Source organism: Anaerofilum hominis, assembly GCF_014287275.1.
GTDB classification, from domain to species: domain Bacteria; phylum Bacillota; class Clostridia; order Oscillospirales; family Ruminococcaceae; genus Pygmaiobacter; species Pygmaiobacter hominis.
Genome location: NZ_JACONZ010000002.1, coordinates 284174 through 399516, shown reverse-complemented (window position 1 = coordinate 399516; position 115343 = coordinate 284174). Strand labels below are relative to the sequence as shown.

Sequence of the window (115343 nt, the reverse complement as noted above, 5' to 3'; positions counted from 1 at the left end):
GCTTTTGGCAAACCGGTCGGCAAGCACCAGCGTAATGGCAAAGGCCACGGCCGCCGCCACCAGCAAAGCGGGCAGAAAACCGACAAAGCCAGCCAGCGCCGAGGGATAGGTGTCCGCCAGCCGCAGAAATCCGCCGTCGGACAGGCGGGTGGCGACATAGAGCATGTTGCGCCCCGTGGTGACCGAGCTGCGCACCGATACGCCGTATTTCGCCGTGCGTGCCGTTTCGATCTCCTCGCGGCCCGCGTGGTTCTCCATCGTCCCCGCGTCGACGGCCGAGTCCCCCGTCACCAGCCCCCCGGCGTCCACAAAGGTGACCCGCAGGCCGCCCGCCGCGTCTGAGATGCGCCGGGCAGTCGCCTCGTCCCGCCCGCCCAGCAGCTCCGCCTCCATGGCCGCCGAGGCGACCAGCCGCTGCATATCCTGTTTGGCGCGCTGGGTGAACTGCGCCTCAAACACAAGGGAGGCGATCAGGGTGCAGAGCAGCAGGCCAAGGCTGAGCACCGCAGCCATGCTTTTAATGATCTTTTTCTTCATATCGTCTTCTCCCCATCCGGCAGAGGCGGGCCGCTATTTGCCGTCCCTGCGGCCGATAAAGCGGTAGCCGACCCCCCGGACCGTTTTGATGTATTTGGGGTTCACCGGGTCGTCGCCCAGCTTCTGGCGCAGGGTGCCGACGTGCATGTCCAGCGTGCGGGACTCGCCCATAAAATCATAGCCCCACACCTTTTGCAGCAGCTCTTCCCGTCCCAGGGCCCGGTCGGCGGCGCCGATCAGCATCTTCAGCAGCTCGAATTCTTTATAGGTCAGCTCCACCGGCCTGCCGCCCACCGATACCTCCCGCGCTTTCACATCCACCGTCATGCCCTCAAAGGCATAGTGGTCCTGCAGGATGGGCCCCTCCTCCCCGACGCGGCGCAGCAGGGCCCGCACCCGGGCGCAAAGCTCCAGCACGCTGAACGGTTTGGTCATATAATCGTCCGCCCCCGCGTCCAGGCCGGTCACCTTGTCTCCCTCGGTGTCCTTGGCGGTCAGCATCAGGGCCTTGGTGCGCATCAGCTCCGGCTTCTGGCGCATCAGCTTGAGGGCGGTGATGCCGTCCATCCCCTCCAGCATGATGTCAAAAATGACCAGCGCGGGCCGGTGTGCGCCCATCTCTTTCAGCGCCGGGGCCGCATCCGCAAACCCCCGCACTTCATATCCCTCGCTCGTCAGGGCCGCGTCCAGCAGCACCCGGATGCTCTCGTCGTCTTCGATCACATAGATCAGCTGTGCCAAAGCAAATCCTTCCTTCCTCAAAAGGTCTCCGCCGGGCGTTTGCCTGCGGCGGCGCTCAGCGGCCGGTCTGGTGCACGCCGGTCTTGTAAAACTCGGTCCACTCGCAGATGTTCACCGCGTGGTCGCCCAGGCGCTCAAGATATTTTGCGATCATCAGATAGTCGATGGCCACATCCACCAGCGAGCTGTCGCGGCGCAGCACCTCCACCATCTTGCCCTTGACGCTGTTGAACGCGCCGTCCACGATATCGTCCCGCAGGATGACCTTTTCCGCCTTTTCCATATCGCTGGCGACAAACGCGTCCACGGCGTCGCTCACCATGCTGCGCGCCTCGGCGGCCATGCTGTCGATCAGCACCAGCAGCTCGGGGATCTCGCCGCTGATGTGCCGGGTGATCTCGGCGATATCGGCCGCCGCGTCGCCGATGCGCTCGATATCGGTGATCATTTTCAGTGCGGTGGAGATGATGCGCAGGTCGCGGGCGACCGGCTGCTGGCGCAGCAGCAGGGTCAGGCAGTGGCGCTCGATCTCCCGCTCCATATCGTCCACGCGGCGGTCGCCCTGGATCACCGCGCCGGCGAGCTGAAGATCGTGGCTGTCAAAAGCGCGGATCGCGTTGTCGATCGCGCCGGCGGCCTCTGATCCCATCCGGATCAGGCTGGCGGAAAGCTCCGCCAGTTCGGCGTCAAAAGTTTTTCGAACAGACATGTTCGGTTTCACGCTCGCTTTCATTATACCCCGCCGCAGGGCGGCGGGAAAAGGATTTTTTGTAAAAAGGCACGGCGCGCCGCGGGGCCGCCTGCAAAAAGGCGCAGCTCTGTTCTGCGGCGGGCCGGCAGGCGCGGCGGCGTGCCGGGGCAGACGCTGTCTTGGCCAAAATGCGCCGGGCGCCGAAAACGCGGCCCGCAGGACGGCCTTACCCGAAGCGGCCGGTGATATAATCCTCGGTGCGCTTGTCCCGGGGCATGCTGAAGATCTGCTCGGTGGGGCCGATCTCCACCATTTCCCCCAGCAGAAAAAAGGCGCACTTGTCGCTGATGCGGGCCGCCTGCTGCATGTTGTGGGTGACGATGACCACCGTGTAGTTTTTCTTCAGCTCTGCCATCAGCTCCTCGATGCGGATGGTGGAGGCCGGGTCCAGGGCGCTGGTGGGTTCGTCCATGAGCAGCACGTCGGGCTGCACCGCCAGGGCACGGGCGATGCACAGCCGCTGCTGCTGGCCGCCCGACAGGCCCAGGGCGGATTTTTTCAGCCGGTCGCGCACCTCCTCCCAAAGGCTGGCGCCGCGCAGGCTCCGCTCCACCAGGTCGTTCAGTTCCGCCTTGGAGTGGGTGCCGTGCAGGCGCGGGCCGTAGGCAATGTTGTCGTAGATGCTCATCGGGAACGGGTTGGGCTTTTGAAAGACCATCCCCACATTTTTGCGCAGCTGGGTGACGTCCACCTCCGGCGCAAAGATATCCTGCCCGTGATAGAGCACCTGCCCCTCTACCCGCACCCCCGGCACCAGATCGTTCATGCGGTTGAGCGTTTTTAAAAAGGTGGACTTGCCGCAGCCCGAAGGGCCGATCAGCGCGGTGATCTCCCGCTCTGCGAGTTCCACCGTGATGCCTTTCAGGGCCTCAAAATTCCCGTAATACAGCTTCAGGTCCTGGCTGGTGATAATGTTTTCCACGCGGGCTTTCCCCCTACAACTTGTTTTTCAGCCGCTTGCCCAATACCTTTGCGGCAAAATTGATGACGAGCACGATGAGCATGAGCACCGCGGCCACCGCAAAGGCGACCTCGAATTTGCCGCGCTCCATCGCGTAGATGTACAGCGCCACGCTGAGGGTGGCGCCGGAGCCTCCCATGGCCTCGAAAAAGTTGCCCAGCAGCTTGAGCCCCAGCCCGGCGGTGAAGAGCAGCGCCGCCGACTCGCCCACGATGCGGCCGATGGCAAGGATGCAGCCGGTGACGATGCCGTCGATGCTGCTGGGCAGGATAATGGTGCGGATCATATACCACTTGGTGGCCCCCAGCCCCAGCGCGCCTTCGCGGTAGCTCTCCGGCACCGTCTTGAGGCTCTCCTGGGTGGTGCGCACAATGGTGGGCAGGATCATGATGACCAGGGTCAGCGCGCCCGCCAGCAGCGAGGTCTTAAGGCGCAGCAGCTGGCAGAAAAACATCATGCCCACCAGCCCGTAAATAATGGAGGGGATCCCGGCCAGCGTCTCGGTGGTGAACTCGATGACCCGCACCAGGCGCCTGCTGGAGGCGTATTCGGTCAGATAGACCGCCGCCCCCACCCCCAGCGGCAGCACGATGACCAACGCGGCGACGATGATGTACAGGGTGTTGAGGATACTGGGCAGGATGCCGATGGTATTGTTGAGATAGCTCTCCTGGGAGGAGATCAGCTGCCAGGTGACGCCGGGCAGGCCGCGGAGCAGGATATAGGCGATCAGCGCCGCTACCAGCAGCGCCGTGACGGCGGCGCACGCGCAGATGAGCAGGCGCAGCGTCAGATCCCACGCCCGGCGGCGGGGCGGCAGCTTTTGGTCCAGGCGTTTGTCCCCCATGCTACTTTTCCCCCTTTTTGCCGCCCTTGAGGGCCACGTTCAAAACGACGTTGATGACCATGATGAACAAAAACAGGATCAGCGCAATGGAGAACAGCGCCTGACGCTGCAGGCCGGACGAATAGCTCATCTCCTTGGAGATGGCGGTGGTCAGAAAGGTGACGCTGTCAAAAAGCGCCGGCATATTGGCCACGTTGCCCGCCACCATCATCACCGCCATGGCCTCGCCGATGGCCCGCCCGATGCCCAGCACCACGCCCGCCGCGATGCCGCTTTTGGCCGCCGGGATGCTGACCTTGAAGATGGTCTCGGTGGGGGTGGCCCCCAGGGCCAGGCTGGCCTCTTCATACTCCGGCGGCACCGCCCGCAGGGCGGTCTCCGACACGCTGATGATGGAGGGCAGGATCATGACCGAAAGCACCAGCATGGCGGCCAGCAGGCTGGTGCCCTTGGGCAGGCCGAACACCTTTGCGATAAAGGGGACCAGCACCGACACGCCGATCAGGCCGTAGACCACCGAGGGGATGCCCGCCAGCAGGTCCACCGCCGGGCGCACCCGGTCCGCCAGCTTTTTCGGCGCCACTTTCGAGAGAAAGACGGCGGTGAGCAGCCCCACCGGGACCCCCAGCAGGGTGGCGCCTGCGGTGCCGTAAACAGAGGTCAGGATAAAGGGGAGGATGCCGAATCGGGGCTCTTTCGCAGTGGAGGCCCACACCTGCCCGAAAAGGAATTTTCCCAGCCCGATCTCACGGATGGCGGGCAGCCCCGAGGCCACCATGTACACCGTGATCAGCAGCACGCAGCCGACAGCCAGGATACCGCAGAAAAAAAAGACGGCGTTCATCAGCTTTTCCACGAATTTTTTCGCTTTCACAAAAACCCTCCGATACGGGAACTGCCCCGGGGCCGGCAGAGGCCCCCGGGGAGATCCCATGATTTCATGCGCAGGCCGCGCTTATTTCGCGACCGGCACGGCGCCCGCGCCGGTGATGATGTCGTTGGCGGCGGTGCCGGTTGCAAAGTCGAAGAACGCCTGTGCCTCCGCGCTCAGGGCGTCGGCCTCTTTGGTCACAAAGACAAACGGGCGCTGGATCTTGTAGCTGCCGTCCAGAACGGTCTCCTCGCTGGCGGCGACCCCCTCGACGGTGATGGCCTTGACGGTGTCGTCCACCGCGGACAGGCTGGCGTAGCCGATGGCGTTGGGGTTGGAGGCCACGTTGGCGATGACCGCGCCGGTGGAGGTGGACTCGTTGGCATATTTGCACTCGTCCGAAACGCCTACGATGCTCTCAAAGCCGTCGCGGGTGCCGCTGCCGGCCTCGCGGCCCTCCATGACCACCTCGGCGTCGCTGCCGCCGACCTCGCTCCAGTTGGTGATCGCGCCGGTGGCAAGGCCGGCGATCTGCTCCAGCGTCAGGTCCTCTACCGGGTTGTCCTTGTTGACGATGATGGCGATGCCGTCCAGCGCCACGATGGTCTCTTTCAGGCCGTTGGCCTTCTCCTCGTCTTTCAGCGCGCGGGAGGACAGGCCGATGTCGGTGGTGCCGTCAACGACGGCCTGGATGCCGGTGCCCGAGCCGGTGGGGTCATAGGTGACCTTTACGTCCCCGTTCTGGCTCATGAACGCCTCGGACAGGCTGCCGATCACCTTTTCCATCGAGGTGGAGCCGTTGGTGCCCACCGAGCCGGACAGCGCGGAAGCCGGCGCCTGGGTGGGGGCGGCGGCGCTGCCGGAGGCGGCCCCGCCCGAGCTGGAATCCGTGCCGCCGCAGCCGGCGAGCAGCGCGGCCGCAAGGGACAGGACGATACCGAGAGAAACGATTTTTTTCATAGCGATCCCCTTTTCCTTTCATCACTCGAAAACTTGCAAAATCGATCCAAATTTTCTGCAGCCCTTGGCTACGATGCCATTTTAACAGCAGCGGCTTTACACAGAACACCAGCTTTGTGTATGCATTTTGTAAAGAACCCGTAAAGGCGGCCCGCCCGCCCCGGGGCCTCTGGGCCGCCCGGCGGCCTTTTCATTGCTTTTTCACCCATTTGCGGCTACAATAAATACTGTTTACCGATCTCACAAAAGGAGGGTCCTGCATGAAACGCCATCCCGGTACCAAAACTTTACAAACGCCCCGGCTGCTGCTGCGCCGCTTTACCCTGGCGGACGCCCCGGCGATGTTCGAGGGGTGGGCCGGGCGGCCGGAGGTCGTGCGCTTCATGCGCTACAACGCCCACGAGAGCATGGACGAGACCCGGGCCATCCTGCGCGGCTGGGCCTTTGCTTATGAAGAAGAGGAAGATTTTTACACCTGGGCCGTCACGCTGCGCGAGACGGGGGCGCTGGCCGGCTCCATCGGCTTTTCCATCGCAGACGGGGTGCCCGAGCCGGGTTACAACCTGGCGCCCGCCTTTTGGGGACAGGGCGTCGCCAAAGAAGCTCTTGCGGCGACGCTGGCCTATCTGGTCGACGAGGGCGGTGCCGGGCGCTTTGCCGCCTGCCACGCCGCGGCAAACCCGGCCAGCGGCGCGGTGCTGCGCTCGGCAGGCTTTGTGCCGGACGGGGAGGGCAGCTATGAGAGTTTGGACCACACCCGCGTCTGGCCCTGCATCCACTACCGGCTGGAGGCCGAAGACTTGGTGCGGAGCGTCCCTTATCACCTGCTGGGGTGAGGGCCGCGCGCCGCCGCTCCCCCGTGCCGGGCGGCTCCCGCCCTTTTGCTTCAAAAGGCGGACTTTTCGTCCCTAGGGCGCAGGGGCGCTCCCGCGCGGGGCCCGCTTCTCCCTTTTCCGCTTTGCGCGGCAGCGCCGGGACGGGCCGGGAGAAAAGCGTTTTCTGGATCCGATCTGCAATCTGCACCGCCGCAAAGCGGCAAAACGGAGGACAACAATGGAAGAACTGAACCAACGCCCCCGCACCCGCGCCGCGCTGTTCGCGGCCGACTGCGGGGACCGGGATATCGACCGCAGCCTGGCCGAGCTCCGCGCCCTGGCCGAGAGCGCGGAGATGGAGGTGCTGCTGGAGATCGTGCAGCGCCGCGACACGCCGGACGCCGGCTGTTATCTGGGCGAAGGGCGGCTGGCGGAGGCAAAAAGCCTGTGCGCGGACAACGACGTGGCCGTCTGCGTCTTTGACGACGAGCTCACCGGCACCCAGATCAAAAACCTGGAAGATGCGCTGGAGCTGCCGGTGGTGGACCGCACGCTGCTGATCCTGGACATCTTCGCCGCCCGCGCCGTGACGGGTGAGGGCAAGCTGCAGACCGAGCTGGCTTCCCTGCAGTACCGGCTGCCCCGGCTGGCCGGCCTGCGGGACGGGCTGTCCCGTCAGGGCGGCGGCGGCGCGGGGGGCGGCGGCGCCCGGCGCGGCGCGGGCGAAAGCAAGCTGGAATACGACCGCCGCCATCTTCGGCGGCGCATCGACCTGATCCAGCACAAGCTGGACGCCATTGAGCAGCGCCGCGCCCAGACCCGGCGCAGCCGCAGCCGCAACGCGGTGCCGGTAGTGGCGCTGGTCGGCTATACCAACGTGGGCAAATCCAGCCTTTTGAACCGCATCTGCGGGGCCGAGGTCGAGGCGCGGGACCAGCTTTTCGCCACGCTGGACCCCACCGCCCGCAAGGCCGTTCTGCCCAGCGGGCAAAACGTGGTCTTTATCGACACCGTGGGCTTTGTCAGCCGCCTGCCCCACAGCCTGGTGGAGGCCTTTAAATCCACGCTGGAAGAGGCAAAATACGCGGATATCGTGCTGCGGGTGGCAGACGCTTCCGATCCGCTGCGGGAGGAGCAGCTCCGGGTGACCGCCGAGGTGCTGGCCGAGATCGGCGCGGCGGAAAACGAGACGGCCACAGTCTACAACAAATGCGACCGCATGCACCTGGCCGCCTGGGACGGCATCTGCGTCTCGGCAAAGACCGGCGAGGGGCTGGAAGAGCTGCTGGCCCTGCTGGACGAGCGCCTCGCCTCCCGCGTGGCGGAGGTGGAACTGCTGCTGCCCTATGACAAGCTGGCCCTGCTGGCCCCGCTGCGCCAGGGCGGCAGTGTGCAGACAGAGGACTACCGGGACGACGGGGTGTATGTAAAGGCCCTGGCAGACCGCCGCAGCCTGCATCTGTTCGAGCCGTATCTGCTGTACCAGTGATCGCCGCAGGCTGCGGCCGGGCGCCGAGGGAGGGCGACCTGCGCCGCTTTTCCCCCCCTGCGGCGCTCTGCCGCCACAAGCATTTCGCTTTCATGCGGCAAACGGAGCCCGCAGTTCCCCCGCACGGCGCCGCCTGCCGCCAAAGGCTTTGTCTGGTCCATCCATCCGCTTTCAAGGAGGCGTTTTTATGGGATATTATCGCCGTTATCTGGCCATTTACCTCTCGGTCGCCCTTGCCGCCGGCCTGCTTTGGGCCGCCGCAGAGCTGGTCTGGGATCTGCCGCTGTTGTTTTCTCTGCCGTTTTTTGTGCTGGTGGTCTTTCTGGCCGCGATCTTCTGCAGCGCCGCCGGGATGCGCCGTTACCAGAAGATGAACCTGCGTCTGCTGCAGACCGGCGACACCCGCGCTTTTCTGCAGGAGATCTCCGCCTGCGAAAAAGCCGCCAACCGCAACACCCGCAACACGATCCTGATCTCCAAGGCCTACGCCTATCTTCTGGAGGGGCGCTGGGACGCGGCCAGCGCCCTGCTGAGCGGGCTCGACCTCGCCAGCTGCCGCCAGCCCCGCGCCCGGCAGAACGACCGCTGCGCCTACTCTGTGCGCTGTGCGGGCCTCGCCATCAACTGCGACCAGTACCCGGCGGCGGAGCAGCATCTGGCCGCCCTGCGGCGGGAGGTGGCGGCGCTCAAGTCCACCGACACGCTGCAGGTGCATTACGCAAAAATGCTGCAGGATCTGGACCAGATGCTGGCGGTGCGCCGCGGAGAAGCGGGCGGCCACGCGGCGTATTTCCGCAACCAGCTCGAGATGGCGGGCGACCTTGTGAGCCGCGCGGGCGCGGCCTACTATCTTGCCCGCGCCCTGCTGCTGGAAGAGGGCGACCGGGAAAAGGCGCTGGAATACTTTGACTACACTGCCGCCGCGGTGCCCCGCCTGGCCGTGGGGCGTGACGCCGCGCAGCGGGCCGCGGCCCTGCGCGGAGCGCTGTCCGGCTGAGGCCCGGCCTCGGGCCCGCCGCCTGCCGCGCAGAGAGGAACAAAACAGGGGGCCGATCTTCCGGATGTGGAAGATCGGCCCCCTGTTTTGTTTTATTTCGTGTCCTGCGGCGCGCAAAGCCCGCGCCGCCGCGCCGCGTCAAAAGCCCTTGTCCCGCCCGGCAGAACGACCCCTGTCACTCCGCCGGCGGCTTTTTTGTTTTTTCCGCGGCGCCGTTCCCACCGCTGGTCGGGGTCGGGCGCGCCTGTGCGGCAGACCGCGCGGGCAGCAGATCCCCCAGGGCCTCCAGCAGCATCTGGATATCCAGCGGTTTGGTCAGATAACCGGTCATGCCCGCCCGATAAGCCTGGGTGCGGTCCTCGTCAAAGGCGTTGGCGGTCATGGCTAGGATCGGCGTTCCCGCCGCGTCCCCGCGCGGCAGGGCGCGGATGGCGCGCGTCGCCTCAAGGCCGTCCATCACCGGCATGCGGATATCCATCAGCACCGCAAGATAGGTGCCGGGCCGCTGCGCGGAAAACTGTTCCACGGCCTGCTGCCCGTTTTCCGCCGTGTCCACCTGCAGCCCGTAAAGCTCCAGCAGAGAGCGGGCGATCTCCCGGTTGAGCTCATTGTCCTCCACCAGCAGCACCCGCTGCCCGGCAAGCGCTTCGTCCGCCTCGGGACGCCGCTGGACCTCGGTGTTCTCCAGATGGGCGACGGCGTGCCAGAGGGTGGAGCCAAACAACGGCTTTGCCAGAAAATAGTCCGCCCCCGCGGCCCGCGCCTCCTGCTCGATATCGCCCCAGTCATAGGCGGATATGATCACGATCGTGGCCTCTCGGCCCACCATCTGCCGGATGCGGCGGGTGGTCTCGGCGCCGTCCATGCCGGGCATCCGCCAGTCGATCAGGGCAAGCTCATAGTTTTCGCCCCGCGCCCGGGCACGGCCCACCTTTTCCACCGCCTTTGCTCCGGAGGGGACCCAGTCCGCCTGTGCGCCGACGTCCTCCAGGATCAGGCAGGCCTGTTCGCCCACCGCGGGGTCGTCGTCCGCCACCAGCACCCGCGCGCCGCGCATCAGCTCCCGGGCCCTGCTGCGCTGCTCTTCCTCCGCGCCGTCCTCCGTCAGGCCCAGGGGCACCCGCACCGTGAAAGCCGAACCCTCTCCGCGGCGGCTGCGCACCTCCACCCCGCCGCCCATGAGCTGGGCAAGGTTGGAGACGATCGACAGCCCCAGGCCGCTGCCCACATTGTTGCGCGCCCAGCTCTCCTCCTCCTGTTCAAACGGGGAGAAGATGCGGGTGAGGAATTCTTCCGACATGCCGATGCCGGTGTCCCGCACGTCGAAACGCAGCAGGGCGCGGCCCGGCGCGCGGCTCTCCTCGGCCGCCTCCAGCACGACTTTGCCGCCGCGCGGGGTAAACTTGAGCGCATTGGAGAGCAGGTTCATCAAGATCTGCTTCAGCCGCAGTTCGTCCCCCACATACCAGCGCTGCAGCGCCACTGCGCTGTGCACCTCAAACTCCAGGCCGGCTTTCTCCGCCTGGGGATAGATGATCGAGACGACCTCCCCCAAAAAGCCGGTAAAGTCGAACCGTTCCTGCGCGATCGTCATTTTCCCGTTCTCGATCTTGGACATATCCAGAATGTCGTTGATCAGAGAAAGCAAAAAGCGGGAGGAGGCGTCGATCCTGGCAAAGCAATTCTGCACCGCCGCCGGGTCGGCCGCCTTGAGCTGGCCGATGGTGCTCATACCGATGATCGCGTTCATCGGGGTGCGGATGTCATGGCTCATGCGGGAGAGAAAGTCCGACTTGGCGCTGTTGGCCGCCTGCGCCGCCGCCAGAGCATCCCGCAGCAGCTGCTCCTGCCGCGCCTTTTCCGCCCGCTGCTCATCCAGCACCCGCACCAGCTCGATGGCCATCAGATCACCGCTCACCGGGTCCTCCACCTGGATGAGCTGCACCGAGTTCCAGTGATAGGCCCCGTCCACGCCCAGCTGGCACAGCTCTGTATAAAGTTCCCGCTCGCCGGCGGCAAACCGGCGCTGGATCTCCTCTGTGGAGAGGAAGCGGGCAAAGTCCGCCCGGTAAGCGGGATAGGTGTTTTGCACCGCTTCCCGCGCCATCTCCTCAAAGCTGCCCTGCAGCCGCCCGTCATAAAAGCCCTGCTGGTCCACAAAACAGCTGTAGGTGCCGCGGGTCAGGTTCAGGCTCACGATCATGGGGTACGCCGTACAGATCGCCGCGCGCAGCGCCCGGTTTTCAAGGAGCTGTTCCCGTTCCTGGGCGGCCTGCAGCGCTTTGATCTCGGTGATGTCGGTAAAGATCGCCTGCAGCACCTCAATGCCGTCGGCGTTGACCAGCCGTTCCAGCACCACGCTGATCCAGCCCTCGCGCCCATCCCGGCGGCGCACCTGCCGCGTATACGAGATGGTGCCGCCCCCCAGCGGCAGACCGTCCACCAGCCGCTTCAGCCGCGGGCGCTCTTCCTCCAGCACCAGGTCAAAGGGGTCGGAGACCGCGGCGCGGTATTCCGCCTCTGAGCAGAAGCCATAAAACCGCCACACCATCGGGTTGAGGCTGATGATACGATGTTCCGGCCCGGGGGTGAACTGCAGGATCCCGCAGGGGATCGACTCGTACAGCTGCCCCAGAAAGCGCGCCTGTCGGGCCGCTTCCCGGTTTGCGCGCTCGATCTCCAGCTCGCGTTCGCGCCGGTGGGTGATGTCGGAGATGAAACAATAGATCAGGGTGCGGCCGTCCGAACCCGTTACCCTGCGCCCCAGATCGGACGCCCACAGGACGCCGCCGTCCCGCAGACATATCCGATACTCGGCATAGTATTCGTCGGAATCCTCAAAACGCTTTGCCACCGTCCGCGCCATTTCGCCGTAGTCCTCGGGCAGGATGAACGAGCGGCAGGTGCCGCCGGTGGCGGCGAAAAAGTCCTCCGGCCCGGCATAGCCCAGCAGCTTGCAGAGGCTGCTGCTGATCCAGTCCAGCGTGAAGTCCTCATCCGGCAGACAGATCGCCATGCCGCCGGGCATCTGCGAAAGCATCAGTTCGATCTGGCGGTCCTTTTCCTCCAGGCTGGCCTGCAGCTTTCGGTAGGCCGCGCCTCCCGCCTTTACCGGGAACAGCTCGTCGTCCTCCACGCCGCTGTAATCCATCGAGTGATGGATATGGGCGATCAGCAGGTCGTTCCCCTGCTCCTGAAAAAGAAAAGTGATGCGCTGATGGGCCTGGATATACTTTCCGGTGCCTGGTGCGGACGCGACCTGGCTGTCGCCCTGGCACAGCCAGCATCCTCCCCCAAGGCAGCGGGTGACATACCGCTCCCCGCTCATCGTGCAGCGGAACAGCTCCCCTCTGCCGGCGCGAAAGACCTCCGCCACCGCCTCGCGCCCCTCGGCGCGCTGGTTCTGCCCCGCCCCCAGCCAAACCACCTCCGGCGCCAGATGGGAGATCAGCAGTTCCACGTCCGATTCGGTGTAATAGCTGTAAAGAAGTTCGTGCGCAAGGGTTTCCACCTTCTGTTTTTTCTGTTCGTCCATAAGGTTCCCCCTGTCTTTTCTGTGAAGCTGTCAAAAGCGGCGCCCCCAGGGCAGCCCCTCAGTGCCGGGCCAAAAACGCCGCGCCGCAGCCGTGTCCCTGTCCTGCGTCCCGCCCCTGCGCGGGGCGGCCCGGCGGCCGAAAAAAGGCCCGCCGTTCCCTGTTGATGCCAAAGATGCCTGTTTTTGCTGCAGAGCGCCGCAGGGCGGCAAAAAGTCCCCGCGCAGCCGGCTTTCCGCCTTTGTGCGGCAGCCCGCTTTTCCTGCTGCGCCGCAGAAAAACGTCCCCTTTCCGCGGCCCTGCCCCCGCCGCTGCAGCGGCAGCCGGGCGGATGGCCGAAAAAATAGCCTGCGGCTATTTTTTATTGCTCCGCAATAAAAAACAACTTATCTTGATGGCCCCGCCCTCGCCGCTTGCGCGGCAACCGGGCGCATGGCCGAAAAAATAGCCTCCGGCTATTTTTTATCGCTTCGCAATAAAAAAACAATTTATTTTGATTCGCCGCGGCCTGTGGACAGGCCGCATGGTTACTAAAAAATAGCCTCCGGCTATTTTTTATAGTCAGTGATGTCCTGGCAGGTGAGCAGGTGGCAGGGAGTGCCCTCCCACTGCACGGCGGCGGCGTTCACCAGCGCCCAGACGCCCAGGCGCGCGTTGTACATCTCGGTGCCGCGGGCGGCCGCCTGTTCTTCCCCGCCAAGGGGACAATGCTCGCAGGGCGCGCTGCGGCCAAAGAGCGCGCGGTAGCACACCGCCCCCGCGCGGGCCTCCGGCGCCAGGCGCCGGGTTTTGCGGTTGACATACCGCAGCTTCCAGCTGCCCTGGTCCACCACATACACCCAGGCGTTCTGGTGATCCAGCACCGTGCGCAGGTTCCCGGCCGCGCGCTCGGCTTCTTCCTGGGCGCGGCGCTTGAGCAGAAAAAGCGAGATCAGGCGGGCAGTAAAGGTGAGCGTCTCGATCTGGTCCCTGGTCCATATGCGGCGGATCACACAGTCGTCAAAGCCAACAAAGCCCCGAAAGCCGCTCTCGTCCCGGATGGCGCACTGCAGCGTGGACTTGATGTCCTGCCGCGTCAGCAGGTCGCGGATCTCTTCCCGGTCCAGCAGCTGCAGGTCGGGGCAATAGAACACGCCCTCCTCATTGAAAAGCGAAAGATAGGCCTTTCGGCCGCCCAGCGTTTCATATTCCACCTGCTGCAGCATGGGTTTCTGTGACCTGATGCCGTCGTTGCACCACTCAAACGTGTTGGTCGTGCAGCGGCCGTCCCGGCTGTCCTCAACGACATAAGCGCGGCTGACCCCAAACCGCCTGCCGATCATCTCCAAGATCGCCTGGACCGCAGCCTCAAGATCGTCGGTGCGCTGCAGTTCGCGGAAAGCCTGCTCCACCAGGCCCTGCGCGGCGGAATCCGGCGCTTCTCCGGATTCAATGCGGGTGCTGGCCACCATCTGCTGCGCCCCCAGCCCGAACGAGTCGTCCATCGTGGCGGCGTCGAACCTCAGCCAGCAGTTCTTCCCCCGGGATTTCGCCCCGTACAGCGCGATGTCCGCATGCCGGAACAAGGTCTCGAAATCCTGTCCGTCACCGGGACAAAAAGCGATGCCGATGCTGCAGGAGGGGTTGCCCCGCAGCACGTCGTGGCGGAACATCTGCCGGAAAGACTCCACTACCCGCTCGACCCGGCGCTCGACGGCCTCGGCGTTCGGCACGCCCCGCATAAAGATGAGAAACTCGTCGCCGCCGATGCGCGAGAGGATATCCTCGCCGCGGAAAAGCCGGCGCAGCTCAGAGGAGAACTCGCGCAGCACCACGTCACCGAACAGGTGACCGTAGGTGTCGTTGATCTGCTTGAAATTGTCCAGATCCACGATGAGCAGGGCGGCCCCCTCCTGCGCGGGCCGCTTGGCAAAATAGTCCTCGATCAGTCCGCGCCCCGCGCTCTTGTTATACAGCTGGGTCAGCTCGTCCCGCTCCGCCCTCTCCCGCAGGGCCTCGGTGGCCCGCCGCTCCTCGTCGATGTCGGCGATCACTCCCACCGCCTTATAGGGCAGGCCCGTCTCGTTGAACTGTGCGGCGGCGCGGATCTTGCTCCACCGGTAGCGCCCGGCGGCGTCCGCCACCCGGAACTCGATCTCCTCATACGGCACCCCGCCCGCCATATCGCGCATCAGCCGGTTGAACTGGGGCAGGTCCTCGGGGTGGATGTGCGACACCTGCGGGATGCGGACGCTGGCGTGCTCCCGGATGGGCTCATAGCCGAATTTCTTTTCCCAGTTGGCGGAATAGAGCACCTCATCCCGCTCGATATCCCACTCAAAGATGATGTCGTTGGACTGCTCCATGATGAGTTTGTGCCGCTCGATCGTGCGGCGCAGCTCCTCCTGCGCCTGCTTGGACTGGGTGATGTCCATCAGCACCAGGATCAGATATTCGCTTCCGTCCGGGCCCATCTTGCGCAACCCTTTGTCCAGCATCCAGATCAGCCTGCCGTCTTTGGTCAGCAGGCGGTATTCCAGCTCGACGGCGTCGCCCGCCTGCAGCTGCTGCCTGGTCTGGCGCAGCGCGTCGTCCCGGTCGGGCGGGTAGATCAGCTCAAGATAGCGGTTGTGAAATTTCTCCCGCACCTCGTCCTCGCTGTAGCCCAGCAGCGCCCCCAGGCTGCCGTTTATCTTCTGCATGGTGAACCACTGGTCGTTGCGGCATACCTGCACGCCGCCCAGCAGCGCGCCCAGCGCGGCGTTGTCGGCCAGCTTCGGGGCCGCCGCGTCGTCGGCCGCGTCCGCGTCTTTCCAGATGATGAGCACCTTGCGCTGGCGCGGGTGGCCGGTGTCCACGCGCAGCATCGTGGCCTCGCAGCGGCGATAGGCCTGGGTCGCATGGCTGAAAACGCGGTAGGTGCGGCTGCGCCGCATCAGGCCCTCGTTGAAAAATTCGTCCAGATACTCCCCCAGCAGCTGCAGCGCCAGGGCGCGGTCGTCGGGGTGGACCGCATTTTCCACAAAGCCGCGGAACGCCTCCTCAAACCGGCCGCTCCCGCGCAGCAGCTCAAAATCGCTGCTGGCCAGATACACCAGATGATACAGGCCGGTGGTGAGGTCGGCCTCCATGACGGTGGCGTCCGCATAGCGCAGCAGCGTGAAATACTTCATCTGGCTGAGCTGCAGCGAGTCCAGCTCCCCCTCGCCAAAGGAGGGCTCCGCCGCGCTGAGCTGCATCGCCGCGGGATGGGTGCGGCGGGTGCCGTCCGCGTACTCCTGCGACAATTTGGCAAACGCGCCCTGCACGCTTTTAAAGCACTCCAGCAGCCGCGGCGAAAAAGAGCCGCACTCTCCGTTGAGGATCATGTTGAACGCCTGCTCGGGGGACAGCGCGCCCCGGTAGACGCGGTCGGTGGTGAGCGCGTCATAGCAGTCCGCGACGCCCACCACCTGGGCGCAGACGGGGATGGCGTCTCCCTTGAGGCCGTCCGGATAGCCGCGCCCGTCCCAGCGCTCGTGGTGATAGCGGCAGATATTATAGGCGTACTGCAGATACTCCTGATCGCCCATGCGGTCCAGGTTGGCCAGCATCTCGCAGCCCCGCTGCGAATGGGTCTTCATGATCTCGAACTCCTCGTCGGTGAGGCGACCGGGCTTATTGAGGATCGCGTCCGGGATGGCGATCTTGCCGATATCATGCATCGACGAGGCGCTGGAGATCATGTCGATCCTGCGGACATCCAGGCCGTATTCAGGGCAGCAGCGGGCCACCTCCTCCAGCAGGACGCGGGTGAACATGCGGATGCGCTGGATGTGCTGGCCGGTCTCCACGCTGCGATACTCGATGATGGAAGAGAGCGCGTCCACCATCACCGCGTTGGACTCGCGCAGCTTGGCCGCCTGTTCTTCAATGCGCTCCTGCTGGCCGAGCTTGTGCAGGTTCAGCTCCACGACGTTCTGCACGCGCCGGCGCACCACATGCGGCTCGAACGGCTTCATGATGATATCCGACGCGCCCAGATCAAAAGCGCGCACCTCGCTGGCCGCGGAATCTTCCGCCGTGATGACGATGACGGGCAGCTCGGACAGCAGCCCCCGGCGGCCAAGCGCTTCCAGCACCTGATAGCCGTCCCGGACAGGCATGACAAGGTCCAGCAGGATGGCGGCGATCCTGTCGTGATACTGCTCGATCAGCACCAGGGCCTGGTCGCCGTTTTCCGCCTCCAGCAGATTGTACTCCCGCTCAAAGATGCCGCGCAGGATGGCGCGGTTGACCTCCACGTCGTCCACGAGCAGCAGGGTATCCCTTTTTTCCATAGCTTCACCTTTCAGCGGCCCGGGCCGCGCTCACAAACATTCCGTGATCGCCCCGCACACCTTTGCGTAGGCGTCCCGCAGCGCCGCCAGCTGGCTGCCGGCCTCCTGGGGCTGCTGTTCCCGGTAGAGGCGCACCATCCTGCTGCTGATCTCATACAGCTCTTTCATGCCCAGGTTGGCGGAAAGGCCTTTCAGGGTGTGCGCCGCGCGCAGCGCCGTCTCGCTGTCCCCCTCTTCCACCGCCCGGGTCAGCTGCTCCATATTCTCGTCGCCCGGAAACTTTTTTAAAAATTTGAAATAAAGCGCCTCATTGCCGCTGAACCTCTCTATCGTGCGGTCGATCTCCATGCCGGCGCTCTCCAGTTTTTCCCGCTGCATCTCACTCATTGCGCGTCTTCTCCTTTTGTTTGCCTGCCGGCGGGACGTCTGTGGAAGCGCCGTCCTGTCCGGGACATAGCTGATTATTTTGCTGATTATTTTTAAAAAGCGACCTGACTTTCTGTGCCCCTGTCCTCTGCCCTGGGTGCCGCAGCCGAAGCGCACAGCTGAAAAAACAGCCTCGGCTATTTTTTATTGCTGCGCAATAAAAACGACTTATTCTGATTCGCCGTGGCCTGAGGACAGGCCACATGGCTGCTAAAAAATAGCCTCCGGCTATTTTTTATTTCGATTTGCCGCGGCCTGAGGACAAACCGCATGGCTGATGAAAATAGCCTATGGCTATTTTCATCTCATTATAGCACAATCCGCCGCGGGGATTAAGGGATGTTTGTGACATTTTCGGGTTTTCTTCTTTTCCCCGGGCCACGGTCCCTTTATCTCCGCTTTTCTCTTTCCCTGCGTTTCCCCGCGCGGCATCCCGTGTTTTTTCTTTCCCGTTTTGCTCCCTGCCCGCCCCTTGCCGAAACTGCAGCGCGCAGGGCGTGTCCTGCTGCGCGGCAGCGGCGCGGCCCCTGCGCTCTCCTTTTCAAACTCCTTTGCACACCGCGGTCCGCCCCGCGCGCAGCACCGCTCTGCCAGCCGGGCCCAGCCGGTCCGCCATTCGGCCACAGCTTTCTCCGGCCATTCTCCAAACCTCCAGGCTGAAAAATTGAAAAACAGGGGCTTCCCAAATGGAGAAGCCCCTGTTTTTTGTTTGCGCGGAAGCCTTATTGTTTGTAGACTTTGCCGTCTTTCATGACAAAGGTGACCCGCGTCATCTCGTCGATGTCTGCGATGGGGTCGGCGTCCACCGCCACGATGTCGGCCAGCTTACCGGCCTCGACGCTGCCCACACGGTCGTCCCAGCGCAGCATCTGCGCCGCGTAAAGGGTCGCCATCATCAGGGTGTCCGCCGTGGGGATGCCCGCCTCAGCCAGCAGCTTGAACTCATTGGCCTGCTCGCCGTGTTTGGTGAACGGGGTGCCGCAGTCGGTGCCGAAAGCCAGCTTGATGCCCATGTCAAAGGCCTTTTTGGTGTTGGAGGCGTGGGTGATCACCACCGGCTTGTCCTTTTCCACCATCCAGTCGGGCAGACCCGCGGCGGTGCCGTACTTGAGGATATTTGCCCCGGGACAGAGGGTGGGCACCAGCCAGCAGCCCGCCTCCAGCATCAGGTCGTGATCTTCCGGCACGGCCAGGGCGGCGTGCTCGATGGTGGTCACGCCCGCCTTGACGGCCAGACGGATGCCCTCGCCCGCCTGCGCGTGGGCGGAGGTGATGCGGCCGCGGCTCTCCGCCAGCTCCACAATGGCCCGCAGCTCTTCAAAGGTGAACTCCGGCGCGCCCAGCTCGTCGCCCTCGCTCATCACGCCGCCGGTGGACATGATCTTGATCTGGTCCGCGCCGTACTTCATGACGTAGCGGCCCGCAGCGCGGCACTCGTCCGGGGAGTCGCAGACCACGCCCATCTGGGCGCTGATCTCCACATAAGGGGCGTAGCGGGTGTCCGCGTGTCCGCCGGTGGCCGTGAGGGCCGGGCCGGAGACGAACATGCGCGGGCCCCAGGTCTCGCCGCTGTTGATGGCGTTTTTCACCGCAACGTCGGTGAAGCCGATGGCCCCCTCGTCCCGCAGGGTGGTAAAGCCGGCCATCAGGTCCGCCTGCACGTTGGTCAGGCTGATAACGGTGTAATCCGCCACCGTGGGTTTGCCGTACTGCACGATGTCGGTGGGGCCGCCGGAGAGGTTGCAGTGCACATGGGTGTCGATCAGGCCGGGAAGCACATACTTTCCCGACAGGTCCACGACCTCCCAGCCCTCTTTTACCGGGCCGCCGGCCACCTCGACGATTTTGTTATCCTCCACATAGACGTTCTGGTCCGCCACAAAGCCCTTGACCCTGGTCGAGAACAGATGTCCGCATTTTAAAACCTGTTTCATCGCTCTTTTCCCCCTTTACTGCAAGGTGACGCAGGGCGCGCCGTCCTTTTTGCAGACAACGCCATCCTTCATCACAAAGGAAACGCTGTTCATCACTTCGATATCCTCCAGCGGGTTTTTGTCAAACGCCGCCAGGTCCGCCAGCTTGCCCGCCTCGACGGTGCCCAGCCGGTCGATCCATTTCATCATGACGGCGTTGGTGCGGGTGGCCGCGATCAGCGCCTGGGCGGGCGTAAAACCAAACTCCACCATCAGACCAAACTCCACCGTCTGGGCGCCGTGATAATTGTAGCAGGTGCCCGCGTCGGTGCCGAAAGCGATGGGCACGCCGGCCTCGCGGCATTTGCGCAGGTTCTCCTTGTGCCCGGCCAGGACCAGCTGCGCTTTTTCCACCAGCCAGGGGGCCATACCGCCGCCGGCGCCGTTGTCCACAATGGCCTTGGCTGCGATGATGGTGGGCACCAGATAGGTCCCGTGCTGCGCCATCAGCTCGACGCACTCGTCGTCCATCAGCATGCCGTGCTCGATGGAGGTGATGCCCGCGCGGACGGCGATCTTGATGCCGTCGCTGCCGTGGGCGTGGGCGGAGGTGATGCGGCCGTGGGCCCTGGCAATGTCGATGATGGCTTTCATCTCTTCAAACGACAGCTCGCTGCACTTGGGGTCGTCGCCAAAGCTCATCACACCGCCGGTGGCCATGATCTTGATCTGGTCCGCGCCGTACTTCAGGTTGAGCCGGGCGGCCTTGCGGCCCTCGTCGGCGCTGTTGATCACCCTGCCCAGGGAAGTGAAGCCGCCCACATAGGGTGCCAGGTGAGAGTCGGCATGGCCGCCGGTGCCGGTGAGCGCCTCGCCGGACACCATCATGCGCGGGCCCACGATCATGCCGCGGTCGATGGCGTCCCGCACCGCCACGTCAGTATACCGAAAGCCGCCTTCGTCTCGCACGCTGGTAAAGCCCGCCATCAGATTGCGCTGGGCGTTTTTGATACTGGTGATGGTGAACGCGCCCTCGCTGCCGTCCACAAAGGCGTGCAGGATGCTGGGCTCGCCGGAAACGTTGGTGTGCAGATGGGCGTCGATGAGGCCCGGCATCACAAACTTGTCCGACAGGTCCAGCACCTCGGCCCCCGCCGTGTCCGCCTTGTCGGCGGGCAGCACCGCGGTGATGACGCTGCCCTCGACGACGACGGCCATGTTTTTCTGCACCGACTCGTCGGCGGCCGTGAACAGGCTGCCGCACTTGATGATCTTTTTCATCCGTCTTTCCTCCCTTAACTTCACGCGGCGGCGCAGCCGCCGCTGGGTCTCCCCGTCCTGTGCAGAGAGGCGCCGCGAAACCGCGGCGCCCCCCTTTCAAAACTTTGGCTCTTATTGTATCAGACTTGAAGCGGACGCGCAACCGCCAAAGGCTGCAAAAGCGCCGCGCTGTGGCCCGGCAAAACAGTTCTTTGCGCGCAAAGAGGCTGCGGCGGCCCGCCGGGGGCTTTTCAGCCGGCCCCTTTTCACGGCCGCCCTCCCCCGGCAGAGACCGCGGTCTCCCACCGCCCGCTCCCGCGGGAAGCTGCGGCAAACGCCGCCGTTCAGCGCGCCCTTTCCTCCCGCGGGCCGCGCAGGGCCCGCAAAAGCATCTCGTAGGCATAGCCGTCCAGCTGGGACGCCTCGCCCTGCCGCAGACAGACGCCCCCCGCCATGGCGCAGGAGGCCACGGCCGAGCCAAAGACAAAGCACCGGTACTCCCACGGGTCGGCTGCGCCGAACAGCCCCTCCGTCTCGCCCAGCGAGACCACCCGCCCGATCAGCGCGTCCATATCGCTGCGGTACTGCTCCAGCTCTTCCAGCCGGTCTCCCAAATAGGTCTCCAGCTCGCCGCGCCGCAGCTCGCTGACCAGCATCTGTACGGCGGAGAGGCGGCGCTCCAGCGCCCCGCGCACCATCCCGACGCAGGCGAAGAACCCTTCCCGGAAGCTGCCCACGCCGTTCAGGGTCTCCTCCGCACAGGCGAAAAGCTGCTCCAGATTATACAGCATGGCGCAGCCGATCAGCGCTTCCTTGCTCTTGAAATACTCGTAAACGGTCCCCTTGCCGATGCCCGCCTCGGCGGCGATCTCGGACACTCGCAGGCCGTGCAGCTCCCGCCCTGAGGCGGCAAGCCGGGTCACCGCCGCGAAAAGGGCGGTCTCCTTTTCGGTATAACTCTTCTTTTCCACCACGTTCTATGCCTCCTCGATATCGATGGGCTTGAGGTCCCTGCGGGAGAAGAGGTCGTACATCACCGGCACCACCAGCAGGGTGAGAAGGGTCGCATAGGTGAGGCCGCCGATGGTGACGATGGCCATGGGCTGGGTCATCTCCGCGCCGTCCCCAAGGCCCAGCGCCATCGTACCCATGGCAAGGATCGTGGTCAGGGCCGTCATCAGGATGGGGCGGATGCGGGTGCGGCCGGTCTCCACCAGGGCCTCCCGCTTCTCCCTGCCCGCCAGGCGCAGCTGGTTGGCATAATCCACAAAGACGATGCCGTTGTTGACCACCACGCCCGCCAGCACCAGAAAGCCCAGCATGGCGATGATGGACAGCTCCTTGCCGGTGATCCACAGCAGCAGCAGGCCGCCGGTAAAGGCCAGGGGCAGCGTGAACAGGACGATGAAAGGCGAGAGCAGGCTTTGGAACTGGGCCACCATGATGAGATAGATGAACACCACCGCCAGCAAGATCATTTTGACCAGATCCCCCATGGCGCTGTTGATGGTCTCGCTCTCGCCCTGCAGCTCCACCGTGATGCCCGCGGGCGGCTGGTAATCCGCCAGCTTTTTTTCCAGCTCGCGGCTGACCAGCCCCACGTTGTGGTCCGCGTCGATCCCGGCGCTGACCGTCATGTAGCGGGAACCCGCGTCGCGCCGGATCGCGGAGACGCCGGGCTGCTCGCTGACGTCTGCGATGTCGGACAGCGGGAAGCTCTCCTCCTCGCCCTCGGCGTTGGTGACCGTGAACGTATAGCCGGCCAGGCTGCCGCGCGTGAGCGCGTCCGCGCCGTCCACCACGATCACCGGGTAGTCGTTCTGTCCCTGGGTGAGGGTGGTGGCGGAGGTCTCGGTCTTGAGCGCCGAGGCCAGCTCGGCATAGACCTGGGCCGTGGTCATCCCCTTGCGCATCGCCTTGTCCCGGTCCACCGTGACCCGCAGCTCCGGGTCCGCTTCGCCGCTGCCGGCCGAGACCTCCACAGCGCCCTCCGTATCCCGGACCAGGGCCGCTACCTCATCGGCGGCCGCTTTCAGCTGGTCCAGGTCGCGGCCCTTGAGCTCCACCTCGATGCCGCTGCCCCCCAGTGCGGACATATCCATCGTGGAGGCACTCACCTCCAGCGTGCAGTCCAGATCGGCCACCGCGTCCCGCAGCTGCTGGGCGATCTCCGCATTGGTCGCGCCCGGGTCGTCGCCCAGCAGGATATAAAAGCTCATGCCGCCGGACGAGCCGCCGCCCATCATGCCGCCGCCCTCCATGGCGCCCACGGTCTCGACCCCCTCCACTGCGAGCATCCGCTCCACCACCTTGTCGGTGGTCTCATACAGGGTGTGGCTGTCGGCCCCTTTGGGCAGTTCCAGCGTGGCGCTCATCTGCGGGCTGTCCATGGCCGGGATGAAAGCGGTGCCCATGGTGGCCGCCCCATAGCAGGCCAACCCCAGCAGCGCCACCGCGGCGATCAGCACCGGCGCCTTGTGCGCCAGCGAAAAGCGCAGCAGCTTTTCGTAGCCCCGCACCAGCGCATCAAACCAGGGATGCTTTTTCTCCACTGTGGTCCGCAGCACGGTGGAGCCCAGGGCGGGCACCAGCGTGAGGGCCACAAGCAGGCTGGCCATCAGGCTGTAGCCGATGGTGAGGCCCATATCGGTAAACAGCTCGCGGGAGATGCCCTGGGTGAACACGATGGGCAAAAAGACGCAGACCGTGGTGAGGGTGGAGGCAAAGATCGCGCCCGCCACCTGGTTTGCGCCCGCCACGGCCGCCCTGTGGGCGGGCACCCCCTCGCTGCGCATCCGGTAGATGTTTTCAATGACAACGATGCTGTTGTCCACCAGCATGCCCACCCCCAGCGCCAGGCCGGACAGAGAGATGATGTTCAGGGTCACGCCGGTGAAGTACATCAGCGTGATGGCGAACAGCAGGCTGATGGGGATGCTGCAGGCGATGATAAGGGTGGGTTTGGCGTCCTTGAGGAAGAAGATCAGCACCAAAATCGCCAGCAGGCCGCCGATGACGAGATTTTGCAGCACGCTGTCGATGATCAGATGGATATAGTCGCCCTGGTTCATCAGCGGGGTGACGTGCAGTCCCTCATTCTCCGCCATGAGGACGGCGATCTCTTTTTCGATGCGGTCCGCCACGGCGGTGGTGGAGGCGGTGCTCTGCTTTTGGAACGAGAGCAGGATGCCGTCGTTGCCGTTGACCTTGGCATAGGTCTCGCCGCTGTTGTCCACCAGTTCCACCTGCGCCACATCGGACAGGCGGATGTCCCCGACCCCCTCGGCGTCGATGTGGAACAGCAGCGTGTCCGCCAGCTCCCCCTCGGCGGAATACGCGTCCCCGACCTTGACCAGGGTCTGGCTGTCCTCCCCCGAAAGATACCCCGCGGGCATGGAAAAGTTTTGTGCCATCAGGATGTTGGAGATCAGCTCCGGGGTGAGGATGCCGTGCAGGTCCGCCTTTTCATAGGCCGCGTCCCGCGCTTCCTCAAACTGCTTCTGGGCGTCTTTGAGCTGCTGCTCGGCCTCGTCCAGGCTCTGCTCGGTGGTGGTGATGGTCACCTCGCCCTTGGTGAGCTCGTTGACGGCGGTCATCTTGCCGCTCTCCAGCTGCTGATAGCCTTTGGTGGCCTCGTCCAGCCCCTGCTGCAGCTGCGGCTTCATCTGCGCGATCACCGCCATGCGGGTGGTGATGTTGGAAAGCTCGGTCTCGATCTCGGGCAGGCGGCGTTCTATGTCCATATATCCCTTTTGCAGGGCGCAAATATTTGCATAGCTAAAGGCCGCAGCCTGATCCGGAGCGACCGCCTCAATAAAAGGAGTGATCACCGGCAGTACTGTATTATTGTACTCATTTTCGTCCAACGCGGCCAGGCCAGCAATACTATCAGGTATCTTCGCCCCCATCTGAGAGGCCGTTTGGGACAGATCTTTTATAATCTTCTCAAGCGCACTATAGGTTCCTTTCAACTGCTCCCATGCCTGCGCATACCCCGCTTTCTCCGCCTCAAACGCCTTCTGGTTGGCGGTGAGGGTGGCCTCCTCCGCCAGCAGCGCCGAAAGGTTTGCCACCACGCCGTCGACTTTGGCGCTGGCGGCCGCCAGCTCGTCAACGCCGCTCTGCTTTTTGGAGGCCAGTTCCGACTTTGCGCTCTCCAGCTTGGCCCGGCCGTCCGCGATCTTGGCCCGCCCGCTGTTCAGCTCGCCCTGCGCCTCGGCCAGCTTTTCGTCCACACTGGCCAGCACCTTGTCGTTGAGCGCGTCGATCTTGTCCTGGTCCAGCGTGACCTGCAGCTTCTCCTCCAGCAGGCCGGTGCCGCTGACCGAGGCCACGCCGTCCAGCCGCTCAAACGCCGGCACGACCGTGTCGTCCACCAGACGGCTCAGGGCCTTTGCGTCCATGCCGTCCGCATCCACGCTGGCCACCATCACCGGCAGCATATCGGGGCTGATCTTCATCAGCATCGGCGCGCCCACGGCGTCGTCCAGCTGCGCTTTGACCAGGTCCACGTTGCCCGAAAGCTCGATCATGGCCGAGTCCATGTTCGTCCCCTGCTCAAATTCCAGGATGATCATGCTGGAATTTTCCTGCGAGACGGAACTGACGTGGGACAGGCCGCTGGTGGTGCCCAGCACCGACTCCAGCGGCCTGGTCACCGCCAGCTCGACCTTTTCGGGGCTGGCCCCGGGATAGGTGGTGACCACCACCACATAGGGCAGTTCGATGTTTGGCAGCAGGTCGGTGGTCATGCCGGTGAACGACACGACCCCGAGCACCAGCACAAGCACCACCGCCACCAGGATGGTGTACGGCTTTTTTACGCTGAGTTTGGGCAGCATTGGGTTCCCTCCCTGGATCCTTGTTTTCTCCGGCGGAATGGATGCCGGTCTTTCTCTCTGTCACAAAAAAGCGGCGGCGCAACGAAATCCGTCCGCCGCGTTTCCGACCGACTGGTCGGTCGGTCTTTATTGTAAAAGAAAACTTCCCTAATTGCAAGAAGAAAAGCGCCAAAAAAGCGGCCGTTTATCGGCCGCTTTTTGGCGCTCTGCCCACTTTCAAAGGTCAGCTGCAGATTCTTCCGTGTCCTCTCCAGAACTTTTTAACGAACAGATCGAGAGGATGCCCCCTATCCGTTTGAAAAGCAAGCGTTCTTCCCTCGCCTCCGGGCCGTCCGCTCAGATAGCCGTGGACTCACGCACGATCAGCTCGGTCTCCAACACGATTTTTTTGTTCGGGATATCAGGGTCCATGATTTTTTCCAGCAGCAGTTCGCATGCCATGAATCCCAGCTGGGTGCGCGGTTGGCTGACTGTGGTGATGGAGGGGATGGCCATAGACGAGAATTCGATGTTGTCAAAGCCCGCCACCATCAGATCCTGGGGCACCCGATATCCCGCCAGATAGGCAGCCCGCACCACCGCTGCGGCGTAGACGTCCGAAGCAGTAAAAAAAGCATCCGGCGGGTTATCGGCGTTCAGCAGCTGCATGGCGCTGCTGATGGACAGGTCATAGCTGATCTCCGGCAGCTGCACGATCAGGCGGGGGTCTTCCTCCAGTCCCGCTTCCTGCAGTGCGGTGCGATATCCCTGCAGCCGATGCCGGGCATATTTGTACCGGGCGGGTCCGCTGATGAAAGCAATGCGCCTGCGTCCCATCGCCAGCAGATGTTCGACGATGTTTTTGCTGGCCGAGAGATCGTCGATCGAAACATAGGGCAAGTCCAGCTCCTCATCGTATTCGCAGCACTGTACCAATGCCACGGTGGAGGCGAGCTTTTGCAGGATGTCTGGCGAGATGTGGTTGGTGGTCACCATACCCACCGCCCGCGTCTTGTGCAGCAGCTTGAGCACGCGGGGCATCGTATTGCGGTTGATATGTTCCTCATTAATAAGCAGGTGGTAGCCGTGCCGGGTAGCCGAGGTCTTTGCCCCGCGCACGATCTCGCTGTAAAAAGGGTTATCCAGCGAGGGCAGATTAAAAATCAACAGCCCTCCCGACGGCTCCACCTCCGTTCGCTCACTAAAGCTGCCGCCCAACTCGTGCACTGCCGCTACTACTCTATCATAGGTGTCCCCTTTAACAATGCCCTTGTGGTTGAGTACCCGGGACACGGTGGCGGACGACACCCCTGCCATCGCGGCAATCTCGGCGACCGTTGCCGCTTTGCTGTTCTTTGGCATCTAGGTCCCTTCCTTTTTTAATTCTCTCGCTACTTGTTTAGATTTAGTATAACATTTATTCATGAAAGTGTATACGTTTTTCAGAAAAAATGTTTTATTTTTCCTGTTTACTTTAAAAAATTGCCGAACAGTTGTCTTTTTGTTTATTGAATACAGGAAATCTGACTGTAAACGTCATGAAACACTTGTAATTATTTCTGAAAATAGATATAATATTTTCAGAAACACAGCGAAGGGAACATCAAAAAGATGAGAAAGCTCAGGCTGGGAATTATCGGCGCCGGCTGGATGGCCGGGATGTGCTGCGAAGGGATCGCCGAGACGGATCATCTTCAGGCGGAGATGGTTTATGCAAGAAGATTATCGGCTGCGCAGGAGTTCGCAGCCCGGTATCATCTGCCCGCCTGTACCGACAATCTAGACGAAATGCTGCGCAGCGACACAGTGGACGCAGTTTACATCGCCACCACCAACGAGACGCATCTCTCCTTGGCTTTACAGGCGGTAGAGGCCGGTAAGCCGGTGCTGGTGGAAAAGCCCTTTACCTTAAATTATAAAGAGGCCCGCCAACTGGTGGACGCGGCGCGCCGTCAGGGTGTCTTTGTGATGGAAGCCATGTGGAGCCGTTTTATCCCCGGCATGCTGATGGCGGCCGAGCTCGTCCGCTCGGGCATGTTCGGCAACCTCAGCGCCATCCATATGCAGACGGGCTGCGTGCTCACACCGGAAAAAAATGGGCGCGTGTACGATCTGTCACGCGGCGGCGGGGCGCTGGTGGACATCGGCGTCTATGCTCTGAGCATTCTGGAGATGCTGGTCAGCCAGACGCCGGCCCGGGTCATCAATCGCATGAGCCGGGACCCTGCCAGCGGGGTGGACATCCGGGATGAGTTGACGCTGGTCTACAGCAGCGGCGTGCGGGCGGATATTCTGGTGACCTGCGAGGAAGAGCGGCCCACTACCCTTCTTCTTGAGGGCGGGCGCGGCAGCCTGGCGTTGGACAGCTTTGTCCAGGCGCAGCAGCTTATTGTAACTCAGAACGGCCGGACACGCTACTACGACTTTTCCGGCAACAGGTATCGATATGCCTATCAACTGGAACACTTTGCGCGCTGTGTGTTGGAGGGGGAGGCTGAGAGTTACATCTTCCCACTGGACTGCACACTGCGTGTGATGCGCACGATGGACGCCTGCCGCTTTGCAGCGGGGTACCTGTTTCCCGGGGAGGAACAGAACACGGTTCTGACGGCAGACCGCCGTTGAATAAAACGATCGCTTGCACTACAACAAAAAAATTGGAGGAGTAGAAATGAAAAAGATCTTGGCATTGGCACTGGCTCTTTCCCTCGTGTTCTCTTTGGCTGCCTGCGGCGGCAACGGGGGCAGTTCTTCCGCTGTCAGCAGCACTGGCAGTTCGGCCGGCACCGGCGGTTCCGCCGCTGCAGACGGGCAAAAGCGTGTCATCACCCTGGGTTATGCCTACGCAAACATGGATGAAAACAATAAGCGCACGATGGATGCGATCGAAAAGCGCATCGCAGAGGTCAATGCAGAGCGCGACGACATCGAAGTAAAGTTCATTTACACCGACGGCCAATCCAGCGTTGACAAACAGCTGGCGGACGTGGAATCCATGATCGCCCAGAAGCCCGACCTCATCCAGGTCAGCGCCGTGGACCTTGTCGGTTCAGTCCCCGCCGCACAGGCCGTCGCCAATGCAGGTATCATCTGCGTGGACGATCGCGGTATGAAAGACGACAGCATCTCCTATCAGTTCCAGGGTATGGATGAAAACACCATCAAGGATATGAAGAAGCAGTGGGTCGTCGATTACCTGGAGGCCAATCCCGACGTAGTGCTGAACTTTGGCCTGCTGTACGGCCTGCCCGCGCAGGTGCTGCAGCTCATCCGCAACGACGATATCAAGGAACTGGCAGACGAGATGCCCGATCGCGTTAAGATCCTGGACGAGAAGTACGCCAACTGGAGCACCCAGGAGGCCATGGCCATCACCGAGGACTGGATGCAGCGCTACCCCGAGATGAACGCCATTTCCGCCGCCTCCGACGACATGATCCTGGGCGCGATCAATGCACTGACCTCTGCGGGCAAAGTGGACGACTTCCTTACTCTTGCGGTCGACGGGACCAAGATCGGCTGCCAGCTGGTCGAGGAAGGCAAGCTCGACATGACGGTCAAGGCCCTGCAGGATAAGGCGTACAGCCAGTGGGTCGATATCGCCATTGAAGCTGTCGAGGGCACTTTCAACGACGACTACTACACGCCGGGCACCGACGCGCTGGCCACTGTGGATTCCACTAACGTGTCCCAGTACAAAGACGTCAACTGAAAAAATTCCGCCGGAAGTAGAGGACGTAACTTCGTCCTCTATTTCCCGTAAGGTGTCGCATGATTGAGCAAAGGGGATATCACATGGAAGACGTTATCTTAAAAATGGAGGGGATCACCAAGCTGTTTCCCGGCGTGCGTGCGCTGGACAATGTACAGCTGGAGCTGCGCAAGGGCGAAGTCCACGCGGTCATCGGTGAAAACGGCGCCGGTAAATCCACCCTGATGAAAATTTTACTGGGCATCTACATCGCCGATGAGGGCACCATCGTGTATAAGGGCGAACCGGTGCGCTATACCAGCCCCCTCGAGGCGCTCTCCCACGGCATCGCGATGATCCATCAGGAAATCAGCCTCATCCCCACGATGGACGTGGCCGAGAACATCTGGCTGGGGCGTGAAAAGCGTTTTCTGAAAGGACGCCTGATCGATCGCAAAGCCCGCTATCAGGCCACGGAAGAGCTTCTGGAAAAGCTCGACATTCACCTGGACTCCCACGCCATCGTCAAAAACCTGAGCATTGCCCAGATGCAGCTGATTGAGATCGCCCGGGCCACCTCCTATGACGCGGACGTGATCATCATGGATGAGCCCACCTCGGCCTTGACCGATGTGGAGATCCAGCTGCTCTATCGCATCATCCGCGACCTGTCCGCCCGCGGCGTGTCGATCATCTTCATCTCCCACAAAATCGAAGAGCTGTTCGAGGTGTGCAACCGCGTCTCGGTCTACCGTGACGGCCACTACATCGGCACTCACAACTGCGACGAGATCACCCAGCCTGAGCTCATCAATATGATCGTGGGCCGCGAGATGAACAACCTGTTCCCCAAGCAGGAAGTGGCGATCGGGGACACCGTGCTGCGCGTGGAGCATCTGTCCAGTGCCGGTGTCTTCGACGACGTCAGCTTTGAGGTGCACCGGGGCGAGATCCTGGGCTTCTGCGGCCTGATGGGCGCCGGCCGTACCGAGATCATGAGATCCATCTTCGGCATCGACCCACACGACAGCGGAAAGATCGTGATGGATGGCAAAGAGGTGCGCATCAAAAAACCAAAGGATGCGGTGCGCTGCGGTCTTGGCATGGTGACGGAAGACCGGCTGCGGATGGGCGCCATCTATGCGCTGTCGGTCATGGCCAACACCACCATCGCTCATTTCTATGCTATCTGCAACAAGCTGGGGTTCTATCGGAGATCGAACGAGATGCAAGCGTTCAGTTCCATCCGGGATACTCTTTCGGTCAAATGTTCCTCCCATAAGCAGAAGATCAGCCAGCTGTCGGGCGGCAACCAGCAAAAGGTCATCATCGGCCGCTGGCTGCTGACCAACCCGAAAGTATTGATCCTTGACGAGCCGACCCGCGGCATCGATGTGGGCTCTAAATCTGAAATCCACCGTCTGATCAGTGGTCTCGCCGCGCAGGGCATGGCGATCATCATGATCTCTTCTGAAATGCCGGAGATCATTGGGATGAGCGATCGCATCCTCGTGGTCCGGCACGGAAAAATCGTCCACGAGTGCATGCGCGAAGACGCCACGCAGGAGGGTCTGATCACCTATGCGTTCGGCGCGCAGGCAAACTAAAGTCTTGAAAGGAAAGAGCATCATGAACACAAAGGTAAAAAAATCCGAAAGCAGCCTGATCAGCCAGCTGCTGATGGGCAATAAGGCTCTCTTCATCCTGCTGGCGCTGATCCTGATCATGGCATTCGCCTCCCCCGTTTTCTTCACCTCCGACAACCTGCTCAACGTGGTGCGCCAAGTCGCCTACAGCGCGGTCATGGGCGCCGGCTTCACGCTGGTGCTGGGCTCCGGCCACATGGATCTGTCCATCGGCTGCATGGTGGGCTTTGTGGGCGTCATCATGGGCAAAGCCATGGAGTCCGGCCTGCCGGTGCCGGTGGCCATCCTGGTGGGCATCATCGCCGGCTCGCTGTGCGGCGCGCTGAACGCCTCGGTCATCACCCTGTTTGACCTGCCCCCCTTCATCGTCACGCTGGCCACCATGTCGGTGTACAAGGGCAGCACTTACCTCATCACCAAAATGGTGCCTATCTCCAACCTGCCCTCCAGCTTTGTGTTCCTCGGGCAGGGCTATATCGGCCCCATCCCGGTGCCGATCTACATCATGGCCCTGATGGTGCTCGTCATGTATATCCTGCTCACCCGCACCATGTTTGGCCGTCATGCCATCGCGATGGGCGGTAACGCCGAAGCGACGCGCGTGTCCGGCATCGACACTAAAAAAGTGCGTCTGGGCGTCTACATGACAATGGGCGTCTATGTCGCCATTGCCTCGGTCATCCTCACCGCCCGCTCTGCTTCTGCGCAGATCGCGGCCGGCCAAAACACCGAGATGGATGCCATCGCGGCTGTCGTCATCGGCGGCACCCCGCTCTCCGGCGGCAGTGCAAACGTGCTGGGCACGCTGGTCGGCTGCCTTATCGTCGGCGTGGTCAACAACAGCCTCAACCTGCTGGGCGCCGACTCCAACTGGCAGATCATCGCCAAGGGCGTTCTGATCCTCTTCGCCATCATTCTGGACGTCGTGTGGACCAAGATGTATGCCAACATGGCCAAGAAAAAAGAGGCCGCAGCAAAATAAATTCACCGCTCACAGAGGAGAAACAACCATGAAAAAACTGCGCGTTGCGATCATCGCCTGCGGTATGATGGGCCAGCAGCACATTGAGGCTGTGCGGCGCATCCCGGGCACGGAGGTGGTTGCTCTGGCCGACCCCAACCCCGCCGCCCTGGCCGGGGTTGCCGAAAAGTTGGGCATCGAACAGACCTTTACCGATTACCGGCAGATGATCGAGACCGTGCAGCCGGACGCCGTGCACAACTGCACCCCCAACGGCATGCACTACGAAATCAACAAATACTGTATCGAGCACGGCGTACATGTTTACTGCGAAAAGCCGCTGGCCGTCACGCTGGAGCAGGCCGAGGAACTGACGGCCCTCGCGCGCACCTCCGGGGTGCTGTGCGCGGTCAACTTCAATTACCGCCACAATGCCGTGGTGCAGGAGATGCGCCAGCGGGTGCTGAGCGGCGAGGTCGGACGGCTGTTTCTCGTCACCGGCCAGTATGTGCAGGACTGGATGATGTACGACACGGACTATAACTGGCGGCTCACCGACGACCAGGGCGGCCGCAGCCGTGCTGTGGCAGACATCGGTTCCCATTGGTTTGACACTGCCCAATGGGCCACCGGCCGCCGGATCACCGCTGTGCGGGCAGAACTGCTCACCGTACACCAAAACCGTAAAAAGCCGGCCGTGGAGGTGCAGACTTTCGCCGCTGCGAATACCGACGACTACGAGCTTATCCCCATCACCTCCGAGGACGCGGGGTTCATTCTGGTCCGGTTTGAGGACGGCACCCTCGGCCAGGTAGTGCTCTCACAGGTGAGCGGCGGGCATAAAAATGATCTGCGGCTCGAGATCGCCGGCGAGCGCTGCGCGCTGGAGTGGCAGCAGGAGAGCCCGGACCAGCTGCGAGTGGGCACGCGGGAGGCGGGAACACAGATCCTGCGGGCGGCCCCCGACACCCTGCACGGCAGCGCGGCCGCCTACGCTACGCTGCCGGGCGGACACCCCGTCGCCTGGAGCGACGCGCTGCGCAACAGTGTGGGAGCCTTTTACCACGCTCTGCGCGGAGGCAGCTTCTCACAGGAGGGGCAGCCTTTCGCCACCTTCGCGGACGGCCTTTGCATCATGAGGCTGGTAGAGGCCTGCCTTGCCAGCAGCGAGAGCGGTCAGTGGGTGGAGCTCAATTCGTCAAAGAGGGAGTGTTTGTGAGATGAAAGTTGGCGTACTCACTGTGCCGCTGAGCGGGATGCCGCTGGGCGAAGCGCTGACCTATCTGAAAGGCCTCGGCGTTGAGACCGTCGAGATCGGCTGCGGGGGCAACCCGGGCAAGGCACACTGTGATCCCGATGTGCTGCTGCACGACACGGCCGAGATGAAAAAGTTCAAGGATACTGTGCGCACCTCGGGCCTTGAGATCAGCGCTTTCAGCACGCACAACAACCCGGTGCATCCGGACCGGGAGATCGCCGCCGAGGCGGACCGCGACCTGAAAAACGCCATCCTGATGGCGAGCGAAACGGGCGTGGGACTGGTCAATACCTTTTCCGGCTGTCCTGGCGACTGCCCGGACAGCCGCTACCCCAACTGGGTCACCTGCCCCTGGCCGGACGATTTCGGCAAGGTGCTGGACTACCAGTGGAACGACTGCCTGCTGCCCTATTGGCACAAAACCGCGGCCTTTGCGGCCGAACACGGGGTGCGCATCGCGTTTGAGATGCACCCGGGCTTTTGCGTGTACAACACCGCCAGCATGCTGAAGATCCGCGGCCAGGTGGGCCCCGCGCTGGGCGCGAACTACGATCCGAGCCACCTGTTCTGGCAGGGAATGGATGCCATTGCCTCCATTCGCGAGCTCGGGGATGCGATCTATCACGTGCACGCCAAGGACTGCCGCATCGACCCAGCCAACACCGCCAGAAAAGGGGTGCTGGACCTGCTGCACTACAGCGACGAGATCCACCGCAGCTGGGTGTTCCGCACCGTGGGCTACGGCCATGATGTCCAGACCTGGAAAGACATCATCTCCGCCCTGCGGATGGTGGGGTACGACGGTGCAGTGAGCATTGAGCACGAGGACAGCCTGATGTCGGTGCGCGAGGGCCTGGAAAAGGCGATCACCTTTTTACAGGACGTTATGATCAGTGAGAAGCCCGCCGCCATGTGGTGGGCCTGACAATCGGTTTTTATCTGGAAGGGAGATACAAAAATGGCGATCAACTACACGGCTCTGGGCCATGTGGCCCTGCGCTGCAGAGACTATCAGAAGATGCTCGACTTTTATGTAAAAAAATTGGGCTGCGAGGAGCTGTTCCATCTGGACAACGACGACGGCAGCCTCTGGCTGACCTATGTGCGCACGGCGAAAGGACAGTTCGTCGAGCTGTTCCCCGAGGACTACCCCGGCGACAACGACGCGCTCAAGCAGTCGCCCCACCACTTCTGCTTTGAGGTGGACGATTTTGCCGGCTTTGTGCGCCAGCTGCGCGAGCGCGGGGTCACTGTCTACGACGGCCCGGCCAACACCCACCCCGTGATGGCCGGCGAACCGGAGGATCGTGCGCGCGGCATGTGCGGTTCCCTGTGCGCGTTCATTCAGGACCCGGAAGGCAACGACATCGAGATCATGCAGTTCACAGACGCCAGCATGCAGCTGATCTGTGACCGCTGAGGGAGGAGAACACGATGGCTAAAATCAACGGATTGACCCACTGCAGCTTCCGCACCAACCACTTTGACGAGATGGTGCACTTCTATCGAGACATTCTGGAGCTGCCGCACCTGTTCACGCTGCGCAACGAGGACGGCAGCGTCTGGATCGAATACCTGAAAATCGCCCCGCGCGAGTTCATTGAGCTGTTCAACGAGCGGTACACCGGCGACAACAACTGGCGCAACCGCGCCCACCAGCACATCTGCCTGATGGTGGAAGATATCGTTGAGGCCGCCCGCAGCCTGGAGGCCAAAGGTGTGATGATCTGCCACGGCCCGATCATGGAGAACCCGCCCTACCGCATCCCCTATGAGATCGACCATTCCCGCGGCAAGTGCAATTCCTACGGCTTCTTTGTCCATGACCCCGAGGGCAACGAGATCGAGTTTATGCAGTACACCGACGAGAGCCTGCAGGTCGTCAACGACCACGACTGACCCGGCGCAGCCGGATCCCCCGTATCACCAACTCACAGAAAAGAGGGTTTGTCATGGCAATCAAATTCACCGGTATCGGTCACATCGCACTGCGCTGCAAGGACTACGCGGCGATGGAAAAATTCTACACTGAAACCATGGGCTTCAAAAAGGCATTCGACCTCATCGACGAGAACAACGAGGCCTGGATCACCTATTTCCGCGTGGCTCCCGGCCAATACATAGAGCTGTTCCCGGGCGTCAAGTCTTGCCCCAACGACCACTACACCGGCGACAACGCGCAGATCGACCGCTCACATTTTCACGCCTGTTTCGAGATCGACGACCGCCGCCGCATGATCGCGGACCTGGAGGGCGAAAAAGGGCTGCCCGTGGGACGCACCCCCGACGACACGGTGGGCCTGTGCCGCAGCTACTGCCAGTTCGTCCATGACCCTGAGGGCAACGAGTGGGAACTGATGGAGTTCACCGAAAACAGTTTGCAGCTGGTCTGCGACGACGAAAAAGCGTGAGGGAGGCTCATCGATATGCAGGATTACATCAAGCGCATCACCCACTGCACTTTCGTGTGCAGGGATTACGCGGCCACACAGCACTTTTACGGCGAGGTGTTGGGCCTCAAAAAGCTGTTCGGCATCGACTATGATCAGAAGACCATCGACGACTTCAAAACCCGTGGCTACGATGATTTTGACGGCAAAGTGGGCGAGGAGTGGCTCAGCTATTACAAGGTCGCCCCGCGCGAGTTTATCGAGTTGTTCAACGTGCCCTACAACGGCAAAAACGACACTCAAAACGAGGGTTTTCATCACGTCTGCCTGATGGTGGAGGACGTCGTTGCCGCCGCGCGGGAGCTGGAGGGCAAAGGCGTGACTCTGTGGCGCGGCCCCCGCTGGATGAACAACCCGTTCACCGAGCCCTTTGACGGCACCGAGGTGGGCCAGTGCGGTTCCATCGCCTTTTACATCCAGGACCCGGAGGGCAACGAGATCGAGGTCATGCAGTACACCGAAAACAGCCTTCAGGTGCTGAACGACCACGACTGAGGAGGCGTGTAGATGAAAAAAGGATATCAGCTCTTTTCAGCGCTTGAGCTTTGCCAGAGCGCCGAGGGCCTGCTGGACACCATCCGCCGGATCGGCGAGATGGGCTATGACGGCGTGGAATTCTTCGACTATGCGGGCGTGCCGGCGGCACAGCTGCGCGCCGCTCTGCGGGAGGCCGGGCTGGAGGGCTTTAATTCCCACGTCTCGCTGGACCGCTGGCAGAACGATCTCGACGCGGAGATCGCCTACGCTGTGGAGGCGGGCATCCCAATGCTGACGGTACCCTACATCGCGCCGGAGCTGCGAAACGCCACGACCTACGCGCGCCTCGCAGCCGAGCTGCCGGGTTATGCGGACCGGTGTGAGGCGGCAGGCCTTACCGTGGGCTACCACAATCATGACTTCGAGTTTGCCCCCTGGGACGGCGGCATCCTGCTCGACACCCTGCTGGCAGTCGACGCGCGCGTCAGGCTGGAGCTTGACACCTTCTGGGCCATGTATGCCGGCCGCGACCCGGTAGCCTGTATGAAAGAGTACAGCGGCCGCCTCGCGATCATCCACGTCAAGGACTATCTGGACCGCACCGTCCAGCCGCCGGTGTTCTGCGCCATCGGCACCGGCAAAATGGAAAACGTCCCCGTGGTGCGGCAGGCGCGGGACCTCGCCCTCGGCTGGGTGGTCGTGGAGCAGGACAACAGCCAGATCGACGTGCTGGAGAGCGCGCGTCTGAGCCTGGAGGGCCTGCAGGCCCTCGGCCTGTGACCAAAAAAATGTCCGGCGCACAGGGCCGCCGCGGGCGCCCTGCAGGCGCCGGACGCAGAGAAAGGAAACCGCTATGTCTTATCTGGAAGAATTGTTCGGCCTGACCGGCAAGGTCGCCCTCGTCACGGGCGGCGGCCGCGGCATCGGCCAGGTGGTAGCTCGTGGGCTGGCAAAGGCCGGCGCCGAGGTCGCGATCGTGTGCCGCTCCGGCGCCGAGGAGACCCTCTCCCTCATCGCGGGCGACGGCGGCAAAGCTTTTTACATTGCCGCCGACGTCACCAGTGAGGAGGAGGTGGACCGCGCCGTGGCGCAGATCCTGTCTCGCTGCGGCCGGCTCGACGTCGTCTTCAATAACGCGGGCATCTGCATGCACCAGTCCACGATGGAGATGACGCCGGCGGATTTCCGCCAGGTGGTGGACGTCAACCTGACGGGCGAATTCATTGTCGCCCGCGCCGCGGGCAGGGCCATGATGGAGCGGCACCTGCACGGCAGCATCATCAATATGGCCTCCATGTCCGGCTCTATCGTCAACACCCCGCAGTGGCAGTGCTCGTACAACGCCTCTAAAGCCGGCGTGATCCACCTCACTCGCTCCCTCGCGGCCGAGTGGGCCGACTACGGCATCAGGGTCAACAGCCTGAGCCCGGGCTACATTGCCACTCCCATGTCGGTGGACACCCCGCAGGAGCTGAAAGACGCCTGGATGCCGCTGATCCCAATGCACCGCATGGGCAAACCGGAAGAGCTTGTCCCTGCAGTGCTGTATCTGGCCAGTGACGCCTCCGGCTATACTTCCGGCAGCGACGTACTGGTGGACGGCGCTTATTGCTGCCTTTAAACTGCTTACTTTTTCCTATTCTTTCTCCTGCCGCGGCCTTTGGCCGCGGCCTTTTTGCATTCAGCAAGCCGCTTGCCGCGCAAGCAGTTCAAAAGCAGTCCGGCGGTTATCACAGCGCCTCCCTTGCTGAAATAAAAGTTCGGTCATCCAACTGCACAAAAAGAAGACGGGAACCGCTCGCCCTATACGACATGTGACCGCGATCCTCCCCCTGGGCTGGATACCTCTATATCAAATGAGGGCATTTTATAGAGGGGTACGCAGGAGAACCAGCGGAATGCGGAGATGCCGTGTCACTGAAATATTGAGGCAAAAAGGGGGGGGCAGACCAGATACACAGGCTGACTACTTCCCTCCGAGATCGCGATATCCTGTTTTTTGAAACACTTGAAAGGAACATCAGCCTGATGATTTGGAAGAAGTTCCCCGGGTCGAAGTGGACGTGTTAAAATAGGAAAATTGGGCGCTGCGGCTCATGCTGCATAGACACGGCGTGGAAGAACGATGTGAAGAGAAAAGAGCACATCAAACATCAGCTGGAAAAGCTTCAGGCTGAAAAACGACTGAGGCAAAAAGCATCTGAAACTTTTTGCAGGCGGCGAGCAGCGAACTTGAGGGATAGTCGGGAAGCGATCATTTTTCCACACTGGACAAACTGCGCCAATGCCCCATGCTGCGTGCCGCCGGGCTCAAAGAGGTCTCCGTCTATGAAAGCGCTCCCCCATCGCTCCGACGCTTTTCAACCGCCCCGTCATGTGCTATACTAAGCTGATAGGATATCCCACCGGGAGCCCGTTTCCCCTCTGCGGAAAAGGAGGCCTTCATGGCCATCAACAAAGCGATGCGCGCGGCGCTCAAGGCGCTGTCCTACCCCGACATCGACCTGAAGAAAAACTACAAGCTGGTGCGGGTAGCGGAAAACGTCTCCCACCCGCCCGCCAACAAGCTGTTTTACAAGGCCTGGGACCACGCGGTGCCCTGCGGCGACCACGAGGTCCCGGTGCGCATTTTCGCCCCCAGGGACAGCCTGCCGCAGCCCAAGATCCTGCTGTTTTTTCACGGCGGCGGCTGGGTCACCGGCAACATCGACAGCTATGACAAGACCTGCCATGTGATGGCGAACAAGACCGGCCGCACGGTGGTCTCGGTGGATTACCGGCTCGCGCCCGAGCACCCGTTTCCCGCCGGGTTAGAGGACTGCTATGCGGTGGCCCGCGAGATCTTTCTCGACGACACGCTGCTGGGCACCCACGCCGATGAGATCACCCTGGTGGGCGACTCTGCGGGCGGCAACCTGGCCGCAGCCGTCTCGCTGCTGGCAAGGGATCGGGGCGAGTTTCTGCCGCGCCAGCAGGTGCTGATCTATCCGGCCACCTACAACGACCACACCGATGCTTCGCCGTTCCCCTCCGTGCGCAGCAACGGCAGCGATTACCTGCTGACCGCCAAGCGGGTCAATGAGTATATGGAGCTGTATATGTCCCGGCCCGAGGACAGACAGGACCCGTATTTTGCCCCGCTGCTGGCCGGGGACCTGTCGCGGCAGCCGGATACCCTGATCTTTACCGCCGAATACTGCCCGCTGCGGGACGAGGGCGAGGCCTACGGCCGCCGCCTGCTGGAAGCGGGCAACCGCGTGCGCATCGTGCGGGTGCGGGACGCGCTGCACGGCTATTTCATGCTGCCGCCCCGCTACGTGCAGGTAAAGCGGACCTATGAGATCATCAACGAATTCCTAGCGAGGTGACCCGGCAGTTGAAACGCCAGAGAACTTTTCAGTGGACCCGCCTTGACAACGCGGCCAAGATCTTCCCCCCCACCAGTACGGCGCGCGACGCAAAGGTCTTTCGCTTTGCCTGCGAGCTGGCCGAGCCGGTGGAGCCGGACGCCCTGCAAAAAGCGCTGGACCAGACGCTGGTCCAGTTTCCCTTTTACCGCTCTTCCCTGAAAAAGGGCTTGTTCTGGTATTACCTGGAGGGCAGCGACCAGCCCGTAAAGGTGAGAGCGGAGGACGAGCCGCCCTGCAGTATGCTCTATCGCGGCGACGGCCGCGACCCGCTGTTCCGGGTCACCTACTACCGCCGCCGCATCAATCTGGAGGTCTACCACGCCCTGGCCGACGGCACCGGCGCGCTGCACTTTCTGCGGGTGCTGGTCTACCACTATCTGGCCCTGGTGCACGCCGCGGACTTTCCCGACGGGCCGCCGCCCATCGACTATGACGCTTCGGCCACGCAAAAATTTGACGACAGCTTTCTCAAATACTATTCAAGAGACAAAAAGGCCCCGCCCGAACTCAACCCCTCCGCCTACCAGCTGTGCGGCAGCCGCCTGCCGGATTTTCGCCTCTCCATCGTGGAGGGCTGCTTTTCGGTGCAGGCCCTGCTGGCAAAGGCGCATGAGTACGGCACCACGCTGACCGTCTTTCTCGCCTCGGCGCTCATCCAGGCGATCCACAGCCAGATGTCGCTGCGGGACGAGCGCCGCCCCGTGGTGGTGACCGTGCCGGTCAACCTGCGCAACTATTTCCCCTCCGCCACCGCGCGCAACTTTTTCAGCGTCGTCAACGTGGGGTATGACTTTTCCCGCCGCAGCGGTGCGTTTGAGGATATCATCTCAGAGGTGGCCCGCGGGCTGGAGGCCGAGCTCACCGCCGACAAGCTGGCCCGGCGCATGAACCGGCTGGCCAATCTCGAGCACACCATGCTGATCAGGGTGATCCCCCTCTTTCTCAAGATCCCGGTGCTGAAATTTTCCAACTGGATCACCGAGCGGGAGGTGACGGTCTCGTTTTCCAACATCGGCAAGGTGGAGATGCCCGCCGCCATGCAAAAGCACATCCGTCTTGTGGACGTATTCCTCTCCACAAAGCGGCTGCAGGCCTGCATGTCCTCTTTTGGCGACAACTTTGTCATCACCTTCACCACCCCGCTGGTGTCCACCGATGTGCAGCGCAGCTTTTTCCGCATCCTCACCGGGATGGGGCTGGAGGTCACGGTCACCACCAATCTGGCGGAATTTGAGGAGGTGGACTGATGCAGTTCTGTGAACACTGCCGCGTGTCGGTGGCGGGCAGCCACCGGCGCTGCCCGCTGTGCCAGGGGCCGCTTACCGGCGAGCCCGCCCCACAGGAGGACGTCTTCCCCGTGCTGGCGGAGCAGCGTCACCAGCTGCGGCTCTTTCTGCGCCTGGGGGCTTTCGGCACCATCGCCGCGGCCCTGATCTGCCTGGCCGTCAACTTCATGTTTCCCACCGAGGTCTGGTGGGCGGGCTTTGTCACCGCGGGGCTGGCCAGCGTCTGGCTGCTCGTCGTCATCGCGCTGCGCAAGCGCCACAACATCCCCAAGACCATCCTCTGGCTGGTGGTCCTGGGCGGGCTGCTGGGGCTGTTCTGGGACCGCTGCACCGGCTGGCACGGCTGGGGGTTCAGCTATGTCATCCCCATCCTGTGCAGCGGGGCCATGCTGGCGCTGATGATCCTGCCGCGCCTGCTGCGGCTGCGGCTGTCCGACTACCTGTTCTACCTTGCCATCGACATCCTGTTCGGCAGCCTGCCGGTGGTCTTTTACCTCACCGGGGCGCTGGACGGCGTCTTGTTCCCCTCACTGATCTGCGTGTGCATCAGCGCGCTCTCCCTCTCCGCCGTGCTGGTCTTTCAGGGGCGCGAGCTGATCGGGGAGATCAGCCGGCGCATGCATCTGTGAAGATCTCGGGGCCTGCGCTTTTTTCAGACCCATGCAAAAGCCGGAGCGGCGGCGCGCATTTTGAATGCGCGCCGCCGCTCCGGCTTTCTTCCGCTTATGGTCCCGCGTGCCGGGGACGGATGCAGGCATCAAACGGCGCGCCCCGGCTTTTCTGCGGGTCCCTATCCCCTTTTCTGCGTCCCGTTCCCGCGGGCATGGGCCAACAGCTTTTCAAAGGTCTCCTCACTGATGTCGTGCTCGATGCGGCAGGCGTCCTCTGCAGCCGTCTTTTCGTTGACTCCCAGCCGCACAAAAAACTCGGTCAGCAGCTTGTGGCGGTCGTAGATGCGGCTGGCGACTTTCAGGCCCGCCTCGGTCAAGGTGATAAAGCCCTCAGGGTCCATCTCGGCATAGCCGTTTTCCCGCAGCTTTTTCATCGCGACGCTGACGCTTGCCTTGGTGAACTGCAGTTCATTGGCAATGTCGATAGAGCGCACCATGCCCTTGCGCTCTTTCAATATGAGGATCGTTTCAAGATAATCTTCCGCGGACTGATGGATCTGCAAGCCATGACCTCCTTCAACACAAGCGCCCCGCGCCCCGATCTCCCCTCCGGCGCGCGCTGGCGGCGCCGTGCAGGGGGGCGCGGATCTTCTGTCCTGTCTGCTGTAAGGGTAACATAATCAGGCGCTTTTATCAAGCGCGGCAAAAAGCGAACGATTTTTGTCCGGGCCCTTGACATCCGCGGTTAGTTGTGTTAAACTTTGCAGCGTTGAAAGCAGTTAGTTCATTCTAACTTTATCTTTGCGGCGTCTGACGCCGCAGCGGAGGGAGGCAAGGCCGTGATGCCTTTGACAATGGCAAGGCCGGGCGAGACCGTGACCATCCGCAAGGTCACCGGCAGGGACGAGGTGCGCCGGCATCTGGCGGAACTGGGATTTGTGGTGGACGGCACGGTGACCGTGGTGAGTGAGATCGCGGGCAATTTGATCCTGCAGGTCAAGGAGAGCCGGGTCGCCCTGGACCGGACGCTGGCAAACCGGGTCCTGTTTTAAAAAACCGGCAGGCCCAATGCGCAAAAAAAGGAGGAGCAGAGCTATGAAAACACTGAAAGATACCAGGGTGGGCGAGACCGTGACGGTGCGCCGCCTGCACGGTGAGGGGCCGCTCAAGCGCCGCATCATGGATATGGGCATCACCCGCGGGACGGAACTGCAGGTGCGCAAGGTGGCGCCCTTGGGCGACCCGATGGAGCTGAACGTGCGCGGCTATGAGCTGAGTGTGCGCAAAGCCGACGCGGCGATGATCGAGGTCGAATGAGTTTATTTTTTTCGCCCGTTTGGTTAGTTATTTCTAACCACTGCGGGCGGACCTGACAGGAGGAGGCAAACGCATGAAATGTACCATCGCACTTGCCGGCAACCCCAACTGCGGCAAGACCACCATGTTCAACGATCTGACCGGCTCCAACCAGTACGTCGGCAACTGGCCCGGCGTCACGGTGGAAAAAAAGGAGGGCGCCCTGAAAGGCCACAAAGACGTGACCATCCAGGACCTGCCGGGCATCTATTCCCTCTCTCCCTACACGCTGGAGGAGGTCGTGGCCCGCGGCTACCTGGTGCGGGAAAAGCCGGACGCCATCATCAACATCGTGGACGGCACCAATGTGGAGCGCAACCTTTATCTGACCACGCAGCTCATCGAGCTTGGCATCCCGGTGGTCATCGCCATGAACATGATCGACATCGTGCGCAAAAACGGCGACAGGATCGACCTTGCCAGGCTGGGGGAGGAACTGGGCTGCGCGGTGGTCGAGACCAGCGCCCTGCGCGGCGAGGGCAGCATGACGGCGGCGGAAAAGGCCATCAAGGCCGCCGCGGCCCCCAGGGCAGGCGAGCACCCGCATGTTTTCACCGGCAGTGTGGAGCATGCGCTGGCCCATATCGAGGAGTCGATCAGCGGCAGGGTGGAGGCAGAAAAACTGCGCTGGTATGCCATCAAGCTGTTCGAGCGCGATGAAAAGGTCCTTGCAGAGCTGGCCCTGGACCAAGCGCTCATCGACCATCTGGAGACCCATATCCAGGACTGCGAAACAGAGCTGGACGACGATGCCGAGAGCATCATCACCAACCAGCGCTATGCCTATATCAGCAAGATCGTGGACCGCTGCGTGAAGAAAAAGGCCCCCCGGCACAGCCTGTCCCCCTCGGACCGGGTCGACCGCGTCGTCACCAACCGCGTGCTGGCGCTGCCGATCTTTGCGGCCGTCATGTTTCTCGTTTACTGGCTGGCGATGGGGCCGTTCGGCACCTTTCTCACCGATTGGACCAACGACGTGTTCGCCGCCGAATGGCTCCAGGCCGGTTCCCGCGCTTTGCTGGAGGGCTGGGGCGTGGCCGGCTGGCTGACCGGCCTGGTCTCCGACGGCATCATCGGCGGCGTGGGGGCGGTGCTGGGCTTTGTGCCGCAGATGCTGGTGCTGTTTTTGATGCTTGCCGTGCTGGAGGACGTGGGCTATATGGCCCGCGTGGCCTTTATCATGGACCGCATCTTCCGCAAGTTCGGCCTCTCGGGCAAAAGCTTTATCCCGATGCTGATCGGGTCGGGCTGTGGTGTGCCGGGCGTGCTGGCCAGCCGCACCATCGAGAATGACCGCGACCGCAAGATGACCATCATGACCACCTGTTTTGTGCCCTGCGGCGCGAAAATGCCCATCATCGGCCTGTTTGCCGGGGCCCTGTTCGACGGCAGCGGCCTGGTCGCCGTCAGCGCCTACTTCATCGGCGTGGCCGCCATCGTCCTCAGCGGCGTCCTGCTGAAAAAGACCCGCCCCTTTGCCGGTGAACCCGCGCCCTTTGTCATGGAACTGCCCGCCTACCATCTGCCCAGCGGCAAAAATGTGTTCCGCGCCACCTGGGAGCGGGGCTGGAGCTTCATCAAGCGCGCCGGCACCGTCATCCTCGCCTCTTCGGTCATCCTGTGGTTTTTGCAAGGCTTCGGCTTCGCGGACGGCGTTTTCGGTATGGTGGAGGACAACAATTCCAGCCTGCTTGCCGCGATCGGCAGCGCCGCGGCTTTCCTCTTCGCGCCGCTGGGTTTCGGGGACTGGCAGTCCGCCGTGGCGACCTTTACCGGCCTGATCGCCAAAGAAAACGTGGTCTCCACCTTCGGCGTGCTGTTCCATGTGGGGGAGGAGATCGGGGAGGACGATCCCGCGCTGTGGTCCGCCGTGGCGCTCCATTACACCCAGCTGTCCGCTTACAGCTTTATGATCTTCAACCTGCTCTGCGCCCCCTGTTTTGCGGCGATGGGCGCCATCCGGCGCGAGATGAACAACGCGAGATGGACGGCGGCCGCCATCGGCTATATGTGCGGCTTCGCCTATGCGGCGGCCCTGATCGTCTACCAGCTGGGCGGCCTCATCACCGGCCAGGTGAACTTTGGCGCAGGCACGGCGGCGGCGCTCGCGGTGCTCGCCTTGCTGCTCTTCCTGATCTTCCGCCCCAACAGGTACGACTCGGATCACAGGCGCAGCACTGCGTCCTCCCTCGACCGAAAGGACAAGGCCAGGGCCTGAGGCACAAAGTCCCAGCTCCGTGCCCCAGACCCGCCGTCCAGATCGCCGGGGACTCCGCATCTGAGGGACCGCCCTCAGGGAAAGGAATGGATATTTATGAATCTTCCCACCATCGTGATCGGTCTTATCGTGCTGGCCGCCGTAGCCGCTGCCGTGGCGAGCATGGTGCGCAGAAAGAAGAAAGGCGGCGGATGCGGCTGCGGCTGTTCCGGCTGCCCCAGCGCCGGGATCTGTCACCCGCAGAAACGCTGACGGCAGCGGCCGTCTCTTCCAAAAGCATCCCCAGGATGTGATGGGGAAAAACGTGTTCTATCCGCCGTCCCCCTCAAAAAAGGCTGCGCTCTGTAGCGCGGCCTTTTTTTGAGCAAGCGCCCCCCTGCCAGGGCAGGGCGCGTCCGTCCGCTGCCGCGGCGGGAATCTTGCGGCTTTTACTGGGGGGCCGTGTAGTTCCCGTTCAGCGCGGAGGACATTTATATCTTTGTTCCCGCTTTAAAATGTGATAGCATAGTTGTGCATACCAGACGCGCGGGCCGCGCAGACCGCCCCGGCCGGCCTGCCCTCCGGGGCCCTGCAGCGGCAGGCGGCTCACGCTGTCGCAGGCTGTTCCAGCAGCTGCAGGTGGATTGGCCCGGCCTTGTAAGAGGGCCTTATCCGACAAGTGTTTTGGGGGCACGTTGAAATATCCCTCTCCTGCATTCTTCTCCCCACCGTCCGCAGACGCACTGCGCGTCCCCAGCGCCTGCTTCTGTTTTTGGGCTGTTTTGGGGGACGCGGCTTATTCTTTTCCGATTTGCCGGACACTTGCGCCCAGCGCTTTCCGGGGGCCGCCGCTGCGGCCGGTCCGTATGCTGTAAACAAAAACTGCCGCCCGCTTGCGGACGGCAGCCTTGCTCTCAAAATGAGGGGGCCACGGCAGGTCCGACCTCAACTTTTTTCCGTGGGAGGTGCCCGTTTTGAACTATCTCGATGTGCGGCCCGCGCGTTTTCTCAGCCGCCCCAACCGCTTTATCGCCCATATGGAACAGGACGGCCGGATCGTCACGGCCCACATAAAAAACACCGGCCGCTGTGCCGAGCTGCTGCTGCCCGGCGCCAAAGCGTATCTTGAATACAGCCCGAACCCGGCCCGCAGGACCCCCTGTGACCTCGTCGCCGTGGAAAAGGAACGGCCCGGCCTGCCGCCGCTGCTCGTCAATATCGATTCCGCCGCGCCCAATGCCGTGGCGGCAGAGTGGCTGTCCTCCGGCGGCCTGGGTGCATTGGAGGGGCTCCGCCCCGAGTATGCGCTCGGCGGTTCCCGCTTTGACTTTTATGCCGAGCAGCGCGGACGTCCCCTGCTGGTGGAGGTCAAAGGCTGCACGCTGGAGCGGGAGGGAGCGGCGCTTTTCCCCGACGCGCCCACCCTGCGGGGGCTGCGGCATGTGCGGGAACTGACCGCCCTGGCAGCGCAGGGCTGGCGCTGCTGCGTGCTTTTTGTTCTTCCCATGAAAGGGGCGCGCCGCTTCGCCCCGAACCGCGCCGTTCAGCCCGCTTTTGCCGACGCGCTGCAGGCGGCGGCGAACGCCGGGGTGGAGGTGTTGGCCCGCGACTGCCTTGTCGCCCCCGCCTCCCTGCACATCGACGCCGCGGTGCCGGTGGAGCTGTGAGCCCTTTCCCCCTCTGCGGCACAGCGGGTTGGCGGGGCCGTTCTGCACAGCCCGAGGCCGGAACACGCGCTTCCCCTCTTTCTGCGCCGCTTTTGGGCAACATACCTGCCGCCGAAAGGCGGCTTTTTTACGCCCTGCCAAGACCCCTGTGGGGCCGTGCGCCGGGCACGGCCGGCGGCACGCGCTTTTGGGGGGACAAACGGCAAAGCGTTTTTCGCCCGCGCCTTTGAGGCGCTACCGGGCAGCTTCTTCCAACGCTGCAAGCAATTCCTGCGCGACGGTCTGTGTCATTTCCTTTGTCATATACGGATGAAGCGGCAGGCTGAGCACCGCCGCGCAGAGAGCTTCGGTGACAGGACAGTCCGAAGCCGCGCCGTCCTGTCCCGCAAAAGCCTGCTGCGCATGCATGGGTTTGGGGTAATAGATCATCGTGGGGATCTCCCGCTGCCGCAGGCGCTCCTGCAGCAGCGCACGATCAGTCTTTTCAGGCAGCTGCACAGTATATTGTGCCCAGCTGCTGGCAAACCCCTGCGCCACAACGGGCAATTTCAGGCCGCTGCCCCTGAGCGTCTCGCCGTACCAGGCCGCTGTCTGCTGCACGGCGTCAAGCTCATAGGCGCAGAAAGCGTCCAGCTTCACCTGCAGAACCGCTGCCTGCACCGTGTCCAGGCGGCTGTTGACGCCCAGGCGTATATTATCATATTTCATGCTTCCCTTGCCGTGTACCGCCAGCGAGCGCAGAAGAGCATCGCATTCATCGTCGTTGGTGAAGATCGCGCCCCCGTCGCCATAGCATCCCAGGGGTTTTGCCGGAAAAAAGCTGGTGGTGGCCGCATCCCCAAAACTGCACACTCTGCGGCCATGGATGCTGCCGCCGAAGCCCTGCGCGCCGTCTTCCAGCAACAGCAGGCCGTGCCTTTTGCAGATCTCCTCAATTTTGGGGTAATCTGCCGCTTGTCCAAACAGGTCCACCGCGACCACCGCCCGCAGACGATATTTCCCCCTGCTGCGGACCTCGGCGATCTTTTCTTCCAGCCTGGCCGGGTCAAGGTTAAACGTGCGCGGGTCCACATCCACAAACAGCGGCGTCGCGCCGGCAGAAGCGACCGTCTCGCCGCTGGCAAAAAAGGTGAAATCCGGCACGAGCACGGCATCTCCCGGGCCGATGCCCCAAGCCATCAAAACCAGCGAAAGGGCGTCCGTCCCGTTGGCGCAGGTGATGCAGTGCTTTACGCCCACATATTCCGCCAGACGCCGCTCCAGCGCGCCGACCTGCGCGCCGGAGATAAAATCGGCGCTGGAACAGACCTCGGCCAGCGCCGCGTCGATTTTGGGCTTTAATACCTGATATTGCGTTTTCAGATCCCGAAACTCCATCATTTTTCCTTCTTTTCAAATAATCTGGCCGGGTTTCCAGCTACCGTCGTGTTCGCCGCGACGATGCAGCGACTTTTCGGGCATGATAAGATCGCGCGGCATAGACTTGAGGCCCCTAAAGCGATTCTCTCCAATTACCCCATCTCTTTCGATGAGACCGCCCGTTGGGCTCTCGGTATTCTTCCTACAGGCCTTGTGTCCCACATGCACCAACCCATCTGTTTATGAGAAATTCTATATAACGGTATCTTTTATCGGACCAATACCTCTTGGCGGGCGCTTCATGACTTCTCCGCCCCAAATTGGATCTCCCTGCCTCTGGTCCAGCATGGCGGTCAGAGATGAGGCCTTTTCGGTGATGAACGGCGCCGTGTTCTTTCGCGGTATACCGCCATGCGAAATCTCATTCCAAAAAGCTGTTGGGGGAGCATCCATCAGCATGATATCTCCTGCGCATATCCCATACAGATGGGCATAACGTCCAGAATGTGCTTATGGACCTACTCCCCTCCCCCGCATTTACATATTCCTGCTTTTTCATCAACAAACAGGTATTGCGTTCCGCAGTCCGGGCAGTGCAGATTTTTGTCCAGTACCTGTCCGCATTTGCACACCCAGCCAATCTGCCGGGCGGGAACGCCGGCCATCAGGGCATGGGGCAGTACGTCCTTTGTCACAACCGCCCCTGCGGCGATGGTGCAGAACTCGCCCAGTGTGTGTCCGCAGACGACCGTTGCGTTCGCGCCGATGGTGGCATCGTGCCGGACCAGCGTTTTTTTATATCCCATATGGCCCTTTGGATAGCGTGCACGCGGGGTCAGATCGTTGGTAAATACCATCGAGGGGCCGCAAAAGACATAGTCCTCTAGTTCGACCCCCTCATAGAGAGAAACATTATTTTGTACCTTTACACCGTTTCCGATGACAACATTATTCGCAACGTTGATGTTTTGTCCAAAGCTGCAGCCGTCCCCAATTTTTGCACCGGATTGGATGTGGCAAAAATGCCAGATTTTTGTTCCCCGCCCAATGCTCGCCCCTGCGTCTACAATGCTGGTCGGGTGGACATAATAGTCCTCCATTTTTAAAACTCTCCTGTCATATCGATGCTGGCAAAATCCGTCAGCGGCAGCTTCACCGCCCGGCCGGTTTTCATGCTCTTATACAGCGCCAGCACGATTTCCAGAGCGTTTCTTCCGGCAGCGGCGTCCACATAAGGCTGGCGGCGGTGCTTCACGGCGTCGATCACGTCCGCATACAGGCTGGTGTGTCCGTTGCCGTAGACATTGCTGGTCTGCTCTTCCAGCCCTTTATTGGCCCGATCTGCCTCAGTCTCGTCTGAAAAATCCCACACATCAAGGTTATTGGTCGATTTTCCGCCGATCTTTACTGTGCCTTTTTCTCCGAACAGATAAAGCGTTTCCTCCAAATTGCGGGGATACACATTGGTCGTGCCCTCCACCGTGGCAACCGCGCCGTTTTTGAACTGAAGCACACCCACACCGATGTCCTCTGCTTCCAGATAGAGATGGAACCTCTGCCGGGTCACGCCGTATACGGACTCCACCTCGTCCCCCATCATCCAGCGCAGCAGGTCGATGCCGTGGATACACTGATTCATCAGGCAGCCGCCGTCCTCGGCCCATGTGCCGCGCCAGGGCGCCTGCGTGTAATAGTCCTGATCGCGGTTCCAGCGGACATGGATGCTCCCGTGTGAAAGCCTGCCGAAACGCCCGTTTTCCAGGGCCTGCCGGGTCTTCTGAACTGCCGTATTAAAGCGGTTTTGGTGGCAGACCCCTACCGTCACGCCTTTTTCCGCGCTGCGCCGGATGATCTCGTCTGCGTCCGCCATGCTCATGGCCATGGGTTTTTCGATGATGACGTTGACGCCGTGGTCGATACAGTAAAGGGCGATCTGCGCATGCAGGCCGCTGGGGGTGGCGATCGCGGCCAGCTCCAGCTCCGGATGTTCGTCGATCATCTGTCTGTAATCCGCATACCGCGCGATGGAGCCGTCTTTTTCCAATTCATGCTTTGCCAGCAATGTCTCGATATTCTGCGGTTCAACGTCACAGGCTGCGACGAATTGCAGGCCGTTATTCTGCACGGCCTTTACATGATTCGTCGCGATCCTCCCGCAGCCGATCAGCGCGTATTTCATACGATGTCCTCCCTTATTTGTCACTGGGGCCCACTTTGCGGATCACCCTTGCCGGAACCCCCGCAACGACCATATCCGGCTCCACATTATTCACCACAACAGCTCCCATACCGACAAAAGCGTTTTCCCCCACCGTCAGTTGATTCTTAACGATCGCTCCCGGTGCAATATAGCTGCCTTTCCCCAATTGGACGCTCCCTGCAATCAAACTTTGTGCGATGATCATACAGGATTCTCCAATGCGCACATTGTGTGCAATATGACACAGATTATCAATTTTCGTGTGGGCGCCAATTACGGTGTCATCGATCGTACCGCGGTCAATACACGTATTGGCGCCGACTTCTACATCCTCGCCGATCATGACCCCGCCGAAATGCTCTACCTTTTCAGGCCGGCCATTTTCATTGATAAAATAGCCGAATCCATCGCTGCCAATAACAGCGCCGGAATGAATGATACAATTTGCACCGATTATCACTTTGCCGCGCAGTGAAACATTGTGTTCAATGATAGTATTTTCTCCTATCACCACTTCCGGCCCGATGTAACAATACTCTCCTATTGAGACGCCTTGAGCGATGGATCGGGAGTTTACAGTCGCCGTCCCGGCAATTCCCCGGGGCGGCTCCTGCGCCCAAAAATGATGCAGGATGCTGAAAAAAAGAGCTTTCGGCGTGTCTGTGAGTAAAAAGGAAGTGTGCTCTGCCGGAGAATCGATCACATGGGGGGAAACGATCAACAGACCTTCTTTCCCGGCAAATCCATCCAGGCTGTGCTCCTCCGGGTGCTTGATCCAGGTGATCGCGTTTGATTTCGGCACATTGAGCGAACAAAAGCCGTCGATGACCCGATCTGTTTCTCCGACCACTTTTACGGCTGCTGAAATTCCTTTCGCATACTCAACAATTTCCGCGCAGTGCACTGACATCTTACCTCACCTCGCTTTCTTCCATGATCGAACTCAGGTCCGTGATATTCTCTTTCAAGGCCGCATATCTCTGTGAACCGGCCGCATTGACAAAATTGGAAATCGTCTGACCAATATCTTCTTCCCGCTGCTGATACCAGAACGCATGGGTGAGGATGTGGAGCCGTGGGTATTGTTCACTCTCAATGATCTCATCCACCGGCTCCCGCCAACGGCGGCGAGAATCGGACAAATACTTAAAATCCTTAAAAAAAGTGGAAGCGTAAGAATTTACAAGCCCCTCGATCTCGATCTGCGCATCCAGAATCTCTTTGCTCGGACGATGGAAAGAAAATGTTTTTATGGGAAGATCCAGCGCATCTGTGAGGACGCTGCATTCCTTTTCGATTTTTTCTCTGATCGCTAAAGGATCCCCCACTTCATCTTTGTAGGCCATCTCATCAAAATGAAGCCCCAACGTGTGACCGTAGGATACGATCTGTTTCAGCTTACAGAGATTATCTGCGGAAAACACATTATAAAAATTGCTGGTCAGTAAGACGTAATAAGTACTTTTTACGCCGTCTCCAATTCCATTTTTTACCATATTTTCATATTTAGCCAATTCTACCGCTTTATCGATGGAGGTATCAATATCGTGACGCAGGATCACACATTTAGAATAATTCTGCCAGTCAAAATAGTTTGCAAATTGATAAGAGTGCCCACGCAAACGCTCGATCAAAGCGGCATACCCCTGATAAGTAAACTGCATTTACAGCACCTCGATATTGTCACGCCGGGTGATATGTTTCATCACGTTTTTGGTGTCAAAGACAGCCTTTGCATTTGCCTGGACCATGGCGTAATCCACATTGGTGTGCGCGCAGGTGATCATCACGAGATCATAGGCTGCAACCACCTCTGGGGTCAGCTCGGGGATGCTCTTGCCGCTCTCGCCGTACATGTTGTGAAATTCGGTCACCCACGGGTCATAATAGGCCACATCTGCGCCCACCTTTTTCAGTTCTTTGATGACACGGATAGCGGGGCTCTCGCGGCAGTCGTCGATATCCTGTTTGTAGGCTACGCCCAGCACGAGGATCCGGGCCCCATTGACGGCCTTTTTCTGGGCGTTCAAAACGTGCATGGCGCGATCAACGCAGTATTCCGGCTGGCTGTCGTTGATGACCATGCTGTTTTCGATCAGGGTCGTGTGGAACCCGTACTCGCGGGCTTTCCAGGTGAGATAGTAAGGGTCCAGCGGAATGCAGTGCCCCCCAAGGCCCGGGCCGGGATAAAACGCCTGAAATCCATAGGGCTTTGTTTTGGCTGCATCAATAACTTCCCAGATGGAGATCCCCATTTTCTCACACAGGCGGCCAAGCTCGTTGACAAGGCCGATATTGATGTTGCGATATGTATTTTCAAGGATCTTCTCCATCTCCGCCACTGCAGGGCTGGAAACGGTGTACACCTCGCCCTCCAGCACCGCGCGGTACATGGCCGAGATCACCTCGGCGGCGTCCGGCCCGATCGCCCCGATCACCTTGGGGGTGTTTTTGGTTTTATAAATCAGATTGCCCGGGTCGACGCGCTCCGGGCTGAACCCCAAATAGAAATCCCTGCCGCAGACAAGGCCGCTGCCCTGTTCCAGAATAGGCCGGATCAACTCCTCCGTCGTACCGGGATAGGTGGTGGATTCCAGCACGACCATGGTCCCCTTTTTTAGATACTGCGCTATGGCCGCGGCAGAGTCCCGCACATAGCTTATATCCGGCTCCTGATGCTTGTCCAGCGGGGTGGGCACACAGATGGCGACAAAATCCACCTCTTTGATAAAGCTGAACTCCGTGGTGGCGGAAAGCCTGCCCTCCTGCACCAGTGTTGCCAGATCGGTGTCCACCACATCCCCGATATAGTTTTGCCCCGCGTTCACCATTTCCACTTTAGCGGCCTGAATATCAAACCCGACCGTCCGAAACCCGGCCTTTGCCTTTTCCACAGCCAGCGGCAGCCCCACATAGCCAAGGCCAACTACGCCGGCGACCAGAGTGCGGGTTTCTATTTTTTGTAAAAGCGTCTTTTTCATCTTTTGAGTCCTTCCAAAATAAGCTCACATATCTTTGACTATTTTTACTAAAGTAGCCATTTTCCCGCTTGAACCACAAATTGCTATCAATTTTCGTTTTAGCGGATACCAACTCATCTGTAATATCGTCTCTAAGCACATCAAACATTTAAGTTCTCTTCTTCGTGAAGGGGCGAGTGCGGCACTAAAAATTTTATTAGATACTTGTTGAAAATTTTTTCGTTCTTTTCTTTTTGAAAAAGCAATAGGATCATAATTATAGTGATATCGAGTTTTGGGATCCTGATTTTCATAGAAAAAATCAAAAGAAATACTTTTATAAAAACGTTTCACTAAATATCTTTGAACAATTTTCTGACTTTTTCCTGCTAATTCTTTTATAGAAAAAAAGATTTCACATCGGTAGCGAGGGTATTGATATTGGGGGGCGTATACCGATATTTTATGAGGTGCAGAGTTCACCGCAACATCTAATTTTCTTTGTGTGTATTGCCAAACGACCTCTTGAGATGTTACAAAAGTCCCCTTGTCTATTAATTGCATCCGAATTAAATCATGTACTACAAATGCATAATGATTTTGAAAATATTGCGACAAGTATTCTTGAAGCTTATTAAAATCCAGGCCTTTTAAAGAATAAAGATTACCACTCGGATGAACAAATATTTTTGTATGCGCTTGTGCTGCGTCCTCTCCGGCTGCGTATTCCCTATCGCTAAATTTTAAGACGGGGTTCCCTAATTCATCTACTGCAGAAAATGCAAAATAAGATGCTTTAGGGTATTTTTCTATATATGACAAAATATGGGGAATTTCTTTTCCAAATAATTTATCTCTGCTTCGCAAAAGAAAAGCATACGGAGTTGTGCATTTTCGAAGCATCTCCAGAATGTTCATGTCGTGTCCCAAATTTGCATCATTTCTGTAATATTTTATTCGCATATCCGAAAACAACTCCAGCATTTCTTGGATATTATCTGTAGAGCAATCATCTCCGACAATAATTTCAATATTGTTACCTTGATATTTTAAAATAGATTCTATGCATTGCTTAACTAAATTTATCTGGTTATATACGGCAATACATATACTTAACTTAGGTTGAATCATATAACCTCCTCAGGGATGGACTTTCCACATAACTTGTGTAAGGATGTAATGCATCTCTGTATTATGAGGTCCCCAATATACGTACAGCATTACACCTCCAAATAACAAAACGCCTGTATTTATGGCTATACGAACCAGACCATGCTGTTTAGAGGAAAGCTTTATGAGTGTAATATAAATAATAGGCAGCAGCATTACTGCAATGCGATACGCATTTGCTGTCACCACCACAAAAAAAATCGTTGACACCGACATCAAAGACAGTTTGTATAAGTTTACTGTTTTTATACTCAAATTGGATGAGGTATGCCTAAGTACCATCAGCAGCAGATAGAGCAGAAAAAACAGAACAATATTCACTAGAGAAAATTTAGATACTTTCAAGTCACTATTAATGTTGTGCAATAAGCGATTTAAAAATGGTACCTCAGTTAAAATGAATACTATCAGCTTTGTAAGTGGTTGGTATGCGATCGGCCCTATGATCAAAATCAGACCAACAACTTTCTCAAGCATTTTACAACTGATTTTGTCAAGTAAAATAAATCCGACTAGCACGACGTTAGATATTTGAAGCAGTGTTGCAATACACACTAAAATCAAGTATTTCCTCTTCGCATTTTCTCGATTTGCAATAAGGCCGTCTAATCCTTGCAAAACAATTGCGGTACCTAACGCACTTCTTATCTGCTGGACATAATTAATATAGGGAAAGATGATAAATAACAGCAAGGGAAAGAAAGGGGATTTTACCTGCTTGCGGTAAAAGTCAAACAATAGCAACAAAGTTATCGACATATAAACTGCATAAAACACTTCAAAAGGAATGCCTAAACTAGCCCCAATATAGCTAAGAGCTACGTAACCAGGTTCGAATATATGAGTCAAGCCAACTTTTCCTGTGTGCATGATGCTGTTATATTCACGGTAATAACACTCATAGTCTGTCATGTCGCAGTATTGTGATGTGATGACAATAAGTGTCCCCAACAATATCAGGGATAAAATCATGCTTTTTCTGATAGAAAAGCTTTTCATTTTTTTTATTCGTATGACTCTTTTCCCATTGGATAGTGGGGTGGGCAAATTGTACATTGCATATTCCTCTTCATCACTTAATTTAATTTTCTTTTTTCAATTCTTACAAAAAATACAGTTCCAATGCAGAAAAGAACACCATATAATGTCATTCCTCTAATATCTGTTTGGGAGAAAAGTCCAAAATATGCAATATAGTAGGCAAGTAACATATATGTTACATACCATAGAATATTTTTTGACTTTATATTTAATAATTTTGAAATAGAATCATTACAAACCATAAACCAAAGAAAGCAAGAAATAACTGTAGCAATTGAAATCGCAAACATATTGTGAAACGCCTGATAAAAAAGGAGATTCAATATAAAAGATAACCCTAAAGCTAAAATGGAGATCCTAAAATATTGACTTGTTTGTTCAGTCGCCTTATAGTAATTTACCATTACTATTTGGAGTAAACTAATCATCACAATAGATGGAAATACACAAACCAGTATCGACAAAGAGCGCTCATAGGCAGGTAAAATCCACCGAACAAAACGGCACAGCGGAAGCACTCCAATCAATACGGCAAAAACCAGCACTACCACGCTGTCACATAATTTATTGTAATTTGCAGACATTCTTTCCGCACCGCTGCGTTTTAAAGCAGGGTAAAGAACAATAGAAACCGAAGATATCAGTGTTGTTAACAAACTCATTATGGTGTAAGCAAAAGAGTATATTGCATAATCTATTTTAGTAAATAATACCGAGACAAATTGCCGATCCATATTCAGCACTAGCGTTGAAATAATTCCGGAAACTAGCAGCGGAATCCCTTTAAAAAATATTTCTATGATCTCATCTTTTTGATTTTTTACTTTTTCGGTTTTTCCAAAGATCGCTTTAGGTTCTAACAAAAAGCAAAGCCCGAGAGAAAACAGTTCACATGTCACAAATAAGCTAATATACAAAGTACTTGTTGCGCAATTATGCTGATATGCAATAAATAAAAAAGCAACAGATAAAATTTGAAACAAATTCATCGCAATACCAACAGCTGTATACTTTTTAAATTGCATTGAAATCTGAAATAATGAATTAAAATACGAGGTCATATTATGGATAAAAATATCGATTGCCAAAAAAAATAGAATATTTTTATATGCAGAAAATATTGGTATACAAATTATACAAAGAAGTAATACCGAGCAAATCAGCTCCAGTCCCATTAGCAATCTCGTGTATAATCGGATTCTTGCTTCCCCTATTTCCTTAATACTTTTTCCTGCACATTTCACACATATTCCATCCACAAAGCCAAAATGCAGCAACCCCATATAAGATGCATACAACGTAAACAATTTATAATCCGCATATCCCTCAACAGATAAAAAGCGTGGTATTAATAACGATACCAAAACACCCCTCAGCAAAGAAATAACGTTATTACTGAAGACAATTGCAATGTTTTTACTTGTTGTTCCCATTTTAAAATTTAATGCCATCTAGCTCGTCCTCATAAATCAGCAATAGTGCTGTCTGGGGCCCACTAAACCCGTAGAATTTCTCTCATTATTGCTACAGCCTGTCTCACATCTTGTAACTATGATATTTCATTAACTACATAATCGATTTAAACATCTTCACACACTTCAATGATCTTTTCTGCCTGCCGCTTATAATCCAAAAGTTCTTTTCCGACTTTCAAAGAGTTCAATTTCATTTGCTCCACTTTTTCCGGATGGCAGGCCATGTCGGTTAAAGCATCTTGGATTTGCCGCTCGTTTTCAATATAATATCCGTTCCCCTGCATCATTGTTCTGTGGCTGGAATACGGATAGACCATGATCGCACATCTGGCGCAGATAGCGTTCTGCAGAGTTGCAGACTGGGTTCCCGGCTGTGCATAAACATCTGCGGCGCAGAGATAATCCAGAAGATCTTCTCCGCTTTTCCATCCCAAATAGGTGAGGTGCTGGTTATTTTTGCAGGCTGTTTCAATTTCGTTTTGCACGTCGGGTTCCGCTGTTCCAATAATTGCAAGAAACATATGATGGGCAGCAGTTGCGGTAAAGGCTTTCATCAACTCAACCGTGCGCTTCTCTTTTGACATTTTTCCCGAATGAACAACAAGAATGTCTTCATCTTTTATTCCTAACTCTTTTCTGCGGCGGCTGCGTTTCTGTTCATATTCCTCATCCGAAAACAGAATCCCTCCTAAAGGCAGATACTCCAGTTTTTCTTTTGGAAGATGATACCTTTCAAGCATAAAATCTTTTGTTTCTTCTGAGAGATAATATAATTTATCTGCTCTTTTCCCCGCCTCTTGAGCAAAACGCTTATATATCACACCATGCAAAATATATTTTGACAGCCAATTTTGAGCGCTGTTGTGAAAGTCTGTATGGCAATCTACTACCAAGTGAACTGCCGTATGCTTCTTGATAAAACGGCAAACGGCTAAAGTACTTACACTCTGAAAATCATGAAGCATAATGAAATTCGGAGTTTCTTCCTGCAAGACTTTATCCAGGCCTTTTACCCACCGCATTTTCCTTGTAAAAAACTCTGTTCCAAGCCCCCGGAAATCAATTCTCCTTAAATGAACACCGTCCGGTAAAATGCAACTTTCCTCAGGAACATATTGGATAGTTCCATTCACCCAAGCATAGCAGCAGGTCAGTAAAGTCACTGCGTGACCTAAACGCACATGTTCTTTTGGAAGCAAATTTTCCTGATAGTTCATTCCGCTAGTATAGGGGCCTGCAAATTGAATATGTACTATTCTCATTAAACTCGCTCCACCGTTTTTTACGCCAGATATTATTTTTTATATAACTCATAATAATTTTCAGTCATTTGTGCGATGGTATAATCTTGATTATTTACATCCATACGCATATTTATATTTATTAGCGCTTGAAGCATTTCCAAGTTTCCATATTCCACAAAATTCATTTCATGTTCTGGCCACGTTTCTTTTGTTCCGCCCACATCAAACCCACAAACAGGTGTTCCACATGCCAATGCCTCCAAACAGGTTGTCGGAAAATTTTCTGCTTTACTGCAAATGACAAAAACATCCGCCAACGAATAATACTCGGCAAGCTCATTTTGGCTTGAAGTTTTCTCTAAGAGGATGACATTATCCCCATGGGAAATGTGTTTTGCCTCGCCGGGATTTAAACCTATCAATACAAATACATAGGGTTGCTTTTGCATCCTCTCTGAAAGCTGCAGTATCCATCTCCCGCCTTTCATGTCGGACATGATATCTGGAGCGACAGAAAGAATCACTTTTTTGTCTTGCAGGCTAAGCTTTTCACGAAGTTCTGTTATATCCCGCGGATAATAAATCGTATCATCCACTCCGTTGTGAATGACCCGCACTTCATTTCCACCGCAAAATGATTGCCTCACCCTATCTGCAAGCCATTCCGACGGCGTAACGATCGTCAATTCCGGCCACTGCTGCATCAGTTTTTGCTTTTGTTTCCACATCATACTTGTAAAGTCAAAGCAGGCAGTCGAGACATAGGCTTTCAGCCTTGGACAGTGCCCGCATCCCGTTTTCCACCGTTCACATTCAGCACTCTTTCCACATTTTCCTGTAAACATAAAGTCGCAGTGAAAGGTCCATATCGTTTTAATCTGTTTTCTTTTTAAATACTGGACAAGCTGTTTTATATTGACAAAATACGCATGAAGTTCATGGATATGGACAACGTCCGGCTGAAATTTTTCTATGTATTGGATCAGTTTGTAAGTGCCTATCACCGAAAAACATCCTGTGAATCCAGTAAGACGAGTCAGAGCTGCGTGAAGATAAACTTCCCAAGGCGGCGAAAACCGAAACACATTGACGTCATCGCTCTTGGGGCCGCGGCCATAACAAACCCCTGCAATGTCACCACTCTCATTTATCGATTTATATAAATTGTAAACAATTTTTCCAGTACTGCTAAATTTGTAATTCACATCAATCAACAGGATTTTCAAGTCGTATATACCTCTATATAAATTTCCGCCTCTGACGATTCTTTTTCCGCCTGCGGGACACGCAAAATGGCGCTTCCTGCCCGCAGCGGGCCAAAAGCACTCGCAGCCGCGGTACGGCCACAGTCCTTTTTCATATCCGCTTAACTCTCCCGCTTGTGCCGCCGCAGGTGACTACCGCTGTTTTTTCCCTGTTTGATAGATCTCCCTCATTCAAAACAACGGTATCCTTGTGTCATCGGCTTTGTCAGCGATATTTCTTGTTTTCCGCCCCGATCGCCCGAAGTGCGATGGTCCCCAGCTGAATCAGCCACCATGAATTTTTGTAATCGGCAAAGGTCTTATTCTCGCCCGCAATGATCTCATCAAATTCTTTGAGCGAGACACCGAGTTTTTGAGCGATATACTCCTTGTCTTTCTGCATCTGCCCCTCGTCATAGGGCAGGTCTTTCAAAGCTTCAAGCGCCTGTTCCCGCATCATCGTCCCTGTGAGGATCTCATTTGAAAAATAGCAGCGGCGCTTGTCATAACCAAATTTGTGCGGCAGGTAATAGCCCTCATAAAACCGCGTGAAGACATTTTCATAGTGCTTGTTCTCATAGCGCTCCCAGCCAAAGCGCTCGTACAAAAACGCCTGCGCCTTTTGTTTGTCATAGTCGATCATATTCAGCGGAGCGACCCGTTTCATGCCGCGCAGATAGCGGTAATACAAACGTGACTTCAGCAGCCCGCACATGGGAAAGGTCGCAAGAGGCGTTTTCCCGAATTTTCGATGGATATCCTTAATAAGAGTGATGTCGTTTTGATACACCCACTCGATCGGCGGACGGATGCACTCGGTCGCGTTGTTGGCGCCGGTGAGCACATACTTGATGCCGTTTTTGACGGCATAATTGTACAGGCCTGCAAAAATGGCGTGGTCCTGCGGAAGGTCCTGATAGGGGACCTGGGACCTGAAAAATGCCAGCTGCAGATCGCGCATTTCCTCCCAGTTGATGACCTCGGTGTACAGATCCAGCTCCAGCGCTTTTATGATCCGCTCGATATTCTGAACCGCTATATCAAGGTTCCAGCCGGTGTCGACGCAATAGATCAGCGGCCGGAGCCCCATCAGCTCTTTTGCGACGTAGCACAGATAAGAGCTGTCCACCCCGCCGCTCATGCCAATAATGCAGTCGTATTTTTTTCCCTTACCGCTTTTTTTGATTTTGGCGGAGATCTCCTCTAATGCTTTTTCCCCAGCGGCCCCCGTTTTCCAATTGGGTCGGATATTTTCATAAAAATCTCCGCAGAAGTCGCATCGCCCGTTTTCATCAAAAACGATCTTTGAATCCGATGTGTCCATAACGCAGTTGGTGCAGATCTGGTAGGGTCTTTTCTTAACGGTCATTTTCTTTTCAGACATCTATTCCCTCCGCTTTCTCTAATCGCTTGTTTTTTCCTTTTCTTTCAGCCTCTCCTGCACATATTCCGCCGTCATGATCTTCTCCACTGTCGCCGCTGTGTCCAGGCGGTGGGTGTTATGGCTGGTGTAGGCCTCGTCGGCCATCGTGCGCACCTGCCCGCTGACAACAAACTTGTCATAATTCAAATCGCGGCTGTCGGCGGCGACGCGGTAGTACCGGCCCATATCCTCGCTGCGCAGGCGCTCTTCACGGGTCATGAGGGTCTCATACAGTTTTTCACCGTGGCGGGTGCCGATCCTGCGGATGCCCGTATCGCCAAAAAGCTGCTGTACCGCCCTGGCCAGATCGCCAATGGTGGAGGCGTCGGCTTTTTGAATAAACAGATCGCCCGGGTTTGCATGTTGAAACGCAAACAGCACCAGTTCTACGGCTTCATCCAGGTTCATCAAAAAGCGGGTCATTTCCGGGTCGGTTACGGTAATGGGCACGCCCGCCCTGATCTGGTCGATAAACAGCGGTATCACGCTGCCACGGCTGCACATCACGTTGCCGTACCGTGTACAGCACAGGGTGGTGCCGTGCTCGGCAGCGGCTCTGGCGCTGGCATATACGACATGCTCCATCATCGCTTTGGAGATCCCCATAGCGTTGATCGGGTAAGCCGCCTTATCGGTGGACAGGCACACCACATTTTTTACGCGGCTCTCGACAGCCGCGCGGATCACATTATCGGTGCCGATAATGTTGGAGCGCACCGCCTCCATGGGGAAGAACTCGCAGCTCGGCACCTCTTTGAGCGCCGCCGCATGAAACACGTAATCCGCCCCCCACGTGGCGTCGCGCAGGCTCTGCAGGTCGCGGACGTCGCCTATGTAGAATTTGACCCTGGAAGCGTATTGCGGGTACTGCGCCTGCAGTTCATGGCGCATATCGTCCTGCTTTTTCTCGTCGCGGGAGAAGATGCGGATCTCCGCGATATCGCCGGTCAAAAAGTGTTTGAGGACCGTGTGTCCAAAAGAACCGGTGCCGCCGGTGATCAGAAGCGTCTTATCATCAAATGCCGACATTTGCTTTTTCCTCCACTGCGTTCTCCGCAGCCGCATACCGTTTCAGCGTCTTTTCCAGCGTGTCCATAAAATGCCGCCGCGTGAAATGGGTCTCATAATAGCTGCGGGCGTTCTGCCCAAGCTGCCGCTTATTTTTGCACTCCAAATAGCGTTGGACCGCGTTTGCCAGCCCCGGCGCATCCTCCGCCCCGGCGCAAAAACCGCATCCCGCCGCCTCGATGACCTTTGGGATCTCGCCGTCCGCCGCGCCGATGATCGGCTTTGCGGCCGCCATATACGTCTGCATTTTGCCGGGAAGCGTCAGCGAGATCGCGGGGTCCGCCGTCAGGGTCACCAGCATTGCGTCGGCCATGGCATAGTACTGAGGCATTTCCTCCGGCGGGCGGCGGCCATGGAACAAAACGCTTGTCAGGCCTTTCTCCGCCGCCAGCCTTTTCAGGTTTTCCAGCTCCGAACCGTCGCCCACGATATGCCAGCGCAGCTGTGGCTGCTCTTTTAAGATCTCCGCCGCCCGGATCACCGTCGCAAGGCTTTGCGCAGCGCCGATATTGCCGGCGAACATCAGATCCACGGTGTCCTTTGGAAGCGGAGGCTCCTGCTCCGTCTCAAACTGCGCCGCCGCATATTGGGGCAGATAGGTGATCCTGGCGTCTTCGACGCCATGCCGCTGCACCAGATATCCGCGAAACATCCGGGAGGTGATCAGGATGCTGTCCGGCTTTCTGTACAGCCTTTTGGATTCCCAGTCGAAGAACCTGTAAACAGGGGAATGTTCCGAGATCCCGCCCGCCGCCAGACAGGCCGGCCACAGGTCCATGCAGTACAGCACCACCTTTTTCTGGTGTTTGCGGGCATAGGCAAAGGCCGCGGAACTCATCATGACGGGCGAGGTCTGGTTGGCAAAGACCACGTCGTAGTCTTGTTTCAGGCTCCCTGCATAAAGCGAGGAGGAGATCGCATAGCTGTAATAATTCAGCAGGCGGAACAGCGCGCTGCGGCGTCTGGCGATCGTAAAGGTCCTTGTGATCTTTACGCCGTTGTGCTCTTCTTCCCGCCTGCGGCCCTTTCGGTACCCGGGATAGATCTCCCCCATCGGATAGTTGGGAACATCCGTCACCAGATGCACAAAATGACCGCGCTGCGCCAGTTCCTCACAAATATCCGCAAGCGGATATGGCTCGGGCCAATAGTGCTGACATATCACCAGGATTCTCATACCTTGCCCTCATGCGTTTACGATTTCTTTTTCCTCGGCCGCCCTTGCGTTGATCGCTTTCGCCCTCGCCTCATCAAAGCCCTCGGCCGCTTCCGGCGTGAACATGGTTTTGATCGTCATAAAAAATATTTTTACATCCAGCACGAAACTCTGCTGCTCTATATACAGCAGGTCCAAAAGCAGCTTGTCGCGCGCCGTGGTGTTATATTTTCCGTAGATCTGCGCGTAGCCCGTCAGCCCGGCCCTCACCCGCAGCCGGTAGTTGAATTCAGGCAGGTCCCTGGCAAACAGATCCACATGCTCTATCCTTTCAGGCCTTGGCCCGACCCAGCTCATATCGCCCGACAATATATTGAAGATCTGAGGCAGCTCGTCGATCCTGGTCGCGCGGATGATCTTCCCCACTTTTGTGACCCTGCTGTCCCCCGCCGTGCAGGGGCGCGGTTTTCCGTCTGTCTCGGCGTCCATCACCATACTGCGGAATTTCAGGATCTCAAACACCTTGCCGCCGGCCGTATAACGCTTTTGTCTAAAGAAAACGTCCCCGTGATCTTCCAGCTTGATGCACAGGGCAGTGACCAGCATGATGGGAAAGGTGACCAAAAGCATCAGCAGGCTCAAAACGATATCGATCAGCCGTTTGCCAGGATAGGACGCGGGTCTGTCGCCGTGGCTCTCGTATGCAAAAAGCGGGGTGTCGATCAAATGCTTTACCTGAAACCCGCGCGCGAGCACATCTTCGATCGTGGGCACCATGTACAGCTTTTTCCCCGTACTGGACGCATAATTGAAAATGCGGCTCCGCTGGGTGCCCTCGACGCCGAACAGGAACAGGACCGGATACGGACGCAGCGCGGCGTCCAGCTCTTTCAGCGCCTCCGCCGGCAGGCTTTTATCGATGCGGAACAGATGCCCATATTTGGCCTCGATCTTTTTGACGAACAGTTCCGCCGCGCCGCGGCTGTACTTCGCCGTATGGTAGACCATGACGCATTCCTGCGGCTGCACATGCTTTAAAAAGTATTGTTTTACAAGCGTAGCCCAAACGAAAGCCAGGACAAATTGGACCGCTGCCGTAACGGCTCCGGGCAAAATGTTGATATACTGGCGATAAATAAGGCAGCCCTCTACATAGATGAATACATCCGCGATCCCCAGCGCAAGGCACTGTGAAAAACCCGTCTCCATGATGGGGAACGAGGCGATCTTGAAAGCCCGGTACACTCTGGCGAACAGAAGATAAACCGCCAGATAGATCGCCATCGAGACCACACCGCCCGCCATGCGATAGGTGCGAAAGACAAAATCGTTGTAATAGCCAAACCAGACGGCGCAGGTGCTCGCCATTGCGACCAGCGTCATGATCACATTGGCGGTGTTGGTGATCGTCCTGTCCTGCGAGGCGCTCCGCATTTTTGCGCTCATGCTGTTCCCTTTCCTTTGTTCTGCCGCGCGCGTCGAATCGCGGCGCGCGTGCGTTTCACATCCCATACGGCAGGGCTTTGACCAAGCAAAGCGCTTGTGCAAGCCGCATCCGCTTTTCCTCTTTTTGTCCGCATGCTCCAAAGCATCCGTCCGGCGCTTTCCCGCGGGGCTTTGCCCGCTCTATTCCCCCTCGTAGAAAAACCGCTGCAGGATCTCTGCATTTGCCGCAAAGTCCACGCCGATCAGCTTTCTGCCGTCCACGCCCACGCTGTTCCAGCAGGTCTCATAGGTGGGGATCGTCATCTGTTCTATCTGCGCCCCCTGGCTGATAAATCCCGGCGCCTCCAAAAGCAGGGAGGTGATCTCCCCTTTGGTCAGGTTGGTCTGCACCATGGGCAGGATCTCGTCCGCCAGCCGGTTGAGGGTGAAAACGTCCTCCCCTTTCACCTCATTCACAGTCGCCTGGATCACATTCCGCTGCCGCTCGATCCGCTGCCAGTCGCTGTCGATCTCCCGGGCGCGGGCATAGATCAGGGCGGTCTTTCCATTCAAATGCGCGCTGCCCGCCCTCACCGACTGCACGCCGCTGTCTCCGCCGTGGTCTTTTTCTTTGTTGATGTACGCCGCCTCCGCCGGGGTCAGCACAATATCCACCCCGCCGACCACATCGATCGCCTTTTCAAAAGCGCTGAAATTTACCCGCACATACCGGTCCACATCCACCTTAAAGCAATCGCGCACCGTCTGCAGCGTCAATGCCGCGCCCCCATAGCGGAAAGTGTGGGTGATCCAGTCATCATTGCGCCCGGGCACCGGCACGCCGATGCCCCGCTCGATGCTCACCAGCTTGATGGTGTGCAGCCGGGTATTCAGGCTGAGCAGCAGGATGCTGTCCGCACGGGCGTTGTCGCTGAATTCCTCACTGCGCTCGTCGGTGCCCAGCAGCAGGATATTTACCACGTCGCTGTCAAAGGCCGCTTCCCCCTGCGGCAGTTTGCCGCGCTCCTCCGCGTCCTGCGGCGCTTCGCCCATATCGGGCAGGTCCAGATCGTCCGCCGGCACGCTGGCGCTGATGTCGAGTTCCCGGCTGCCGTCGTCATATCGGATCAGCCCCAACTTGCCCTCGTAATAGATCCAGGCGCACAGGCCCAGCAGCAGGATCAGCGCCAGTGCCACCGCCAGCGCGATCAGGCCTTTGCGCCCCTTCTTTTTCTTCTCCATCCGCTGTGCCGTCCTCTCTCTTTTTTAAACCAGCCGCCCCAGCAGCCGCCGCATGGGCGCGGCGGCCGGCGGCTCCGGCTGTTCCCCGCGCCAAAGTCCCAGGCTGAGCGCTTCCATCTCCTGGGCTTTTTGCCCGCCGCACCGGCGGCGCACCAGCTCCATGGCCTGTCCCAGCAGGGGCGGCCTCTTGTCCGGCGAATGTGCGTCGGTGCAGACAAGATGCACCAGACCGTGCCGGATCATCTTCAAGATCTGCGCCCTGCGCCGCTTGTGCAGCACCAGGCTGGAGGCGTTCACATGCGTATAGGCCCCGGCCTCGATCCAGTCTATCAGCAGGTTGGGGTCCTCCATCACATAGGGGTACCGCTCCACATGGGCGATGAGCGGGGTGATCCCCAGCGTCCCCAGCTGATACAGCACCTCCACCGTCCACTGTGGCCGATAGGTCACCGGCAGCTCCACCAGCATCAGGCCGGTCCCCTCCAGGCAGAGCGGCTGCGGGTCGCTCTCCAGCAAGGCGGGTGAAAAAAACACCTCGGCCCCCTTTTTCAGCTCAAGCTGTGACGCCAGCTCCGGATAGCACTGGACCAGTTCTGCCGCAGCAGCGTCACGCCGCCGGCAGAACTGGTCCACATCCTGACGTTCAAAATGAAAATGAGGGGTAAAGGCGACCCGCTGCACGCCTGCCGCACACTGGCGGCGCAGCAGTTCCCCCGACACGTCCAGGTCTTTGGCTCCGTCGTCGAGCCCGGGCAGAATGTGGCAGTGAAGATCCGTCATGGGGCCACGCTCCTAGTCGTTGCTGGAATAGTCATAGTTATAGCTGTAATAATAGCCGCTCTCCTTATCCGCGCTTTTGGCGTCAAAATCATTGAGCACGGCGCCGAGGATATTCGCCCCGACCGCGTCCAGATTTTTCTTTGCCAGCGCGACCTGGTCAAAGGTGGAAAGGTTCTGCCGGATTACCAGGATGACGCCGTCGGTATACTGGCTCAAGACCGCGGCGTCGGTGACCACCGACACCGGCGGGGTGTCGAAGATGATATAGTCGTAGTGCCGGCCCATTTCGTCTATAACCGCTTTCATCCTCGCGCTGCCCAGCAGCTCGGCGGGGTTGGGCGGAATGGCGTCGGCGATCATCACGTGCAGGCCCAGGCTTTGCATGTTGACGACCGACTCGGTCATGGAACTGCCGGACAGCACGTTGGTGATGCCCTTGCAGGCGGTGCGGCTGATCTTCATGTATTTGTGGATGATGGGCTTGCGCAGGTCGCAGTCGATCAGAAGCACCTTGCTGCCCGCCTGCGCCAGCGACACCGCCAGATTGATGGCGACGCTGCTTTTGCCCTCGCCCGGGATGGCGCTGGTGATGATGATCTTTTTGCAGGCCTTGTCCAGCGCCACGAATTTCAGGTTGGTGCGCAGGCTTTTAAAAGCCTCCTGGTATTGAAAGGGAGCCTCCTTGCCCACCAGCAGAAAGCTGCGCCCCGACTTCTTTTTCTTTTTCTGATCTTTTTTCATGCCGGCACACCCTTTCTACTCTTTGATCTCAATATCCGGGATCACGCCCAGCACCGTGAGCCCCAGATGTTTTGTGATGTCGTCGTCGGTCATAAAGGTATTGTTGAGCAGGCTGCGCAGAAAGACGATCCCCACAGCCAGCACGCCGCCGGCAAGGCCCGCCAGCAGGGTGTTTTTCATCTTGCTGGGCGAGACCGGCTTTTCGCCGGCCTTGGGATAAGAGATGACCTCCACACTGCCCGCCTTTACCGTGGAGATGATGATCTCGGGCGCCTGTTCCACAATGCTGTTCACGATGTTCTTTGCCAGCTCCGGGTCAGGGTCCCGCACGGTGATCTTCATGATCTGGGTGGAGTCGACCGCCTCGATGGATACTTTTTTGGCCAGGGTCTCATAGTTCATCTTCAGCCCCAGGTCCTGAATGGTCCTGTCCAAGACGGTGTCGCTTTTGAGGATCACCGCATAGGTGCTGACCAGCTGCTTTGCCGAGTTGATCTGATCGTTGGTGACAGCGGTCTGCGCCTGCTGCTCCTCGCGGGAATTGACGATCAGGGTGGCGCTTGCCTCGTACTTGGGAGTGATCAGCAGGGCGGTGACCAGAAACCCCGCGACAGCCAGCGCCACGGCCGCCAGAAAGACCGGCAGAAGATTTTTTCTCAGCAGGGAAAAAATCTCCCGCAGGTCTATCGTTTCATATTCCTGTTCCAAAACACGATTCCTCCGTTGACATAAAAAATAGTCACCACATAATTTGCATTATGTGGTGACTGTGATTTTTGCCCCTGTTTTCCTGTTTTGAAAACTCCACGAAAGTAAAAAAAGCATCAGGAAATACAAGCGATGAAAAAGTTTTGTATTTCTTGCTCTTGTCCCTTTTTACTGAATCAGAACTTTTTCATACTTCAATTTTAGCCATTACTATCTATCATCCTCTGCCTTTGTCCCTGCGGTCTTGACGCGCAAAAAACAATGAGTTATCATACAATAGATATGTAAAATTTGTGGATTTTTGTCATCTACTACATAATGCAAATTATGTAGTAGATCGAGACTTTCGATTTTCAGCTGTTCCGCTTGGGCGGAACGGCTGTTTTTGTATTTCGATCTGCCGCGGCCTGGGGACAGGCCGCATGGCTACTAAAAAACAGTTTATCTTGATATCCTGCCCCTCGTCCCTCCGGGACAACCGGGGCACTGGCCGAAAAAACACCTCATCCCGATGATCTCAGATCAAAAGATGCATGCGGGAGATCTGCCCCCGGTGCTCTGCGGCGCTGACCATGGTATAAATGCGGGTGGTGTTGACGCTGCTGTGGCCCAGCACGTCTGCCAGATGCACGATATCCTTGTACTGTTTATAAAAAGTGCGGGCGAACAGATGGCGCAGATTGTGCGGAAAGACCTTGTGCTCCGCCACCCCCGCCGCGCGGCAGAGCCGTTTCATCAGCGCCCAGATATTGCTGCGGTCCATAGGGGCCCCGCTGCGGGTGACAAATACGCTGCCGCCCCCGATCCCGCGTCTGCGGCAATAATCCCGCAGACGCACGCACAGTGTCTGGGGGATGAGGATGCGCCGCACCTTGCCCTTGCAGGAGATCTGTGCCTGCCCCGACCGCAGCGACGCCACGGTGATATAGCGCAGCTCGCTGACGCGAATGCCGGTGGCGCAGATCGTCTGCAAAAGCAGCGCCAGCCGCTCGTCCCCCCGGGCAGCAGCGGCCTGCACCAGGCGCAGATATTCCTGCCGCGTCAGCTCCCTGTCGCGAAGACCAAAGGCGTCCCGCTGTTGCCGCAGCAGATGGACGCGCCAGCCGGGCCGCCCCAAAAAGGTCATCAGCCCGTTTACCGCCACCAGCATGGAGTTGATGCTGGTCACGGCATAACCCCGGTTTTCCAGCCATTGCTTATAGCCGATCACGGTCTCCCGCCCTGTGATCGGCTCCCCTTTTAAATAGGTATAAAAGGCCCGGATATCCCGCAGATATTTTTGTATCGTGGCCTCGCTTTTTTCCTCCACGCAGAGATATGCCTGATAGCGTTTCAACAGGCGTCCCGTCAAATACTGCTGCTGCATATGTTCGTTTTTCCTCCCTCCACAACTTGAAGAAGCCGTGTTCACCGCCGGGGACGCAGGTCCGCACGGTATGTTCCGCCGGGCCGCGCCGCTTCCCTCCCCGGCGGGAATGGGGCGGACACGCTCCCCGCTTGACGGAAAACCGCCCGCGCACTGTGTTCCGGGCCGAAAATGCGGCTTCTGGACTTAATGGTAGCAATATTTTTTAGGGGAGACAAAGGTAATATTTTCCTGTAAACGCAAAACAGGGGCGCAAGAGCCTCCCCGTGAGAGTCCCTCGCGCCCCTGCCTGGCCGCTGTCCGCGGGCGGCGCTCTCTGCAGCGCAGCACGGACAGCTTTGGGGGTCATTTCATTTTTTTGATATCGAGGTCAGGCCTTACCGGCCGGGCCTCATTTATCAAATTCAGGGTTAAAAGCGTAGAAATTCCGGTGGTCCAGATGGTCTTTCACCTTTTCCAGCGCCTCGCCAAAGCGCTGGAAGTGGACGATCTCCCTCTCGCGCAAAAAGCCGATGGGCGCCAGCACATCCGGGTCGTCTACCAGCCGGATAATGTTGTCATAGGTCGTGCGCGCTTTTTGTTCCGCAGCCATATCCTCGTGCAGGTCGGTAATGGCGTCGCCCTTACTGGCAAAGCACAGCGCGTCAAACGGAACGCCGCCCGCGGCCTGCGGCCAGACGCCGGTGGTGTGATCCACAAAATAGGCGTCAAAGCCCTCTTTTTTGATCTCATCGACAGAGAGATCGCAGGTGAGCTGGTACACGATGGCACTGACCATCTCCAGATGGGCCAGTTCTTCGGTGCCGATATCGGTCAGCAGCCCCGCCACATTGCGGTAGGGCATGGTATAGCGCTGAGAGAGATAGCGCATCGAGGCGCCCAGTTCCCCGTCCGGGCCGCCGTACTGGCTGATGATGACTTTGGCCGCCGCCGCGTTGGGGCGCTTGATCTTGATCGGGAACTGCAGCCGCTTTTCATAACTCCACATGGCTCATGCCTCCTTTTCCCAGGGCCAGGGCTGCTGGACCCAGTTCCATTCGCAGCTGCCCCCGGCGTCATAAAAATTGATCGGGCCGCAGCTTTCGGTATAGCGGCGCACCAGTGCCTCCCGCTGCCCGCGCAGCTTGTCGTAGGCGGAAAGCGCCTCCTCATCCTGCGGATGAGTGTCGAGAAACAGGCGTATCTCGTCCATGGCAAAGCTTACTTTGACGATAGAATCGAACAGGCTGTTGGCTTCATTCATGGCAGCCACCTCCTCGTTTGCCATAAAACGGCAGGTCCAGCTCGCGGAATATCGTGCCTCTGCTCAGCGCAGTGGCCGGGTCATAAAGCTGCCGGAAGCGCTGCATCGGCACAGTGGCGATGGCCAGCGGCAGCGGACCGTACGGCTGCGGACAGCCGTGTTGAAGATCGTTTTGCAAAATTTTCAAGCTCCTTTCCAAACAGATGTGCGGGCGTTTGCCCGTGCCATTCTATGTCCCGTCTCTTCTGTCTGCCCCTGCGCACAGACAGCGATGAGCCTGGCTCCGAAGCGGTTTTGCCTGTTTCTTTCAAAAAAGCCCGCGCAGCGTAAAAAAAACGCGGCCCCCTGGCCACAGAGGCCAAATAAAAAATTTACGGAGCTTTCTCTCCCGCCGCCGCAGGGCGGGGCCCCCTTCTTAAAATAGGCTCTCCCTGTTTTTTGGGGGCGGCAGCCGGTCTCCTGTTTCTCTGCAGAAATTGGCCTGAAAACGCCGCCGGACGGCGCTGAGAGTCCAAAACAGATGGATGCCCAAAAGGCGCTGGGGCGGCAGTGCTGTGCAGGCCCGGGGCATGCCCCTTTGCCGCTTTCGGCAAAAGACCTCACAGCGGCCCCGCGCAGAACAAAAAATCATCCAACACCGCCCCGGCGGTGTTGGATGCTCCCCGGCTCCGTCAGCTGCGGGGGGACGGCGGTGCAGGCGGCCGGAGAAGCTTTTGCCGTAAAGCGGCCAGAAATAGGCCCCAGCGCCGCCATCGCTGGGCCGCCGTCAAAACACCGCGCCGGCATTTCTTTGCCCTTTGCCGCGTTCTGTCGCGTTCCGCAACAAAAAAGACAGCCGCATTGCTGCGGCTGTCTTTTACCCTTGTCCGTTGCTGTCCGTCCCCAAGACCGCGCGAACTCCTGCTCTTCCGGCGGTCCTGCAGTTTTTTGCCCGGCATGGGGCTTTATTTTTGTTTTCCGCTCTGGGGAGAGCCGTTCTTCACAGTTCTTCCACCTGATCTTCCGGGTGCGGCATCGAGAGCATCCCCACCAGCTCGTCCGCGTGCACTGTGGCGCTGTAATAAAATCCCTGCTGATAATCGCAGCCCCAGCTGGCAAGCAGCTCGCGCTGATGGTCGGTCTCCACGCCCTCGGCGATCATCTTCATGCCCAGCTTGTGGGCGATTGAGATCAGGCCTTCGATCACACTGCCGCAGCGCTCATCATTTTCCAACTGGAGCACAAAGAGGCGGTCCAGCTTGAGCACGCTGACCGGCAGGTCAAGCACATTATTGATGCCGGAGTAACCGGTGCCAAAATCGCTGAGCACCAGTTCCACGCCCATCTCGGCGACCTGCTGCATCATATAGTTGACCTGCACAAAGCTGTTGATCAGGGTGCTTTCGGTGATCTCGAGAGCCAGCTTTTCCGCGGGGATGTCGTACTCTTCCAGCAGCCCTGCCAACTCCCGGTCAAAGTCCGGCTGCAGGAACTGCACGGCGGAGATCGGCACAGCGATGGTCTCAAACGAGCGGCCCTCTTCCAACAGTTTGCGGATCAGAGCGCAGGTATGACGGATCGCATAGAGATTCAAGGCGCAGGCCAGCCCGCTCTGTTCAGCGATGGGGATCAGCGTGGCCTCGCCGACCAGCCCGTAAGCGTCGGAAAAAAGCCGCACATAACTCTCGGCCCGGGTGTACCGGTGCGCGTCATAGAGCACGGTCGGGCGGTAGCAGACCTCCAGATCCGGGTCGTCCGGCACGGCCAGGGCGTTTTTCAGCCGGGTAGCGATGGCTTTGGTCCGCAGCAGGCTCTCGCGCAGCTCTTCGGTGTAGGTGACGGCGGTGTTTTGCCCGCTGAGATAGGCCTCGTGTTCGGCGCTGTCCAGCATCTCCAGCAGCATTTCGCCTTTTTCCGCCGCCAGGGGAGGCAGCACGATGCCCAGCGACATGGCGCACACAAAGTCCATATCTCCAATGCGCCAGGTCTCGTTGAACCGGTCGCAGATCTCCTCGCCGACCTCGCCCGCCCGCGCATAGCCGCTGCCGTGCAGGATCAGTACAAATTCCACCCCGCCGCTGCGCAGCACTTCCGCGCCCTCGAACCCGGCGAGATAAGCGCTCACCTGGTCAAGCAGCAGATCACCGTAGTGGCGGCCGAAAATATCGTTAAAATTTTTGAAGTCCACCAATGCCAGCTTGAAAACGGCGGAGTTTTTCGCCTCTCCCCCGGCCAGCAGTCCCGTGAGCTTCTCCGCACAGGCGGCGCGGTCGGGCGCCGTCAGGGTGATCTCTTTTTCCGGTGTGATGGTCATTTGCTGTCCCTCCCTGACCGGCGCTCTGGGGCCGCCGGCTTTTTTATCTCTACACGCCGGTCCCGGGGCGTCGGGGCGCTTTGCGCCCTGCCCGGCTATAACCGGCTTGGCCGCGCGGAGTGCTGTTACTGCCGCGCGGCCATCCTTAAGGTCTATTATAGCTTTTTTGTCCGCAATTCTCAATGCGTTTTTGTTTGCTGGCCGCAAAAAGCGCGGCCGTAAAGCGGCTTTCTTTGTGAAAGGGCGCATCTGGAAACTGCCGCGCCGCTTTCCCCCTGTGCCGCCGTCCGTTTTCCGCCCACGCGGGCCGGCAGCCCTTTACTGCTGCTCCTTGCGCTTTCCTTTCAGACCAAGCGCCGCGCCGGCAGCCAGCAGAAATGCGCCCAGCGCGCCCCAGGAGGCGTCCAGAGAACCACTGGTCTTGGGCAGTGCGCCCAAAGGCGCGCTGTCGTCCAGGATCACATAGGTGCCCCGGCGTACACGGCTTTTGCCGCGCAGGCCGGCCGTTGCCCCAAGGGGCACGTCGTCGTCAGAGATGGAGACCGTACCGGCTGCCGGCGGCGCTGCGACGGCCGGAGCGGCCGCCTGAGGCGCCGAGGGCTCTGCCGGCGAAACGACAGGGAGGCCCGGCGCGGGCTGCACCGGGGTGCTCGGCCCGGGTGAGACGATCTCCTGTTCCGGCTCAGCCGGGGTCTGGTAGACATAGGTCTTGGCATAGTCCAGACGCACCTGGTAGGTATAGCCCGCTTCATAGAGGAAAGCGCCGTCCGCATCCAGCGCGACGGTCTCGCTCTCGCCCACCGCCAGGGTCTGCGCGGCCGCGTTCAGCGCGGCGGCCTGCACAGCCGCCAACGCCTGCTGCGCGCCGGACGCCGCCTCCTGTGCCTGGGCCAGACTGTTTTCCGCTTCGATCAGCGCGTTTGCAGCCGCCTGCGCTTCTTCGGCGCGCTGGGCTGCCAGCGTTTCCGCCTGCGTCACCGCGGTCTGCGCCGCAGCGGGGGCTTCCACGATCCCCTGAAGCTGGGCCTGCAGCGCCAGTTCCTCTTCACCGAGCGGTTCCTCGCGGGCGGCAAGCTCCTGCAGCTGCTGGGCCGCCGGGATCGCTGCGGCTTCGGCCTCTGCAAGAGCCGTCCGGGCAGCCTCCAGGCTGTTCTGGGCGGCGATCAGCGCTTCGTCCGCCAGTGCTTTGTCCTGCTGCGCGGCATCCCGCGCCATCTGGGCCTGCGCCAGGGAAGCCGCTGCCGCGTCGGCTGTCTGCCCGGCACTGGTCTCCGGGGCCTGGACCTCATGTTCCATTTCCGGCGCTATCAGCGGAAGCCGGGTGCGGGTGATCGCCGCCCCGGTGGGCTGGTAACCGGTATTGCCCTCGGGGTCCACGGTCTGCTGCAGATCCTGCAGGCGCAGCAGCGAACCCGGCTGGGCCCCAGAGAACCCGGAAACCGCTGAGAAGTTGTTCACATCCGTCTGTCCGTCAATGACCCGGGTATAGACGTAATTGTGGGAGAGTTCGATGCCGGTGCCCGCTATGTCCACCAGCTTGTGCGCATAATGGACCTCCAGCACGTTGTCCTCACCGCTGAGGGTGACGGGCAGATCGGGACGGGAAGCGGCGTAATAATCCGCCCCAAGCCCGGCCAGATGATCTGTGACCTGCTTTACCACATAGGCGGGAGCCGGATCATCGGCGACCAGGGTGGTTTTGGAATAAGTCTCGGTCCAATCCGGCTGCAGCGCGCCGTCTATATAATAATGTACGGTATAACCGGCGGAGGCGGTCTGCGTCTCGTCGATCTTCCACACCGCATAAAGGGTCAGGTCCTGTTCCGGCATCACGAGAGAAGCCGCGCCCTCTGCGGGATAACGCGCGCTGCTGGAAGCAGGGTCCTCATCCCAGCCGAGGAACAGATACCCGGCACGCACGGGCTGGACCGAGAGATCCACCTGGATCGGAGCGCCCGCCTCTGCCTCGACAGCGCCGGGAAGCTGGCTGCCGCTGCCGCCGTTCGCGTTATAGGACAACAGATACTTTGCAGGCTCCGGCGTTGCCGTCGGCGCGACTGTCGGGGTCGGGACCGGCGTCGGCGTCGCCGTCGGCGCGACTGTCGGGGTGGGCACCGGGGTCGGCGTCGCCGTTGGCGCGACTGTCGGAGTGGGCACCGGGGTCGGCGTCGCTGTCGGCGCGGCCGTCGGGGTGGGGGTCGGCGTCGGCGTTGCTGTCGGCGCGACTGTCGGGGTGGGTACCGGGGTCGGTGTCGCCGTCGGCGCTACCGTCGGGGTGGGCACCGGGGTCGGCGTTGCCGTCGGCGCTACCGTCGGGGTGGGGGTCGGCGTCACCGTCGGGGCCGGCTCCTGCGCCCAGATGGCAAAGAGGGTCATATCGTGCGCCGGCATGATCAGTTCACGGGCCCCCAGGGGGTCCTGATTATACTTCGGGCCGACAGGATCAGGGATCGTATCCCAGCCGAGAAAGCGATAGCCCTCGCGCTCGGGGACGACGCTGAAATCCACTGCCACGATCTCGTATTCTTCCGCCTGCACTGCGGCGGGCACCGTTTCCCCGTCGCCGCCGTTCGCATCATAAGAAAGGGTATATTTTTCGACCTCAGGCTGGCTCTCATTGGGGACAAAGGAACCGCCGTCGATGATGAGGAATGTAAAGCCCTCCACCGTGTTCTCACGGGCCGTGGCCGTACCCTCGACCCATTCGCCGGTGGCGGTGTTATACTTCAGGCAGGGAAACCTGCCGCCCGCGTCCAGGTCCGAATTGGTCCAGAAAATATTATAGCCCTGTTCCCCCGTGCTCTCTTTACATTTATAGATGCGCCAGGCATAGGTGGAATCCTCATCCGTCACGCCGGAACCGGCCAGCGCGGCGTTGACGTCCGGCGCAAAGTTTTTGCCGCGCCCATCCAGAGATGTCCCCTGGCCGCGGGTGCTGAAATAGCCCTCCGCCACGCTGCCCGGCGAAGCCAGCTGCCCGGCCAGAAAACGGATGGCCTCATAGGGGTCCGCAACTTTTGGTTCCCGCGCGGAACTGCGGTCCGCCACCAGCGTCCAGACCGAGGTGTTGTGCGCCTCGACGTCGCGCACATCTGCAAAGGATTTGCCGTTAAAATAAGCGATGCTCGTCGCCTTGCCGCCGGTGGTGTACCAGCAGCCGGAAAGGCCGTCGTCGCCCGCGGGCACATAGAGCAGATACGCGTTCCAGTTCCTTTGGGAGATGGTGCCTGTAACAGAGGCGTAGACCACAAAGGTACGCCTGCCCTGCTCATCCTGCAAAAAATACGGCTGCAGATAGAACGCCTGCGCCTTGGAGGTGCGCAGGGCGGCCTGGACCAGCTCGTTTGACAGCACCTCCGCATCCCGCAGCTGCAGCGCGGTATCGCCGGTCAGGCGTGCATAGACCCCCCGGAAGCTGTCGTTGGACATATTATTGTTGCTGATGCCGAGATACTGGCGGCGCTCCGCATCCGTGGTGCAGGCGTTGAAGCCCTCTGCGACCTGCTGCGCCAGCTGCACGGTCTTTTTCAGATTTCCGTCGGCTTCTGCCGCGGCCGCACTGAGCCCGGCAAAGGGCAGACAGGAAAAGATCATTGTCAAGGCCACCAAAAGGCTGAGCAATTTCTTTTTCATTGTTTTTTCTCCCGTTCTTGACGCGTTGTCTCCCGCGTTTTTCTATCGATATTCCCCTTTTAAAAAGGGGCGCTGCTTTCCGATTTTTATTATCGCATAAACGGGTCACCAATTGGTAACAAAATCATGCCAAATTTTTTTATTTTTTCGCCAGTTATTACTTTATGGTGACCGCCGCCCCTGGTGTGTAAGACGCAAAAGGGCCGCGCGCTCTTAAAAAGAGGCGCAGCCCTGTGGGCGGGCGCGCCGCACAACAGGGGATGCAGGGCTTTGGGGCCAGCATCGGCCTGCACAACATCGGCAGGCAGGCGCGCCGCACAACGAGCGGCATGCCGGTCAGCCCGCTGCGCCCCGCGCGGGGCGCCGAAAAACTTTTGTGGGCCCCATCGGTCAAGCCAAAGGGTATGGCTCTGCCCCATCAAGATCCCTGGCCAAGGCATAAGTTTGACTGTTTTCTATAAAAGCCCTGCTGCCGTCAGGCATCTTTGGGCCTGTCGGAGCCGCCGGTGTCCGCCTCCTCCGCCCTGCCGCCGACCCAGCAGCGAAGCTCTTTTATGGCCTCCCCTCCCGTCATGCAGAGGCCGGCCCTTTTGCCTGTTTTCTTCGCGCACAGCCCCGGGCCAAAGCTTTTCCCCTGCGGCAAGGCCGGGGCTTCCGTTTGCTGAAGCTGCCCCAATATAAAAAAGAAAGACGCCCGAAGGCGTCTTTCTTTTTTGGAACTTACCGGGATGCGATGCATACGCTTTGCAGCTTACTCCTCGTCATCCTTTTTGCGTTTTTTGGTCAGACCCAGAACCGCACCTGCAGCCAGCAGGAATGCGCCCAGCCCGCCCACGGCAGCGCCGCGGGAACCGCTGGTGTTCGGCAGCGCGCCCAGGGGCACGTTGTCGTCCAGGATGGTGTACAGGCCTCTTCTGGTGCGGCTCTTGCCTTTCGGCAGTGCGCCCATCGGCACGTCGTCGTCAATGATGGTCACCGGACGGCTCGGTCCGGGCCCTGCAGGCACCCGGTCGTCGGGGATGACCACCGGGGGAATGTAGGGCGACGTGGGAGGCTCTTCGACCGGAGTATAGGTTCTTGCTTCAGCATAGTAGCTGATCACCACACGATAGCTGTAGCCCTCCTCATACTTAAATGCCCCATTGTTAACGGTAACCTCTTCTTCCGCTGCTTTAAACTCATTATTCAGCAGCATAGCAACCCGAGCAAGCGCCACTTTGTCTCCGCTCACTGCTGCCTGAGCCATCTCAAGAGCAGTCTCGGCTTCATTGCGGGCGACAAGCGCAGTATTGTACTGATCCAGCAGGAGCCTGGCTGCGCTCACACGAGCCTTGGCATCAGCGGTTCTTGTATTCAGATTCACATCCGCCTGATCCCAAAGCATTTGTGCCTGATAGGTCGGGTTCTGCTGGAAAGCAGCTTTCGCTTCAAGATAAGTCTGCTCTGCCGCTTTTGCCTCCTCCTCAGAGGGCTCCTCGGGGGAGGAAATAGACATCTGCGCCTGTAACTCCTGATTGCGTTTTTCCAAAGCCGCCTTTTCATTCTCGAATGCAGCGATTGCTTCATCAGCAGCCCGGTTGGCGTTCTGCGCGCTTGTCAGTGTATCGTCCGCCGCTTTTTTGTCTGCCAAGGCGGCATCCACCACCTGCTGCGCCGTATCTCGCTCTTCTTCCGTCGCACTCTCGGGCAGGTTTGCCTGTGCGGCCAAAGCATCCTGATAGGCTTTTCCCGCGCGTTCCGCTTCGGTCAGCAGAGGGGCTTCATCGACTTTTTTGGTCGTCTCGGCCCCGATCAAACCGGGAAGTTCCGCCAAACGGATATCATTGGCTGCTTTTTCACTTGCCAGCGCCTGATAGGCATCATATGCCTCTTTGGCTGCATCATACTTGGCCTTGGCTGCATTGTATGCCGTTTCAGCTTCTGCCATGGCACCTTTCAATACTTCGATCTCAGGGGTATCGGCCGGACGCTCACCCAGCGCTTCACGCTCCTGAACCAGTGCCTCGACTTCTTTCTCGGCTGCCGCCTTATCTGCCTGCGCCGTATTTGACTCGATATCACCTTCCTCGTTCAAGGTGATACCTGCCGCTGCAACGGCCGCTTCATAGTTTTTGACCGCCTGCTCATAGGCCTCTTGTGCCTGCGTCAGGTTTGCCTGCAGCTGCTCCTCAGTGAGATCGCCCTCAACAAGTTCTTTCTGCATGCGATAGACCTTATAGCCTGTGACATTGTATCCTGTGCCATTATAGGTCTGCTGATACAGACCAGATACCGCTACATTGCCGTAAGCTCTGATCTCACTGCCCGGGCCGGTCTCGCCGGTCTCGGTACCGATCAGCTGATCGTCGTGATAGTTGTTCTTGGTGTAACTGTGTGCGACATTCAAATCACCCGACTGAGCAACCTTACTGCGGTAGTAGACCTTGACGGTATCTCCCTCAGAAACCACAACGGGATAAGCCGAGGGTTCACCCGTCAGGTAATACCGGTCTGTACCCAAATACTGCAAGTAGTCATCGATGCCCTTTACCGAGCCGTCAGCCAGATGGACAACGACTTCTTCACGCGTGATATTCGCCGTGGACTGACCCGCCCAAATGGTTTTTTCCAGACCAGCCGCGGAGTCTCTTAACGCCTCATCCACATAGAACTCAACGTTGTAGTGCAGGCCAGCCGTAATATCGGTCTGCGGACCATACCAAACCTTAACGACATTCGCGCCCAAATCGGTACCGACTTTCAAGGGCAGGTTTTCAGTGCTCACCCGCATATAACCGGGCTTCAGCGCATTGCTGTCCGCCACATCATTGACCTCGGTACCAAAAACAACATTCGCCTCGCTCTGATAGGTGTCAAAGGGGGTATTGGTACCGGTGTAGTAGTACTCGACTTTGTAGGAGAGGTCTGTGCGGATGGTATAAGTGAGGGTGATGACTGTGCCGCTAGGGATCCGATCACCTTCTTGCGCACTTGAGTCGATGCCGGCAAATTTATATCCATCATAGTTTTTCTGTGCCAGAGAACCGGCCTCAATCTCAATGGTCGGGTTCTGCTCGTTGATCCACGCAGTGCCGGTATATTCCTGGCTATCGCGGATCTCGCCCTCCACCTTGTGCTGCACCGTGTAGCTCGTCGGCTGTGTCTGACTGTTGTCGGCTACATAGAACACCTTGATCACGTTCTCGCCCTTGCCGCCATTGGAATAGCTCGCGGGAATTGTCACGGGATCTGTGGGGGCGTCTGCCAGCTTATAGCCGGCATATTTATCGCCGGGCATGTTCACACTTACAGGCAAACTACCGTTTACCCACACAGCCTTTTCAGTCTCCACGTCATCTCCGACCACATGGCTGCCGTCCTGGTAATATTCAACCGTGTAGCCCACGGTCTTTGTCTGCTCATCGTCCCTCACATAGTTCAGAACGATAACCGCGCCGCTGGCGACAGAATCCCCCTCTTTGGTCTCCGGGGTCATACTGTCAAACCTGTAGCCCGTGTAGGTCTTCTGCGCCAAAGAACCGTCCTTGACCACGATAGTCGGGTTCTCATCGTTGATCCACGCGGTGCCCTCGTAGCCCCTGGTGTCCGCAGTCTGCTCCACACCCTCGATCGTGTGTTTCACAGTGTAGGCCGTTTTCTGCGTCTGCTCATCGTCCCTCACATAGTTCAGAACGATAACCGTGCCGCTGGCGACAGAATCCCCCTCTTTGGCCTCCGGGGTCATCTTTTCGAACTTGTAGCCCGTGTAGGTCTTCTCTGCCAGAGAACCGGCCTTGACCACGATAGTCGGGTTCTTTTCATTGATCCACGCGGTGCCCTCGTAGTTTCTGGTGTCTGCGGTCTGCTCCACACCCTCGATCGTGTGCTTCACAGTGTAGGCCGTTTTCTGCGTCTGCTTGTCGTCTTTTACATACGTCAGAGTGATGACCGTGCCGCTGGCAATCTTGTCGCCCTCTTTGGACTCTGTGTCGATACTGATGAACTTGTAGCCCGTGTAGGTCTTCTCTGCCAGGGAACCGGCCTCGATCTTAATGGTCGGATTCTCTTCATTGATCCACGCAGTGCCGGTATATTTCTGGCTATCGCGGATCTCGCCCTCCACCTTGTGCTGCACCGTGTAGCTCGTCGGCTGTGTCTGGCCATCGTCTTTTACATACGTCAGAGTGATGACCGTGCCGCTGGCAATCTTGTCGCCCTCTTTGGACTCTGTGTCGATACTGATGAACTTGTAGCCCGTGTAGGTCTTCTCTGCCAGAGAACCGGCCTCGATCTTAATGGTCGGGTTCTCCTCATTGACCCACGCAGTGCCGGTATATTTCTGGCTATCGCGGATCTCGCCCTCCACCTTGTGCTGCACCGTATAGCTCGTCGGCTGCGTCTGTTTATCGTCCCTCACATAGTTCAGAACGATAACCGTGCCGCTGGCAACAGAATCCCCCTCTTTGGTCTCCGGGGTCATCTTTTCGAACTTGTAGCCCGTGTAGGTCTTCTGCGCCAGAGAACCGTCCTTGACCACGATGGTCGGGTTCTTTTCGTTGATCCACGCAGTGCCCTCGTAGCCCCTGGTGTCCGCGGTCTGCTCCACACCCTCGATCGTGTGCTTTACAGTGTAGGCTGTTTTCTGCGTCTGCCCGTCGTCCCTTACATAGTTCAGAACGATAACCGTACCGCTGACGACAGAATCCCCCTCTTTGGTCTCCGGGGTCATGCTGTCAAACCTGTAGCCCGTGTAGGTCTTCTCTGCCAGAGAACCGGCCTTGACCACGATGGTCGGGTTCTCTTCGTTGATCCACGCGGTGTCCTCGTAGTTCCTGGTGTCCGCGGTCTGCTCCACACCCTCGATCGTGTGTTTCACAGTGTAGGTCGTCTTCTGCGTCTGCTTATCGTCCCTCACATAGTTCAAAACGATAACCGCGCCGCTGGCGACAGAATCCCCCTCTTTGGTCTCCGGGGTCATGCTGTCAAACCTGTAGCCCGTGTAGGTCTTCTGCGCCAGAGAACCGTCCTTGACCACGATGGTCGGGTTCTTTTCATTGATCCACGCAGTGCCGGTATAGTCCTGACTATCGCGGATCTTACCCTCCACCTTGTGCTGCACCGTATAGCTCGTCGGCTGTGTCTGCTTATCGTCCCTCACATAGTTCAAAACGATAACCGCGCCGCTGGCTACAGAATCCCCCTCTTTGGTCTCCGGGGTCATCTTTTCGAACTTGTAGCCCTGATACTTGTTGGGGGTTAGTGTTCCCTCCTGAACCCTGATAGTCGGGTTCTTTTCATTGATCCACGCGGTGTCCTCGTAGTTTCTGGTGTCCGCGGTCTGCTCCGCACCCTCGATCGTGTGTTTCACAGTGTAGGTCGTCGGCTGCGTCTGGCTGTCGTCCCTCACATAGTTCAGAACAATAACCGTGCCGCTGGCGACAGAATCCCCCTCTTTGGTCTCCGGGGTCATGCTGTCAAACCTGTAGCCCGTGTAGGTCTTCTGCGCCAGAGAACCGGTCTCGATCTTAATGGTCGGGTTCTTTTCGTTGATCCACGCAGTGCCCTCGTAGCTCCTGGTGTCCGCGGTCTGCTCCACACCCTCGATCGTGTGTTTCACAGTGTAGGTCGTCTTCTGCGTCTGCTTATCGTCTTTTACATACGTCAGAGTGATGACCGTGCCGCTGGCAATCTCGTCGCCCTCTTTGGACTCTGTGTCGATACTGATGAACTTGTAGCCCGTGTAGGTCTTCTCTGCCAGGGAGCCGGCCTCGATCTTAATGGTCGGGTTCTCTTCATTGATCCACGCAGTGCCGGTATATTTCTGGCTATCGCGGATCTCGCCCTCCACCTTGTGCTGCACCGTGTAGCTCGTCGGCTGCGTCTGGCCATCATCTTTTACATACGTCAGAGTGATGACCGTGCCGCTGGCAATTTTGTCGCCCTCTTTGGACTCTGTGTCGATACTGATGAACTTGTAGCCCGTGTAGGTCTTCTCTGCCAGAGAACCGGCCTTGACCACGATGGTCGGGTTCTCCTCGTTGATCCACGCAGTGCCGGTATATTTCTGGCTATCGCGGATCTCGCCCTCCACCTTGTGCTGCACCGTATAGCTCGTCGGCTGCGTCTGTTTATCGTCCCTCACATAGTTCAGAACAATAACCGTGCCGCTGGCGACAGAATCCCCCTCTTTGGCCGCCGGGGTCATCTTTTCGAACTTGTAGCCTGTGTAGGTCTTCTGCGCCAGAGAACCGTCCTTGACCACGATGGTCGGGTTCTTTTCATTGATCCACGCGGTGTCCTCGTAGTTTCTGGTGTCCGCGGTCTGCTCCACACCCTCGATCGTGTGTTTCACAGTGTAGGTCGTTTTCTGCGTCTGCCCGTCGTCTTTTGTATAGATGAAGACGATCTTATTGACGCCGGTCGCCATCGTTACGGTTTTGGTCTCCTGATCCACCTTATAACCCTTGATGTCAACCGCGTTTTCGGTATAGGTCTTGCCGAATGTCTTGCCCGTTTCCGTCTTGGAGGGGTACAGCACCGAGCCGGTCTCGCTGTCCTCGCGGTATTCCACCGTATAGCTCAGATCGGTGCGGGGAGTATACTCAAACCGAATGACCGCGTCCTGCGCAGGCATGGTTGCAGTGATGACGCCGGCTGTTTTATCAACGATCTCCGTTTTATTGGAGGGCGTCATGACGATGTTCGTGAGGATATAACCGTCTTTGTCTGCTTTGGTCTCATGGACAGCGGCTCCAAACAGAGTCTCTACCGCATCTTTCGAAGTTACCTTCATCTCGCTGCCATCAGCGGCGAAATACACATGTTCAACGGTCAGTGCAAAATTTTTGTTGTTGGTAAATGTCCCGCGGGCGCCGTCGCCCGCCACGACCGTGCCGGCCATGGTTTCAGTCAAATCGGCATAATCTCCCGTATCGGTCTCAGAGACCACATAGCGGGTCCCCACGGGCACCTGAGCGACCTGAACGGTCTGGCCCGCCTTGACTTCCACCTTAAAGGAGTACCCACCCAGCAAAGAGCTTTTCAGCACCTGCGTGTGCTCGGCGCCGCCCACCACATACTTGATGGTCTCACCGTTGAGGTCATACTTCTCGTTGGCCAGTTCTATCTTGAACGTAAATGCCGTCGCGCCGTCCGCGGGCAGGCCGGCAGCCAATGTCTTGGCAAAGCTGAAACCGCCGCGCTTGACGCCGTAAACATATTCGATCTTGGTCTGGCCAGCTACGACGTCCAGGATCCCCGTCCCCTTGCTGGAAGACGCTTCTTTCAACCACTCTTCAAATTCTTCCGGGGTGAGTTCCTGTGTGTCCGCACCTTCGCCGCGGGTGACGTTCACCTGCTTCAGCTCATAATCAGCGGGCAGATTGTCTACAATCTTTCCCGCAGACCGTACCGTGTCGAACTCGTTGGTGAATTCCCCTGTGCCCACAAGCGCGGGACCATCGGTCTGCTCATGCAAGACCGCCCCATCCGGCAGGCCGCTGGCGGTCACCAGCAGGGTGCCGGTGGCATAGGCCACCTGCGGCACATTGAAGTTTATATCGTGACTTTTGCCGTCCTTATCTTTATAGGACAAACTTGTGGTGCCGTTCAAGGGCACATACTGGCCGGCCTTGTCAAGATTGTTCAGTTTTACCCGGTAAGTGATGGTGTACTCCTCGCCCTTTTTCAGATAGGAGCCGGTATACCATTCCAGAATACCGTCCTTGAAACTGTACGACGGCTGCTGGCCGGCGGGCAGCGCTTCGCCGTCGTCCCCGTACAACACGGAGGGGCTGATGGCTACGCTCTGCTCTTCCAGGTCCACGTCTTCACCCATCCGGTCGGTCACGACGCCGTTGTTCACCAGCTGGGTGATCTTGGAGACGAATTTCATGAACTCGCCGCTGAGCTCTTCACTGCTGGCCTCTACGGAACAGCCCGGGCTGGCAAGCTGCGGGAAGAATTTTTTTGCACTGCTGTTCGTGATATCCACCGATACCGCGTACAGTGAGAAGTTCGAATTCGCGGCGTGGGCGTTCTTTACCGTCCCCGCCTGTTTCAGCGCCGCATCAGCGGCGTCTGAACAATAATCGCTGTGCTTTGTACACCAATAACCGATCGTGCCGTTTTTATTATAGGTGGTGGGGCCGCCGTCGCTGACGAGCAGCAGATTCTGCGGCTTAGTATTGTCTGCGGTGAACAGGCGATCGGCATGAGACAGCGCCTGCTGGATGTTGGTGCCGCCGCTTTTCCCATAAATCGGACGGTCGCTGCCGCCGCTTTTGGGCAAGGGGGACCATCTCGTATCAATGAGGCCGAGAAGTGTGTTCAGCGCGGTCTGATCCTGTACCAGCTCGCCGTCCTGTTCTTTCATCAGATCGACCCAGCCGGAAGTCAGCTCCTGCGAATTACCAGCAAATTGAAGGATGCGGATACGCGCGTCGACTTTGTTGTCGTACAGCTTGCGCAGCAGCTCTTTCATTGCCGCGCGGGCGCGCACGATGCGGTCAACTTTGCTTTGTCCGGTGCCTACAACTTCAAACTTGCAGGTCTGGCCCGCGATATTCACGTCCGGGCTCGACCATCTCCAGCCGCTCCAGCTGGGGCTGCCGTCGTTTTCCCATCCTACGAAAGCCCAATAAGTCTGGGTGCCGCTGCGGGTGCGCGTGGCGGTGTAGGTGCTCTGCACATGGCCGTCCTCGCACTGATAGGTGACCTTTTGGGTCTCGGTCTCGGTGAAAGTGCGCTTCAGCGCGCCCCTCTCCCAATAGTTGTCGCCGGTCTTTGTCGAGGTGGTCGTGTTCACCGACCTCTGGATCGTCTTGCCGCACTCCCTGCGCGCGGTGACCGTAACCTGCTCCCACATACTGGCAGAGGCGTCCAGGGCAAAGACCAGCTCCATCGGCTCACGCTGCAGCGCAGTGCCGCCGCCGGTGAGCTTAAGGGTGACCTCGTACTCGTCAAGGCCCACCTGCACGGCGTCCTTGCTCAGGGTGATACCGTCTTTGGTGACGCTTGCGCCGTTATAGACACCGGGCACCGCAGCCTCACCGCTGTCGTTTGGCGCGACCGCGCTGAACAGGTTCAGCGGCAGGCAGGTCGCCAGCATGACAAGCGCCAACAGCGTACTTAAAAATTTTTTCTTCATTTCTTCAACCCTTTCCTCACTTAACTCATATAGGGTGTTGATCTATCTGAACCGGCCTCCGGGCCGGGGATGCTGGGGGTCTGCCGCTTCAGGGCGCGGCCTGGGCCGGTGTGTCCTGATCCATGCTGAGGCTTTCGTCCATGAGGCGGATCAGCTCCAGCGTGCTGCGGAAATGCCTTGTCTCGTTTTTTTCGGCCCAGGTCACGGTGCCCTGCCAGGTGGCGTTCTGCCGGAACTGGACCTGCACCACGAAAGTGGCCTTTTCGCCCCGCTTTTCTTTGAAGATCTCGTCGCTCATGTACCTCTTCACCTCTTTCTGCCGTTTGCGGTATCTGTCCCGGCCGCGCTCTTCCTGCCGCCAGCTGCGGCAGCAGAACGCGGGCTGCGGAAAGGACAGATCGTCGTAGAGCTCTTCCATGCCGCCGAGCAGCTGCAGCACGCTTTCAAACCGCACCGCCTGGGGCTGATAGGGATTGTACCATCTGCCGCCCAGCTCTTCATCCCGCAGGGCGTCGACACAGATCAGCACGCGGGTGGCGCCGTTGGGTATGATGAGGGCCTTGCCGCCCGTGCCCGCCATGCACATCCCGCCTTTCTGTTCTGTGATCGGATCGCCGGCCAAAAGAGGACACTGCGCCCACCCGGCCGGTTTTATCATTGTCATTATCTCACCCGGCAGTCACCGAACGGTCACCGTCTTTTGTTTTTTTGTCACAATTTTTTTAATCGCTTCCGCCCGCGCGCGACCTGAGGCCTATTGGCGGCTCTGCGGGAAAAAAAGCCGCGGCGCGGCAGCTTACACGCAGCCCGCAGACGGCGGCGGGCTGCGGCAAATGCCCTGTTTCGCCTCAGCTTCCCCTGCGGCGCAGGTTCAAAGGCAGGTCCAGCGTTTTCCGCCCCCGTGGCCCGCCCTTTCTTTCTTAAAAAATCATATTTCGAGATTTTTGTGACCTGTTTTAAGACCGTTTTCTCCCCGGTCTGCAAAAACACAAAAAAGGACGGGCACTTTTGTGCCCGTCCTTTGGGGACGCATTACACGCCGGCTCACCACTCGTCCACCGGGATAAGGGGCTGCAGGTTGCGCACCAGCGCCGCCTTGCGGGAGTGGTAGACGCGTTTGAAATTTTTTTCAATGCGGGTGAGCACGATCTGCCCGTCCTCGTAGGTGATGGGCGAGAGCAGCAGCACATACTGGCTGGCGCTGCAGCGGGAAAACACGTCGCCGCGGCGCAGGCTGTCCATGATGCAGCGGTAAAGCGCCTCCATGCCGCGCTCCAGCACGTCCCGGGCAGGCTCGCCGCCCTCCGGCGCGCTCAGGCCCAGCAGGCCCAGATAGGTGGAAGACCCATGCCTGCCCGCCGCCCGCGCCTCGATGCGGTAAAGGTTTTTAAAAACTTCGTACTCACAGTAGAAAGCGCCGTTGATGCTGGCCGGGTCCTCCCGCATATCCTCGCGCAGCACGTCAAGATCGGTGCGGGCGGTCTTGACGGTCCTGGCGATCTGCTGGTACAGGGCCCTCAGCTCCTCCGACAGGCCCACCCCCATCTCCCGGTAGAACAGGTCGCTGACATAATTGTAATAGTTGAGCGCCTGCGCCTGTTTGCCCTGCCCCATCAGGCTGAGCAATATGTATTTGTGGGGCGCCTCCTCAAATTTGTCGATGCCCGCGGCGCTGTTCGCCACCTCGTACATGGCCTCATAATCCTCCGTGGCCTCGTACAGCTCCAGCAGGCTCTGCACGCTTTTGAAATAAAGCGTGTGATAATGCCTGCTCAGCGGGATGACCCAGGACATGAAACAGGCGGCGGGCAGAAAATCGCCCTTGTACAGGTCCACCGCCTGGCGGTAAAGGGCGATGCGCTGCGCCTGCGGCAGCGAGGGCGCGGCCGCGCGGGCACAGCAGTCCTCAAAGATCTCGGTGTCCACCTGACAGGGCAGGTCGTTGTTCCAGGCATAAACGCCGCCCGACAGACGGATGACGTCTTTGGCATAAGGCGCGCCCGCCCTGGCAAAAGCGGTGCGGATGCGGTAGACCCGGTTTTTCAGCGCGCTGGCCGGGTCCCCGGTGCCCTCCTCCCACATGGCGTCGATGATCTCCTCCTGCGAGAGGGTCTTGTGCCGGAAGGCGACCAGGTATTGCAGCAGGTTCCAGATCTGGTTGGCACGGGCGCCGCCGCCGCTGACGACCGCGTCTCCCACTTTCACCTGGAACTCGCCCAGCATGGCGATATGGATACAGGGTTGCTGCAACCGTCCCACCCCCCTTTCTGTCGGTCTCAAAAAAATGGTCTGCAGAAAATTTTGGTTTTGCTCTGATTTTATTTCGCTATTTACAAGTATAGCAAATAGGCGGTAAAATAGAAAGCGCCAACTATTTCAAAGTTTGGATGAAAATAAAATTATTCTTTTGTGCATTTTACCTGATTCTAATTGCTTTTCCATCACTTTTTTGTTGTTTTGCAAAATTCAACCCGATATTTTATGACTTTTCAAATTTGAACTTCAAAGACAGAGAAATTTTAAACAGAAAGAGGCAGAGAGACAGGGCATGGAACATCCTCAAAAAAAACACCGCCTTACCCCGCGCGGGCTGCTGTCGCTTGTGCTGATCCTGGCGGGCGCGGCGCTGCTGCTGTATTACGTCGGGGTCAACTGGGTGCCCAAATGGTACCGCGAGTGGACCTACCGGGAGAACCTGGACATGTCGCTGCCCACGGTGGAGGATCTTTCGCTGACCGCAGACAGCGGTTTTGTGGAGGACAACTACAATCGCTACACCTATCCCACCGACAGCTTTTTTCTCACCAACGAGCGCAAGGCGTACAAAAACGGGCAGCTGGTGCTGCGGGTGCCCCGGCTGGCCTATGAGGGCGAGGTGCTGAGCGGCACCACCGAGGGGGTGCTCAAATACGGCGTGGGGCTGTACAACTACAGCGCTTTGCCCAGCTACGGCAACCCCAACGTCTGTATTGCCGGGCACCGGGGCGTCTATGGGGCCGAATTCTATAACATCGATAAATTTCAGGAGGGCGACCTGCTGTATCTGGAATACAACGGCTACCTGTTCACCTATCAGTATATGGAGACGGTGACCGTGCCGGTAGACGACTGGAGCATGATGTACTGCACCAACTACAGCGCCATCACCCTTTCCAGCTGCCAGATGGAGGGGGACACCGAGCGGGTCTGTGTGCGCGGCAAGCTGCTGCGGGCCGACCCGCTCGAGCCGGAGGACGGCGACGGCTCGTCCTCTTCCTCCAGCTCTTCCGGGGGCTGAACGGCTTCAAAGCCGGCACCGGGCGCGGGCGACCGCCCAGGGGGGAACACAGGTGGTCTGTCTCCCGCGGCCAGAACAGCATTGTCCGTGAAGATAAAGTCCAGGTTTTCTTTGACAGATCGATAAACGGTTTGATTTTTTTGTTGCCATTTTTTAAAATTGATGTAGACTAAAAAGTAGATCGCCGCCGCGGGCGGGCCCTTGGGGCGCGCCTGCCGGGGCGGCCCCGCCCTTTGCCCGGCGCTTTACGCCGGCCGGTCCGCCCTTATCCGGCGGGCCGGCCAGGCCGGATAAGGGCTGCGCAGACACGATGTTGCAAAAATTTTCGGCCCGCGGCAAGGAGGTGGCGTCCGTGCGGGAAACACTGCGGCGCGCGCTGGCGCTGCTGCTCTCTCTTTTACTCGCCTCGGCGCTGTACGGCTGCGGCGGGGACCCCGTGCCGGTGTCCTCTTCGCCGGTGCCGGGCGCGGCGAGCCCGGCCCAGCCCCCGGCGGCCACCGCCACCCCTGCCCCGACGCCGGAGCCCACCCCCGTGCGGGACAGCACCCCCCAGGTGCTGGAACCCTCCGCCCTCGGGACCGAGGCCTACGGCAACGCCTCGGTGACCATCGATTGCTCCAACCTGGCGGACGGTTACTTTATGGCCAACTATGCAGGCGCCAGCCCCAAGGTGCGCATGCTGGTGGACGGCCCGGACGGCGTGCAGTACAAGTTTGCCCTGAACGGCGGCTGGGAGGTGTTCCCGCTGTCGGCCGGGGCGGGCAGCTATCAGATCAACGTCTACGAGAGCGCCGGCGGCAACGAGTATTATCCGCTTTACGGCGTCACCGTCAGCGCGCCGGTGAAAGACGAGTTCACCACCTTTCTGCGGCCCAATCAGTTCGTGCGCTACGATGCGGACACCGGGGCGGTGGCCACTGCGGCCGAACTGGCCCAGGGGGCCGAGACCGACCTTGAAGTGGTGGACCGGGTGTACAACTACGTGATGGAGCATGTGGACTATGACTACGACAAGGCGGCGGTCGCCTCCCGCGGGTCGGTGCAGAATTTTCTGCCCGATGTGGACGAAACGCTGGCCAGCGGCGGCGGCATCTGCTTTGACTACGCGGCCGTGATGGCCACGATGCTGCGCACCCAGCGCATCCCGACCCGCCTGGACATCGGCTGGGCCGGGGATATCTACCACGCCTGGGTCAGCGTCTACGTGGACGACGTGGGGTGGATCAACGGCATCATCCGCTTTGACGGCCACGAGTGGAAGCGGATGGACCCCACCTTTGCGGACAACGGCAATCAGGAACAGTGGATCATGGATTTCATCGCAGCCGACAGCAACTACAACGTGCTGCTGGTGTACTGAAGCGGCTGGACCGCCGCCGGGCGATCATGGCCCCCGCGGCAGCAGAGTGCCGAAAACCGGGCTGCGCGCAGCCCCGGCGGCGCGGCCGTTCCCTTTTCTGCGGTTCTCTGCGATCATTCGCGACAAGCTGTAAACTTTTGATCTTTTCAAGCAAACCTGTGGACAGGAGGAGGATACGATGGCGGCAACACCAAAGACAAAGCGGCTCACCGACGGCGAGCTGTCGGTCTTCTGCGCCCAGATCGCCATGCTTCTGCGCTCCGGCATCTCGGTGACCGAGGGGCTGGGCATCATGGTGGAGGACACCGAAAATGCGGAGGGGCGCGCCATCCTGCAGACGGCGCTGGACCACTGCGAGCTGGGCGAGCCTTTGACCGCCGGGCTGGCTGCCAGCGGGGCGTTTCCCCGCTATCTGCTGGACATGGCGGCGATCGGCGAGGAGACGGGCCGGCTGGACGAGGTCATGGACGCCCTGGCCGCCTATTATGAACGGGAAGAAGCCCTGCACGAGGCCGTGCGCAGCGCGGTGCGCTACCCGCTGGTCATGATCGTGATGATGGTGGTGGTGCTGGGCGTGCTGCTGGTCAAGGTGCTGCCAGTGTTCAACGAGGTCTTTCTTCAGCTGGGCGCCGAGATGAGCGGCATCTCCCTCTCCATCCTGCACGTGGGGCAGGCGCTGTCCCGCTATTCCGTGGTGCTGGTGGTGATCGCCGCCGCTGTGGCTGCTTTCTGCCTGTGGTGCTCCAAAACCGCGGCCGGCCGCGCCTTTAAGGCAAAGCATTTCGGCGCCCGGGTCTTTGGCAGCCGCAAGCTGGCGGCCAAGATCGGCAGCGCCCGTTTTGCCAGCGGCATGTCGCTGATGCTGGCAAGCGGGCTGGACACCGACAAGAGCCTGGCCATGGTGGGCCGTCTGGTGGACAATCCCCAGGTGCAGCAGAAGATCGTCCGCTGCCAGAAGCTGATCGAAGAGGACGGCCTGAATTTCGGCGACGCCCTGGTGGGGTCCGAGCTGTTCAGCGGCGTCTACGCGCGGATGGTGACGGTCGGCTTTAAGACCGGCAGCGCCGACGCGGTGATGAAAAAGCTGGCCGACCGCTATCAGGACGAGGTGGACGCCGAGGTGACCCGTCTGGTCTCGCTGGTAGAGCCCACGCTGGTGGCCGTCTTTTCGGTGCTGGTGGGCTTTATCCTGCTGTCGGTGATGCTGCCGCTGATGGGCATCATGTCCTCTATCGGCTGAGCGGCCGAGCCTGTTTCTGCGGCGGCCTGACCGCCGCCCCGAACGCCTGAGAGAAGGAGCGCGCCATGAGCCGCAACCGCTTTAAAAAACAGAAAAGGGATCTTGCCCCGCTGCGGGAGCTGCTGCTGCCCGCCGCGCTTTTCGCGCTGGTGCTGGGGCTGTTTGTGCCCGGGCTTTCCTCGGTGAGCCGCGCGGCCCGTGAGGCCGAGCGGGACAGCCTGGAAAGCGCCATCCGCCGCAGCGCCGTGCATTGTTACGCCACCGAGGGCGCTTACCCCGAGAGCCTGCAATACCTGGAGGAGCACTACGGCGTGCGGGTGGACACGGACAAATTTCTGGTGGATTATCAGGTGTTTGCCAGCAACCTGATGCCCTCGGTGACCGTCATCGCAAAAGGGCGGTAAACGCAGCCCCGCCCCCGCGGGCGCATCCCTGTGCTCCGCAGGTCCGCGCGGCGGCTGTGTTCCGGCCGCGGCTGCGGCAGCTTTTACTTTTTACTTTACTTTTTTCCGCTGCTATTTTTCGCCCAAAAGGAGGTGCCCGCCATGCAGAGAAACAGGGGCTCGGTGATCGACGTGCTGTTCACGCTGGCGCTGTTCTGCGTCTTTTGCGCCAGCGCGCTGGCGGTGGTGCTCATCGGCGCCGACGTCTACACCTCCACCGCGCGCAATATGGATCAGAACTTCAGCACCCGCACCGCGGTCTCGTATGTGGCGGAAAAAGTGCGCCAGAGCGACGCCGCCGGGGCGGTGGCGCTGGGCGAGATCGGCGGCGGCCAGGCCCTGGTGCTGACCAAAGAGGGCGAGAGCGGTCTTTTCAAGACCTATATCTATTACTACGACGGCGCGGTGCGCGAGCTGCTGGCGCGGGCGGAGGACGCCCCCCAGCCCGAGCTGGGCCAGCAGATCACCGAGGCCGCGGGCCTGTCCTTTGAGGCGCTTAAGGATGGGCTGTGGCGCGTGACCGTCACCGGCACGGACGGCGCGCAGGAGCAGCTGACCTTTGGGCTGCGCAGCGCAGAAGGGGGGGCCGCCGCATGAACCGCAAAAGTTCAAGGTCCGCCCTGTTTTTGATGGAACTGATCCTGGCGATCCTCTTTTTTGCAGCGGCAAGCGCCGTCTGCGTACAGCTTTTTGTAAAGGCCCATCTCATGTCGCAGGATACCGTGGACCTCAACCGCGCCGTCGCCGGGGCGGAAACCGCGGCCGCGGTGCTGCGGGCGGAGGACGGCGACCTGAACGCCGCGCTGCCCCTGCTCGAGGGCGCGGCGGCCGAGGACAGCGGGCTGGTCATCTATTATGACGCGGACTGGAAGCCCGCCGCCAAAGAGGGAGCCGTCTATGTGATGCGCCTTTCTCCCGCCGCGGACGAGGTGACCGCCGTGACGGTGGAGCGGCTGGAGGACGGCGGCGAGCTGTTCTCCCTGCCGGTGCGCTGCCATGTCCCGCTCACCGCGGACTGAGCCGCAGGCGGGGAAAATGCACGATCATTTTAGGGAAAGGGGGCGGCAGTCATGACCGAGCAGGAGCAAAAGCGGCGGGGAGGCACCGGCCTTGGCGTCGGCGCGTCCTCCATCCTGGTCATCTTTGTGCTGCTGTGCCTGGTGACCTTTGCGGCATTGTCGCTGGTGAGCGCCCGGGCGGACTGGAACCTCTCCCGCAAAGCCGCCGACCACACACTGGAATACTATACCGCATCCAACGCGGCCGAGGAGACGCTGGCCGGGGCGGACGCCCTGCTGGCGGACTGCTGGCGGCTGGCGGGCGGAGAGGAAGGCGCCTATCTGGCACGGGCCGGCGCCGCCCTGGCCGGGCTGGGCGAGGTGACGGCGGAGGACGGCGGCCTGCGCTTTTCTTTCTCGGTGCAGGTCAACGAGGGCCAGTCGCTGGCCTGCGAGCTGCGCGTACATCCGCCCGAAGCGGGAAAGAGCGGCTTTTATGAGATCCTGCGCTGGCAGGTGGAAAGCATGGGCGAGTGGCAGCCGGACGAGGGGCTGCCGGTCTACGGCGGCGAGGGCGCTGTCGGCGCTTTGCCCGGCCGGCCCTGAGCCCTTTTAAAAAAGACGGACGGGCGCGCGCGGCCTCTGCCGGGGGCGCCCGCCCGTTTTGGCATCCTGACCGCGGACCAGACCGAAAGGAGACCGAAATGGATATCACCGTACAGCTCAAAGACGCGGTGGCGCGGGGCGCTTCCGACATCTTCATCGTGGCCGGGCGGCCGCTCGTGTACAAGCTCAGCGGCCAGCTGACCAACGTGGACGACACGCGGCTGCTGCCGCCCGACACCGAGGAGTTCGTGCGCCAGATCTACAAGCTCGCCGGGAACCGCCCCATGGACCGCCTGCTGGAGACCGGCGACGACGATTTTTCGTTTGCAGTACAGGGCATCTCCCGCTTCCGGGTCAGCGCGTACAAGCAGCGCTCCAGCCTTGCGGCGGTGGTGCGGGTCATCACCTTCGAGCTGCCGGACCCCGCGGCGCTGCACATCCCGGAACAGGTGCTGAAGCTGGCCGACCGCACCAAGGGCATGGTGTTGGTGACCGGCTCTGCGGGCAGCGGCAAATCCACCACGCTGGCCTGCATGATCGACCGCATCAACCGCACCCGGGCCGACCACATCATCACGCTGGAGGACCCGCTGGAATACCTGCACAGCCATAAGACCAGCATCGTCAGCCAGCGCGAGACCGGCAGCGATACCGAAAGCTATCTGGCCGCCCTGCGCGGGGCGCTGCGCCAAAGCCCGGACGTGATCCTGCTGGGTGAAATGCGCGACTACGAGACCATCACGGTGGCCATGACCGCGGCCGAGACGGGGCATCTGCTCTTTTCCAGCCTGCACACGGTCGGGGCGGCCAACACCATCGACCGCATCCTGGACGTTTTCCCCCCCACCCAGCAGCACCAGATCGCGGTGCAGCTGGCCATGGTGCTGCAGGCGGTGGTGAGCCAGCAGCTGCTGCCCACTGTGGACGGCGGCCTGCTGCCCGCCTTTGAGATCATGAACGTCAACCCCGCCATCCGCAACATGATCCGCGAGAACAAGATCCATCAGATCGACACGGTGATCGGCTCGTCCGCAGACGAGGATATGATCTCGATGGACACCAGCATCCTGAACCTGTATCGGGCGGGCAAGATCAGCGAACGCACCGCGCTGACCTATGCCGCAAACCCCGATATCCTGGCAAAAAAACTCAAGCTGTAAAAAATGGGCAAGCTCGATTCCAAGATCCAACTCGTCTATCAGGGACAGATCTGTCGATCTGTCCCTGATTTTTTTGCGGGTTGAACAGCTGCACCGGTCTTTTTATCTCCTCCGGAAACTTTTCTGCCGCAAAAAGAAGTGTTCATATTGCATTCATAAATGTAGATTGATATAATAAAAATAAACCATTTTTTGTCACTTTTCATTAGAAAAATGTGACTTTAGCCAAAATCGAAAGGAGTAATGAGAATGACTTTTTGTGACAAATGCGGCAGTCCGATCGAGGAGGGCAGTGCATTTTGCGGCGAGTGCGGCGCCCGCGTATCGAAACAGGACACAGCCGCATCTGCGGTCTCAGAGCCCCAGGCCCCCCCTGCCCCCCAGCACAGGACAGAAACACCCCCTCGCTATTATGGGCAGCCCGGCGCCAATGGCATGCCGGCGCTGGCGGAAAATGAGGTCGTCGTGCGCCAGTACCGGTGCTGCAGCATCAAGCGTCCATCTGCAAACGGCGATCTGACCGTAACAAATAAACGGCTGATCTTTCACGCAGAAGGAAGTTCCAGCCGGGTGGTGAAAGAGGTCCCCATCAGTTCCGTCGGCGGTCTGGATTGCTTTATGGGGATGAATATTCGCGGGGGAATGATCGTTTTGGGCGCTCTTCTTGCCCTATTCAGCTTTTTGCTGTTCCGCATCGGGGGCGGCGGCATCTTTGCTGGCATGATCGCCTTGGCTTTGGGGGTCCTGCTGATCTTCCTTGCATTCCGCCGCAGCTTTTTGATGTGCGTTTACGCACAAAATACCAGCAGTTCGTCTATTTCATTGGGCAGTGGTATCTTCAGCCGCGGCGCGGGCAACGGGGCACTTTACACGTTGGCGAGCGAACCCACGCATGACACCGCGCGCATGATGGTGGAATTGGGCGCTTTGGTGCAGGATCTGCAGACTATGGGCGACCATGCTGTGAAAAAGTGGAGCGAATAGCGCACAGAGTGGGAGGAAAAAATGACGCTGCTTGAGCTTTCGGCAAAGATCGCGCGGTACTGGCGCTGCGCGCCCGCGCAGGCGGGCACGCATGCTTACCGTGTGCTCTGCGAATATCCACCGGCATATCGCGCGGCCGCCTGTGCCGCGCTGGAGGGGAAGAGCCCCGCAGACATCCAACTGGCAGCGCGTGGGTTTTTGCTGGAGGATGCCTGCGCCCTGGCCGGCTGCGACGCGCTGATGGGCGTGGAGCTGCTGCGCATCTATGAGAAAGACGAGGCCGCTGGAAAAGAACTGTTGTTCCGCTGCGGCGCGCACGACGGGCGGGCATAGGAGGAAACGCTATGGGCTTCTTCTCGTCTTTGAATGGGCGCGCGACATCACAGCAGGAACGGGATCTTTCCGCAATGGAATATAAAGACCTGTGCCGCTGTTTTACCGCGGACATATGGGCCGGCCTTTCCCCTGCGCAGCGCAAAGAGGCCTGTCAGGCGCTGGAAGACCATTTCGCCGCCGAACAGGGGCGGCCGTCCAAGCTCATTATCCTCACCCATTTCGACGGCGCGTGCTATGGCTGTTGGAGCCCGGGAGAGGATGTCATCCAGCTGAACGAATCGCTCGTGAACAGCGGCGCCTTTACCTACAAAACGCTGACCGACCAACCGCTGCCTGACGCAAGCCTGCAGATATTCGACACTGTGGCACACGAGGGCTACCATGCCTATCAGAGCTATGCCGTCGAGCACCCGGAGGCACATGCGGACAAAGCACAGCTGCGGGAGTGGCGCGAGAACGACGCGCAGGTGTCCGCGGCAGAATACAATTATATTCCTTTTGATAAGGACAGCGCCCTTTATCGTGTACAGCCGCTGGAGCGCGACGCTTTTGCCTATGGTGAGGAAAAAACGCATGAGGCATTCGGCGGTCTGACCCTGACAGATGAAGCGCAGCTCGGCTATGAAGCATACTGCCAGAATTGCGACTTTCGATCCTATGACGGCGCGCTGGCGGAGGCACGCAGGCAAAATCCATATGCGCTGGAGGACATGCGGGCGCAGATGCACGAAAATTGTGTGCGCTGGGGCCTTGCCGAAGAAGAAAACATAGGGGCGCCAACGCGGGGGGAGCAAGAGGCCGTTTCGGCTGGGAAAACGGAAACGATGCCCCCGGGAGCGCAGAAGATCGCCCCGGCTGAGGAAACCGCACAGAGAAGCGAAGCAGCTGCCCCGGCCGAATATCTCCGGGTACAGCGCTCGCACGAGGACGGCTTTCTGGACCCCGACGAAAGCTATGCGGTGAAAGGCTTGGTTTATGGCGGCGACGGCACCATCCACAAGCCGTCGCCGCGCGAGCAGTATGAGCAGCGCATCGCGGACATTGACGAAAGCATGAAAGGTCAATATGAAGAGCTGAAAAGCGAGCTGCAGAGCCCCGGGAGCGAGTGGACGGAACAACAGGCCGAGGGGTACTTCGACTGGCTGCAGGCGCAGGAATCGCAGATGAAAGCCGAGGCGCGGGCCACATTTGAAGAACAAACGGGCAGGACGCCGGAGCAGACGCAGGGCGTCTCGATGCAGGAGACCGTGCCCGTACGGGACGAGACGGCCGCCCCCGGGCGGGCGCAGGGCGTCTCGATGCAGGAGGCCGCGCCCGGACGGGACGAGACAGCCGCCCCCGGGCAGGCGCAGGGCGTCTCGATGCAGGAAGCCGCGCCCGAATGGGATGAAACAGCCGCTTCAAAGCCGGGGGAGGCCCCAAAACAGGAAGAGACCGTGGCTGCACAGGAAGATACCGCCTCCCCCAAAGAAGAATGGGAGGAAAGCGTCTCCTATTGACCGAGGCTTATTTGAAAATAGAGGAATCGTCCGATTTTTCGTAGCCGGCAAAGGGGGGGGGCGCGAGGCAAGAAACGCAGCGGCTTTTCCTGAATTCCAAATATTTTTAACGCTGCGGACTGTAAAAAAAGACGCTGATCTTAATTTTTTCAAACAGCCTCATATCCAGTTTTGCAATGTGAGAAAAAGGAGAGTTTTGCATGAGCAGTCCCAGCTACAGCCAAACAGTCGTGCATGGCGACAGCCTGCGGGACGCGTGTACCTATCAAGACCCGGACCCAAAATTTCTGCTTGTGGGAGAGGACCGCGCGGGGGCCCCAAGCCGCATTCCGGTGGGAGAGCAATTGTTATCACGACATATGCTGCTGATGGGTGGTATCGGTACGGGAAAATCAAATGCGTTTCATTTTCTTATCCGCAACCTGAGAAGCTCGCTCACCGGGCAGGACGTGATGATCATTTTCGACACGAAAGGCGATTATTACAAAACTTTTTACCGCCCCGGCGACGTCGTGATCAGCAACGACGAGCACGCCGCGGGTGCGCAGGGCGCGGACTATTGGAACCTATTCGAGGAGATCTCCGTTGACGGCCGCGCCGAGGAAAACGCGCTGGAGATCGCAAACGCGCTGTTTGAGGACAGGCTGCGCCAGTCTTCCCAACCATTTTTTCCCAATGCGGCAAAAGACCTTTTCGGCGCGGTGCTGCTGCACCTGCTGCGCACAGACGCAATGGCGCGCTGCCGGAACAATGCGGATCTTCGATCGATATTCGACACTTTCTCCGTGGAGGCCATGAAGCGTATCCTTGCGGCGCATCCGGACCTGAAAGCTCTGCGCGCTTATATCGAGGACGAGCGCTCAGGTCAGACACTGGGGGTCGTATCCGAGCTGCAGCAGCTCGTGAGGGAGATCTTCGTGGGCAACTTCAAAAAGAAAGGCGCGCTTTCGATGCGCCGCTTGGTGCGGGAAAAGGGCGCCAAAGTGGTGTTCGTCGAGTATGACCTCGGCTTGGGCTCCACCCTGACGCCTATTTACAAGCTTCTGTTTGATCTTGCCATCAAGGAAGCGCTGTGCCGCAAGGAAAATGAGGGGAGCGTCTACTTCATCATCGACGAGTTCCGCCTGCTGCCCAATTTGCATCACATCGACGACGGCGTGAACTTTGGGCGCAGCTTGGGCGCAAAGTTCGTGGCAGGCGTGCAGAACGTGGATCAGATCTCCGCCGCCTACGGCCCCAACCTGGCCAAGAGCATCCTCTCGGGCTTTGGCACGAACATCTCTTTCCGGGTGAGCGACGCGAACTCGCGCGAGTACGTCAAGGGTCTGTATGGCGGCAATATGCAGCTGCACACCTATCTTTCTGCGGTGCAGTCGCGCGGGATCTCAGAGGAACTTCGCGAGGGAAGTGTCATCGACGATGTGGACATCACTTCGCTGGGGGTGGGCGAAGCCATAGTGGGCATTCTGAACTGCCCGCCTTTTTATTTCAAGTTCAACCGCTTTGCCTGACAGGCCCCCGCAAGTGAATACACGAAAACGAAATGTGGAGGAAAAAACATGATCTGCAGACATTGTGGCGCGCAGATGCCGGACGGCAAGCGCTTCTGCACGAAATGCGGTCAGCCGGTAGAGGCCGTTGCCGAAAACGTTGCCGCCGCGCCGGCAGCCTCGGGGAGTGTTGCCCCCGAAAAAATCCAGGGCGACGCGGGCAGTCTGTGCCCGTGGTGCGGCGCGTCCACAACGGGAACAAAGTTCTGCCCTGCCTGCGGCCGTCCTCTGGACGGAGCATCTCCGTCCAGCACTTCTGAAGACGCAGGGACCGATGCAGAGCGCGCGGAGAACAAAAGCGGATACACTGCCCCTCCCGATTATTCGCTGCCCGAGACGCCGCTGGAAAAGCTGACCCCGGCGGCAAAACAGGCGGGCGAAAAGCTGGTGGATCTTTCCAAAAAAGCCGCCGAGGAGGGAAAGAAAGCGGCAAAGGAGGGCGGCGAAGCCGCAAAAAAGGCATGGGCCTCCCTTGGGCCGTTTTTCAGAGACCTGTCTGAAAAATGGAAAGCCTTTGGGCACAAAAAGGCCGTTTATATCGGCGCGGCATGCGCGTTTGCACTTGTCTGCACCGGCGTCGTCATCGCTCTGCTGCTGGCGCCAAAAGGCGCGGGTACCGTGGCGTACAATGCTTCCAATGAGCTCAACGACGGCTGTGTGCTCGTGAGCGGGGAAAATGTCTACATCGCCCGGTACGACGGCCTCTACCGCGTAAAGACGGACGGAACAGGCGGCGAGCGCCTGAGTACGGTACGCTTCAGCGATCTGCAGGCAGCGCACGGCTATGTGTATGGGATCGATAGGTCCGGCTGCCTTTGGCGTGTGGATTCACGGAAAGGACAAACGGAAAAGATCCCTTTCTCCTGGGATCTGATGCTGCAAATGCTGGTGTATGGCGACCGTATCTATTACAACACCTACTCGTTCTCTGAAGAGGAAATCGGCGGCCTGTACAGGATGGCGCTCGACGGCAGCTCAGACGAGCTTCTGGCCGAGGGCAAGTTCAGCGCTATGCAGATCGCGGACAATAAACTTTATGCCATGACAGCGGATGGCAGGCTGCTGCGGTTTGATCTGGACGGTGAAAACGTTTCGGTCGTCTGGCAGGATGTCACAGGCCGCATCCGCAACCCTGTTGTATACAGAAACAAACTGTATTACAGCTTGAGCCAATCTGATCTGTGGGAAGAAAATTACTCCCGAGCGGAGAATGACCAGGCGCTTCCCGGGATATATGAGCTCGACCCGACTACAGGCGAGAGAACACTTGTGCTGGAAACCAGTCGGTTATCTGGTCGATTAGCGTCCGGCTTTGCGCTGGACAGCGGGAACGGCATGCTCTATTGTATAAAAGAATCAGAGACGAGCTGCCAGCTCGTCGGCATCGATCTGCCTACCGGCGCGCAGAAAGTACTGCGCGAGGACGTCCCCGGCACATACGACTGGGAGACAGTCCTTGTGTTCGGCGACCGGCTGGCCGTCTACGAAAGGAATGCGCTGGACCCCTCAAGCAGCGGGACGATGCTGCTGTGCGCGACGGATGGAAATACCCAGCAGCCGCTCATGACCCCCCTTGCAAAAAGCGTCGCCGCAGTGGACGGCGCGGCGTACTTTTCGACGGCAGACGGCGTGTACCGCATCCCGCAGGACGGCACGGAGCTGACCAGGGTGGCCGACGCTTTGGGCGCCGACCTGTTGGCGGCGGGCGGGAACGTGTATTATAACGGCGAGGCGAACGGCGCGCCGGGCGTCTGCGGCATCAGCCGCCTGGACGAAGCGGGGGCCACGCTCGTGCAGCAGGGCAATTTTGTGAGATGGACAGTCGCTGAGGACGGGACGCCCGTATTCGCGCGTCTCAGCTCCGCCGACGTTCTCTGCCGGGGCGCGCAGGACGCTCCGTACGGCGTGCCGATCTGTCGCACGGTCCTCTGTTGGGGCGGCTCGTGCACGACAGCCGACGGGTGGATCTATTTGAGCGATGAGATCGACTCCGACTACCAACTGCTGCGCGTGGATATGGCAGGCACGGAAAGCGCGGTGCTGTATCAGACTGAAAACTTCCTGTTCGATGCATCTGATGTAAAAGCCTCCGCCGACGGTGTCTACTTCCGCGAGAGCGGCGATCTTCTGCGCGTCTCCGCGGGAGGCGAGCCGGAAACGGTTGCAGCAGATGTCGCGCAATATGTGCTGTACAACGGCACCGTGTACTATCTGGATGAGGCGGCGATGGCTGTGTGCAGCGTCATCCCCGGCATACCGTCCAGCAGGACGGTCCTCGTGCGGACCTCGGCGTCATCCCTCGCCGTACAGGGGCAAACGCTGTACTACTGCGACCTGCTGGACAAGGGGGCGCTGTACGCCCTGGATCTTGCAGCGGGCGGGCGGCAGCGCCTGGCGGACAACACGGACAACGCGGCGGACAGGTCGGATCACATCTGTGAGGGCGTGCCGGAACAGCCTGTCACAAACGACCCATACACAGATCTTTGGGACGGGAATTTTGCCCTGCTGGGAAACATGGCGGACATCCCCTCACAGCAGCCTGCGGCGTCCGAGGAGGACGCGCAGCCCTCGATCTTTGGCAATGAGGATATGGACGGCGCGGCCGTCGCTTTCGGCCGTTTCTACCGCAGCTATATCGAGGCCATCCGCACTATGGACGCTGGGCTGCTCGAATACTGTTCCGGCCCCTGCGCCGATGAGATGAGCGGACGCATCTTCAACCAGAATAAAGACTATGTATACGACATCGTGTATCTCGCCGTGGACTTCGACAGCATGGAACTGCGGGAGGAAAACGGCGTACAGACGGCCACTTTCAATACAGAGACCTACTGCATGGTATACGAGCGCGACAGCGGCAAGAACGCGGGAGACAACCTTGTGCCTCGGCGCGTAAAAGCCGTAAAAAGCCCGGAAAGCGGCGCCTGGTACATCAATGAGATCGTCTCCTCCCACGACCGCGCCCCTGAGGTGGGTGCCGACGCGATCGACGTCTATCCCTATATTTGATCAAGACGGCGCACCGGCCTGCGTCGGCTGTGGTATTTTGCCGGGCTTGATCTTCCCAATTTTCAATAAAAAGGTCTCGCCCCTGAAGGCCGCTTTTCCGGCGTCTGCCCGCGCTGCTTTTAATTTCAAAAAAGGGGTTGCAAAATGAGCCGGGAGGGCATACACTGTTAGATGCCCCAAAGGGCTTTTGACCCGAATTTAAAGGAGGGAGAACAAGTGGACGCTGTTGGTCGAAGTACAGGCTTTTGCGATGATCCTCACTTGTGCCGCGCGCTGACGCCGGCCGCTTGTCCCGCTCTGTTCTGATCTGAGCGCGGCGGCGGCCTGTGCGCCGCTGCGCGCCTGCGCCGGGCCCTGCCCTGCTGTTTTTCCGCAGGAGGGCTTTCCCCGGCGCCGCGCCCCTGTGTGGATCACCGCGAAAGACCCGTGTGTCTTTCGCGGTGTTTTCGTTTTGTCCTGTCTTCCTGCCACGAAACTTTGAAACGAACAGGAGGAAGAACCCCATGGAAAAACAATTTGATCTGGACGCGCTGGAACTGCTCATCGACACCCGGCAGTTCCGGGCGCTGCGGGATGCGCTGGCCGAAAGGAACGAGGTGGATATCGCCCAATTTTTGGGCGAGCTGGAACCCGAAAAGGCGGTGCTCGCTTTCCGCACCCTGCCCAAGGAGGCCGCCAGCGAGGTGTTCTCCAATCTGGACAGCGACGTGCAGCAGGTCATCATCGGCTCGATCACCGACGCCGAGCTGGCCGCCATCGTGGAGGACCTCTACGTGGACGACGCGGTGGATATGCTGGAGGAACTGCCCGCCAACGTGGTCAAGCGGGTGCTGAAAAATGCAAAGCCGGATACCCGGGCGCTGATCAACCAATTTTTAAAGTACCCTGAAAACTCGGCCGGCAGCATCATGACCGCCGAGTTCACCGACCTGCGGGCCGCCATGACGGTAGCCCAGGCCATCGAGCACATCCGCCGCACCGGCGAGGACCGGGAGACCATCTACACCTGCTACGTCATCGACGCCAGCCGCAAGCTGGAGGGCGTGGTGACGGTAAAAGACCTGCTGCTGGCCCCGGACGGGATGCAGGTGCGGGACGTGATGAGCAGCGACGTGATCTCGATCAACACCCTTGGCGATCAGGAAGAGGCTGCGCGGCTGTTCAACAAATACGACTTTCTCTCGCTGCCGGTGGTGGACCACGAAGACCGGCTGGTGGGCATCATCACGGTGGACGACGCCATGGACGTCATGGAGCAGGAGGCCACCGAGGACTTTGAGGTCATGGGCGCGATGCACCCCTCTGAAAAGCCCTATCTCAAGACCGGCGTGATCACGCTGGCAAAAAACCGCATCGTGTGGCTGCTGGTGCTGATGATCTCCGGCATGGTGACCGGCGGCATCCTGGGCCGGTACGAAGCCGCTTTTGCGGCCATGCCCATCCTGGTCACCTTCATCCCCATGCTCACCGACACCGGCGGCAACGCGGGCAGCCAGTCCAGCACCCTCATTATCCGCGGCATCGCCGTGGGCGACATCACCGGGCGGGACATCCCGGCCGTGCTCTGGAAAGAGCTGCGGGTGGCGGCGCTGGTGGGCGCGGTGCTGAGCGCCGTCAACTATGTGCGGCTGGTGCTCACCTACCCCGGCCATGAGATGGTGGCGCTCACGGTGGCGCTGACCATGTTCTGCACCGTGGTGATGGCCAAGACGATCGGCGGCATCCTGCCGCTGGCGGCAAAGTTTCTCCACGCCGACCCGGCGATCATGGCCGCGCCTTTGATCACGACCATCGTGGACGCGTTGTCCCTGGTGATCTACTTCAACATCGCGATCCATCTGCTGCCGATCTGATCGGCGGGTGGCAAAGAAGCGTAAAACCGCGCTTTGGCGCGCTGCCGTGCCGTTTTTTCCACCGCGCGCCCAGATGCGGACGGCCACAGGCGGGACGCAGGGCGCTGCCGCCCCGATAAGCGGCCGGACCGGCTTGAGTGGCTGCAGGAGGGTCCCTGGACGCCATCAGCCTGATTCTGCAAGCGGCTGAGCAGGCAGCTGCAGGAGGCAGGCAGGGCGCCGCCGGCCTGATCCGTAAGCAGCCGGGATGAACGGCCGCAGAAATGCCACAGGACGCTGCTGGTCTATCCGCAAGCAGTTGAGAGCGGACGCCCGCAGGAGGCACACAGGGGGGCGCACGTCCCCCCGATAGGCCGCTGCCGCGGCACGTCCTTTCTGTCGCCGGGCCGGTCCGCGTCCGTGCAAAAAGAAAAAAGAACGGGGAAAAGCGGGGCCGCTGCGGCGGTCCCGTTTTGCGGTTCTCCCGCCGCCCTGCTCTCTTGCGCTTTTCTGCAGCGCCGGGCGGCGGGCAGAGGCGCTTCGTTCTCCTCCGGCGGGGCCGCGGGGCCGCACTGGCCGGGGCTGCATCCTTTGCCCGTCGTGCATTCTTCCCCTTACTAAAAAACGATGGGTAGCTTTCAGAGAAACCAAGGCGCTCTTCCGTTCGCTTCTCCGCCATCTCTTTTCCCCCAAAAGCAGCGATAGATCGCGGCGCTGGGAGAGACTGCATCCTTTGTCCACCGCGCTTTCTCCCCCTTACTAAAAACGATGGGTAACTTTCAGAGAAGCCAAGGCACTCTCCCGTCCACCACTCCGCCATCTCTTTGCCCGGAAAAAGCAGCGGCAGATCGCGGCGCTGGGAGAGACCGTGCCCTTTTGCCCGCTGCGCATCCTCCTCCCTACTAAGGCTATAGGTAACTTTTGGAGAAATCAGGATGCTCTCCTGCCCACCACGCCGTCATCTTTTTGCCCGGAAAAAGCAACGGCAGATCGCGGCGCTGGCCGGGGCTGCACCCTTTTGCCCGCCGTGCTTTCTCCCCCTTACTAAAAAGCGACGGGTAACTTTCAGAGAAGCCAAGGCACTCTCCTATCTGCCTCTTCGGCATCCCTTTTTCCCAAAAAGCAGCAGCGGGCCGTGCTTCAGCGTCGGATCCCCCCTGCAGGCTTCGCCGCCGCTCCCCGGCCCGCACATCGCCGCTGCCGCCCTGCAGCCCCGGGAGAGGCTGCGTTCGGCTGCCTTTCTTCCGCATTTTTACCGTCTATTTGCACAAATTTTTCTTTTTTATTTGTGTGATCTCCCTTGTCAAACCACAGAACAGCAGTATAATAAAACCTGTTTGCAGCGCGGCGAACTGCCGCAAAGGAGGCTTGCCTGTGAAACTTCAAAACCAGCGCTCTTTCAGCGCTCGGGATGTTTTTAGAATGTCTATCCCCATTTTTATCGAGCTGCTGCTGCAGATGCTGGTGGGCAATGTGGACCAGTTCATGGTCAGCCGCATCTCCCAAAGCTCGGTGGCCGCCATCGGCAACGGCAACCAGCTGATGAACATCGTCATCATCCTGCTCAGCGTGCTGGCGGGCGCCTCCACGGTGGTGCTGTCCCAGTCCATCGGCGCGCGGGACACCCGGCGCGTTTCGCAGGTCTGCACGGTCTCCACACTGGTCATGGTGCTGGGCGGGCTCGCTGCCACCGCGGTGCTGATGCTGGGCAGCCGGAGCATCTTCGGCTTTCTGGGCGTGCCTGCCGACGTGCTGGGCGAAGCGCTCGCCTACACCCTGATCGTGGGCGCGTTCGTGCTGGTGCAGGGCCTTTATATGAACTTTGCCGCCATCCTGCGCAGCTACGGGCTGGTGAAAGAGGTGATGGCCGTCTCGGCCGTCATGAACCTGTGCAACATCGCCGGCAATGCCGTGCTGATCAACGGCCTGCTGGGCTTTCCGCGGCTGGGGGCCGTGGGCGCGGCCATCTCCACCGACCTGTCCAAATGCGTCGGTCTGGTGCTGGTCTATCTGATGTTCCGCGGGCGCACCGGGGTGCGGATGTCCGCGTCCGACCTGCGGCCATTCCCCTTTGGCACCCTGCGGCGGCTGCTTTTGATCGGGCTGCCCTCAGCCGGGCAGGAGCTTTCTTACAACCTCTCACAGATGACCATCCTGAAATTCGTCAATCTGTTCGGCACCGCGGTCATCGCCGCCAAGGTGTACTGCAGCATGCTGGCCAACGTGGCCTATATCTACTCCATGGCCATCTCCCAGGCCACCCAGATCATCATCGGCTATCTGGCGGGCGCGGGCGACCATCGGGGCATACAAAAGCGGGTGTGGTCCACCACCGCAGTCTCCACCGTGGTCTCCCTGTCGGTCACAGCGCTGCTTTTCACGTTCGCGCGGCCGATCTTCGGCCTTTTTACCGCCGATGCGGCCGTGGTGGAACTGGGGCGGCAGATCCTTCTGATCGAGTTCGTGCTGGAGATCGGCCGCAGCGTCAACATCGTCATGGTCCGCTGTCTGGTAGCGGTGGGGGACGTCAACTTCCCCGTGGGGCTGGGCGTCGTCAGCATGTGGGGCGTCTCGGTGCTGGGCAGCTGGTTCTTTGGGGTGCATCTGGGCATGGGCCTGACGGGCGTCTGGTGGGCCATGGCGGCGGATGAATGCCTGCGCGCGGTGATCTTTCTCTTCCGCTTCGCCTCCGGCGTCTGGAAGAAAAAGCTTGCCGGCATCAGCAGCCGGGAAAAAACAGCGTGAACCCGTCTTTCCCCACTGCGGCGCAGCTGCGCGGCCCACAGGGGTGCGAACCGGCAGATCCCGCGGCTGCACGCTCGGGCTCAAACGCGGCGGGGACGGACAGGGGCTTCACGGGTCCGCGGCCTGTACGTGGCCATGCCGATTGCGGCTTTCTCCCCGCCCCCGGTAAAACGGCAGCGAAGCGTGCCCCCGCCTCCGCGCCTCAGCCGGGCGATCAAATAAAAAAAACGACCTCCGCCTGCGGAGGTCGTTTTTTGTTTTGCCGGGCAGACGGAGGCACCCCTTGATCTCTCGCACCGGCCGCCACGGGCTGCCGCGGCGCGGTTTTGTCCCGCACTCTCCCCTGTCCACGCTGCTCACCGGCATTGCCGCACAAATTCCACGGGGTGCTGGATGATCTTTGCGACCTCTTCTGCGGAAAGCCCCTGTGCCAGATAGCGCTTTGCGATCACTTCCATGGACTCTCCGATCTCTATCATGTGAAGATCCGGGTCGTAGATCCTGACCACCCGCTGCTGCCAGTCGTGTTTCTTCGGGGGATGAACAAGCTTTACTTCGCTGTGCTGTTCCAAAAGGTGCAAAAAGGCGTCGAAATCCTCTACTTCAAAATACAGCTCCATATTGTGCGACTTTCTGACAACAGAATCCGGGTCGATATCTGTAAGCCATGCAAAATCTTCCTGTATGGCAAACCCGCCGCTAAACGTCACGTTTTTCCCCAGGTCCAACACGACTTCCTGCCCAAAAAGCTGTTTATAAAATTTTTTCGACACTTCCACGTCCTGAACCGCCAATAAGGGTAACTCAAACTTCATCTTGCCCATCCTCTCATTCCCTAAAGTTCCTCCGCTGCAGATCCCGAATGGTTCACAGGCCGCACTTCGTTTTCAGCATCTCCTGGATATCGCAAAAGCGGGCTTCATCGGCAACGCGATAATGGAGCCAGCCGCCGTCTCCGCAGGGGTATTTGTTGTCGATGCATTCCTGCGTTTCTTTTTCCATCCGATCATACACCGAGCGAAATTGTTCATTTGACAACCGGAGCATAATGGTAAAGCCGTCTTCCTCTGCAAACACGTTGCAGATCAGCTTTTTCTTTTTTCGATGGGCCACTGCCCAGCCGTAGTTGTTCCCGTAGGGAAAATCGATCTCCCGGGCGGTGTGACAGCTCTCGGACAGCCATTCGTTGAGCCGGATAAACAGCTCCCGGCTCTTGCCGCAGTGTGCAGCCATATCCTCAAATGTCGGTTTTTTCTGCTTGTCCAGCATTCTGGTGTTCATGACGATCCTCCCCGATTTGCCGATCTGCGCTTTCTCCGCCGAGAGCAGACAAACGCCGGTTAAGTTCTCTCCATTCTAAGGTCAGGACGCAGAAATGTCAAACAACTTGTCCAAAGCTCCGCCGGCCGTGCGCCTCTCAGCTGCTAAAAAACTTCAGCCGGCAGAAAAACAGGCTTTTTATGGCACGGCGCGCCGGGGCGGCAAAAACAATTTTTCTTTATGGGCCGCCATAGCCCCGCCGCGCCTGCCGCGCAGCAAGCGGGGCAAGAGCCCTAAAACAGCCCTTGCTTTGTGTCCGGGGGCAACCCGTATCATGGCCCCCCCTTTCCGCGGGCGGCGCGCAACAACAGCAGCGGCCCGCTGCTGCTCTTTGTCTCCCCGGCGCCGCGCCCCTCCCTTTTCCCGGCCGGGACGAGGCTGAAAAACACCCGGTACGGCGCTTCTCTCCGGGATGTCCCGGCGGCCTCCCCGCGCCGGGGGGGCTCGGGGGAGCCGTGGGGCCGTACCGCGGCCGGGACGGGGCCTCGAAAGTCCCGCTTTTCCGCCGCGCTCCCGGGCCGCCGCGCGGCGGCAGGCGCTATTTTTCAGGTGCCCGCGGCCGCTGTTTGTGGTATACTCATGACAGGAAATAATTCGGGAACGGGGGGATCGTGTGAAAAAGTTTTCGCGGACCTGCGCGGCTGCAGCCGCCCTTTTGCTGGGCGTCTGCCTGTGCGGGCCCCGGGCGGCCGCGGCCGGAGAAGAACAGCTGCGCTTCCCTGAGGACGGCAAGCTGAAGATCGCCGTTTTTGCAGACCTGCAGACGACCCAGAACGTCTCTCAAAATCTTCTCGACGGGCTGGAAGCGGTGCTGGACGCCGAACAGCCTGACCTTGTGCTCTATCTGGGCGACCAGGTGGAGGGCACCCATCCCCTCCTTCATCTGGGCGACAACGAGGCCCACGTAAAGCGGATCATCGACCAGGTGCTGGAGCCGGTGGTCAGCCGGGGCATCCCCTTTGCGGTGGTATTCGGCAACCACGACGCGCAGGACGCCGGGGTGCCGAAAGAGACGCAGATGGCCTATTACCGCAGCTTTCCCGGCTGCCTGGCCCTGGACGAGGGAGACGCTCTGCCCGGCTGCGGCACCTACAGCCTGCTCTATTACAGCGCCGACGGCAGCCGCCCGGCCCTCAACCTGTATCTGATCGACTCGCTGGAGTACGACGAGGGCGGCGGCTACGGCTGTGTGAGCAGGGAACAGATCGCCTGGTGCCGCACTGTGGGCGAGACGCTGACGCGGCTGAACGGCGGCCGCCCGGTACCGGCGCTGGCCTTTCAGCACATCATCGTGCCCGAGGTCTACAGCGCTTTTACCCAGGTGCGGGACAAAAATGTAGAGGGCGCGTTCGAGGGCCGGGGCGCCGGCGCCGGGCGCTGGTACACCGCGGGCCCTCCCGCCGTTGCCGGCGCGCTGCTGGAAGCCCCCTGCCCGCCCGACTACTCCAACGGGCAGTTCGCCACCTGGCTGGCCGCGGGCGACGTGAAAGCGGCCTTTTTCGCCCACGACCACCTCAACTCGTTCACCGCCACGCTGAACGGCATCGACCTGACGGCCTGCCCGGGCGCGACCTTTACCAGCTACGGCGACGATGCGGCCCGGGGCGTGCGCATCATCGAGATCGACGAGGACGAGATCCTGGAGGGCCGGTACGAAACGCGGGTCCTGCGCTTTTCAGAGTACTACCGGCCCGGCCTTTTCGCCGCCGTGCAGCGGTCTTTTGGCAGATACCGCATCTGGGACTATGCGCTGCTCTTCCTCTTTGGGGCGCTGGTGTTGGCCAATGCCGTTTTCTGGCCCCTGCACCTGCGGCGGCGCAGAAAAAAGCGGCTCGCCTCCGCCCCGGAGACGGCGGGCCGGAAAACCCGCGGCCCATCCCACTGACAAGCCCGCACCCGGCAAAAGCGCCGCGCAGCGGCTTTTTGTCCCGCGCGGGAGGAGAGCGTTCCCGCGGCAGGCGCCGGCGGGGCGAAAGGGCCGGCGTGCCCCGGCAAAAGCGCCCGGCGGCAGAAAAGGCCGGCTTTGAGGCCATATCCGCCGCCGGGGACGGCAATACTGTTTTAAAAAGCAGAGCAAAAGGAGGACCATCATGCTGGACTTCAAATTCGACACACAATTGCTCATCGAGGGCCAGGGCCTCTCAGAGGACGACATCGACGCCTATATCTCGCAGCACTTTGCAGGCGACTGCCTGCTTGCGGTGGGCGACGAGGAACTGATCAAGATCCACTTTCACACCAACGAGCCCTGGAAAGTGCTGGAATACTGCGCCTCGCTGGGCGAGATCCACGACATCGTCGTGGAGAATATGGAGCGGCAGGCAGAGGGCCTGTCGGGCTGACGGGCGCGCAAAATTTTTGAAAGACAGAGGAGAGGGACGCAATGAACGGGGCCAGCGAACGGCTGCAAAAGCAGATGGCTTTTATTCTGGAGGCCGACAAAGAAAAGTTTATTCAGCGGCAGACCTATCTGACCGATGGGGAGCGCAGGGAAAACGACGCCGAACACGCATGGCATCTGGCCCTGATGACCCTGCTGCTCAGCGAGTATGCAAACCGGGAGATCGACGTGCTGCGCACCTTATCCATGGTGCTGATCCACGATATCGTGGAGATCGACGCAGGCGACACCTACGCCTACGACCCGGTGGGCAGGCAGACCCAGCGTCAGCGCGAGACCGAGGCGGCGGACCGGCTGTTCGGCCTGCTGCCGGAGGACCAGTGCCGCAGGCTGCGGGACCTGTGGGAGGAGTTTGAGGCCGGTCAGACCCCCGAGGCGGCCTTTGCGCACGCCATGGACAACCTGCAGCCCACCATGCTCAACGCCGCAGCGGGCGGCAGGTCCTGGCTGGAGCACTCCACCCGCCTTTCCAGCATCCTGGAACGCCACGAGGGCACAAAGCGCGGTTCCCAGACGCTGTGGGAATTCTGCCGCGCGCAGTACCTGGAACCCAATGTGGAAAACGGAAAGATCACGGACGACTGCAGCGGAGAGAAGTAAACGAAAAAAGCAGGGGCGCGGCCCCTGCTTTTTTGTCGCCCAAAACACTACGCTCCGCGGGCAGACGCGTCCCGCGGGGCGGGGCCGCCGGTCTTTTCCTGCCGTCCCCCGCGGCGGAAGCCGGGCCGCAGCGCATACGCAAAAAGCGCAGTGGCAGGCGGCCTGCCGCCGCATTTTTTCTGCGGCGTCTCCACCGGCCATCCGGGTGCGCCGGCGCGCAGATCCTAACCGGCCGGCCCGCGCCTTACCGCCGAAAGGCATGCGCCCCCACGTTTTATCTCTGCCGCCCCCGGCAGGCAGCGCCTGCCGCTGCGCCGCCTGTTTTGCCCCGTCATTCAAACTCCGCCGCGCGCGCCCGCAGCGCCGCCGGGTCCAGCAGGCGATAGCCGCTTTGCTCCCGGCCCAGCAGCCCCTCCCGGCAGAGGGCGGTCATCATGCGCATCATGTGCCGGTAGCTGACGCCGATGGAACCGGCAAGGTCGGTGAGCGGCTCGCGGAACATGCCCCGGTCGGAGGCCAGCAGCAGATAGGCGCAAAGGCGCTCTTCCGCCGAGCAGAGCGCGGCGGCGCAGCGGCTGCGCGAGCTGTGCAGCAGCTTGGCGGAAAGATCTTCGGCCAGGCGCTTCACAAAAGCGGGGTTCCCTTTCAGGGCCGCCGCGCACCCGGGATAGGGCAGCGCGATGCACTCCACGTCGGTCACGGCCACCACGCCGGTGGCCGCCGTCAGCATGCCGTTCATCAGCTCGATATCCCCCATCACGCCCTCTGCGATGTAATAGCACAGGATCAGCGCCTTGCCGTCCCGGCTTTCGGCGCAGACCTTTGCCCGGCCGCGCTGCACCACATAAAAGCAGTCCAGCTGCGCCCCCTCGCGGATGATCGTCTCCCCCGCAGCATAGCGCAGGCAGACTGCCTGCGCCGCCTCCCGCGGGCCGAGATGATATTCCCGCAGCGTCTGCAGGTGCATCTCCTGCAGCGGTCCCCTCTGCATCGTGCCGCCCCCTCTGTGTTGAAATGGGGAATGCCCTTTTTCAGTGTGACATATGTCCTATGTCATTGTCAAGGCCGCGCTTATAATAAGGACAGGAGGTGACAGCAATGAACATGATCTTTTCCCTTTTGGGCCTTGTTCTCCTCCTGTTTGCCGCCGCTGCCGCCCTTTTGGCATGGAAGCGGCAGTCGGATCGCAAACAGAGGGAAGCAGCGGCCCGCCGCAAGCTCCGTCAGGATGCGGAGCGGGAGTATCAGGCGCATCTGGCCCAGCTCTGCTGGAATTACCGCGCCAAACACGCCCGGCGCACCGGCCACAGGCCCCTTGTTTTTCCGCCGGACGGCCGGGCGTCCTGAAAGCCCGGGCACATCCGGGAAAAGTGCTTTTCCCGCGCCCGACGCGCGCTGAGCCCGATCTCCCCTTTTGCTGAACGCCCGTCCCCGCCGCCTCTTTGAGGCACAGCGGGGACGGGCGTTCCTTCTTTAATAACAAAAACCGCCGCTCCTGCAAGGGGGACGCGTCCGCACAATTTTTTTGCCTCCGCCGCCGCACAGAGCGGGCCCGCCGGCGGGGAGCGCCAAAAAACAGGCCTGTCGGCGGGGCGGCCGGCCGCGGAACACGCGGCGCCGGGCAGAGTAGTCCCCCGCGGCTTTCCCGGCATTGGGGCAGCCGGTCTCAAAAAGCTGCGCCGCGTCCGCTTTTGCGCGCAGCCACAGCGTTCCCGCCCGCCGTTTTCCGATTTTTGCGGGCCTCAGCCGCTGCTGGGGAAGAAAGGCCGCAGCGCGCCCGCCACGACGTTCACCGGCATGCTCTGCAAAATGATGCGGCCGGGGCCGCGGACCACGGTGTTAAAAACGCCCTCGCCGCCGAACAGCATGTTTTTCACCCCCGGCACCGCCGTCACCTCGATCGAGCAGGTCTCGCTCATGGCCGCGAGATATCCGGTGTCCACCACCATCGACTGGCCGGGCGCCAGGTCGTACTGCACCGCGTGGCCGTCGATCTCGATAAAGGCCCGGCCGCTGCCCGAGAGCTTTTGCATGATGAAGCCCTCCCCGCCAAAAAAACCGGCCCCCGCCTTTTTCTGAAAAAAGATGGAAAGCTCCACCCCCGCCTCGCTGGCGAGAAAGGACTTCTTCTGGCAGATGATGCCGCTGCCCGGCGCGATGTCAAAGGGCATGATCGAGCCGGGGAAGCAGGAGGCAAAGGCGATCAGCCCCTGCTCTCCCACCGCGGTATAGCGGTTTTGGAACATCGACTCGCCGGAGAACATCCGCCCCAGCACTTTGCCCACCCCGCCGTTCGAGGTCGTCTCCATCTTCATGTTCGGTGTCATCCAGGCCATGGCCCCGCTCTCGGTGATCATGGTCTCCCCTGCCTCCAGCGTACAGGTCACCACCGGCAGCGGTGTGCCGTCGATCTTGTATTGCATTTGCCGCACTCTCCTTTTTCTATTTTTTTGTCCTGCTGCAACGGTAACGCGCCGCAGGGTTCCCTCCTTACGACAACAGCGGCGGGCGCAGGGCCTGCCGCTGTTGTCTGTCCCGCCGTCAGCGCAAAAAGCCGGGGCGCGGTCAGCCGCCCGCCCGGCACGCGGGTCAGGCGCTGACAAATTCCTCTACAATGCCCAGCAGGATCTTAACGCACAGGTCCATGTCCTCGGCGGTGATGTGTTCCCACGGGCCGTGAAAAGCATAGCCCCCGGTGCCCAGGTTGGGGCAGGGCAGGCCCCGATAGGAGAGGATCGAGCCGTCGGTGCCGCCGCGCACAGGGGTGACCGCCGGCGTGACCCCCAGCTTTTTCATGGCGGCCTGCGCCCGTTCCACCAGGTAAAAGTGGGGGCGGATCTTCTCTTCCATATTATAATAAGTGTCCGAGAGGTCCAGCACAGCGGTCCCCTCGCCGAAGCGGCGATTGACGGCCGCCACGGCGTCCCGCATCACCTGTTTGCGGCGCTCAAACCGCTGCCGGTCATGATCGCGCAGGATATAGCCCAGCGTGGCGCCCGCCACATTGCCGCTCATGCGGTCCAGATGGTAAAATCCCTCGTAGCCGCTGGTGTTCGCCGGGGTCTCCTCCGGCAGCAGGGCGTTCAGCTCCATCGCCACCAGCAGGGCATTTTTCATCACATCTTTGGCCGTGCCCGGATGTACCGACACCCCGTGGATGGTCACCTCCGCCGCCGCGGCGTTAAAAGTCTCATACTCCAGTTCGCCCGCCGCGCCGCCGTCCACCGTATAGGCCACCGGGGCGCCGAAGCCCACCACGTCAAAGCCGTGGGCCCCCCGGCCCACCTCCTCGTCCGGCGTAAAGGCCACGCAGACCTTGCCGTGGGGCCGCTTTTCCCGCAGCAGGGTCTCGGCCATGGTCAGGATCTCGGCGATGCCCGCCTTGTCGTCTGCCCCCAGCAGGGTGGTGCCGTCGCTGGTGATAAGGGTCTTTCCCCGCATCTCTGCCAGCTCCGGGAACCGCTGCGGCGAGAGGACCTCCCCGCTGCCCGGCAGGCACAGCGGGCCGCCGTCATAATCCCGGACCACCTGCGGCTTCACCCCCCGGCCGGAAAAGGCGGGCGCGGTGTCCATATGGGCCAGAAAGCCCACCGGCTGTACCTTTTCGCAGCCCGGCGCGGCGGGCAGCTCCCCATACAGCGTGCAGTTTGCCTCCAGCCGCACATTCTGCAGCCCCAGCCCGCGCATCTCCTCTTCCAGCATGCGGGCCAGGTCCCACTGGCAGGCGCTGGAGGGGGTGGAACTGCTGTCCTCATCGCTGTCCGTGGCCACCGTCACATATCTCAAAAGCCGTTCTGCCGCCGTCATCTCATCGTTCCTCCCTGCCTCTTTTTTTCATTTTTTTCTTTTTTTGCGCCCTTTTCCTGCGCGGCCGCGTCCTCCTGCGGCGCCCCGGACGCCCGCTCGATCTTCAGCCGCTCGATGCAGCGCTGGTTCGCGGCCAGGATCGTGCACAGCCAGCCGTCGGTCTTGAGCGGGATGACCTCGCCCTGGGCCGGGATGCGCCCCAGCATATTGGTGATAAAGCCATTCAGGGTATCGGAGTCGTCGTTTTCAAACAGATCGCTGCCCAGCAGCTGCTCCACCTCGTCGATCTCCAGCTCGCCGTCCAGCATCCAGCTGTCCTCCGACAGCTGGACGACGCCGGTCTCCTCGTCGTGCTCGTCGTCGATCTTGCCCACGATGGACTCCAGCAGATCCTCCATCGTCACCAGCCCCTCTGTGCCGCCGTACTCGTCCACCACAATGGCCATGCGCTGGCGGCGCTCTTTAAACTGGCGCAGCAGGCCGCTGCAGCGCATGCTCTCTGGCACGTAGGGCACGGGCCGCATAAAATCGGCCGCCGTTTTGTCCGCGCCGTCCTCCTGCCCCAGGGCGGGCAGGATGTCCTTGACATAGACGATGCCCACGATGTTGTCCAGGTCGCCCTCGTACACCGGCAGGCGGGAGAAGCGCTCCTCCCGCTGCAGCTCCACCAGCGCCGCCAGCGGGGCGGTGCGCTCCACCGCCGCGATATCGGTGCGGTGGGTCATGACCTCGCTGACATGCAGGTCGTCAAACTCAAAGATATTTTCGATCATGGCCCGCTCGTGCGGTTCCAGCGCGCCCGCCTCCTCGCCGGCCTCCACCATCATCAGGATATCCTCCTCGTCCACCGGCTCCTCCTCATTGGCGGCGCCGATGCCGAACAGCTTCAGCACCAGATTGGTGGAGAGGGCCAGAAATTTGACGAACGGGCGGCAGATGCGGTACATGCCCCAGACCACGCCCACCACCCTGAGCGCGACGGCGTCCGGGTCTTTCATGGCCACCCGTTTGGGCACCAGCTCGCCCAGGATCAGGGTGAAGTACGA

92 protein-coding genes (2 of these 92 running past the window's edge) are annotated in these 115343 nt (G+C 59.7%); 42 read left to right on the top strand and 50 right to left on the bottom strand.

Annotated features, from left to right (window positions below):
- The 7 genes from H8S23_RS06885 to H8S23_RS06855 form a co-directional block, all read right to left on the bottom strand.
- On the bottom strand, window positions 1–537 hold the 5' end (the start) of the coding sequence (locus H8S23_RS06885) for a sensor histidine kinase (RefSeq protein ID WP_186887592.1). It extends 1203 nt beyond the left edge of the window; the window shows 537 of its 1740 coding nt (coding positions 1–537); it begins with the start codon at window positions 535–537; the stop codon falls past the left edge of the window.
- A gap of 33 nt (window positions 538–570) precedes the next feature.
- Entirely contained in the window at window positions 571–1278 is a 708-nt protein-coding gene (locus H8S23_RS06880) for a response regulator transcription factor (protein ID WP_186887591.1), read from the bottom strand.
- A gap of 55 nt (window positions 1279–1333) precedes the next feature.
- A complete protein-coding gene (phoU, locus tag H8S23_RS06875) occupies window positions 1334–1987 on the bottom strand; it encodes a phosphate signaling complex protein PhoU (protein ID WP_186887590.1) in 654 nt (217 codons plus the stop codon).
- A gap of 208 nt (window positions 1988–2195) precedes the next feature.
- Window positions 2196–2951 (bottom strand): phosphate ABC transporter ATP-binding protein PstB, encoded by a 756-nt coding sequence (gene pstB, locus H8S23_RS06870; protein WP_186887589.1) that lies wholly within the window; start codon window positions 2949–2951, stop codon window positions 2196–2198.
- A 13-nt stretch (window positions 2952–2964) separates the two neighbouring features.
- Window positions 2965–3837: a phosphate ABC transporter permease PstA gene (gene pstA, locus H8S23_RS06865; protein WP_186887588.1), complete on the bottom strand. Its 873-nt coding sequence runs from the start codon at window positions 3835–3837 to the stop codon at window positions 2965–2967.
- 1 nt (window position 3838) lies between these two features.
- Window positions 3839–4681, bottom strand: coding sequence for a phosphate ABC transporter permease subunit PstC (gene pstC / locus H8S23_RS06860; protein ID WP_186887932.1), 843 nt, complete (start codon window positions 4679–4681; stop codon window positions 3839–3841).
- Window positions 4682–4792: 111 nt separating this feature from the next.
- Window positions 4793–5668, bottom strand: a complete 876-nt coding sequence (locus H8S23_RS06855) for a phosphate ABC transporter substrate-binding protein (RefSeq protein ID WP_186887587.1) — start codon at window positions 5666–5668, stop codon at window positions 4793–4795.
- Between the two features lie 260 nt (window positions 5669–5928).
- Between H8S23_RS06855 and H8S23_RS06850 the strand changes: the two genes are divergently transcribed.
- The 3 genes from H8S23_RS06850 to H8S23_RS06840 all read left to right on the top strand — a co-directional run bounded on the left by H8S23_RS06850 (window position 5929) and on the right by H8S23_RS06840 (window position 8969).
- Entirely contained in the window at window positions 5929–6504 is a 576-nt protein-coding gene (locus H8S23_RS06850) for a GNAT family N-acetyltransferase (RefSeq protein ID WP_186887586.1), read from the top strand.
- A gap of 217 nt (window positions 6505–6721) precedes the next feature.
- Window positions 6722–7972: a GTPase HflX gene (gene hflX / locus H8S23_RS06845; RefSeq protein WP_186887585.1), complete on the top strand. Its 1251-nt coding sequence runs from the start codon at window positions 6722–6724 to the stop codon at window positions 7970–7972.
- A gap of 187 nt (window positions 7973–8159) precedes the next feature.
- On the top strand, window positions 8160–8969 hold the full coding sequence (locus tag H8S23_RS06840; protein ID WP_186887584.1) for a hypothetical protein: 810 nt from the start codon (window positions 8160–8162) through the stop codon (window positions 8967–8969).
- A 175-nt stretch (window positions 8970–9144) separates the two neighbouring features.
- Here H8S23_RS06840 and H8S23_RS06835 read toward each other — a convergent pair whose 3' ends face one another.
- From H8S23_RS06835 to H8S23_RS06800, 8 genes are all read right to left on the bottom strand, one after another.
- Window positions 9145–12504 carry a response regulator gene (locus H8S23_RS06835; protein ID WP_186887583.1) on the bottom strand — a complete coding sequence of 1120 codons (3360 nt, stop codon included), beginning with the start codon at window positions 12502–12504 and terminating at the stop codon, window positions 9145–9147.
- Between the two features lie 546 nt (window positions 12505–13050).
- Window positions 13051–16800, bottom strand: coding sequence for a diguanylate cyclase domain-containing protein (locus H8S23_RS06830; protein ID WP_186887582.1), 3750 nt, complete (start codon window positions 16798–16800; stop codon window positions 13051–13053).
- 30 nt (window positions 16801–16830) lie between these two features.
- Window positions 16831–17187, bottom strand: a complete 357-nt coding sequence (locus H8S23_RS06825) for an Hpt domain-containing protein (protein ID WP_186887581.1) — start codon at window positions 17185–17187, stop codon at window positions 16831–16833.
- 761 nt (window positions 17188–17948) lie between these two features.
- Window positions 17949–19160 carry a metal-dependent hydrolase family protein gene (locus H8S23_RS06820; protein WP_186887580.1) on the bottom strand — a complete coding sequence of 404 codons (1212 nt, stop codon included), beginning with the start codon at window positions 19158–19160 and terminating at the stop codon, window positions 17949–17951.
- Between the two features lie 15 nt (window positions 19161–19175).
- On the bottom strand, window positions 19176–20420 hold the full coding sequence (locus H8S23_RS06815) for a metal-dependent hydrolase family protein (protein ID WP_186887579.1): 1245 nt from the start codon (window positions 20418–20420) through the stop codon (window positions 19176–19178).
- Between the two features lie 323 nt (window positions 20421–20743).
- Window positions 20744–21373: a TetR family transcriptional regulator gene (locus H8S23_RS06810; RefSeq protein ID WP_186887578.1), complete on the bottom strand. Its 630-nt coding sequence runs from the start codon at window positions 21371–21373 to the stop codon at window positions 20744–20746.
- 3 nt (window positions 21374–21376) lie between these two features.
- Window positions 21377–25240, bottom strand: a complete 3864-nt coding sequence (locus H8S23_RS06805; RefSeq protein WP_186887577.1) for an efflux RND transporter permease subunit — start codon at window positions 25238–25240, stop codon at window positions 21377–21379.
- Between the two features lie 336 nt (window positions 25241–25576).
- Window positions 25577–26581: a LacI family DNA-binding transcriptional regulator gene (locus H8S23_RS06800; protein ID WP_186887576.1), complete on the bottom strand. Its 1005-nt coding sequence runs from the start codon at window positions 26579–26581 to the stop codon at window positions 25577–25579.
- 249 nt (window positions 26582–26830) lie between these two features.
- On the opposite strand from H8S23_RS06800, the gene H8S23_RS06795 reads away from it, so the two are divergent.
- From H8S23_RS06795 to H8S23_RS06725, 15 genes are all read left to right on the top strand, one after another.
- On the top strand, window positions 26831–27844 hold the full coding sequence (locus tag H8S23_RS06795) for a Gfo/Idh/MocA family protein (protein WP_186887575.1): 1014 nt from the start codon (window positions 26831–26833) through the stop codon (window positions 27842–27844).
- A gap of 46 nt (window positions 27845–27890) precedes the next feature.
- The gene (locus H8S23_RS06790) at window positions 27891–28931 is read left to right on the top strand and encodes a sugar ABC transporter substrate-binding protein (protein WP_186887574.1); all 1041 of its coding nucleotides are present in this window, start codon (window positions 27891–27893) and stop codon (window positions 28929–28931) included.
- 83 nt (window positions 28932–29014) lie between these two features.
- Window positions 29015–30517 carry a sugar ABC transporter ATP-binding protein gene (locus H8S23_RS06785; protein ID WP_207721105.1) on the top strand — a complete coding sequence of 501 codons (1503 nt, stop codon included), beginning with the start codon at window positions 29015–29017 and terminating at the stop codon, window positions 30515–30517.
- A gap of 22 nt (window positions 30518–30539) precedes the next feature.
- Complete coding sequence (locus tag H8S23_RS06780) at window positions 30540–31538, top strand: ABC transporter permease (protein ID WP_186887572.1); 999 nt, start codon at window positions 30540–30542, stop codon at window positions 31536–31538.
- 28 nt (window positions 31539–31566) lie between these two features.
- Window positions 31567–32736 (top strand): Gfo/Idh/MocA family protein, encoded by a 1170-nt coding sequence (locus tag H8S23_RS06775; RefSeq protein ID WP_186887571.1) that lies wholly within the window; start codon window positions 31567–31569, stop codon window positions 32734–32736.
- Window position 32737: 1 nt separating this feature from the next.
- Window positions 32738–33700, top strand: coding sequence for a sugar phosphate isomerase/epimerase family protein (locus H8S23_RS06770; protein WP_186887570.1), 963 nt, complete (start codon window positions 32738–32740; stop codon window positions 33698–33700).
- A gap of 33 nt (window positions 33701–33733) precedes the next feature.
- Complete coding sequence (locus H8S23_RS06765; protein ID WP_186887569.1) at window positions 33734–34195, top strand: VOC family protein; 462 nt, start codon at window positions 33734–33736, stop codon at window positions 34193–34195.
- 14 nt (window positions 34196–34209) lie between these two features.
- A complete protein-coding gene (locus H8S23_RS06760; protein WP_186887568.1) occupies window positions 34210–34674 on the top strand; it encodes a VOC family protein in 465 nt (154 codons plus the stop codon).
- Window positions 34675–34727: 53 nt separating this feature from the next.
- Window positions 34728–35186 (top strand): VOC family protein, encoded by a 459-nt coding sequence (locus H8S23_RS06755; RefSeq protein WP_186887567.1) that lies wholly within the window; start codon window positions 34728–34730, stop codon window positions 35184–35186.
- A gap of 15 nt (window positions 35187–35201) precedes the next feature.
- On the top strand, window positions 35202–35720 hold the full coding sequence (locus H8S23_RS06750; protein WP_186887566.1) for a VOC family protein: 519 nt from the start codon (window positions 35202–35204) through the stop codon (window positions 35718–35720).
- 12 nt (window positions 35721–35732) lie between these two features.
- Entirely contained in the window at window positions 35733–36482 is a 750-nt protein-coding gene (locus H8S23_RS06745; RefSeq protein ID WP_186887565.1) for a sugar phosphate isomerase/epimerase family protein, read from the top strand.
- 73 nt (window positions 36483–36555) lie between these two features.
- Entirely contained in the window at window positions 36556–37323 is a 768-nt protein-coding gene (locus H8S23_RS06740; RefSeq protein ID WP_186887564.1) for a glucose 1-dehydrogenase, read from the top strand.
- An 823-nt stretch (window positions 37324–38146) separates the two neighbouring features.
- Complete coding sequence (locus tag H8S23_RS06735) at window positions 38147–39070, top strand: alpha/beta hydrolase (RefSeq protein ID WP_186887563.1); 924 nt, start codon at window positions 38147–38149, stop codon at window positions 39068–39070.
- Between the two features lie 8 nt (window positions 39071–39078).
- Window positions 39079–40359 (top strand): hypothetical protein, encoded by a 1281-nt coding sequence (locus tag H8S23_RS06730; protein ID WP_186887562.1) that lies wholly within the window; start codon window positions 39079–39081, stop codon window positions 40357–40359.
- Window positions 40359–41027 carry a DUF6320 domain-containing protein gene (locus H8S23_RS06725; RefSeq protein ID WP_186887561.1) on the top strand — a complete coding sequence of 223 codons (669 nt, stop codon included), beginning with the start codon at window positions 40359–40361 and terminating at the stop codon, window positions 41025–41027. Before H8S23_RS06730 ends, H8S23_RS06725 begins: the two co-directional genes overlap by 1 nt.
- Window positions 41028–41188: 161 nt before the next feature.
- Here the strand turns inward: H8S23_RS06725 and H8S23_RS06720 are convergent, their stop codons facing one another.
- Window positions 41189–41572 (bottom strand): metal-dependent transcriptional regulator, encoded by a 384-nt coding sequence (locus tag H8S23_RS06720; protein ID WP_186887560.1) that lies wholly within the window; start codon window positions 41570–41572, stop codon window positions 41189–41191.
- Between the two features lie 276 nt (window positions 41573–41848).
- Here H8S23_RS06720 and H8S23_RS06715 point away from each other — a divergent pair, with 276 nt between their 5' ends.
- From H8S23_RS06715 to sfsA, 5 genes are all read left to right on the top strand, one after another.
- Complete coding sequence (locus tag H8S23_RS06715; protein WP_186887559.1) at window positions 41849–42061, top strand: FeoA domain-containing protein; 213 nt, start codon at window positions 41849–41851, stop codon at window positions 42059–42061.
- Between the two features lie 43 nt (window positions 42062–42104).
- A complete protein-coding gene (locus H8S23_RS06710) occupies window positions 42105–42326 on the top strand; it encodes a FeoA family protein (protein WP_186887558.1) in 222 nt (73 codons plus the stop codon).
- 73 nt (window positions 42327–42399) lie between these two features.
- Window positions 42400–44583 (top strand): ferrous iron transport protein B, encoded by a 2184-nt coding sequence (gene feoB, locus H8S23_RS06705; protein ID WP_186887557.1) that lies wholly within the window; start codon window positions 42400–42402, stop codon window positions 44581–44583.
- A 96-nt stretch (window positions 44584–44679) separates the two neighbouring features.
- Window positions 44680–44835 (top strand): FeoB-associated Cys-rich membrane protein, encoded by a 156-nt coding sequence (locus H8S23_RS06700; RefSeq protein ID WP_186887556.1) that lies wholly within the window; start codon window positions 44680–44682, stop codon window positions 44833–44835.
- 701 nt (window positions 44836–45536) lie between these two features.
- Window positions 45537–46229 carry a DNA/RNA nuclease SfsA gene (gene sfsA / locus H8S23_RS06695; RefSeq protein ID WP_186887555.1) on the top strand — a complete coding sequence of 231 codons (693 nt, stop codon included), beginning with the start codon at window positions 45537–45539 and terminating at the stop codon, window positions 46227–46229.
- Window positions 46230–46463: 234 nt separating this feature from the next.
- Here the strand turns inward: sfsA and H8S23_RS06690 are convergent, their stop codons facing one another.
- From H8S23_RS06690 to H8S23_RS06555, 28 genes are all read right to left on the bottom strand, one after another.
- Window positions 46464–47606 carry a DegT/DnrJ/EryC1/StrS family aminotransferase gene (locus H8S23_RS06690; RefSeq protein WP_186887554.1) on the bottom strand — a complete coding sequence of 381 codons (1143 nt, stop codon included), beginning with the start codon at window positions 47604–47606 and terminating at the stop codon, window positions 46464–46466.
- A gap of 500 nt (window positions 47607–48106) precedes the next feature.
- Window positions 48107–48688, bottom strand: a complete 582-nt coding sequence (locus H8S23_RS06685; protein WP_186887553.1) for an acyltransferase — start codon at window positions 48686–48688, stop codon at window positions 48107–48109.
- Window positions 48689–48690: 2 nt separating this feature from the next.
- The gene (locus tag H8S23_RS06680; RefSeq protein WP_186887552.1) at window positions 48691–49767 is read right to left on the bottom strand and encodes a Gfo/Idh/MocA family protein; all 1077 of its coding nucleotides are present in this window, start codon (window positions 49765–49767) and stop codon (window positions 48691–48693) included.
- Between the two features lie 13 nt (window positions 49768–49780).
- Entirely contained in the window at window positions 49781–50698 is a 918-nt protein-coding gene (locus H8S23_RS06675) for a UDP-3-O-(3-hydroxymyristoyl)glucosamine N-acyltransferase (protein ID WP_186887551.1), read from the bottom strand.
- A gap of 1 nt (window position 50699) precedes the next feature.
- A complete protein-coding gene (locus H8S23_RS06670) occupies window positions 50700–51422 on the bottom strand; it encodes a hypothetical protein (protein WP_186887550.1) in 723 nt (240 codons plus the stop codon).
- Between the two features lie 30 nt (window positions 51423–51452).
- Window positions 51453–52769, bottom strand: a complete 1317-nt coding sequence (locus tag H8S23_RS06665) for a nucleotide sugar dehydrogenase (RefSeq protein ID WP_186887549.1) — start codon at window positions 52767–52769, stop codon at window positions 51453–51455.
- A 24-nt stretch (window positions 52770–52793) separates the two neighbouring features.
- Window positions 52794–53879 carry a glycosyltransferase family 2 protein gene (locus H8S23_RS06660; protein WP_186887548.1) on the bottom strand — a complete coding sequence of 362 codons (1086 nt, stop codon included), beginning with the start codon at window positions 53877–53879 and terminating at the stop codon, window positions 52794–52796.
- A 9-nt stretch (window positions 53880–53888) separates the two neighbouring features.
- Complete coding sequence (locus H8S23_RS06655; protein WP_186887547.1) at window positions 53889–54974, bottom strand: EpsG family protein; 1086 nt, start codon at window positions 54972–54974, stop codon at window positions 53889–53891.
- 20 nt (window positions 54975–54994) lie between these two features.
- Window positions 54995–56410 (bottom strand): oligosaccharide flippase family protein, encoded by a 1416-nt coding sequence (locus tag H8S23_RS06650; RefSeq protein ID WP_186887546.1) that lies wholly within the window; start codon window positions 56408–56410, stop codon window positions 54995–54997.
- Between the two features lie 128 nt (window positions 56411–56538).
- The gene (locus tag H8S23_RS06645) at window positions 56539–57696 is read right to left on the bottom strand and encodes a glycosyltransferase family 4 protein (protein ID WP_186887545.1); all 1158 of its coding nucleotides are present in this window, start codon (window positions 57694–57696) and stop codon (window positions 56539–56541) included.
- 32 nt (window positions 57697–57728) lie between these two features.
- On the bottom strand, window positions 57729–58904 hold the full coding sequence (locus tag H8S23_RS06640; RefSeq protein WP_186887544.1) for a glycosyltransferase: 1176 nt from the start codon (window positions 58902–58904) through the stop codon (window positions 57729–57731).
- A 244-nt stretch (window positions 58905–59148) separates the two neighbouring features.
- Complete coding sequence (locus H8S23_RS06635) at window positions 59149–60306, bottom strand: N-acetyl sugar amidotransferase (RefSeq protein WP_186887543.1); 1158 nt, start codon at window positions 60304–60306, stop codon at window positions 59149–59151.
- Window positions 60307–60324: 18 nt separating this feature from the next.
- Complete coding sequence (locus H8S23_RS06630; protein ID WP_186887542.1) at window positions 60325–61374, bottom strand: polysaccharide biosynthesis protein; 1050 nt, start codon at window positions 61372–61374, stop codon at window positions 60325–60327.
- Complete coding sequence (locus tag H8S23_RS06625) at window positions 61361–62590, bottom strand: glycosyltransferase family 4 protein (protein ID WP_186887541.1); 1230 nt, start codon at window positions 62588–62590, stop codon at window positions 61361–61363. The genes H8S23_RS06630 and H8S23_RS06625 overlap by 14 nt, the downstream gene beginning before the upstream one ends.
- 9 nt (window positions 62591–62599) lie before the next feature.
- Window positions 62600–64015 (bottom strand): exopolysaccharide biosynthesis polyprenyl glycosylphosphotransferase, encoded by a 1416-nt coding sequence (locus H8S23_RS06620; protein WP_186887540.1) that lies wholly within the window; start codon window positions 64013–64015, stop codon window positions 62600–62602.
- Window positions 64016–64195: 180 nt separating this feature from the next.
- The gene (locus H8S23_RS06615) at window positions 64196–65236 is read right to left on the bottom strand and encodes an LCP family protein (RefSeq protein WP_186887539.1); all 1041 of its coding nucleotides are present in this window, start codon (window positions 65234–65236) and stop codon (window positions 64196–64198) included.
- A 24-nt stretch (window positions 65237–65260) separates the two neighbouring features.
- Window positions 65261–66016 (bottom strand): tyrosine-protein phosphatase, encoded by a 756-nt coding sequence (locus H8S23_RS06610; RefSeq protein WP_186887538.1) that lies wholly within the window; start codon window positions 66014–66016, stop codon window positions 65261–65263.
- Window positions 66017–66028: 12 nt separating this feature from the next.
- Window positions 66029–66757: a CpsD/CapB family tyrosine-protein kinase gene (locus tag H8S23_RS06605; protein ID WP_186887537.1), complete on the bottom strand. Its 729-nt coding sequence runs from the start codon at window positions 66755–66757 to the stop codon at window positions 66029–66031.
- Between the two features lie 15 nt (window positions 66758–66772).
- Entirely contained in the window at window positions 66773–67465 is a 693-nt protein-coding gene (locus tag H8S23_RS06600; protein ID WP_186887536.1) for a YveK family protein, read from the bottom strand.
- A 517-nt stretch (window positions 67466–67982) separates the two neighbouring features.
- Window positions 67983–68831, bottom strand: coding sequence for a tyrosine-type recombinase/integrase (locus H8S23_RS06595; protein WP_186887535.1), 849 nt, complete (start codon window positions 68829–68831; stop codon window positions 67983–67985).
- A 391-nt stretch (window positions 68832–69222) separates the two neighbouring features.
- Window positions 69223–69819, bottom strand: a complete 597-nt coding sequence (locus tag H8S23_RS06590) for a manganese catalase family protein (protein ID WP_186887534.1) — start codon at window positions 69817–69819, stop codon at window positions 69223–69225.
- Between the two features lie 3 nt (window positions 69820–69822).
- Entirely contained in the window at window positions 69823–70074 is a 252-nt protein-coding gene (locus H8S23_RS06585; protein WP_186887533.1) for a spore coat protein CotJB, read from the bottom strand.
- A complete protein-coding gene (locus tag H8S23_RS13950) occupies window positions 70067–70252 on the bottom strand; it encodes a spore coat associated protein CotJA (RefSeq protein WP_243165913.1) in 186 nt (61 codons plus the stop codon). The genes H8S23_RS06585 and H8S23_RS13950 overlap by 8 nt, the downstream gene beginning before the upstream one ends.
- An 801-nt stretch (window positions 70253–71053) precedes the next feature.
- Window positions 71054–72367 carry a GGDEF domain-containing phosphodiesterase gene (locus H8S23_RS06575; RefSeq protein WP_186887532.1) on the bottom strand — a complete coding sequence of 438 codons (1314 nt, stop codon included), beginning with the start codon at window positions 72365–72367 and terminating at the stop codon, window positions 71054–71056.
- Between the two features lie 318 nt (window positions 72368–72685).
- The gene (locus H8S23_RS06570; RefSeq protein ID WP_186887531.1) at window positions 72686–76000 is read right to left on the bottom strand and encodes an InlB B-repeat-containing protein; all 3315 of its coding nucleotides are present in this window, start codon (window positions 75998–76000) and stop codon (window positions 72686–72688) included.
- Window positions 76001–76751: 751 nt separating this feature from the next.
- Window positions 76752–85127: a hypothetical protein gene (locus H8S23_RS06565; protein ID WP_186887530.1), complete on the bottom strand. Its 8376-nt coding sequence runs from the start codon at window positions 85125–85127 to the stop codon at window positions 76752–76754.
- A gap of 88 nt (window positions 85128–85215) precedes the next feature.
- Window positions 85216–85707, bottom strand: a complete 492-nt coding sequence (locus H8S23_RS06560; RefSeq protein WP_186887529.1) for a hypothetical protein — start codon at window positions 85705–85707, stop codon at window positions 85216–85218.
- 464 nt (window positions 85708–86171) lie between these two features.
- A complete protein-coding gene (locus tag H8S23_RS06555; RefSeq protein WP_186887528.1) occupies window positions 86172–87377 on the bottom strand; it encodes an AfsR/SARP family transcriptional regulator in 1206 nt (401 codons plus the stop codon).
- Between the two features lie 298 nt (window positions 87378–87675).
- Here H8S23_RS06555 and H8S23_RS06550 point away from each other — a divergent pair, with 298 nt between their 5' ends.
- The 15 genes from H8S23_RS06550 (at window position 87676) to H8S23_RS06480 (ending at window position 106169) form a co-directional block, all read left to right on the top strand.
- Window positions 87676–88404: a sortase gene (locus tag H8S23_RS06550; protein ID WP_186887527.1), complete on the top strand. Its 729-nt coding sequence runs from the start codon at window positions 87676–87678 to the stop codon at window positions 88402–88404.
- A 352-nt stretch (window positions 88405–88756) separates the two neighbouring features.
- Complete coding sequence (locus tag H8S23_RS06545; protein ID WP_186887526.1) at window positions 88757–89764, top strand: transglutaminase domain-containing protein; 1008 nt, start codon at window positions 88757–88759, stop codon at window positions 89762–89764.
- Between the two features lie 178 nt (window positions 89765–89942).
- Window positions 89943–91004: a type II secretion system F family protein gene (locus tag H8S23_RS06540; protein WP_186887525.1), complete on the top strand. Its 1062-nt coding sequence runs from the start codon at window positions 89943–89945 to the stop codon at window positions 91002–91004.
- 65 nt (window positions 91005–91069) lie between these two features.
- A complete protein-coding gene (locus H8S23_RS06535) occupies window positions 91070–91408 on the top strand; it encodes a hypothetical protein (RefSeq protein WP_186887524.1) in 339 nt (112 codons plus the stop codon).
- Between the two features lie 141 nt (window positions 91409–91549).
- Complete coding sequence (locus H8S23_RS06530) at window positions 91550–92044, top strand: DUF4860 domain-containing protein (RefSeq protein ID WP_186887523.1); 495 nt, start codon at window positions 91550–91552, stop codon at window positions 92042–92044.
- Window positions 92041–92466 (top strand): hypothetical protein, encoded by a 426-nt coding sequence (locus H8S23_RS06525; protein ID WP_186887522.1) that lies wholly within the window; start codon window positions 92041–92043, stop codon window positions 92464–92466. The genes H8S23_RS06530 and H8S23_RS06525 overlap by 4 nt, the downstream gene beginning before the upstream one ends.
- 51 nt (window positions 92467–92517) lie before the next feature.
- Window positions 92518–93051 carry a hypothetical protein gene (locus H8S23_RS06520; RefSeq protein ID WP_186887521.1) on the top strand — a complete coding sequence of 178 codons (534 nt, stop codon included), beginning with the start codon at window positions 92518–92520 and terminating at the stop codon, window positions 93049–93051.
- A gap of 98 nt (window positions 93052–93149) precedes the next feature.
- Entirely contained in the window at window positions 93150–94211 is a 1062-nt protein-coding gene (locus H8S23_RS06515; protein WP_186887520.1) for a type IV pilus twitching motility protein PilT, read from the top strand.
- A 249-nt stretch (window positions 94212–94460) separates the two neighbouring features.
- Window positions 94461–95195 (top strand): GRAM domain-containing protein, encoded by a 735-nt coding sequence (locus H8S23_RS06510; RefSeq protein WP_186887519.1) that lies wholly within the window; start codon window positions 94461–94463, stop codon window positions 95193–95195.
- Window positions 95196–95216: 21 nt separating this feature from the next.
- Window positions 95217–95528: a hypothetical protein gene (locus H8S23_RS06505; RefSeq protein ID WP_186887518.1), complete on the top strand. Its 312-nt coding sequence runs from the start codon at window positions 95217–95219 to the stop codon at window positions 95526–95528.
- Between the two features lie 74 nt (window positions 95529–95602).
- Complete coding sequence (locus H8S23_RS06500) at window positions 95603–97030, top strand: hypothetical protein (RefSeq protein WP_186887517.1); 1428 nt, start codon at window positions 95603–95605, stop codon at window positions 97028–97030.
- A 200-nt stretch (window positions 97031–97230) separates the two neighbouring features.
- Entirely contained in the window at window positions 97231–98541 is a 1311-nt protein-coding gene (locus H8S23_RS06495) for a type IV secretory system conjugative DNA transfer family protein (RefSeq protein ID WP_186887516.1), read from the top strand.
- 48 nt (window positions 98542–98589) lie between these two features.
- Complete coding sequence (locus H8S23_RS06490) at window positions 98590–101592, top strand: DUF5050 domain-containing protein (protein ID WP_186887515.1); 3003 nt, start codon at window positions 98590–98592, stop codon at window positions 101590–101592.
- 503 nt (window positions 101593–102095) lie between these two features.
- On the top strand, window positions 102096–103445 hold the full coding sequence (gene mgtE / locus H8S23_RS06485) for a magnesium transporter (protein ID WP_186887514.1): 1350 nt from the start codon (window positions 102096–102098) through the stop codon (window positions 103443–103445).
- 1401 nt (window positions 103446–104846) lie between these two features.
- On the top strand, window positions 104847–106169 hold the full coding sequence (locus H8S23_RS06480) for an MATE family efflux transporter (protein ID WP_186887513.1): 1323 nt from the start codon (window positions 104847–104849) through the stop codon (window positions 106167–106169).
- Window positions 106170–106525: 356 nt separating this feature from the next.
- Here H8S23_RS06480 and H8S23_RS06475 read toward each other — a convergent pair whose 3' ends face one another.
- Together H8S23_RS06475 and H8S23_RS06470 are read right to left on the bottom strand one after the other, a co-directional pair.
- Window positions 106526–106984, bottom strand: coding sequence for a VOC family protein (locus H8S23_RS06475; RefSeq protein WP_186887512.1), 459 nt, complete (start codon window positions 106982–106984; stop codon window positions 106526–106528).
- A 52-nt stretch (window positions 106985–107036) separates the two neighbouring features.
- Window positions 107037–107450: a DUF3788 domain-containing protein gene (locus tag H8S23_RS06470; RefSeq protein ID WP_186887511.1), complete on the bottom strand. Its 414-nt coding sequence runs from the start codon at window positions 107448–107450 to the stop codon at window positions 107037–107039.
- A gap of 652 nt (window positions 107451–108102) precedes the next feature.
- Here H8S23_RS06470 and H8S23_RS06465 point away from each other — a divergent pair.
- The 3 genes from H8S23_RS06465 to H8S23_RS06455 all read left to right on the top strand — a co-directional run bounded on the left by H8S23_RS06465 (window position 108103) and on the right by H8S23_RS06455 (window position 110490).
- Window positions 108103–109374, top strand: coding sequence for a metallophosphoesterase (locus tag H8S23_RS06465; RefSeq protein WP_186887510.1), 1272 nt, complete (start codon window positions 108103–108105; stop codon window positions 109372–109374).
- A 205-nt stretch (window positions 109375–109579) separates the two neighbouring features.
- Window positions 109580–109831 (top strand): kinase to dihydroxyacetone kinase, encoded by a 252-nt coding sequence (locus tag H8S23_RS06460; RefSeq protein WP_186887509.1) that lies wholly within the window; start codon window positions 109580–109582, stop codon window positions 109829–109831.
- 41 nt (window positions 109832–109872) lie between these two features.
- The gene (locus H8S23_RS06455; RefSeq protein ID WP_186887508.1) at window positions 109873–110490 is read left to right on the top strand and encodes an HD domain-containing protein; all 618 of its coding nucleotides are present in this window, start codon (window positions 109873–109875) and stop codon (window positions 110488–110490) included.
- A gap of 331 nt (window positions 110491–110821) precedes the next feature.
- Here H8S23_RS06455 and H8S23_RS06450 read toward each other — a convergent pair whose 3' ends face one another.
- Complete coding sequence (locus tag H8S23_RS06450) at window positions 110822–111481, bottom strand: Crp/Fnr family transcriptional regulator (protein ID WP_186887507.1); 660 nt, start codon at window positions 111479–111481, stop codon at window positions 110822–110824.
- Window positions 111482–111588: 107 nt separating this feature from the next.
- Here H8S23_RS06450 and H8S23_RS06445 point away from each other — a divergent pair, with 107 nt between their 5' ends.
- On the top strand, window positions 111589–111837 hold the full coding sequence (locus H8S23_RS06445) for a hypothetical protein (protein ID WP_186887506.1): 249 nt from the start codon (window positions 111589–111591) through the stop codon (window positions 111835–111837).
- Between the two features lie 395 nt (window positions 111838–112232).
- Here H8S23_RS06445 and H8S23_RS06440 read toward each other — a convergent pair whose 3' ends face one another.
- From H8S23_RS06440 to H8S23_RS06430, 3 genes are all read right to left on the bottom strand, one after another.
- The gene (locus H8S23_RS06440) at window positions 112233–112913 is read right to left on the bottom strand and encodes a TIGR00266 family protein (protein WP_186887505.1); all 681 of its coding nucleotides are present in this window, start codon (window positions 112911–112913) and stop codon (window positions 112233–112235) included.
- Window positions 112914–113079: 166 nt separating this feature from the next.
- Window positions 113080–114297: a peptidase T gene (pepT, locus tag H8S23_RS06435; protein WP_186887504.1), complete on the bottom strand. Its 1218-nt coding sequence runs from the start codon at window positions 114295–114297 to the stop codon at window positions 113080–113082.
- Window positions 114294–115343 carry the 3' portion of a hemolysin family protein gene (locus H8S23_RS06430; protein WP_186887503.1) on the bottom strand. It continues 336 nt past the right edge of the window, so only the last 1050 of its 1386 coding nucleotides appear in the window; its start codon lies beyond the right edge, outside the window; its stop codon occupies window positions 114294–114296. The genes pepT and H8S23_RS06430 overlap by 4 nt, the downstream gene beginning before the upstream one ends.

What these genes read in the sequence shown, in the direction of transcription:
- H8S23_RS06530 (WP_186887523.1), top strand. Translation starts at nt 91,550, where the DNA reads ATGCAGAGAAACAGGGGCTCGGTGATCGACGTGCTGTTCACGCTGGCG.
- H8S23_RS06450 (WP_186887507.1), bottom strand. Translation starts at nt 111,481, where the DNA reads ATGCAGAGGGGACCGCTGCAGGAGATGCACCTGCAGACGCTGCGGGAA.
- H8S23_RS06805 (WP_186887577.1), bottom strand. Translation starts at nt 25,240, where the DNA reads ATGCTGCCCAAACTCAGCGTAAAAAAGCCGTACACCATCCTGGTGGCG.
- H8S23_RS06690 (WP_186887554.1), bottom strand. Translation starts at nt 47,606, where the DNA reads ATGGAGTTTCGGGATCTGAAAACGCAATATCAGGTATTAAAGCCCAAA.
- H8S23_RS06490 (WP_186887515.1), top strand. Translation starts at nt 98,590, where the DNA reads ATGATCTGCAGACATTGTGGCGCGCAGATGCCGGACGGCAAGCGCTTC.
- H8S23_RS06685 (WP_186887553.1), bottom strand. Translation starts at nt 48,688, where the DNA reads ATGGAGGACTATTATGTCCACCCGACCAGCATTGTAGACGCAGGGGCG.
- H8S23_RS06820 (WP_186887580.1), bottom strand. Translation starts at nt 19,160, where the DNA reads ATGAAACAGGTTTTAAAATGCGGACATCTGTTCTCGACCAGGGTCAAG.
- H8S23_RS06855 (WP_186887587.1), bottom strand. Translation starts at nt 5,668, where the DNA reads ATGAAAAAAATCGTTTCTCTCGGTATCGTCCTGTCCCTTGCGGCCGCG.
- H8S23_RS06535 (WP_186887524.1), top strand. Translation starts at nt 91,070, where the DNA reads ATGAGCCGCAACCGCTTTAAAAAACAGAAAAGGGATCTTGCCCCGCTG.
- H8S23_RS06655 (WP_186887547.1), bottom strand. Translation starts at nt 54,974, where the DNA reads ATGTACAATTTGCCCACCCCACTATCCAATGGGAAAAGAGTCATACGA.
- H8S23_RS06795 (WP_186887575.1), top strand. Translation starts at nt 26,831, where the DNA reads ATGAGAAAGCTCAGGCTGGGAATTATCGGCGCCGGCTGGATGGCCGGG.
- H8S23_RS06645 (WP_186887545.1), bottom strand. Translation starts at nt 57,696, where the DNA reads ATGAGAATAGTACATATTCAATTTGCAGGCCCCTATACTAGCGGAATG.
- H8S23_RS06815 (WP_186887579.1), bottom strand. Translation starts at nt 20,420, where the DNA reads ATGAAAAAGATCATCAAGTGCGGCAGCCTGTTCACGGCCGCCGACGAG.
- H8S23_RS06755 (WP_186887567.1), top strand. Translation starts at nt 34,728, where the DNA reads ATGGCAATCAAATTCACCGGTATCGGTCACATCGCACTGCGCTGCAAG.
- H8S23_RS06445 (WP_186887506.1), top strand. Translation starts at nt 111,589, where the DNA reads ATGAACATGATCTTTTCCCTTTTGGGCCTTGTTCTCCTCCTGTTTGCC.
- H8S23_RS06740 (WP_186887564.1), top strand. Translation starts at nt 36,556, where the DNA reads ATGTCTTATCTGGAAGAATTGTTCGGCCTGACCGGCAAGGTCGCCCTC.
- H8S23_RS06660 (WP_186887548.1), bottom strand. Translation starts at nt 53,879, where the DNA reads ATGATTCAACCTAAGTTAAGTATATGTATTGCCGTATATAACCAGATA.
- H8S23_RS06785 (WP_207721105.1), top strand. Translation starts at nt 29,015, where the DNA reads ATGGAAGACGTTATCTTAAAAATGGAGGGGATCACCAAGCTGTTTCCC.
- H8S23_RS06540 (WP_186887525.1), top strand. Translation starts at nt 89,943, where the DNA reads ATGGCGGCAACACCAAAGACAAAGCGGCTCACCGACGGCGAGCTGTCG.
- H8S23_RS06745 (WP_186887565.1), top strand. Translation starts at nt 35,733, where the DNA reads ATGAAAAAAGGATATCAGCTCTTTTCAGCGCTTGAGCTTTGCCAGAGC.
- H8S23_RS06595 (WP_186887535.1), bottom strand. Translation starts at nt 68,831, where the DNA reads ATGCAGCAGCAGTATTTGACGGGACGCCTGTTGAAACGCTATCAGGCA.
- H8S23_RS06710 (WP_186887558.1), top strand. Translation starts at nt 42,105, where the DNA reads ATGAAAACACTGAAAGATACCAGGGTGGGCGAGACCGTGACGGTGCGC.
- H8S23_RS06825 (WP_186887581.1), bottom strand. Translation starts at nt 17,187, where the DNA reads ATGAGTGAGATGCAGCGGGAAAAACTGGAGAGCGCCGGCATGGAGATC.
- H8S23_RS06765 (WP_186887569.1), top strand. Translation starts at nt 33,734, where the DNA reads ATGGCGATCAACTACACGGCTCTGGGCCATGTGGCCCTGCGCTGCAGA.
- H8S23_RS06525 (WP_186887522.1), top strand. Translation starts at nt 92,041, where the DNA reads ATGAACCGCAAAAGTTCAAGGTCCGCCCTGTTTTTGATGGAACTGATC.
- H8S23_RS06510 (WP_186887519.1), top strand. Translation starts at nt 94,461, where the DNA reads ATGACTTTTTGTGACAAATGCGGCAGTCCGATCGAGGAGGGCAGTGCA.
- H8S23_RS06505 (WP_186887518.1), top strand. Translation starts at nt 95,217, where the DNA reads ATGACGCTGCTTGAGCTTTCGGCAAAGATCGCGCGGTACTGGCGCTGC.
- H8S23_RS06830 (WP_186887582.1), bottom strand. Translation starts at nt 16,800, where the DNA reads ATGGAAAAAAGGGATACCCTGCTGCTCGTGGACGACGTGGAGGTCAAC.
- H8S23_RS06680 (WP_186887552.1), bottom strand. Translation starts at nt 49,767, where the DNA reads ATGAAATACGCGCTGATCGGCTGCGGGAGGATCGCGACGAATCATGTA.
- H8S23_RS06520 (WP_186887521.1), top strand. Translation starts at nt 92,518, where the DNA reads ATGACCGAGCAGGAGCAAAAGCGGCGGGGAGGCACCGGCCTTGGCGTC.
- H8S23_RS06440 (WP_186887505.1), bottom strand. Translation starts at nt 112,913, where the DNA reads ATGCAATACAAGATCGACGGCACACCGCTGCCGGTGGTGACCTGTACG.
- H8S23_RS06495 (WP_186887516.1), top strand. Translation starts at nt 97,231, where the DNA reads ATGAGCAGTCCCAGCTACAGCCAAACAGTCGTGCATGGCGACAGCCTG.
- H8S23_RS06570 (WP_186887531.1), bottom strand. Translation starts at nt 76,000, where the DNA reads ATGAAAAAGAAATTGCTCAGCCTTTTGGTGGCCTTGACAATGATCTTT.
- H8S23_RS06790 (WP_186887574.1), top strand. Translation starts at nt 27,891, where the DNA reads ATGAAAAAGATCTTGGCATTGGCACTGGCTCTTTCCCTCGTGTTCTCT.
- H8S23_RS06675 (WP_186887551.1), bottom strand. Translation starts at nt 50,698, where the DNA reads ATGTCAGTGCACTGCGCGGAAATTGTTGAGTATGCGAAAGGAATTTCA.
- H8S23_RS06625 (WP_186887541.1), bottom strand. Translation starts at nt 62,590, where the DNA reads ATGAGAATCCTGGTGATATGTCAGCACTATTGGCCCGAGCCATATCCG.
- H8S23_RS06750 (WP_186887566.1), top strand. Translation starts at nt 35,202, where the DNA reads ATGCAGGATTACATCAAGCGCATCACCCACTGCACTTTCGTGTGCAGG.
- H8S23_RS06455 (WP_186887508.1), top strand. Translation starts at nt 109,873, where the DNA reads ATGAACGGGGCCAGCGAACGGCTGCAAAAGCAGATGGCTTTTATTCTG.
- phoU (WP_186887590.1), bottom strand. Translation starts at nt 1,987, where the DNA reads ATGTCTGTTCGAAAAACTTTTGACGCCGAACTGGCGGAGCTTTCCGCC.
- H8S23_RS06630 (WP_186887542.1), bottom strand. Translation starts at nt 61,374, where the DNA reads ATGTCGGCATTTGATGATAAGACGCTTCTGATCACCGGCGGCACCGGT.
- H8S23_RS06735 (WP_186887563.1), top strand. Translation starts at nt 38,147, where the DNA reads ATGGCCATCAACAAAGCGATGCGCGCGGCGCTCAAGGCGCTGTCCTAC.
- pepT (WP_186887504.1), bottom strand. Translation starts at nt 114,297, where the DNA reads ATGACGGCGGCAGAACGGCTTTTGAGATATGTGACGGTGGCCACGGAC.
- mgtE (WP_186887514.1), top strand. Translation starts at nt 102,096, where the DNA reads ATGGAAAAACAATTTGATCTGGACGCGCTGGAACTGCTCATCGACACC.
- H8S23_RS06585 (WP_186887533.1), bottom strand. Translation starts at nt 70,074, where the DNA reads ATGAATGAAGCCAACAGCCTGTTCGATTCTATCGTCAAAGTAAGCTTT.
- H8S23_RS06620 (WP_186887540.1), bottom strand. Translation starts at nt 64,015, where the DNA reads ATGAGCGCAAAAATGCGGAGCGCCTCGCAGGACAGGACGATCACCAAC.
- pstA (WP_186887588.1), bottom strand. Translation starts at nt 3,837, where the DNA reads ATGGGGGACAAACGCCTGGACCAAAAGCTGCCGCCCCGCCGCCGGGCG.
- H8S23_RS06575 (WP_186887532.1), bottom strand. Translation starts at nt 72,367, where the DNA reads ATGACCATCACACCGGAAAAAGAGATCACCCTGACGGCGCCCGACCGC.
- H8S23_RS06800 (WP_186887576.1), bottom strand. Translation starts at nt 26,581, where the DNA reads ATGCCAAAGAACAGCAAAGCGGCAACGGTCGCCGAGATTGCCGCGATG.
- H8S23_RS06780 (WP_186887572.1), top strand. Translation starts at nt 30,540, where the DNA reads ATGAACACAAAGGTAAAAAAATCCGAAAGCAGCCTGATCAGCCAGCTG.
- H8S23_RS06760 (WP_186887568.1), top strand. Translation starts at nt 34,210, where the DNA reads ATGGCTAAAATCAACGGATTGACCCACTGCAGCTTCCGCACCAACCAC.
- H8S23_RS06605 (WP_186887537.1), bottom strand. Translation starts at nt 66,757, where the DNA reads ATGAAAAAAGATCAGAAAAAGAAAAAGAAGTCGGGGCGCAGCTTTCTG.
- H8S23_RS06840 (WP_186887584.1), top strand. Translation starts at nt 8,160, where the DNA reads ATGGGATATTATCGCCGTTATCTGGCCATTTACCTCTCGGTCGCCCTT.
- H8S23_RS06725 (WP_186887561.1), top strand. Translation starts at nt 40,359, where the DNA reads ATGCAGTTCTGTGAACACTGCCGCGTGTCGGTGGCGGGCAGCCACCGG.
- H8S23_RS06635 (WP_186887543.1), bottom strand. Translation starts at nt 60,306, where the DNA reads ATGTCTGAAAAGAAAATGACCGTTAAGAAAAGACCCTACCAGATCTGC.
- H8S23_RS06615 (WP_186887539.1), bottom strand. Translation starts at nt 65,236, where the DNA reads ATGGAGAAGAAAAAGAAGGGGCGCAAAGGCCTGATCGCGCTGGCGGTG.
- H8S23_RS06475 (WP_186887512.1), bottom strand. Translation starts at nt 106,984, where the DNA reads ATGAAGTTTGAGTTACCCTTATTGGCGGTTCAGGACGTGGAAGTGTCG.
- H8S23_RS06610 (WP_186887538.1), bottom strand. Translation starts at nt 66,016, where the DNA reads ATGACGGATCTTCACTGCCACATTCTGCCCGGGCTCGACGACGGAGCC.
- H8S23_RS06590 (WP_186887534.1), bottom strand. Translation starts at nt 69,819, where the DNA reads ATGTGGAGTTATGAAAAGCGGCTGCAGTTCCCGATCAAGATCAAGCGC.
- H8S23_RS06770 (WP_186887570.1), top strand. Translation starts at nt 32,738, where the DNA reads ATGAAAGTTGGCGTACTCACTGTGCCGCTGAGCGGGATGCCGCTGGGC.
- H8S23_RS06515 (WP_186887520.1), top strand. Translation starts at nt 93,150, where the DNA reads ATGGATATCACCGTACAGCTCAAAGACGCGGTGGCGCGGGGCGCTTCC.
- hflX (WP_186887585.1), top strand. Translation starts at nt 6,722, where the DNA reads ATGGAAGAACTGAACCAACGCCCCCGCACCCGCGCCGCGCTGTTCGCG.
- pstC (WP_186887932.1), bottom strand. Translation starts at nt 4,681, where the DNA reads ATGAACGCCGTCTTTTTTTTCTGCGGTATCCTGGCTGTCGGCTGCGTG.
- H8S23_RS06850 (WP_186887586.1), top strand. Translation starts at nt 5,929, where the DNA reads ATGAAACGCCATCCCGGTACCAAAACTTTACAAACGCCCCGGCTGCTG.
- H8S23_RS06835 (WP_186887583.1), bottom strand. Translation starts at nt 12,504, where the DNA reads ATGGACGAACAGAAAAAACAGAAGGTGGAAACCCTTGCGCACGAACTT.
- H8S23_RS06460 (WP_186887509.1), top strand. Translation starts at nt 109,580, where the DNA reads ATGCTGGACTTCAAATTCGACACACAATTGCTCATCGAGGGCCAGGGC.
- H8S23_RS06700 (WP_186887556.1), top strand. Translation starts at nt 44,680, where the DNA reads ATGAATCTTCCCACCATCGTGATCGGTCTTATCGTGCTGGCCGCCGTA.
- H8S23_RS06565 (WP_186887530.1), bottom strand. Translation starts at nt 85,127, where the DNA reads ATGAAGAAAAAATTTTTAAGTACGCTGTTGGCGCTTGTCATGCTGGCG.
- H8S23_RS06650 (WP_186887546.1), bottom strand. Translation starts at nt 56,410, where the DNA reads ATGGCATTAAATTTTAAAATGGGAACAACAAGTAAAAACATTGCAATT.
- H8S23_RS06470 (WP_186887511.1), bottom strand. Translation starts at nt 107,450, where the DNA reads ATGAACACCAGAATGCTGGACAAGCAGAAAAAACCGACATTTGAGGAT.
- H8S23_RS06500 (WP_186887517.1), top strand. Translation starts at nt 95,603, where the DNA reads ATGGAATATAAAGACCTGTGCCGCTGTTTTACCGCGGACATATGGGCC.
- H8S23_RS06550 (WP_186887527.1), top strand. Translation starts at nt 87,676, where the DNA reads ATGGAACATCCTCAAAAAAAACACCGCCTTACCCCGCGCGGGCTGCTG.
- H8S23_RS06775 (WP_186887571.1), top strand. Translation starts at nt 31,567, where the DNA reads ATGAAAAAACTGCGCGTTGCGATCATCGCCTGCGGTATGATGGGCCAG.
- H8S23_RS06560 (WP_186887529.1), bottom strand. Translation starts at nt 85,707, where the DNA reads ATGGCGGGCACGGGCGGCAAGGCCCTCATCATACCCAACGGCGCCACC.
- feoB (WP_186887557.1), top strand. Translation starts at nt 42,400, where the DNA reads ATGAAATGTACCATCGCACTTGCCGGCAACCCCAACTGCGGCAAGACC.
- H8S23_RS06665 (WP_186887549.1), bottom strand. Translation starts at nt 52,769, where the DNA reads ATGAAAAAGACGCTTTTACAAAAAATAGAAACCCGCACTCTGGTCGCC.
- H8S23_RS06480 (WP_186887513.1), top strand. Translation starts at nt 104,847, where the DNA reads ATGTCTATCCCCATTTTTATCGAGCTGCTGCTGCAGATGCTGGTGGGC.